Source organism: Gordonia neofelifaecis NRRL B-59395, assembly GCF_000192435.1.
Taxonomy (GTDB): domain Bacteria; phylum Actinomycetota; class Actinomycetes; order Mycobacteriales; family Mycobacteriaceae; genus Gordonia; species Gordonia neofelifaecis.
Window position 1 is genome coordinate 334523 of sequence record NZ_AEUD01000001.1, and the last position, 115343, is coordinate 449865.

Consider the following 115343-nt stretch of genomic DNA (forward strand, 5'->3'; position numbering starts at 1 on the left):
GCTGAAGCGGTCCGGGGTGTACGGGCAGACGACGGAGTCGGCGCCCGGGAACATAGTGCCGACGTCGGCCGGTCCGACCGGAACCGCGACGACGACGCGTTCCGCGCCGCGGCTGCGCAGTGATCGGATCGCGACGGTCACCGTGGTGCCGGTGGCGACGCCGTCGTCGACGATCACGACGCGTCGGCCGGTCACCGACGGCTGCGGACGCCCGTGGCGATAGAGCCGATCGCGGCGTCGCAGCTCGATGCGAGCCGAGTCGATCGCCGTGGTCAGGTCGTCCTCGGTGGTGCCGGTCGCGCGGACGACGTCGTCGTTGACGACCACGGAGTCGTCGACCGCGATCGCGCCCACCGCCAGTTCGGGCTCCCAGGGCACGCCGAGTTTGTGCACCAGGCAGACGTCGAGCGGCGCGTCGAGGCGCTCGGCGACCGGCGCCGCGACCTCGACGCCGCCGCGCGGCAGCGCCAGAACGAGCACGTCGTCGTCGCTGCGAAAGTCGGTCAACGCCTCGGCCAGGACCTCGCCCGCATGCTCGCGGTCCCGGTAGCGGCGAGCCGGGAACACTCGCGCTATCACGGTCTCCACGTTAGACCGTGTCGACGGGCCGACCGTCAGGTCTGGTCGCGCGAGGCGAGTTGTCGTTCCAGGTCGGCGACGCGGTCCTGCAGGCCGTGGATCTGGTCGATGTACGGCTGCACGCGTTCGCGGACCTGCTCGGCGGTGTACTGCGGCACCACGCTGCGCGAACAGTTCCAGTCGAAGGCCTCGACCTCGATCACGATGCTGCGTTCGCACCGCGCCGTGATCCGGCCGTCGTCGACCACGCTCAATCGCTCGAGCAGTTCGGGGTCGGCGTCGCCCTCGATCACCGTCGCACGGCCGAAGACCTTCAGCCGAGATCGGAGCGGATAGTCGGCGATGAAGAGTGCGACCCGGTCGTCGGCCTCCAGATTCCCGACCGACACGAACTGCTGGTTGCCGCGGAAGTCGGCGAAGCCGAAGGTGTTGTCGCCGAGGTGGTGGACGAATCCTCGCGGTCCGCTGCGGTACTGGACGTACGGCCATCCCGACGGCGTGACGGTCGCCATGTGGAACGCGAATGCGTCGGTGAGCATGCGACGCTCGCGATCGGTCACCTGCTGCGGCCCCTCGTCGGGGGTGTCGAGGCCGGCAGGGTATGCGCCGCGCCGCGTGGCCGACGCGTCGCCGAAGACGAGGTGCTGGTAACGATGTCCCACGAGGTCAGAGTAGTGTCGCGTGGCGAAGGTGTTTCCGGGAAGGACGGAGGGCCGTGATGCAGATCGCATATCGTCTGCGTCCGGCATCCAATACTCAAGGGGCGCTGACCGATTCGTCCGGTGGCGGATCTGTCCGAGTCGGGTGGGCAACTACACTACTGTGCAGTAATTAGAACAGGTTCTAATCCCGCGCTATCCTCCATGCTCATGGAGCGATTGAGCGGCCTGGATGCCAGCTTCCTTTACCTTGAGACACCCGAGCAACTGATGCATGTCTGTTCCGTGATGGTCCTGGATCAGGACACGGTTCCGGGCGGGTACTCGTTCGCCACCTTCCGGTCGACGCTCGACGAGCGCGTGCGGAAGGTTCCGCAGTTCACCCGGAAGATCCGCCGCGTTCCGCTCGATCTCGGGCACCCCGTCTGGGTGAAGGACGAGCACTTCGCCATCGACCATCACCTCCACCGGATGGCGCTGCCCTCGCCGGCCGGGCACGCCGAACTCATGGAGATGTGCGGCCACCTGGCCGGACTGCCCATGGACCGGGGGCGCCCCCTCTGGGAGATGAACGTCATCGAGGGCTATCGCGGGGAGGACGGCAGGGAGAAGCTGGTCGTCTTCACCAAGATGCACCACGCCACCGTCGACGGTGCCTCCGGAGCGAATCTGATCTCGTATCTCTGCAGCCTGGAGCCGGACGCTCCGCCGCTCGCGACCGACGAGATCGCCATGGACGGTTCGTCGCCGGGGTCGCTCGAGCTCTTCGGCCGCGGGGTCGTGAGCACCCTGGCGCGACCGCTGTCGATTCCCAAGATGCTGAGTCCGTCGCTGGGGCTCATCACCGAGACCATCAGCCGTGCTCGGCGCGGCACCGCGATGGCGCCGCCGCTGACCGCGCCGCGGACTTCGTTCAACGGCACCATCACCGGGCACCGCACCATCGCCGTCGCGGACATGGACCTCGAGGACATCAAGGCCGTCCGCCGCGCCACCGGCGCGACCGTCAACGACATCGTGCTGAGCATCGCGGGCGGCGCTCTCCGCGACTATCTGCTGGAGCGGGACGAGCTTCCGGAGTCGTCGCTGCTCGCCACGGTTCCGGTGTCGGTCCGCGGCGAGTCGAAGCGCGACGACGGCGCCAACAAGGTGTCGGCGCTGTTCACGCACCTCGGCACGGACATCGAGGATCCGCTAGAGCGGCTCGCGGCGATGACCGAGGCGAACAAGCACGCCAAGGATCACCACAACGCGATCTCCGCCGACACGCTGCAGGACTGGGCCGAGTTCGCCGCGCCCCGGACGTTCGGGCTCGCCGTGCGGGCGTACGCCGGACTCCGGCTCGCCGAGAAGCATCCCGTCGTGCACAACCTGGTGATCTCAAACGTCCCGGGCCCGCCGATCCCGCTCTACTTCATGGGTGCCCGCATCGACGGGATGTATCCCCTGGGACCGGTCTTCCACGGCGCGGGTATCAACATCACCGTGCTCTCCAACAACGGTGTGGTGCACGTCGGCATCATCGCGTCCGAGGAGAGCATGCGCAGCCCGGAGAAGCTGGTGGCGCACTTCCCGGCCGAGCTGGCGCGACTCAAGGCCGAGGTCGTCGACGAGTAGTCCGCGCATCACAGACGGGCGACGGCCGGCCGCGAATCGCGGCCGGCCGTCGCCCATGTGCAGCTGTCAGTTCGGCACTGTGCGCTCGCGCCAGCGCGCGAGCACCACGTTGCACGCGTGGCTGAACACCGGCACGAACTTGTCGGCGTCCATCACGCAGCAAGAGTGCCCGGCATCCACCTCGTGCATCGTCGCACCCGGGATCCGCTGGGCCATGGCGATCTGCCGGGCCGGGGGAATCGCCTTGTCCCGCAGGGGCACCACGACCGCGGTCGGCACGTCGATCTGGTTGATCCACGGGCGCGTGTGATGCTTGCCGATCGCGCCGACGGCCTTGCCCACCGCGATCGGCGACGTCGAGCGGAACTCGTTGAGGGCCCACCGATTGATGTCCACCGCGGGGTCGACCTGGGCGGACTGGACGCGGCCCGCGCGCCTCGGCGATCCGTAACCGGGCACGCGGGCGGCGATGCTGCTCATGCCGTTGTGGAAGGCGCGCTCGGTCGCCGTTCGCTGAAAGACGTCGGTCGACGCGCACAGCACCAGGCCGCCGACGCGCTCCGGATGCTGTCGCCAGACGCGCTGGGCGATCAACGATCCCATCGAGAAGCCGGCGAACATCGCCTTCTCGATGCCGAGGACGTCGAGGAGGGCGACGGCGTCGTCGGCGCAGTCGCGGAGGCTGAACTCGTCGGACTTGATGCCCCTGCCGTGCCAGCGCAGATCGAGGGTGATCACCCGGAACTTCTTCGAGAGTTCGGGGATGCTCGGGAACCAGGTCAGCAGACCGGTGGTCGTCAACGCGTGGAGCAGGACGATCGGCGGCGCGTCGGGCGTCGGGCCTGCGGTGTCGGTGACGTACGTCGAACCACGGCCCGGCAGCTCGACCACCCGGCCCTCGGGAATGTCGACTTCGGGCAGTCGAATTCGCACGGACAGCCGCGGATCTCGTCGAGCAGAACTCATTGTTGACCCTTTCGTCCCGGACCTCCGGTGACTAGAACACGTTTCACTTTCAAGCACTATGCCATGGAGTCGACACACGTTGTTGTCCGATGTCGCCTCGTGGCGTGAACGAGCGCTTCGGTGACATCCAGATAACGCTTTGCGTCATCCGATCAGATGAATCACGGTGTCTCGTAGTGTCGGTCGCACGCCCAGGAAAGGGGAGTGAGAGGCATGGACACCTTGGCGGCAGCAGAGATTCTGGCGCGTTCGTCGGTCGCCACGAACGTCGGTTGGATCAGTTACCTGTTCATCGGAGCGATCGCAGGCTGGATCGCCGGAAAGATCGTCAACGGCGGCGGTTCGGGAGTCTTGATGAACATCGTCGTCGGCATCGCCGGCGCGTTGATCGGCGGATTCCTGCTCAGCTTCTTTCTCGACACGGCGTCCGGCGGATGGTGGTTCACCTTGCTGACAGCTGTGCTCGGCTCGGTGATCCTGCTCTGGATTGTGGGGAAGATCCGGGGCGACTCCACCGGCGCCTGACCGGGTGCGCACGACGGCGGCGGCTCCGGCCAGTCGGCTGGAACTGCCGCCGTCTGCGGTTTCTCCCACGGGTCTCGACTCGGTCTCGAGGTAGGGCGTTCGGGTGAATGACGACACATACTCATTCGAAACATCAGCCACTTCAGCTCGGGAGGCCACATTGAACACCAGATTTCGTTTCACTCTCGCGGCGATCGCCGCATCCGCTGCGCTGCTCGGAGGCGCGGCGGTCGCACCCGCCGCGCACGCCGATGCCGCCGGCGAATCGGTCGCGGCCAAGGCGGCGCTCGACGATCTGGCCGCACAGCCCACCGATGCGGCGTCGGTCATCGACTCGATCGAAGCGGCCAACGCCACCCTCAAGAAGCTCGGCATCACCCCGTTCACTCCGACGAAGGGCTTGTGCACCGACCTCACGCTGCCGTCGGCGGTCGGCGGGGCGATGCCCGGGTCGACCACCCCGCTCCTCGGTGATCTGAACAAGAAGTACGGGATCAAGGACAAGGACATCAACGTCATCAAGAAGGGTGAGGTCCTGTACGGATTCGTCCCCGTGAGCAAGTTCCCGGAGACGAAGGACAAGTCCGGGATGCGCGTCGCCTGGTTCAACGTCAACACGTTGCAGGGCGGCTTCGGCGAACCGATGGCCGGACTCGCGGACTCGATCCTCGACGGGGTCTCGGCGAGCTTGACCGCCGCGGGCGTGAGCGGCGTCGTGAAGTCGATCGCGATGTCCGCGCTCAAGGCGACCGTCGGCCAGATCCCGCTGAACGGGGCTCGTGGAGCCATCGTGAAGACCGGATCGGGCACCGTCTTCTCGGCGATCTACGGCACCATGCAGAAGCCGGGCGACAAGGCGGATTCGCCGGTGACCTGCTATTACTTCCCGTCACTCGGCATCGCCACGGTGAAGTAGCCGACGCGGAGAGCTGACCGCACCGTCCCCGTGAGCGGCGCCCATGGACATATCGTCCGCGAGCATCGCTCACGGGGACGATTGGGTCAATGCCCCGTTCGATACCGCGCCGCCGGGCTGAGCGGGACAATGGAATCCCGGGGTCGAGTCGAGGAGGCGGGTCATGGATCTGACTGGCAAGGTGGCTTGGGTGACCGGCGCAGCGCGTGGTCAGGGTCGATCACATGCGCTCGCCCTCGCCGAAGCGGGAGCACACGTGGTCGTCACCGACATCGGAGCGCCGATCGACAGCGTGTCCTACTCGCTCAGCAGTCCCAACGATCTCGCCGAGACCGCCCGCGAGATCAAAGCCGCGGGTGGCTCGGTGACCGCGGCGCAGGTCGACGTCCGAGACCGGACTTCAGTGAACACCCTGGTCTCGCGCATCCGAGACGAGCGCGGCCGCCTCGACATCCTGGTTGCGAACGCGGGCGTCTGCTCGTTCGAGCCGGTGGAGTCGATGACGCACCAGCAGTGGGCCGACATGATCGACACCAATCTGACCGGCACGTTCAACTGTGCGCAGGCGGTGCTGACTCTGATGAAGGAGCATCGGTTCGGCCGGCTCATCGGCATCTCGTCGGGCGCGGGCCGCGGCGGCATGATGCACCTGAGCCACTACGCGGCGAGCAAGTGGGGGATCATCGGGTTCATCAAGTCGCTGGCGCTGGAGGTCGGTGCGTACGGGATCACCGCCAACGTCGTCTGCCCGTCGTCGGTCGGCACTCCGATGGTCCTCAATCCGGCGACGATGAAGCGATTCTGCCCGACCGTCGAGCATCCGACCGAAGACGACCTGGCGCAGGTGTTCGCCGGCTGGAGCCCGCTGGGCGTTCCGTGGCTCGCACCCGAGGACGTCACCCGCGCGGTGATGTATCTGATCGACGATCCGGGCGTCGTCACCGGCACGGTCGTCGAGGTGAATCTCGGCACGACGGCGTCCAGGCAGTAGCGAACTGACTCGCCAGTAGCGATCGGGTACTGAAATTCCGATCACTACCAGGCATTTCAGCTCGGTCGACGGGCCGAAATGAGGCATAGTTGTAGACGGGTGCGTCGCGCGGACAAGGGGTTCGCGATGTGGGCGCAGCTGAAGAGAGAGAGTTTGTGGTGGCTGTCAACGGTAAGGTCGTGCACTTCGACACCAACCGGGGATTCGGATTCCTGGCGCCCGCGGAGGGCGGCGACGACGTGTTCCTGCACATCAACGACGTGGGCATCGACGAGAGCCTGCTGCGCCCGGGCGCGGAGGTCGAGTTCGACGTCGAGAGCACTGATCGCGGCGCGAAGGCACTGAACGTCAAGGTCACCAAGGAGGCTCCGGAAGGCGAGTCGCCTGCCGCCGAGCGCGCGCAGCGCCGCGAAGAGCGTGGCGGACGCTTCGGCGACCGGCACGACCGCGGCGACCGACGCGACGACCGTCGCGGCGGACGCGACGACCGCGGGCCGCGTCGCTCGGCGCCCCGCGGCGGCCGGCTGTTCAACGAGATCACCGAGCTGCTGCTCGACGCGTCGCCCGATCTGACCGCGCGTCAGATCGTCGCGATCCGCTCCAGCGTGCTCGACCTCGCTTCGCAGCGCGGCTGGTCGGACTAATTGCCTGACGCCGATCGGTCGGCGGGCGGACCGCCCGTCGCGATGTACGACGCCCACGACCTCGAACGGATGGTCGTCGAGGCACCGAAGATCGCGGCAGGAGCGAACCCCGCGACCGATCATCGCAGCGACTTCGCCCGCGACCGCGCCCGCGTGCTGCACAGTGCGGCATTGCGGCGGCTTGCGGACAAGACGCAGGTCGTCGGCCCGCGTGAGGGCGACAACCCGCGAACGCGTCTGACGCATTCGCTCGAGGTCGGTCAGATCGGCCGCGGTATCGCGATCGGTCTGGGCTGCGATCCCGACCTCGTGGAGCTGGCCGGGCTGGCGCACGACATCGGGCATCCGCCCTACGGACACAACGGGGAACGCGCGCTCGAGGAAGTGGCGCGCGATCACGGCGGCTTCGAGGGCAACGCGCAGAATCTGCGCATCCTCACCGCGCTAGAACCGAAGATCGTCAGTCCGGACGGGGGCAGCGCCGGGCTCAATCTCACCCGCGCCGCACTGGATGCGACGCTCAAGTATCCGTGGTCGCGCAAGGCGCCGGGCACCAAGTACGGCGCGTACGTCGAGGACGAGCCCGCACTCGCGTGGGTCCGCGACGGTGCACCCGACGGTCGACGGTGCCTCGAAGCGCAGGTGATGGACTGGTCCGACGACGTCGCCTACTCGGTCCACGATCTCGAGGACGGCGTGATCGGCGGACGAATCGACCTGCGCCAGTTGAGTTCTCGCGACGACCAGCAGGAGCTGGCCGAACTCGGCATGCACTACTTCGACGGCCTCACCCCCGCCCCGCTGGTCGACGCGGCACAGCGGCTCTCGGAGATGGAGATCTTCGCGTCGCTCGGCGAGTTCGACGGCTCCCTCGACGCCTACGTCCGTCTCAAGCGGTTGACCAGCGAGCTGATCGGCCGATTCGCCTCGGCCGCGATCACGCAGACGCGTCGCGCCGAGGGCACCCGACCGCTGCGCAGGTACGACGCCGACCTCTCTGTTCCGGCCGACGTCGCCGCCGAGGTCGCCGTGCTGAAAACGCTCGCGCTGCGCTTCATCTTCTCCGACCCACGACACCGCGCGAAGCAGGACCGCCAGCGCGAACGCGTCCACCGCGTCGCCGAGATGCTGCTGGTCACCGCGCCGGGCGGCCTCGACCCGATCTTCGCGGCCGACTGGAACGTCGCCGACACCGACAACGCCCGCATGCGCGTGATCGTCGACCAGATCGCCTCGATGACCGAGGGACGCCTCGAACGTCTCGACAAGTCGAGCGCCGAGGTCCAGGCGCACCTGGGGTAGTGCCGTCGCCGTTCCCGTGCCCACCGACTCCCGACGCGGCAGGATGGACGTACGTCAGCCCGGAGGAGTCAGCGATGAGCGATCAGGACCCGATCAAGGAGTATCCGACAGACGGCGTCGTAGTGACGTGGGAGCCCGGGCGGTGCAGGCATGCGCGCGAATGCGTTCGCGGTCTGCCGCAGGTGTTCGACCCCCAGCGACGACCGTGGATCGACGCGGACGCTGCGACGGCCGAGGACCTCGTCCGCGTCATCGACCGTTGCCCGAGTTACGCGCTCGGCTATCGCACCGCCGATGGTCGTGCGCGGGTGGCGCCGACGGACTGACGGTCACCGACCGTCCAGCACACCCCGTCGCAGCTGAATCGCCCGAATCCCCGCGCACGCGACGGCCAGCGCGGCGAGCACGATCATCGGTGCGTTGATCCCGACGGCCGGGGCGATCACCCGCAGCAGTACCGGCAGTCCGAAGCCGAGGTACGTCCCGACGTAGAAGATTCCGGTGGCGAGACCCAGTTTCTCGGTCGGCGCGAACGTCTCGACGTCCAGCAGCCCTTCGCGCAGGCACAGTCCGTATCCACCGCCGAGCAGCACAGATGCGACGAGGAAGGCGACGGGGCTGGGGTCGGATCCCGACGCCGCGACCACCGCGAATCCGGTCGCCGACAGCATCGCCCCGCTGACTCCGGCGCGCGGGCCCCACGTCGCGCGACGGGCCACGACCTGGACGACGAACCCGGAGCCGAGCGCCAGGACTGCGGCGACGCCCGGCACCCACGGACCACTGAAGCTCGACATCCGCCCGGCCATGATCACCACCGATGCGGTCACCGAGGCGAACACCCAGAGCGACATCGGCAGGCTCGTCGCCAGGGCGCGCGACAGGCTGCGCGCCACCGGTGCGCCGCAGGATTCCTCGACGACCTGGTCGGTGACCGTCGCACGTCGCGAGTTGGGCACCGCGAATCCGGCGACGACCGCGAGCAGCGACCCGACGACCGTGACCGCGAACGGTGCGAACAGCGCGGCACCCGCGGTGAACTGGGCGATGAGCCCGGAGATCAGCGGGCCGATGGCGAAGCCGCAGGTGAGACTCGCGCCGGCCAGGACGGTTCCGCGCCTGCCGCCGAGGTCGGCGCTCCACGCGGTGCCCGCGCTGACCGCGAGTCCCACGCCGAGTCCGACGGCGAACCGGCCGACGAAGACACCGGGCTCGGTGTGCCACACCAGCATCAACAGGTTGCCGAGCGCCGCGCCGGTCGCGCCCGCGAGCACGATCGGCTTCCGGCCGACACGGTCGGAGATCCCGCCGCCGGTCAGCAGTCCAGGAAGCAGGCCCACCGCATAGATCCCGAACGCGCCTTCGAGCGCAGCGTCGCTGATCCCGTTGCGGTCGTGGAGAACCGGCATCATCGCGACGAAGTGGTTGGTCGCCCACCCGGTGGTGAAGAGCAGTGCGAGGACGGTCGCGAGGTTGCGGCGATCGGCGGTGTGGGGCATTGAGCGGTGGCGTCCTCGTCGTCTGCGGTAAGCGGTCGCTTACAGTGTGTCATCCGATCGTAGGGACCGCGTCAGCGGTAAATGAATCCCCGATTCGGGGGTGTACTTGGCCTGACAGGCGAAATCTGCCCGAATCGGGGATTCAAATACGACGACGCGCCTCAGCTCAGCAGCCCGCGCACGTCGTCGGCGGTGATCGCGCCGGAGAAGGCGCCGCCCTCGTCGAGGAGCGCGTCGAACAGCTCGCGTTTGCGGGTCTGCAGGTCGATCACCTTCTCCTCGATCGTCCCGGTGGAGACCATCCGGTACACCGTGACGGCGCGGTGCTGGCCGATGCGATGGGCGCGGTCGACCGCCTGGGCCTCGGCGGCCGGATTCCACCAGGGGTCGGTCATGAAGCAGTAGTCCGCGGCCGTCAGGTTGAGGCCGAAACCGCCGGCCTTCAAACTGATCAGGAACACTCGGGTACGACCGTCGGTGAACTGTTCGATCTGCTTGGCCCGCTTGGTGATCGCGGTGGAACCGTCGAGGTAGCTGTAGGGGATGTCCTCGGCGTCGAGTCGGCCGGCGATCAGTTTCAGGAACCCGGTGAAGCTGCTGAACACCAGGGCGCTGTGACCCTCGTCGATGAGCATCGGCAACTGCTCGGAGAGGTACTCGATCTTGGCGGAGTTCACGTTCGCGTGCTCGCCGTCGACCAGAACCGGATGCAGGCTCAGCTGCCGCAGCCTCGTCAGGGCACGCAGCACCTGGATGCGGTTGCCGTCGAAGTTCTCGAGTAGCCCGAGGAGCTGCTGACGGTCGCGGGCCAGATAGGTGTCGTACACCTTCCGATGCTTCGGCTCCAGCTCGATTGGCAGCAGTTGCTCCTGCTTCTCGGGCAGATCGACGAGCACTTGATCCTTGGTGCGGCGCAACATGATCGGACGCAGGCGGCGGCGCAGGATCTCCAGCCGCTCCGGCGCCTGACCGCTCTCGATCGCGTCCGCGAAATGTTCCTTGAACAGTTTCGGCGAGCTGTACAGACCCGGTGCGACCACCGAGACCAGCGACCACAGCTCCATCACCCGGTTCTCCATCGGCGTACCGGTGATGGCGAGCTTGAACGGTGCGTCGAGCCGGCGCGCGGCCTGGTAGGTCTTCGAGTTGTGGTTCTTCAGGAACTGCGCCTCGTCGAAGATCGCGCCGGTCCAGTCGACGTCCGCGAAGGCGTCGTAGTCGATCCGGAGCAGCGCGTACGACGTGACTACGATCCGGGCGTTCACCACCCGCTCGGTCAGTGGTGTGCCGATGCGTTTCTCCGTCGCGGGGACGGTGACCATCTCCAGGCCGGGGACGAAGCGGTGGATCTCGGCGGCCCAGTTGGCGATCACGCTGGTCGGGGCGACGACGAGGAACCGGGCGTCCGGCCGGTCGTCGACGACCTGCTGGATCAGCGCGAGCGTCTGCACCGTCTTGCCCAGGCCCATGTCGTCGGCGAGGACGCCGCCGAGCCCGTTGTCCCAGAGGAAGGTCAGCCAGTCGAGGCCGTCCTGCTGGTACGGCCGCAGCGTCGCGTCCAGTCCGACGGGCGGTGTGACGGAACGCGGTGGCTTGGCCGCCGCCAGCCGCGCGATGCGGTCGCGCCAGTCCTTGAGCTGGTCGTCGACCACGCCGAGTTCCAGCAACTCGTCCCACAGCGACGCGTTGAGGGTGTGCGCCGAGACCCGGTCGCCGTCGATCTCGCCCATCTCGCGGGCTTCCTCGAGACGCTCGCGCAGCGTTTGGAGGGCCTCGATCTCGAGGGAGAAGTACGTGCCGTCGTCGAGCAGCATGTGCGTCTCACCGGACGCCAGGGCCGAGATGATGGTGGTGATCGGGATCTTGTGGCCGTCGACGTCGAGCGCGACGTGGAGGTCGAACCAGTCGCTGCGGGCGTCGCCCGCGAAACTCAGGACCGGGGGTGCCTCGGCGGGCCGGTAGTCCGGGGGCGAGCCGACGACCTCGACGCGGACGCGGCCGTCGGCAATGAGCTTCGGCACGACCTCCGAGCAGAGGATCGCCACTTCGAGCTGCGTCAGCGGTACCGGCATGGTGCGGTACTCGGGGATCGAGTCGAACGCGGCGGTCACCGTGCAGCCTCCGCGGAGCTGTCGGAGCACGGCGTACATGCGGTTGAACCGCCGGTAGTCGGAGCGATACCTCTGCAGTCGCTTCTCGAGCAGATCGGCCGCGGCGCCGACCCACCGGTGGCTGCCGCGGGCGACCACCTCCAGCTCCGGCCGGATGCTCTCCCACATGGCGCGCTCGGCCGCGGCGTTGCGAAAACGGCCCTCCGACGACCCCTGCGCCGGGAACTCGTGGATCTCCCCGTCGGCCTCGTATCCGGTGGACCAGGTCGCGGTGGCCCGATCACCCGTGTCGATCCGCAGGATCGGGAACGGCCCCGTGAGGTCTGCGGCGGGGAAGGCGTCGGGATCGACGACTACCGGCCGCTCGGCCTGCAGCGTCGGGAGCGCGGCGCGGAACTCGGTGAGCTCCTCGTCGGCCACCTCCAGCGGAACGCCGCTGACCAGCAACATCGACTCGGTTGCGGTGAGCCGGGGTGTCGGGCTGAGGTAGAGGACGTCGTCGAGTTCCTGGGCGATGCCGTGTGCGCGCGGACGGCCGAGCGGATACCGGTAGCGCTCGGCGGACGCGGGCACCGGCTCGCCGTCGACCAGCGTCTCCAGCGACACGTGCACACCGGCGCTGTGGGCGGTCACATGCAATCGGGTCGAGACGTGATCGCCGAAGACGACGGTGCTGCTCTTCGACGACTTGCCGTTCACGAACGCCACCCCGGCGTCGCGGACGTCGTCGAGCAGCTTCCAGATCCCGGGCGGGGCGTACATCAGCGACATCTCGTCATTGATCGACGGTCCCTGCCTGCTGATCGCGAGGGCAGAGGCCAGCCGCGTGAGAGCGTCCACTGCCCTCGGCGGATGCCGGTCGGCGAGCTGGCCCGACAACAGCGTCTTCCACGTGAGACGCGTCTTGACCCAGCGGCCCTGTTCGTTCGCGGTCAGCGGGCGGATCCGCACGGTGTCGGCGGTGCGATAGTCGCGGTGAACGGTGAACTGCAGCGCCAGGGGAAGCTCCGGTCCGTCGGGGACGGTCTGGCCGTCGTCGGAGGACTTGGCGACCTCGTCGACCAGTGTGCGCCAGCGGGACAGGGGCAGCGGCGAGGCGCTCGTCGACGTCTGCGGCCGGTCCGACCTCTCGAGGCTGTCGCGGGTCGCAGCCATGATCAGCGCCGCGCAGTGCTTGCAGCGAATCGCGACCGGGCACGTGCAGCTCGCGGCGACGTGCGGTTTCGGTCGACTCCAGTCGACCCTGACCTTGCAGCGATACCGCTGCGTGCCGGAACCCAGGGAGACACCCGTGAGCACACCGTCCGACCAGCTGATCTCGACGATCATCCCGTTCTCGGCATACGACCGAGCGCGCTGCACAGTCCGCGTGTCGAAGGCGCCGAGAACGGCGTCGACCTGTACGGCGGTCCAGTCGGGTGCGGTCATCAGACCCAGAGTAGTCGCGCGCGGGGACGGGCCGTCGTCGCCGTGGCTCCGATCACTTCTCGGGCGGACTCGGAACCAGACGTGCACGACCGGGCGTTCCTCCTCGGAGACCTCTCACGCCCCACCGCTGCGATCAGCGGTGCGGCGGAGGCACCGTCGACCGATTCGAAAGGCTCCCTCATGAAAGCAGCGCTCATCCATCGCACCGGTTCACCGGAAGAGTTCCAGGTCAGCGACGTGGAAGTGCCCACGCCGGGCGACGGCGAGATCCTGGTTCGGGTCGCGGCCTCGGCGGTGAACCCGGTGGACGTCAAGACGAGGTCGGGCTTCCTTCCGTTCGAGATCGCGTTTCCGGCGACTCTCGGCTGGGACGTCGCGGGCATCGTGACGGCGGTCGGTGAGGGAGTGGATCGGTTCTCGGTCGGCGACGCCGTGATCGGCATGGTGTGCCAGCCGATGCGGGGTGCTGGGACCTATGCCGAGCAGGTGGTCGCCGATCAGTCGTTGTTCGCCGGAGCGCCTGCGGGGGTCGACCTCGTCGACGCCGCCGCCATCCCACTCGGCGGCCTCACCGCGAGGCAGCTGGTGGACGATCTCGCCCTCGATGCCGACGACACCGTCGCCGTGATCGGTGCGCGGGGTGCGGTCGGACGCATCGTCGTGCAGCTGCTGGTCGCCGCGGGCATCAGCACGGTGGCGGTGGCACGCGACGCTGATCGCGAAGACCTGCTGGCGCTCGGCGCGACCGAGGTCGTCACGTCGACTGATGAGCTGCCAGGCGCGTCGTTCGACGCGGTCGTCGACACCGCGGGCATCGGCGACGCCGCTCGCGATCTGGTCGTCGACGGCGGCAAGCTCACGATGATCTACGACGGCGAGTACCCGGCGCCCGCGCGCGGTGTGGAGCCGAAGCGCTGGTTCGTGCAGGAGAACGGCGACCAGCTCCAGGAGTTGTCGGACGGGGTCGCCGCGGGAACGCTGACCGTGCCGGTGTCGTGGCGGTTCCCGCTCACCGAGGTGGCAGAGGCCCACACGGTGTTCGAGGCCGGCGGGATCCGCGGCAAGATCGTCCTGGTTCCGTAGAGAGTCGCGTGACTGCTTCTGCCAGAAACAGTCACGCACGCTTGTTTTCTGCGTTACGGTCGGCTCACTTCCATGAGTCACGCAGCGCAAGGAGTTCCTTGATGTCCGGAATGCGTCCCGACCTGTCGGGTATCGATCCGCTCACCGTCAACCTCACGCACCGGGTGTGCATCGGCGATCTGCTGACGCGCAGCGCCGCCCACTACGGCGCGCGGATCGCGCTGGTCGACGGCGACGTCGAGGTCTCCTACGCCGAGTTGGAGGCTCGGGCGAACGCGCTCGCCCGCGGAATCCTCGATCGCGGCTACGGGCGGGGCGACGCGATCGCCCTGCAACTGCAGAACAGCTGGCAGTTCGTCGTGTCGTTCTTCGCCCTGGCCAAGATCGGCGTCGTCGCTATGCCGCTCAACCTCCTGCTCTCGCCGTCGGACGTCGCCTACCAACTCGCCGACAGCGGAGTCCGCGCGGTGATCACCGAGGACGTCTTCCTCGGTGTGCTCGGTCCGGCGATCACTGAGGCGGTCGGCGGGACGGTCGGCGAGGTGATCGTCGTGGGCGCCGCGCCGTCGGACGTGGCGGGCGTCCCGGCGATCGCCTACGACGATGTCTTCGCCGAGGACCGCTCGACGGTGGAGACGATCGTCGACGACCGCGACATCCTGCACTGCCTGTACACCTCGGGAACCACGTCGCGCCCCAAGGGCGTGGTGACCTCGCATGTCGCCGTCCAGATCGGCGTTCTCGGCTCCGCGCTCGGACTCGGTCTGCGGCCGGACACCGAACCCGCGGTCCAGCCGATCGTCCTGCCGCTGTTCCACGTCACCGCGCTCGATGCGCTGCTGCTGCCGTCGCTGACCGTCGGCGCGACAGTGGTGCTGCTGCGTGGGTTCGACCCCGCGGCCCTCGCCGCGGTCTTCACTCAGCGGGCCGTCACGCACCTGACGATGCTGCCGATGATGTGGGCTGCGCTGCTGCAACAGCCCGGACTCGACGACGGTGACACCGACAGTCTGGTGACCGGGCTCTACGCGATGGCGCCGATGCCGGCAGAACTCCTTTCGGCGCTGCGGGCGCGCTTTCCGAACGCCGCGATCATCCTCGGCTCCGGGCAGACGGAGACCACGCCCGCGTCGGAACTGCAGTGGTCGGGGCACCAGGGCCGCAAGGACAATTCGTGGGGGCCGGCCACAGTGGCGACCGACATCGCCATCATGGGCGGCGACGGAACATTGCTCCCGATCGACGCGGAAGGTGAGATCGTCTATCGCACACCGCAACTCATGGAGGGATACTGGAACAACCGCGACGCGAACACCACGGCCTTCGCGCACGGTTGGTTCCACGGCGGCGACATCGGATACCTCGACGACGAGGCCGTCGTGTGGTTCACCGACCGCGCCAAGGACATCATCAAGTCGGGCGGCGAGAACGTGTCGTCGGTGGAGGTCGAGCGGGTCCTCCTCGGCCACGACGCGGTGGTCGAGGTCGCGGTCGTCGGAATGCCCGACGAGCACTGGGGCGAGGCGGTCACGGCGTTCGTCGTCGTGACCGGTGAGGCGAGCGGTGAGCAGATCCAGTCCTGGGCCCGCGACCGGCTCCCCGGATTCAAAGCGCCGAAGAGCGGCATCGTGGTCGACGTCCTCCCGAAGACCGCCACCGGCAAGATCCAGAAGCACCTGATGCGGAAGCGGTGAGCGCGGGCGCTCACCCCAGGTCGTACCTCTCCCAGAAGCGCGCACGCAGCCGGAAACGGATGCGCTCATCGACCGTGTAGCGGTCCATCGCCTCGGAGGCGTCGAGCAGCAGCGCGCGGTCGATGTCGCGGGGGATGGACGGACGGGTGCTCTCGAGGGCGGCGGTCTCCTCGGGGGTGGCGCTCTTGCGGAACGCCGACAGCACGCGGTCGACCACGCCGTCGATCACTTGCTCGTGCGCGGCATCGTCGAACTCCGGGAGCACGTGGGCGACGGAGCCGGTGGTCGAGCTGTACGCCAGGACGCCGGTCGGAGCCGGGGCGGGCGTCGCCCGTGCGGCGGCGGAAGCGGCCGCGGCGTCGAGCGGGGTGCGCGGCGCGGGCTTCGGCGGCCCCGGCTTGGCGGTCACCGGCGCCGACGGTTTCGGCGCGGGCTGCCGCTCGACCTTGAGGATCGATTCGTCGAGTGCGAGGCCGTCGATCCGGTGCAGGTCGTCGGCGGCGCGGATGAGGTGACGACTGACGCCGTGGGACTTTCCGTCGGCGGTCGGCACCGCCAGCAGGATCACCTGCACGCCGTGCACCTGCGCCTCTTCGACGGCTTCGGTGAGGTCGTCGTCGCCGGACACCAGGAAGAAGACGTCGGAGGTGTTGTTCCGGGCGTGTGCGACGAGGTCGAGGCCGATGCGCAGGTCGACGCCCTTCTGTTCGCCGTTGACCCCGAACCGGCCGAGCCGCAGCTTCACCTTCGCGAGTTCGCCGATCCGCTGCTGGAGGGGATTGGGGACGCCGTTGTCGGCGGAGTCGTACCAGTGCACCCGGAGCGTCGGCAGTCCCGACAGTTTCTCCGCGGTCTCGATGAGTGTGTCGATCAGGCGCGAGTACTCGACGTTGATGCCGTTCCGCAGTGATGTCCCGGTGACGCGCGTGGCGGCCGACGCTAGAAGGTATCCGGTGTCGATGTACAGGCTGCAAGTCGGGCGCATGGCGTCACTATCGCACGTACCGAGCACGGTGTCGGGTCCTTTGCCGGCTCGCGGTCCGATCATGTTGATACGCAACCGGACTCGGAGCGGCATTGGTGAGAGCGTAGGAGCGTAGCGGCGGAGCGCACCAGACCTGCTGTGCACCGCCCCGATCAGGACTACCGTCCCAGGCAGAGACCAGACCGAAGGGATCTGCCATGCTCACCTCCGACCTCCGCCGCGTCCTCGACAGCGCCGCGATCGCTCACCTCGCCACCGTCTCCGCCGACGGGGCACCGCATGTCGCCCCGGTGTTCGTCGGCACCGAAGGCGACCGCGTCGTCGTCTTCACCGGCCCCGACTCCAAGAAGTCCCGCAATCTGCATCGTGATCCGCGGGTCGCGCTCTCCGTCGCGACCGCAGACGATCCGTTCACGCCGGTGGTCGTGCGCGGTCGGGTGATCGAGTGGATCGACGGCGACGAGGCCTGGGAGATCGTCGACCGCGTCGCGGGCAAGTACATCCCGGTCCCGTATCCGCGCGACGACGCGCGGGTGGTCGCCGTGATCGAACCCGAGGTGCAGCGAGTCGGAATGGGCTGAGGCGAATCGGTCAGATTTGGAGAAGCACAGCGACTTTCACGGCCGTAACGTTCGAGCTGCGGACACGACGTCCGACACGGAGAAGAGGAGATGACGATGTCCGGACCGGGTTTCTCAGATCAGGAACGCGCGGCGATGCAGCAGCGTGCCGCCGAACTCAAGGCGACCAAGGGCGTGAAGGGAGCTGCGAAACGAGCACGTGAATACGACGCTTGCCTTGCCGCGATCGGCGAACTCACCGGCACCGACCGTACGATCGCCGAACGACTGCATGTCATCGTGTCCGAAGAGGCGCCCGAGTTGAACGCCAAGACCTGGTACGGCTTTCCGTCGTACGCGCGCGGCGACGATGTCATCGTCTTCTTCCAGCCCGCGTCCAAGTTCGACAGCCGTTACGGCACCATCGGTTTCAACGACGGCGCGACCCTCGACGACGGCGAGTTCTGGGCCACCTCGTTCGCCGTCGTCGACATGACCGCGGAGGCGGAGGAACATTTCCGCAAGCTGGTGCGCAAGGCGAACGCCCCCGTTGGTTGAGCGACCGCCCCCATCCGTTGGTTGAGCGACGGGCCCCATCCGTTGGTTGAGCGAGCGGAGCGAGTCGAAACCCCCCCGGTACCCCTCGCGAGCCGAACCCCGCCCGACCTACTCCGCCGCACCCTCCAGCGCAGCCAGCGCCTCGCGCGCCGCCTGCAGCTCGCGGCTCAGCTCTTCCACGCGTCGCTGAGCTTCCTCCCGCGCTGCGTTCAGCACCGACGACGCCGCGTCTAGAGCCGCGTCGTCCCCGAGTTCCCGCATCGCGGACTCGACGGAATCCGGTGCGACAGTCCGTGATCGCGCGGGCTTCCGTCCTCCGCGCGTCACGGAGACGGACCATTCGTTGTCGGCGGATCCGAAGACCGTCACCGTGACCGACGACGGCGCCTTTCTGGTACTCGCACGTCGAACAGGCTTGGCCGCGGCAGGCTTCTTCGCCGGCGTGGCATCGGCGACCGTCGGCGTCGCCGCGACGGTCGGGCTCTTCGGAGCCGCACCAGAACCAGACGGTGTCGGAGCAGCACTCTTCCGCGGCGCCGCCTTCTTCGGCTTCTCCGGTGCCGGCGGCGGGTTCTTGGTGATCCGCAGTTCGTCGGCCTCGTAGGGGAGCTCGTCGTCGACTCCGCGGGGCTTGATCGTCACGGTCGTCCCCGAGATCGACAGGACCCGCGCAGAGGCGCCCGGTGTCAGACCGAGGCTCGGCGTGCCCTCGCGCAGATACACCGTTGCTCGTTTGCCCTCGGCGAGAGCGGCGGCGAGCGTCGTCAGGTCGTCGGGGGTGAGCGATTCGGATGCCTGGCGGCGACGCGGGGGCATGGGGCGGGCCTTTCTCGTCGAACAGCTGCTGTGAATACTGTGCCACAGCGCTACGACATGATCGCACAGGTGTGCGAGAAATCTTGTCTGACCTGTCCCGATGCAACGACCGCTGTGAGCAGGTATCGTCGAAATCGCCGTTCGAATGATGCACGGTAGAGCGAAGGAAGATGCAGATCCATCCGATACTCCAGGAGGACCGATGAGCTTTTCCGAGGACGCACAGAACAAGGCCGAAGACCTCAAGGGTCGGGCCAAGGAAGCCGCAGGAGCGGCGACCGATGACGATCAACTCCGCACCGAGGGGCAGGCCGATCAGGGCAAGGCCGCCGCAAAGGACAAGGTGGCCGACGTCGCCGAGAAGGTCAAAGAAGGCGTCGATGCCGTGAAGGACAAACTGACCGGGCACTGACCCGACGGAAACGGCGGCCCGTCCCTGTTCAGGGGCGGGCCGCCGTCGTCTGGAAGAGAGTCACCACTGCTGCTGCAGGTCGTCGCTCCGGCCGATGACCCGGGCCTGCACGACGATGCCGGCGATCACCAGAACGATGTACGTCGCGTACCACCACCAGTTGTGGCTGATGGTCGAGGTGACGCTGGCCTGCGAGAAGTCGTCGACCTCGATGGTCGACGTGAGGAGCATGAGCCCGCCGACGATCGCGGTGGAGCCGCCGAGGGCGCTCAGCACGACCAGCAGGAGTGCTGGCAGGTTCAGCATGATGGCCGCGATGGCGAGCAGGATGCCGACGACCACGCCGACGAGGATGATCACCCAGTTCCAGGTCACGCCCAGTGCGGCCATCAATGCGGTCCCGAGGACGAAGCCGATCGACGCCATCGCCAGCGTGACGGCGACGGCGTAGTAAAGGTAGGCCAGGAGCGCGAACAGGATGCCGACGGCGATGCCGACGATCCAGCCGAGCGCCGTCGAGAAGTACCCGTCGCCGGTGATCGCCGAGACGATCCCGGCCCCGAGGTTGAGGCCGACGAACGCGCCCCAGATGGCGATGACGACACGCATCGCCACTACGCCACGGAAGCAGAACAGAATGCCGATGATGATGGCGATGAAGCCGATCAGGATGCTGGACATGGATTGAGAATAGTGCGCTGATCGCGAGGGATCGGCCGGCTTCGCCTTCGGAGGATGAGGCGCCGATACCCTGGACCTCGTGCACGGCGAATACAAGGTCCCCGGCGGCAAGTTGGTAGTGGTCGACGTCGAAGTCGAAGATGGGAGCCTGTCGCAGGTCTCGCTGTCCGGCGACTTCTTTCTCGAACCCGACGAGGCGCTCGAGGTGATCACCGACGCCGTCACCGGCGCGTCGACCACACTCAATGCCGGTGCCCTCGGCGAGCTCATCACCTCGGCTCTGTCCGACGACGTGTCGATGGTCGGTTTCACGCCCGAGTCGGTCGGCATCGCGATCCGTCGCGCGCTCGGTCACGCGACGAGCTGGCACGACCACACCTTCGACGTGATCGAGCCTGTCGTCATGCCGCCCGCGATGCACGTCGCGCTCGACGAGGTGATCCTCCGTGAGGTCGCCTCCGGCGTCCGTCCGCCGACCCTGCGTTTCTGGGACTGGGACTCACCGTTGGTCGTGATCGGCTCGTTCCAGTCGGTCCGCAACGAGGTCGATGAGGAAGCAGCGTCGCGGCACGGCATCGGCGTCGTGCGCCGGATCTCCGGCGGCGGTGCGATGTTCATGGAGCCCGGCAACTGCATTACCTATTCACTGGTGGTGCCGACGTCGTTGGTCGACGGCCTCACCTTCGAGCAGTCGTACGAGTTCCTCGATCGGTGGGTGATGGGCGCGCTGGCCGACGTCGGCATCAACGCGCGGTACGTGCCGATCAACGACATCGTCTCGGACCACGGCAAGATCGGCGGCGCCGCCCAGAAACGAATCGTCGCCGGGGCAGTGCTGCATCACGTGACGATGTCGTACGACATCGACGCCGACAAGATGACCGAGGTGCTGCGGATCGGTCGGGAAAAGATCTCCGACAAGGGAATCACCAGCTCCGGCAAGCGAGTCGACCCGATGCGGTCGCAGACGGGGATGACGCGCGCCGACATCATCGAGGCGTTCATCCAGCATTTCCGTGCGCGGTACCCAACGCGCGTCGCCGGCTACACGGACGACGAGTTGTCTGCGGCGCGAACGCTGGTAGACGAGAAGTTCAGCAGCCGGGCGTGGACGTACCGGGTTCCGTAGGGCGGCGCCTGTTGGCTAATGGGGTTGCAGTGGTGGTGCCTTCCGCGAATACTCGATCTCTTCTGACGAGAGGAGAAAGCTATGCCCGATTCAGACGTCTTCGCAGTGGTGAAGGAGTACATCACGGCTGAGTATGGCGAACGTTGTGCAACGAGTGATCTAGACGAGTTCCCCGAGAATCGCGACAACCCCAACTGGATGCGATGCGCGGCTTGCGAGGCGTGGGAAGAGGTCGATCGCTTTGAACAGTGGTTGACGCGGGGAAGGTGACACGGCGATCTACAAACAGGTGGCTGATCGAGCAGTAGTCGGTGCACGGCCCTGACAAGGTTCGGAACGCCGTGCCTGTCCGTGAATTTCTGCTCAACTGCTTGTCGGACTGGTCCGCGGTCCGATCAGCCCTCGCTGGCCGCACCTTGAAGCTGAAACCATGACTGACTGGCGAGACGTCCTGCCACGGGCACCATGGCTCCGGATGAGTCCGCACTCGGCACGATTCGAGTCGTGCTGCCGTCACTCAGACGTCCGGCAGACCGCCTGCACCGGACCGCTATCGGTGATGATCACCGCCCCGTCGACTCGAATGCGACAGTGCTGCGAAGTCGACCCTCTCACGGCGATGTACATGTTCTTCGAACTCTCCGGAGTCGCGTTGATCGACGTTGAGTATCGGCCCACCGCGTTTGAGTAAGTCAGTGCGTACGTTTGCCATTCTCCGGGTGCGTAGGCGATCTGCACATCGGGTGTGTCGGCCTCGACAGTGAGGAGCACGTCTGAACGGGTGCTCGGCACTGGAGCCGGCGGCTGGTGATCGGTGGGCTCGGAGCGAGGGGTTTTGGTCAGTCGCGGGTGCTGGTCGGTGACGGTCGTCTCGGTTCCTACATCGGCTTGGGTCGGGGTCGACGAATCGCCCGATGAGGACGAATCGTCACCGAACGCGCCTTCGCAGGTGATCATCCAGCGGCCGTTCAATCGGACCCAGTGCTGCGTCTCGGTCTCACCAGCCGACTCTGTGATGACAGTGCCTTTGTCCTCGGACTCGTTCACCGAGACGATTCGACTCGGTGCAGACGGGGTGGCGGGATCATCCTCGGATCCGGCGAAGGCTTCGACGAAGGCGTTGATCATCGCTGCGCACGATGGCTCGGCCCAGTGTTCGACGAACTTCTTCTGCGCGATCGGCGACGATCCCGCAGCCTCGATGGCGTCGCCCTCCTTGTTCATTCGTTCTGCCGCGCTACGCAGCGACTCGGGCTTCGGCGCGAACAACTGCTCCACGGCGGACGGTCCGCTGCTACCGGAGTCCCGCTGTCCGAGCATGAGGCCGATCCCAGCCGCGAGTGCCAACACGAGGACCGCTGCGACGCCCGCGAGGACCCAGATGAGTCGCCGCGAGGGTCGCGCCGGCGCAGGCGGTGTCGCGAGGTCATCGCCGTCGGGAGTCGGGTTCGAATCTTCCATGGCGATGACCATATGCGACGCTTCGGACATTTGCGGTCGGCTTGTGTTCCGAGGCCGCACCTCTACGCTGAAACCGTGACCGACCAGCGAAACCTCCTGCGACGGGTGCCGTGGCTCCGGACGATTCCGCTGTTCCTCGTGCCGCTGCTGCTTGTCGCGAGCTACTTCCCGGGCGAGTATCAGGTCCCGGTGATCTATTGGGTGACCGGGATCGCTGCCGCCGCGGTGTTCCTGGTCGGCAACCGTGCGCCGCTCGCGGTGTCGGTCGTCCTGTCCGGCCTCGCGGCCGGGATGTTCGCCGAGCACGCATGGGGGCTGGCCGGTCTGGTGCCCTACCTCGGGGCGGTGGGGCTGGCGGAGGCGGCGATGCGAGTCGCCCAGCGTGGGGCCGTCGCCGTCGCGGCACTCGCGTGGACCGCCGCGGTCCTGGTCGGCCTCGCGACGGAGACCTACGCGACCTTCTGGCGTACGGCGACGTTGGTCGAAACCGTTGCGGCCGTGGGGCTGCCGCTGTTGCTGGGGCTGTACCTGCGATCGCAGCGCGAGCTGGCGGACAGCTACCGAACGCGGGCGGCGGAGGAGACGGCGCGGGCCCGGACCGAAGAACGGACCGCGTTGGCCCGTGAGCTGCACGACCTCGTCGCCCATCACATGGCCTCGATCGTGCTGCGAATCGGCGTGGCCAGGCACGTGGTCGCTGACGCCGATCCGCAGGTCCGCAGTGTACTCGACGACGTGCACGCCACCGCATCCGGCGCCTTGACCGACATCCGCCGACTGCTCGCCGCGCTGCGCGATCCCGACCTCGGCGAGGTCGCACTGGTGGAACCGGACGCGGTGGCCGCCGAGATCGTCGCCGCCGTCGACCGCACCCGGGCCGCCGGACTGACTGTCGACCTGACGCCGCTGCCCTCGCTCGACGGTCTCGACGCGATCGGGCGGCTGACGCTGTTGCGGGTGGTGCAGGAGTCGCTCACCAACGCGATGAAGCACGCCGACCCGGCAGGGCTGGTGATCGTCGCGTTGACCAGCGAGGGAGGGGTCGTCGTCGTGGACGTCGGCAGCACGCTCGCGTCCGACATCCGCCGCGATCGGGACCCGGGCCATGGACTCGTCGGCATGACCGAACGCACGGTGCTGGCCGGCGGCACGCTCGACGCGGGTCCCGACGGAGACCGCTGGCGCGTGCACGCACGACTGCCACTCGGAATAGAGGAGACGACGCCGTGATCCGAGTCCTGATCGCCGACGACCAGCGCCTGGTGCGCGCCGGCCTGGTGATGCTGTGCGAGTCCACCGACGACATCGAGGTCATCGGCGAAGCCGCCGATGGCGCGGAGGCGATCCGATTGTCCGCCGCGCTGGATCCAGACGTGATCCTGATGGACCTGCGGATGCCCGGACTCGACGGTGTCGCGGCGACCGAGCAGATCACCCGCCGCCGCGAGTCGCCGAAAGTGCTGGTGCTGACCACCTTCGACGACGAAGCACACCTCTACCCGGCGCTGGCGGCCGGTGCCGCGGGCTTCCTCGTCAAGGACACCGACCCCGCCGATCTGCTGTCGGCGGTGCGGCGGGGGGGCGCCTGCTGTCGGCGGTGCGGCGGGTCGTCGCCGGCGAGTTGCCGATCTCGCCGGACCTGCTGCGACGCGTCGTCGACCGCGCCGTCGACGATGCCGCGCAACCAGAGCCGCAGGACTGGGTCGCGCTCACTGATCGTGAGACGGACGTGCTGACGCTGGTGGGCGACGGGCTGGCGAATCCAGAGATCGCCGAGCGGCTGCATCTGGGCGTGTCGACGGTGAAGTCGCACGTCGCGGCGCTGATGGACAAGACCGGCTGCGACAACCGTGTACGCCTGGCGGTGTACGCGTATCGGCGGGCTCAGTCCGGTCAGTGACCGGAACCCGATCCGTGGTCCATGCCGGGCATCGCGTCAGGTCCGGACATCGGCATCGTCATCGGCGCGGGTCGCTGGCCGGGTGCGAGGACGAGGAACTGGCCCATCATGCCCTGGTCCTCGTGGAGCATCAGGTGGCAGTGGTACATATACGGGAACGTCGGGTCGGTGTAGTCGGAGAAGCGCAGGATCAGCCGGATTGTGCTACCGGGCGGGACGTAGACCGTGTCCTTCCAGCCGGACAGGTGCGCCGGCGGTCGCCGCCCGTCGACGTCGACGATTTGGAACTGGGTGTCGTGCACGTGGAAGTTGTGCGGCCAGTTGTCGCGGTTGCGGACCGTCCAGAGTTCGGTGGTGTCGACGCGTGAGGTGTGGTCGATCCTGTTCATGTCCATCCGCTGGCGGTTGATCATGTACCACTGCAGGTCGAAGCGGCGGCGGACTGCGGCGGTCGCCGGATTGAGCTGCGAGATCGTCGCGAGTGACGTCGGCAGGGCGGGTGCTGGTGTGCGCGTTTCGGCCGGACGGAGTTCGAGGATGTCGAAGGAGTCGTCGAGCCCGAACTGCGCCGCGTCGTCGTTGCCGATTCCCTGCGGGTCGTCGAAGGGGAAGGCGCGCAACCGAACCGGCGACTGGCCGACGGACACGACGATCTCGGCGCGTTCGCCGGGGCTGAGCGCCAGACGGGTGAGCGAGACCGGTCGGGGCAGGAGGCCGCCGTCGCTGGCGATCATCGAGAAGGCGCTGCCGTCGGCCAGGCCGAAGTTGTACATCCGGCCGCCGGATCCGTTGAGGATGCGCAGCCGGACGCGCGGGCCGGCGACGTCGAAGTACGTTCCGGCGATGCCGTTGGTGATGATCGTGTCGCCGAGGAGGCCGATGTCGCTGGGGCTGGATTCGTCGAGCGCGCCCGACGCGGTGAAGCGGCGGTCCTGGACGATCAGCGGGATGTCGTCGACGCCGTAGTCGTGGGGGAGTGCGGCGGTGGTCGTCTGGTCGTCGTCGACGAGGAACATGCCGGCGAGTCCACGGTAGGCGTGCTTCTCGGTGGAGCCGTGCGGGTGCGGGTGGTACCAGAGCGTTGCCCCGGGCTGGTTGACCGTCCACTCGGGCTTCCACGTGCCGCCCGGCGCGATGGTCTGGTGCGGTCCGCCGTCGTGACGCGCGGGGACGTGCATGCCGTGCCAATGGACCGTCGTCGGCTCGGGGAGACGGTTCGTGATGGTGAAGCCGACCTTCTCGCCGCGTCGGGCACGGATGGTCGGACCGAGGATAGAGCCGTTGAATCCCCAAGTCGGCGTGCGCTTTCCGGGGATCATCTCGGTGGTTCCAGAGGCGGCGGTCAGGGTGAAGCGGCGGGTGCCGGTGGCGTCGACGGTCGACGGGGCGAGGGGTGGGATGGGGAGGGGGCGGAGGGTGTCTGGTGCGGCGCCGGCTGTCGTGCGTGGGGAGCAACCGACTGTCGCGATGACGGGGACGGCGGCGAGACCGGTAAGGAAGGTACGGCGGGAGAGCGTCGATCGGTGTCGGATCGGGCGCGGATCGGTGGTGGTGAACAGGCGGGGCACGGGTCTCCTGCGGGCCGAGGTCGGTGGGATCGGAGAGGAGTCTGCTCGGCTGGGGCGGTCGTAGGGAGGGCCTGCGGGGTGGAGATTCGGGTGGGAAATGCGGCCGGTGGGGGCTTGTGGAGTGGGTGGGGGATGGGGTAGGCACGTTCCCGAGACCAGAAGGCTCGACATTGAGAACAAGCGCCTACGGGAGGACGTCGTCATCTTGAGGTCGGCGCCTGCTTCGTAGGGGTGCTCAGCCCGGAAATCGATGACCGTGGGATCCGTAGATTTCTTGCGCGACAATGGGGTTCGCCATCAATTCGATCTGTCGGGTGTTCACGTGGCAGTGCCAGACGATCGCGGCGCGCACCTTTAAGGCCTGGCGTATTGCATGTCCGGCCATACGCCACCCTCAAACGAGAGTTGCACCCGTAAAGGCGCCAAGACTTGGGTGATCCATTCACGGGCCGACTCGCGTCGATTCCTTCTCGAAGAACTTCGCGCGGTGGCGCGCCAATGCACCATCATCCGGTTTGTACTCGTCTGCCGCGGGCATTGAGATCGACTTTCCGACAAACTCGGCGTATTCGGTGCCGTGGAGGCTGATTGAGGCGCAGACGGTGTAATCGGCGTCGATGGTGATCAAGAAGCTGTCAAATAGGGTGTGGACGTCCGAGCGAAGGAGGAGTCCGTTCGGCACCTTGTTCGTGTGTGGGCCGCGGTGCGGATCGATGTGCGCTGCCTCGAGAACCGGGACCGCTGTCGTACCCGTTATCGCGCATCGTGAACGGTAGGCGGACAGCAGTCGTCTACGGAACTCCGGTTGGCCTTGGCGGGTCTTGATCGCGCGAAGCGAAGTGGTCCGCAGGTCCTCGCCGGGTCGTGGGTCGTATGTGTCGGCGGCCTGGACCTCATCGTCGTCGAAGCGTGCGGTGAAGAGTCCCTGAATGTAGGCTTCCGCGGCGCTGTCTACGATCTCGAACGGAGCGAGGTTCGGTCCTTGGCTGATGTTTGTTGCAGCTTTCGTGACCTTCCAGCGTTGGATCGCTGACAGCTCATCCTTGACGACGAATTCGAAGCGCCGTTTGTACTCGTGCTCGTCGTCGGCATCCCAAGGCCCTCGCGGCATCGAGTCGTCCAGGTCTACAGCATCACTGGTAGCTTCGACCCATCCGACGAGTTGGTCGCGTCCGGCCTGCCAGAAGTAGACGTTGTCGCCGGTCTGGATATCCACTCTCTTCGTGGTATCCCAGAATCCGTGGGTGACTGCCTTATTCCAATGGTGGGGTCGATTCTTGCCGATCAACATGATCCAGCCAGTCATTCAGGTACATGCGCCAATCCGGTATCGCTCCGGGTGGAGGCATGTCCTGTGCGGAAGCCTGTCGGGCCGTGCTCGTTTCGTTCGTCGGTGTTCAGTTGTCGGGGTCGTGCGGTCACTCAGGCGCGGGGATCAGCGAGCGCAGTGCCTCTCGGGTCTCCGGATCTGTCGAGTAGATGACCGTTCCGACCATTCCTCGGGTGAGCAGCACCTTGTAGACGTGCCGGAGTAGCAGGTCGAAGCGGAGGTCGGAGACCTTCGTCCGATTGCGAAAGTCCGGATCTTTGTTGGCGCCGCGGACCGTGACGAATCGGCCGTCGCGCCAGACGAGGTCGGGACCGAGGATGACGCCGCTCCAGTCGTACTCGAACCCCTGCGCGGTGTAGACGCACCCGACCTGGCCGAAGCCGCCGTCCTGGGTCGCCCACAGGGCGGCGGGCGGCGCGTCACCCAGTCGCCGGTTGACGGGGGAGTTCCACGGACGATGCCAGTCGCCGATCTGGACATCGGGGACGAGCTGACCGTCTGGCGTCGGCTTCGACCACGGCCAGCAGTAACCTGCGGCCATGCGCGCTGAGTAGCCGTCGTCGAGCTTCGTCTGAAGTCGGCGTTCGAGGTCCCACGGGCTGTCGACCACTTCGACCTGAAACTGTGGGTCTGGACTCCATGGGTTGGGTGCCGCCGGACCGGCGAGGCCGAGCAATCGTTGGACCCAACGGACGTACTCTTCGCTACCGCCACAGCGGAACTGTGATTCCAACGGAATGTGGACGACCTCGAGTCCCAGAGACTTCGCATAGGCGGTGATCTGCTCCAGCGATCCCATCTCTCCTGGGCGGACCACTTGGTGCTCGTCGAGTAGGAACACCGGTACCCGGGCCGCGGAGATCAACTCGTCGACCTGCGGCCGCCCGGTGCGGAGTTCGGCCTTGGTGTATCGGTCGACAGACGTTTCGCGTACACGGTGCGCCTCGTCCATGATCAGCACGTCCAGGCCGTTGGTTTCCGCGGTCATGAAACTGTTGAAATAGGCGAACATCTTCTGAACGCGCGGTGCTCGATAGCCAGCGACCTTCCGCAGGGTCTGGGTGAATGATCGGGACCCCGTCGCATGCAGGACGGACCTGCCCTGCCGTGCGATCTCGCCGAGTAGCTCCAAGGCGATCACGCTCTTACCGCTGCCGGGACCGCCCGTCACGACGATGACGCGTTTCGAGTTGGACCTCCGTGACTGCTCGACTTGATGCAGCACCAGGTCAACAGCGAGTTGCTGGTTGCCCAGCAACTGGAACTGCGAGCGGTGCTTGACCTCGTCGGCCGCAACCTTCAGCAGCTGGCGAGAAGGGGCGACGTGCGAGTTGAGCAGAAGATCGGCAGAGGTCTTGCCTGCGACCCCGGCAGCGAGTCGAGTCCGGAGGAAGTCGTGGAATCGTCCGCGTTCGGCAGCAGTGAACAGCTGCCCACGAGTACTGACCGGGACGCCGCGGAGGTCGGCGACGAGCGAGGGATCGGTGGCATTGTGCAGGTACGCGACGCCGGCGAGCGAGTCCGGTTGATCCTCAAGGACGCGCGCGAAGTCGGCGAGGTAGTCGCAGTAACCGCGCACCTGATTGATCGGATTCAGCTTCGGGCCGCCGGGCATGCCGGGTACGTCGACGAGTTCGCTGCTGTCCTCGAAGGCGTACGCGGCCGTCCACTGCTTGAGCTCGACAACGACGTACGACGGCGCGCCGGTCTCCGGGTGAACTCCCGCTAACACCACATCGGCGCGCTGTGACGTCAGTGGCATGTGGTACTCGATGAGCATTTCGACGTCTGCGAGGCCGGCGTCGCGAAGGTCGTCGGCGAGCGTGGGAAGGCTGCGACGCCAAGAATTCTGCTCGCGCGGGCCTGCCCTACGTCCGGTGGCGAAGACCATTTGCTCCAACAACTGCTCCACCAGCGAATCAGGTTGAGAGAAGCGCACGTCAGTGGCGGTGGTGCGAAGCAGCGTCACAGATAAGTCCCCAGGGCAGCACGAAACATCGTGCGGGTGGGGACATATCAGGCGGTGCGGTGCACCAGAAGTCCGTCGGGCCGCTTTTGGTCAGGTTAGCGGATGTGCGATGGGTCCGGAACGACCCGCGGTGGCGGTGAGTCTCGTTGACTGGTCGATTGTGCGTCGAACAGTGCGGCAGGCGCGTCAGGAAGAAGTTATTCACCCAAATTGTCAGAGTAGCGTGCGACACTTCGTTCGAACTTCCTGGCGGACCTGCACCAACGGTGGAATCGCCTGGAGCTGAGCGATTCTGGTGGAGGTGCTAAGTGGCTGCGGTGCTCGAACGCCTGCTGTGGATCTGGGGCGATGACGGCAAGTTCGTGATCGACGACCGGCACCTGTGGCTGCTCCGAGAAGGCGGTGGCGCGGACCGGGATTCGGCCCTGCGTCTCATGATTGCGCAGATCGACTCCTTTGCGGTCGCGGAAACGGCTGACCGTCGATATCGCGTTCGACCTGTGCTGACCTCGTTGGCGAAAAAGCCCGGCGCGGAACTGGTGCAGAATTCGGCTCGAGACGCGATTGAGATGCCATACGAGGAGTACTGGCGGTTGTGTGAATGGGCCAGAAGCAGGGGCCTGCAGATCAAGAATCCGTCGAAGGACCAGCGGAACGCGTCGATCAGGAGATCTGTTGACCCGCCGACGTCGACCGTTGTCGTGCCGAGGCCTGCGCGGCCGACGCCGCGTGAATTCGTCGATGTGCTCGACCGTTCGTGCGGAATCGCGACCGTGGGGGAACTGGTCGCCGCCCTGGGCACGCGTCTTGAGGCGTGGGGCGTCGACTCGAAGGATGACGCAGCGGTGGTCGAGGCGTTCGCTGCCGTCTCGGCCAGTACTGAAGTGCGAGGGCGGCTCGTCGTGGTGCGGCGTCAGGAAGGCAAGCAGAAGGGGCGCCATCGCAAGATGATGAAGGTCTTAGCCGCCATTGACGCGCACGGACGAACGGGCGACCCGATCATGCTCCGGGAACAACTGAAAGAGCTTCGCCGGTTTGCCGCCGGCAGTCGATTCCGAGCGTTGTGCGACGCGCTCGGTCTGGCACGGTCGGAGTCAGTCCACACGGAAGGCCGCAGTCGACCGCGGTCGGATCACGTTCGGAGCAGTGGGAAGGGAGTCTTGCCAGAACTTCCTGACAGCCGTGCTGAATCGCGTCGACTGCTGGCTATGGCGCGGGACTGGCCGGTGTCCATGGGCAGCATCGTCAGGGTGAGCCTCGATGCCGGTGAGCAGCGAATCAATGGCGTCTGCGACACGTCGACCGGACGCACTCGGATCACGAGCGGGGCTTTGGACGGTCGGAACTTTCTTGATCCGACTTCGGCTGCGATCGCGGCTGTGGGGCAGAGTCGCCCCGGCACGGAGCTGCCGACCGACGGTTGGGCAGTCTGGGTCGCGAACGGACGCACGTTGGCAGAACTGGTCGGGGAGAGGGCGACGCGGTGACGGCGCAGAGTGTGCGAGTCGTTCGGCGGCCAGCGCCGGACGGTATCGCTGATTCAGAACTCGTTGTACCAACAGGCTGGGTCGAGGTTCCGGCTGTCGAGGTTCCGGACGGTGGGCAGGAACTACTCGATCGTGTCTCGATCTGCCGAAAACGGGGCGTCGCCGAACTCCTCGACATCGCCGACGCGCTCAACCTCGACGCGGGGCTGGTCCGCTATGCGCTGACCGTGCTCAGCCCGCTCGTCGAAGTGGTCCCGATTCTTCCAGATTCAGACACGGTGCAATCCGATGGTGCCGACTCCGAGTCGACCGTTGTGATTCCGCAGGATCCGGCTGTGAGCCGTGCTCTGAAGTCGGCCGCCGAACTCGCTGCCGCGCTGCCGACGGCACGGATCGAGACCGCGAGACTGCTGTTCAAGGTCGCCGCTGCAACTCGGCCACTGACTGTCGAGCGCGCGAAAGCGATCACACGGTTGGGCGGCGATGACTTCGAGGACATACTCGATGACTTGGTTGTGTCCGGTGATCTGATTCTGACCGCAGAGGAAGGACCACGCGCATGGACCCGAATCAAGTGACGTTCGACAAGATCGAACTTCGGGACTGGCAGCGCGAGGCGCTTGATTCCTGGATCGGCACTGGGCGTCGGGCAATTGTTGAGGCGGTGACAGGATCCGGTAAGACGACCCTCGGTTTGGCTGCGGCCGCCGACGCGTTGAGCAGAGGAGTCCGAGTACTGGTCATCGTGCCGGGAACACCGCTCGTTGAGCAGTGGTATAGGGCAGTACGCACCGCGCTCGGGCCGATCCGGATTGGCCGATCAGGCGACGGTTTTCATGATGAGTTGGGCGACGTCGACGTTCTGATCACAACAGTTCAGTCGGGATATCGCGATACGTTCGCAGTTCCCGACTGTCAGATTCTGTGTATTGCCGACGAGGTTCATCGGTATGGGTCGGAGAGCTTCTCTCGGGCATTGAGGGACTCGTTCACCGAGAGGTTGGGCCTCACTGCGACCCTTGAGCGATCGGACGACGGCGTAGAGGAGAAGCTCCTGCCGTTCTTCGGCGAATCCATCGTCGGCTGCGATTATCGGCGTGCCCGAGCGGACAAGATCATCGCACCGATTCGGGTGATGACCGTCGCGGTTCAATTCTCGGCACTCGAGTTCAATAGGAATCAACGACTCGAGGACGAACTCAGACGCGAACGCCGGAGCCTGATCGACAACTACGGGTGCAGCGAGTCGTCGTTCGGGGTGTTCTTTCGACAAGTGCAGGATCTCGCCAAGAACGGCGATTTCCGGGCAGCCAGGACAGCGGGCCGGTACTTGCACGCGTTCTCTGCACGACGTGAACTGCTCGCTACGTGTCGGGCGAAGCTGAAGGCCATTGAGAAGCTCGGTGCGGTCCTCGCCGGCGCAGGCAAGACACTGGTGTTCTCCGAGACGAAGGAGTCGGCGCGAGGGTGCGCCGACGCGCTGGCGAGCGCTGGCGTCTATGCCGAGTCGATGTCGAGTGACGACGTCGGCGCCGAGCGAACCAGGCTGCTCCGGCAGTTCGATGAAGGGCGAATCACCGCACTCGCGGCACCGCGAATCCTCGACGAGGGAATCGACGTTCCGGAAGCGGATGTCGGAATCATCGCTGCAGCGAGTTCATCCCGTCGACAGATGGTGCAGCGGATCGGCCGAGTGATCCGGGTGAAACCGGATGGACGACCCGCATCATTCGTCATTCTGTACATGCAGAGCAGCATTGAGGACCCGGCCAGAGGGGCGCACGAGTCGTTCCTCGAGCAACTGCTGGAGATTGCGGACGAGAAACTCGACGTACCGGCCGACGGCGCTGCGGTGCAGCTTGCGAACTGGCTGGGGCAGTCGATGGAGACGGTGGAATCGGCACGAAGCATGCCGCGACTCCACGCCCTCAGCGCTGTCGTGAACGGCAAGGACGTTATCGATCCGGTTCGCGCTGGCTCTGTAACTAACGTACTTCTCCATGAGGCGATCAGGGCGGATCCAGATCGATTCGATCTGCTGCTGTCATGCCTGGCGATTCTCTCGCCGCAGCAGATCCGGGTCATCGTCACGAGATTCGGCCTCGGCGGCGGGCCTCGGCGTTCGGTCCGTGAAACCGCTCAACTTCTGAGGATCGGCGCGCGCGACGTTGTCCGGGTAGAAGACGAGTCACTCGGTCGCCTCGAGGGTCAGGACGTGCTGCCGATCATACAATTGCTGTGCGGTGAAGCCTGATTGCGTGATCGACGATGCGACCGCTCGTCACAGCCCTATGCCAAGGTGAGGGTAATGAACCTCATGACACCGGACGGAGGCCACAATGTCTGGCGGGATCGGCGCACGGACTACAGAAGAAGAAGTTTGGGACCTCTTCGAGCAGACCGATACCCAGGATGAAGTGGCGTTCATCGTCGCCGCAGCGATGAAGGGTGACGCTGAGCTGGCGACTCAACTCGGTGATTCCGCGGCCCAGCAACCGAAGCCGCACCCCGGTGGCGAGCTGCGTGCCGATCCAGTCAAAGCCTACGTACGGAGCATCGCCGTTGAGGGTTTCCGCGGAATCGGTGCCAGGGCGACACTGAACGTGAGCCCGCGCCCGGGCATCACGGTGGTGAGCGGGCGAAACGGGTCGGGCAAGTCGAGCTTCGCAGAGGCGCTCGAGTTCGCCATCACAGGTAAGAGCTACCGATGGTCGAAGGACAAGAAGGCGGCGTTCTGGAAAGACTCGTGGCGGAACAAGCACCACGGGCATCCATGCACCATCTCGCTCAACTTCGTGGGTGAGCCCGACGACTTGGACCACGATTCGTTCGCCGTCCAGGTCGGCGTCAAGTGGGCCGCCGATGAGAAGGACGTCGAAGCGGCAACGTTCTGGGCCAAACTCGGAGACGGTGCCAAGACCGACCTCGACGCGTTGGGATGGACGAGGCCGGCCGAGATCTATCGGCCGATTCTCAGTTACGACGAGGTCGGCGGATTGTTCGAGGACGGCCGGTCCGCGCTGTACGACGCACTCAACAAGATCCTCGGACTCGACGAGATCGGCGACGCGGAGAAGCGGATCAATGCAGAGTGCAGGGCCGCAGGCGAGGATCGCAAGGCCGCCGACGCTTCGTTGCGCCTCTTGAAGAAGTCGTTGGCGGCGTGCGACGATCCGCGTGCTGCGGCGGTGCTTGCCGAGGTCAAGCGTCGCCCGTACGACCTGGAGGTCGTGTCGGCGGCGATTGCGGGCAGCAGTTCACCGCAGACCATGGTCATCCATGCGTTGCGGGCCTTCGCCGAGCAGCCCAGGGTGACGCTCGATGACGTTGTCGGGCGCACTGCCGAGCTGCGGTCAGCTCACGCGGCGGTGGTCGGAGGGACTGCCCGGGTTCTGGAACTACTGGCCGAGAAGGCCGACTTGCTGCGTTCCGCGCGTGCCTACGTGGCGGCGGCAGAAGCGGACGACTGTCCGGTCTGCGATCGTCCCCTTCCGGAAGGGTGGGATGACCGCGCAACGACAACGCTCCACGAGTCGGATGCCCGGCTCGGTGAGCATCGCACAGCGCTGGCCCGACTCGTATCCGCGAAAGACGACGCGGAGTCGATTCTCGGCGGACTCGCGACGATGGACGTGAGCGGGATCGAGCTCGAATCGCATGACGCCTATCAGACGGCGGTCGCCGCAGCGCGCGCTCTGCCCGACGATTCCGCAGAGTGGGCTTCGCATCTCGATGCGAGGATGCCCGAGGTGATCGACGCCGCGGAAACGCTTGCGGCGGAATCGAGGCAGCGTGCCGACGAGCTGGAGGACGCGTGGTCGCCGGTCGCCGTCGAGGTCGCAGCCTGGATGCGGGCGGAAAAGACAGCACGAGAGAAGCAGGGACGACTCGATCGTTTGACCGCGGCCAAGGACTGGCTGCGCGATCAAGGCGAGGTTCTCAGGGAGCGACGACTGGAGCCGATCGAGTCAGCCGCGCGAGACATCTGGGCGCTGCTCCGGCAGGAGAGTGGCGTCGACCTCGGCAGCATCGCGCTCGAAGGCTCCGGGACCTCGACTCAACGGCACGTGAGCGTGCGCGGGGCCGTGGACGGCGAGGAAACCGGCGTGCTCTCGGTGATGAGTCAGGGGGAGCTGCACGCGCTGGCTCTCGCGCTGTTCATCCCGCGTGCGACAGTCGGTGCGAGCCCGTTCGGGTTCCTCGCGCTCGACGATCCGATCCAGGCGATGGACCCGGCGAAGATCGACGGCTTCCTCACTGTCTTGGAAGAGCTGTCGAAAACCCGGCAGGTGATCGTGTTCTCGCACGACGACCGGCTGCCTGCCGCCATCCGCAGGATGTCGGTGGAAGCAGATTTGATCGAGGTGAGCCGCGAACCTGGATCGCGGGTCATCGCGAAGCGCGCCGAGTCGCCGGCTCACCGGTACGTCGACGACGCGTTCGCGCTCATCGTCGATGACGGGGTCACCGATCTGGTGAAGGCGCGGGCGGCACCGGGACTGTTCCGCCTCGCGGTGGAAGCTGCGGCCCGGCAACGATTCTTCACTGAGTCGATGAAGGAGGGGAACGCCATCGGTACGGCGGAGAAGCGGTGGTCGGACGTGCGAAACACGGGCCCGTCGGTGGCGCTGGCGGTGTATGGCGATCAGAAGAGGCCGCTGGGCAGTTGGGTGAATCATCGGCAGTACCGCAACGCGACGCTCAGGGTCTGTACCAAGGGTGTTCACAACGGTCAGATCCTCGATCGCGGATCGGTCAGAGACTTGCGCAATACGGTGGACGACATTCTGGACGGTCGATGAACACGGCGGCGCTCGCGCTCCTCGGCCATGCGTCCGCGCTGCTCTCCGGGGGCGTCACCGTTGAGTCGGGCAACTCCGCGCGCCTCGCGGCGTTCCTCGCGCGGCAGGCAGCCGAGATCTTGATCGATCAACGGTGCGAGGAACTCGGCGCACCGTGCCCGAACGGAACGATGCGGTCGAAGATATCGATCCTCAAGTCGCTTGATCGGCACGGTCCCGGCACCAACCTGATCTACGCCTGGCATCGACTGAGCGAGTGTTGCCACCACCACTCATACGAGCTGCCGCCGACCGTGTCCGAGGTGCGTGCGCTGTGCGCAGCGCTCGTGTGACGCGACGGCGGTGAGCTGATGAACGTGGACTGAGTCGGTCGAAACGGCGATGACGAGTTCTCTTTGTGCAACGTCTTCCTGTGGCAGAAGATTCGCACAGGCTGTCCGCGATGCATGTCATGATCGCCGTGTGGAGACCAACAAGCGCACACCACAGGAACTGTTCATCCAGCCTCAGCACTTCGTGATTCCGCTGTTTCAGCGAGGGTATGTGTGGAAGCAGGAAGAGCAGTGGGAACCACTGTGGAAGGACGTCTGTCGAGTCGCCGACTTCCACCTGGCAGAGCCGGGCCGAGTCGTCCAGCACTTCCTCGGCGCTGTCGTGCTGCAGGGAAGTGAATCGCGGAGCTACACGATGCCGATGTGGAACGTCATCGACGGACAGCAGCGGCTCACCACGTTGCAGATCATGATGGATGCAGTCAGTGCCGCCATCATGCGGGACGGCACCGATCGCTATGGTCGCCGTCTCGAGGCGTTGACGCACAACTCTCCTGACTACGTGCCAGTGGGCGAGAGCCGACTCAAGCTGCGCCACCTCAACAATGATCGCGCCGCATTCGACGAGGTGATGGATGCCGAGCCGCCGGTCGACTATCCCGCATTGGTTGCCGGCGATTCACTGATCGTTCGCGCACACCAGTTCTTCACTACGGCCGCCGCGCAGTGGCTTGGAGACGTTGACGACGACAGATTCGTAGACAGGGCGGAGGCTCTGGCGACGGTGCTGCAATCCGATCTTCAGCTGGTCACCATCGAACTCGCGGCCGCAGAGGACTCGCAAGAGATCTTCGAGACGCTGAACGCCCGTGGCACCCCGCTCACCGCGGCCGATCTCGTCCGCAACTTCGTTTTCCAGCGGATCGAGGCCGAGGGCGGAGACGCCGAAGAGGTGTACAAGGAGGTCTGGCCCTTCGAGACCAAGTTCTGGGCGGCGGAAGTCAGTATCGGACGCTACCTCGCGAGCAGGAGCTCGGTGTTCATCAATCAGTGGCTGATGGCGCGGACCGGCGAGGATGTCCGCCTCCAGGCGACCTTCACGCGATTCAAGAGCTACGTCGCACATCTCCCCGACAGTAGGGTCGGGGAGTTGCTCCCCGTGATCAAACAGCAGGCGGACGCGTACGAAGGGTGGACGAATGCTGCGAGCCGTGCGGAGGGTTCCCTGGATCGGACCGAGCTGGCCGTTTATCGAATGAAGGCCGCCGGATCGGAGGTGCTCAAGCCCCTCCTCATATGGCTGCACGAGCCCGCTCGTCAGCTGCCATCGTCGGTCATCGACCAAGTTGTGGGGGTATGCGAGAGCTGGGTCCAACGTCGCCAGCTTCTTCGGCTGACGAACACCGACATCGGTCGCGTCGTCGCCGATCTCATGCGTGTCAATACAGCGACGCCGGCAGACGAACTGGTGAAGCGTGTCACGGAGTACCTCTCGAGGTTGAACTTCACCAGCAGCTACTGGCCGGGGGACGCGGAGGTCCGAAGCACGTTGGTGTCGGAGAACGTCTACCGGCGGTTCCCGAGGCCACGTCTGCGGTCGCTTCTTGAAGCGATCGAGAACGAGTACCGGGCCGAGACCGGTCAACCTCAAGTGCCGCGCAGTGGCCTTCCGATCGAGCACATCCTGCCTCAGAAGTGGGAGGAGAACTGGCCCGTAGGCGACGATGCCGCGGCGCTCAGACGCCAGGACCATGTGCATCGCCTCGGAAATCTGACGTTGTTGACCCAGAAGCTCAACTCAAAGGTGTCGAACTCACCGTGGCCGATCAAGCGCTCGGCGTTGCTCCAGAACAACACCCTCACGCTCACCGGCAGACTCATTGAGTCGACGAGTGGCGCCGAATGGGACGAGGAGATGATCGACCAGCGGACTGAATCGATGATCGACACCTTGTTGACCGTGTGGCCGGTGCCGGATGGTCATACGGGCACGGTGCTCGACCCGCAATCTAAACCACAGGAGTGGGTGGAGCTCAAGCATCTGATCGACGCCGGCTTGCTGGCCCCGGGGGAGGTCGTCCAGCCAGTTTCACAAGACTTGGCGGGAACCCGGGCAATCGTGACGGCGCACGGAACGCTTGCACTCGACGGGCGTGAGTTCAGCACGCCCTCTGGCGCCGGTCACCACGTGCGGAAGCGTGCCACCAACGGGTGGCATTTCTGGGTCCTCGACGACGGACGGAAGCTCAACGACCTGCGAGCGGACTTCCTCGCTTCGAAAGGATAGCCTCCGCCGTTACGTCGGGGTCTGTACGCAGGCCAGTCCCTACCCCTGCAGCCGCTTCAGCGCAGCACTCAACCGCTCAACGGTCCCATCCACATCCATCAGCTTGTCCACGCCGAACAGGCCGATGCGCAGCGATGAGTAGTCCTCGCCCTCGCCGCACTGCAGCGGGACGCCGGCGGCGATCTGCAGACCGACCTCCTTGAACGCGGCGCCGGTCTTGCGGGTGGCGTCGTCGGTGAAGGCGACGACCACCGTCGCGGCATCGAAGCCCTCGGCGGCGACCGACGGCATGCCGTGTGCGGCGAGCAACTCGCGGACGCGGGTACCCAGCTCGATCTGGCGCTTGCGCAGTTCTTCGACGCCGAGGTCGACGGTCTTCTGCATGAGCTCGACGTTGTGCGCAAGCGAGTCGGTGGGCATCGTCGCGTGGTACGGCGCCTGGCCGTCGACGTACGAGTCGCTGATCGACAGCCACTTGCGCAGGTCCATCGCGAAGCTGGTGGACGTCGAGTTGAGGACGGCGTCGCGGCCGCGCTCCCGCAGCATCACGTAGCCGGCGCACGGGGTGCCGCTCCAGCCCTTCTGAGGGGCGGTGAGGAGGACGTCGACGTCGATCGCCTCCATGTCGACCCACAGCGCGCCGGATGCAACGCAATCGAGGACGAACAGTCCACCGACCTCGTGGACTGCGGTGGCGAGAGTCGTCAGGTAGTCGTCGGGCAGCACGATGCCGGACGCGGTCTCGACGTGGGGCGCGAAGACGATCTCCGGGCGCTGCTCGCGGATCGCGGCGACGACCTCGTCGATCGGTGCCGGGGCCCACGCGGTCTGGTGCGCGTCGCTCGTCGGACGAGCCATGCACACGGTCACCTGATCGGTGATGCCGCCGGCCTCGAGGATCTGCGACCACCGGAAGGAGAACAGGCCGTTGCGCACGACGAGCGCACGACGACCGGTCGCCAGCTGACGGGCGACGGCCTCCATGCCGTAGGTGCCGCCGCCAGGCACGACAGCGACGCTGCCTGCCTGGTAGGTGGTGCGCAGGATGCCGAGAAGATCCTGCATGACGCCGATGAACCGCTTGGACATGTGGTTCAGGGAGCGGTCGGTGAACACCACCGAGTACTCGAGCAGGCCGTCCGGATCGATGTCGTCATGAGGAAGAGTCACCCGTCCAGGGTCTCATGTCGTGGTCGTTCGCACGTAGTCGGCCTGGAGCGATCGCAGCTGGGCGAGGGTTCGCCACCTCGGTATCCACATTGCCCGCGCGGCCTATCTCAGCCGAACGTTGGAGAAGTACTCGGAGTGGCCCGACACGTTTGCCGTGACGTCGTGATCCTTGATCTTCGGAAAGCTTGAGCCGAAGCCGTACAGACCCAGCGGCCTACTACCGGCTTGGGCTGATTGGTAGGCGAACTTCAGAACCTTGTCGTTCTTAGACATGTAGTTATGCACGCACTCATCCACGGCGTCGTTCAGGGGACGCCAATCGCCCTTGGCTCCTTCTGCGGCTCCGAGTACATGCAGTGCTTGGATTCGCGGTGCACCCGCGCTGGTGCCGAGGGTCTCAGTTGCGGTGATCATCGCTCGGGCACCTAGACTGTGGCCGACCAGTATGTAACGCTCCGCAGTCGTCCGCGCAATCACACCGGCGAGCGCGACGCCTGTGCGGTCGGCCCGAACAAGTGCGGTGTGCCACGGATTTTTGACGACCTCGGTGCCGATGAAAAGCGCACCGGCCACTGGCACCTTCTTGGCGGCGACCTTGCCGGCCCGCGCCGCTGCGCCGGCCACTCCAGCGGCAGCCTGTTGGGCCCCGATGCCCTTCAGCGCGAGCTTGCTGAGTGCTTTCAGTTCCTTACTGCCCCAATGCACGCGGTAGATCGGCGAATCAGGATAACGACGTTCCACCATCTGCATCGCGGCACTCCATTCGGTGTCGCTCTCCGTCAGGAAGCCGCGCGCGACGATCACGGGGGTTCCGGTGCCGTCGCGAAACTTCTTGATACTGAACGAAGGGTCCTCGCCGATGTAGGAGTTGGTGATGATGCTGCCCATTGCTCCGCCCAGCGCGGCGCCGGCGGCAGTGACGACATATGTCCCGCCGACCATGCCGAATGCGAGGGCTCCTCCGCTCGCGACGGAACCTCCGCCGAGCAAGGCGAGACCGTAACTGGTCGCGGCAGCGCCGGTGTACCCAGCCAGACTTCCGATAGCTCCGCCGATCGCCGGCGCGGCGAGCATGCCGCCCGTCGCCACGACGCCAGCTCCTGCTCCGATCGCCATCGCAACCTTGGACAACCGGGAGAGGTTTCGCTCGTCGAACTCGTGCAACTGCGCGTAGTCGGCGATGTCGTCGACCTTCTCCGTGGCGCGCTCGAAGCTAGGGATGTCGTGCCGATGCTCGGCACAGAAGCGAGGTACTCGCACCGCTCCCGGCCGGCGGATCGCCATGTAGGTGCAGTTCGGGGCGGCACAGGTGAGGGTCGGCGTCCCACATTCCTGACACAGGTACGTCGGGACGCGTGTCGCTGAGGACTTGACACTGCGATGATTGGCGAGCGTGTAGCACCCCGAGCAGTAGTCAGACTTCAGTTTGTCGCCGGGTGCTTCCACCAGAGGAGCCAACTCCTTGACGACCTTTTCGTGGGCAGCAGCTTGCTTCAGATGACTTTGTTTCTTGTCGGCAGCCTTCGAACGTCGGTACAGCTTCTCGTGACGGGCGTACGCCCACGTGTTGTGCACGAGTGCCCGGTTCTCGGTCATCAGGTTGTCGCCGTCGACGACAGGTTCGACATCGCTCAGGTCGCCGGAGACAGTGAGACGGAAGCCGAGAGGGGAACGAACTTCACATGACATTCCCGAATGAGATGCCGGCGTGAACGTGAGTGTGGTGGGCATAGGTCCTCGCGTGATGTAAGAGGTGGTGGTTGAGGATTGATCGCTAGTTCGGGTGAGGGTTCTGAGACAGACGTTCAGCGGGCGGCCCGGTAGACACCGTCGTCGAAGGTGATCTGGCCTGTTTGAAGTGCCAGGTCAAGACACGACTCGAGACGATCTCTCGAAGGCTGCGCAAGTCGTGTCAGGCCGAATTCGCCAAGAGCCGCGCGAACCACCTGCTCCGCGTCCTTTCGACGGCCATCGGCCGCGTAGACGAGGGCATTGATGATCTCCTCCGGGGCGATCTCGTCGAGTGCGCGCTTGTCGTCGCCGACAGCGGGAACTCGGAATGCCGACCACGTACCCGGATCGAGCTGGACCGGCCACACGAACGACCCCAGATCTCCGTACTTGATCAGGTTCGACGGCAGCAGAGTCTCGACGAACTGCCTGCGGCGTCCGTGAGCCTTCTCGAATCCGAAGCGGCGCACGATGCTTCCGCTGAGGGCGGTCAGTTCGATCGGCCCGCAGGTGTTGACGGTGTCGATCAATGCGTTGCGAATCGTGGCGCGCAGGGCCGCGTCGTCGGTGTTCTCCAGATCGTCGCGGGAACCGAGCGGTGTGGTCGGTACCTGCTGATACACCTGCTTGACGGGCACGCGAGACGTCGGCTCGTCGATCGTCGCGGCCGCGGTGCTCGCGATGACCAACGATGGTTGGGATGCCGGGGCGTCGTCGTACCCCTCGGGGGCCTCCGAGGGGATGGGGGATTCGAGGACGGTCTTGGATTCGGGCGCCGAAACGTCTGCAGGATCCTCGGATTCCTCGACGGCAGGAGCCGCAACGACTTCGTCCGCGGGTGACGATTCGTCATCGACCGGCACGTCGTGGGGCCGCTCGCCGTTCGCGGACGCGGCTGCGACTCGCTCGGCCGCAGCCTGTTCAGCGGCAGCACGTTCGGCTTCCGCCCGCTCCTCCTCGGCCACCTCCACAGCTGCCCGCACCTGAGCGATCGCGGACTGGGAGTCGCTCAGCCACTCCGGCAGCCAGACGCGCAGCACGCTGCTCCAGCCCATGCGGTCGTGCAGGAGACCGGGCATCACGTCGCGGTCCGTGACGGTCTCGCGGCGATCCCACCGCGGCCCGTCGAGCATGACGGCGACCTGCCACCGCTCCGACTGCGGCGAGCGGACGGCGATGTCGACCACGAAGTCCGACATCCCGTAGTTCTGCTGGACCTCGAATCCGTTGTCGCGCAGCGTGTCCGCGATCTGCGTCTGCAGGGAGTCGGAGCTCTTCGGGTCGAAGGTCTCGGTGCCGGAGGTCTGGGCCGCGGCGGCTTCGAGGTAGCCGCGCAGGTGCGCCATGCCGATCGAACGCGTCCGGCTCAAGTCGATGTCGGTCGGGTCGAACGAGCTGAACACGACCACCTTGCGCTTGGCGCGAGTGACGGCGACGTTGAGCCGCTTCTCGCCGCCGGCGCGTGTGAGCGGACCGAAGTTCAGCGGCATCTGCGAGTCGCCGGGCCGCTTCGAGAACGCGGTCGAGAACAGGATCACGTCGCGCTCGTCGCCCTGGACGTTCTCCAGATTCTTGACGAACAGACCGTCGACGGCGTCGGCGTCCAACAGATCCAGAATGGTCTCGTCCTTCGTCGCCTCCAGCAGATTGAGGACCATGTCCTGCTGCTGGCGGTTGAAGGTGACGATGCCGATGCTGCGCTGCGGAGGAGTGGCGTGGACGAGGCGTCGAACTTCCGCGACGATCGCGTCGGCTTCGACGCGGTTGGTGCGGTAGTCGTTCTTCGTGTCCTCGCGGTTGAAGTGACCGTCGACGCGGCGCCACTCGATCCCGGCGTCGGCACTTCGTCCCGGGCTGGGCAGACTGGCGAGCTTGGAGTCGTAGTACTTCTCGTTCGAGAACGCGATCAGCGACTCGTCCTGACTCCGGTAGTGCCAGGTGAGTGGGAGTCGGGGCACGCCGGATTCGACGCACTCGGTGAGGATGCTCTCGAGATCTTCGGGAACCGATTCCTCAAGATCCTCCTCGTCCTCGGCGTCACCGCCGGAGGCGACGCCGATCATCGTGGGCGGCATCTGCTTCGAATCGCCGACGATGACCGCGGACTTCGCGCGTCCGAGGGCGCCGATGGACTGAGCGACGGTGACCTGGGAGGCCTCGTCGAAGACGACGACGTCGAAGGTGATGGAGCCCGGCGGCACATACTGCGCCAGTGAGCTCGGACTGACGAGGAAACACGGTGCGGCGGCCTGGATCTCGGGGCCGTACTTGTGGACAAGCGACCGCACGGTCGATGCATTGCGCTTGCCGCCGAGCGCGCGATGGAGATCGCCGAACTTCCCGGTGAGGCGATCGGGATCGAAGGAGCGCTGGGCGGCGAGCTGCGCGGGGAGCGCGTCGGCGAGCAGGTCACGGATCCTGTCTGACGCGGCGGCGAAGTCGCCGACGTTGCCGTCCTGTTTGGCCTGAACGAACTCGGTGAGACCGCCATGCGCCAACCGCTCGCGGACGGAGGTCCGGGCGAGGCCGGCGAGGAATCGCGCCTCGCCCTCGGCTGCGGGGGTGCGGCCGGCGAGGAGGTCGTCGGCGATGGCGTCGAGCCCCGCGTTCCGCAAGGGCCGGAGCTGGTTCTGCAGGGTGACGTATCGCCGCACGACCGCCGCGCCGCGGTCAGTGATGTCCGACGACCACGCCGCGTGGGTCTGGTCCCACGCGTCGAGCCAACGACGACCGCCGCGCCACCGGGCCTGGGAGTCGATCGTGGCACCGAGGACTCCGACCCAGGACCGCCACGCGGCCCCGAGCTCGGACAGCACGTCGAGGGTCTGTGGGCCCACCGCGCTCTCGGCTCGCAGCGCCTGCCACTCGCGGGGGTGGTTCCGGGCGAACTCGAACACCGTCGACAGCCGCGCGGCGACGCCTTCGAGGATGGTGCGAGCGGCGGGGTCGAGCGGATCCCACGTGGTCGGGAGGTGGCTCCCGAGCACGTCGGCGACGGAAGCGCGGAGGCTCTGGTGCTCGGCGCGCAATCCGGGGATCGAGTCGAGGAGAGGCAGAGCGTCCTCGAGCGTGACGTCGACACCAGGGTTGAGGACCGCGCGCAGCAGGACCGTGGCCTGCTCGGCGCGCTTGCGCTTACCGAGCATTCCGTGTTGCGAGTCGCGGATCGCGGTGGCGATCGTCGCCGCGTCGCCGGTGGTGAGGAAGGTCGGGATGAAGCGATCGGTGTACGGCCGCGTGCGCTCGATGAATGTCGTGAATTGGCCGGTGCAGTGCTGATACTGCTGCTGCCAGGCCGGATTCTGGAACCTGACGAGTTCGTCCGCCGTCACGACCGGCGAGCCGGCCTCCCACCGTGCATGGGCGACGAGCGTGTCGATCGCGTCGGGATCGTCGAGCGTACCGGCGATGCGTTCCGCGGCCGGGTCGGCGTGAAGTGCGGAAAGAGCTCGCCCGGCCCGGGCGCATTCCGCAGCGAGCACATCGTCGGTCCCGACCTCGGCGCCGATCACCCACGGGCTGTCGAGGACGGTGTCGGCCGGTCTGGCGGTGCGGCCGAAGTCGAGCAGGGCGTCGCGCACGACGCGCATCTGCTCGGCCGAGGTGGTCGCGGCGAACGTCATCGGAATGTCGAGATACGGACTGTCCGGGTTGCTCGCGACCGCCTGCGCCGCGCTCCACAGCGAGTCGTCGGCGGCGTTGCGGTCGTGAATGAGGCCCGGATACACGTCGAGAGTCTGATGCCGGACACGCCAGGTCGCGACTTCGGTGTCCCAGGTGCGCTGGTTGTAGTCGGCCTTGAACTCGAGGGCGTCCTTCAACTGCTTGCGGATGTTCTCACTCTTCTGCGCGGCACCGTGCAGGTCGAGCGTGAAGGGCGCCAGTCCGACGGCCTCCAGACGTCGCTTCACGACCTGCAGCGCGGCCTGCTTCTCCGCGACGAACAGAACGGTCCGTCCGGCAGCGAGGTTCCGGGCGATCAGGTTGGTGATGGTCTGGGACTTGCCCGTGCCGGGAGGTCCCTCGAGGACGAACGTGCGTCCCGCCGCGGAGAGCTCGATCGCCTTCAGCTGCGAGCCGTCGTAGTGGACGGGCAGCGGATGCGTGGTCTCGCGCGGTTTGAACGCGTCGAGCGGCTCGTCGGAGGTGGCCTCGGGATCGATGAACGTCTCACCCGCGGTGTGCGTGAGGTGGCGGACGAGTGGGCTCTGCTCCAGCGTGTCCCACGACTCCTGCAGGTCCTGCCACAGGCCGAGGGTGCCGAACTTGAAGATCGCGATCGCCGCGGTCTCGTCGATCCGGAAGTCGAGGTTGTTGTGCAGCAACGCTTCGCGGATCGCGGACAGTGCGGCGGGGATGTCGATGCCGGACTCGTCGGTAGGCGGGTTGTTCAGGGCGTCGATGACGACGTTGTGCTTGACCCGCAGCCATTCGATGAGGCAGTGGTTGGGTGCGGCGATACCGGTGGTGTCGACGATGATCTCGTAGCGGCTCTTGCCGGTCCCGCCGACGACGCGGACCGGGAGGAGGAACAGCGGAGCGTTGGCCTCGCTGCCGGTCGTGGTGCGGTGGACGAGCGACCCGAACGCGATGAACAGGTTGGTGTTGCCCGTTTCTTCCAGGAGTGTGCGGGCGCTGCGCTGCAGGTGCTTCATCGTCGCGAGGTATTTCTGCTCGCTGACCATCGCGAAGACTTCGCGGCGCTTGGCGAGGACATCGATGAGCGCGTCTTCGCCGAGGTCGAACGGCGAGCGGACGCCGCTGAGGACCTGCACGCCGCTGAAGTCGTCGCCGGGGCGGAGCGTCAGCTTCTTGCCCGCATGGACGAGATCGTCCGCCATGGCGAGTGCCTGTCCCGGCAGGACGAGATGAATCACCTCCCGCGACGGCTGCATGTTGAGCAGGCGATTACGGGTGCTGAGGTCGAGCAGTGCGCGCTTCCACTTCTTGACGCGAGTGGGGGCGTTGTCGGTGAGGTCGAGCACCTGGTCGTCGTCGCGGATCGCGGTCAGGGTGGCGGGCAGCGACAGATCACGAGTGGCCGCAGCCTTCGAGAGCTCGGCCTGCGCCATCTGCTGCTCGGTCTGCACGCCGGTCGCGAAGGGTGTGACACCGGCGTTGCCTGCCGCGCGGACGTCGAGGACGAACATCAGGCTCGACGGATTCGCCAGGTGCTTCGCCGCCGCGTTGACCGCCTGGAGGAATGTGGGAGCGTTCTCACCGCCGTAGAAGGCGGCCTCCAGGATCACCGCGCGGCCCGACTCGGCGAGGTTCAGCATCTTGTTGGGCTCATCGAGGACCGGGCGCGGCAAAGCGGTGTCCTCGCGCATGAATCCTACGAAGGCGTGACCCTTCGTCAGCCAGATCAGCGGGTTCAAGCCCGCTTGTTCGAGGCAGGCTGCGTACAGCACCGCAAGGTCGATACAGGTGCCGAACCGCTGATCGAGAACGTCCTGTGGACTGCGGATCTTCTGACCGAGGTTCTCGAACGACGCCGGCGGGTTGATGTAGCGGAGGTTCCGGGCACACAGAGCGGCGTAGACGGCGGCGGCGATGGTGCCGGCACGCTGGGGACCGCCCTGGTAGCCCTCGAGCGAATTGCTGCCGGTGGAGGTCTGGAGGATGTCCGACGCCTCGCTGAGCAGGGCGTGCACCCCGGCCGTGTTCGGCTGGACGAACGATGCGAGCGATTCGAAACAGAAGGAGGCGGCGAACCATTCGTTCTGGGCGAGGAGTCGCAGCGGGATGTCGACGGAGATCGACCGTTCGTCGACCCCGGCCGCGACGACGATCTGTGCGTCGTACGCCTCGTTGAGGGTGCTCAGGTGGTGGCGCGAGGGAGCGACCGCGCGGATCAGTTCCCAGCGATGTGCTTCGCCCGGCGCGAGTCGCGGCAGCGTCTCCGACCACTCGGGAGCAGTGCCGTCCGCCAACCCGGACAGTCGTGCCGTCACGCGCAGGTCGTCGATCGGCCGATCGCTGACGTTCGTGATCTGAACCGACCGCAAGATCGGCACATTGTTGTGCAGCAGAGCGAGATTCGCGATCGGGTGGGCAACCACCTCGAGTTCGAGCGCATCGTCGGACGCTTCATGACCGAGGACGAGAGAGGGGGTCACAGTGATCTCCTGGGAGCGCGTGAGGACAGGATGAAAGCGGGAACCGGCGACGAGCTGACAGTGTCGGTCGTCGGACGTCGGCCAGCGGGTGCAGTCGGAGCCACGATCCTCCTGTTTGAGTGAGATGCCTTACTTGAGGGCTTCACTATAGGACTGGGGTCGGACATTCACCCGATTGATCGACGGGTCGGCAAGGAGGTCGACGCGGATCTGGTGCGCCGACGGCGTCGACGCACCCGACCACCTGTCCGATGGCTCGGCCCAGCCGCTCGACGGACTCCGGGTTGACCGCGAAGTGGCCGTCGAGCAGTACGCTCTCGCGGATCGACAGACTGATCGCTTGGACGCGCTGGTCACCGCGGTGTCGAAGTTGCGGTACGTAGCGGCCCGCGTGCGGCGCGTCGGTCACGGGCGACGTCAGCTCGCCGAACGCACTGACGGCCGCATCGAGAAGGGCAGGTGGGAGGTGTCGGCCGTCGACGTTGAGTAGAACCTCGGGGCAGGGCGCCGACGGATCGCCGACCGGGCTCTGGTCGCTCACCGGGGAGTGGATGTCGACGATGAACGCGCGGCCGGTGGCGGCCAATCGTTCGTCGACGAGATCCGCCACCAGCCAGGCGTATGGCTGAACGTCTTCTGGTCCGTCTCCTCCAGGCCGGCCGGCATCGCCGGTGGTCGGCGACAGTTCGTTCACGATCAGGTGCGGGCGAATCGTCGAGTGTGTCCGCGCGGATCGCGCCACCGACTCCGCGGCGCGGTCGAGGGTTTCGCGCCGGGCAGGAGGGGACGCGTCGCACGGTCTGGTCAGGCGAGCCTGCTGGGTGACGTGAAGTAGTACAGGCGACTCGGGGTCGCCGTTGAGAATCGTTGCGCGAGGGGTCATGTCGGTCCTTCACACGTAGTGGCGCCGGCGAACGGCACGTCCCCGCCCATGCGGCAACGTGACAGACAAGCACGGGCCTACGACAATCCGGACTGATCGGCGCGGCTGGTCGACCGTCAGTGTCCGTGTCGCACCGTCGTGGGTCCCGTCGTGGTGCGTGAACTCATCGTCGCCACAGTCCATCGGCGGCGTCGACTTCGTTGTCCACAGGCCGACCCGTGGCGGTCGAATCAGGTCGGCGGAGATTCTCGCGATCATTTATGTCAGACCCTGCGGATAACATCGAATGCAAGTTCGATTCGAACGGAGGGGGATCAATGAACATCCAGGTCAGGAGTGATTCGGGATCGTCGACGGCCGGCTCGTCGGTGGTGGTCGACGAGGGTTCGATCGTGATCCGGATCGGTCGGCCGGTCGGCACGGGAGTGTCGGCGGAAGGCGCCTCGCAGGCCGATCGTGCTGCTCTGCTCGGGTTCGCGGCGCGAGCGGACTGCTATCAGGGGCTGGTGCTGTGGCACCGCTACGAAGCGGTGTACGCACTGCTCCGAGCGAAGCAGGCTGAGGCGGATGTTGCGGCCGACGGTGACGGCGGTTCCGAGTCTGGTGCTGACGCGTACACACGGCTCTACGATCCGCTGTGCCAGGTCGCCGCGTCGTATGCGACGGCGGCGGGCGTGCGACAGTGCACGGCGGAGCATTTCGTGGAGGCCGCGGTGGCGTGCATGGAGAGGATTCCGGCGGTGGGTCGGTTGATGCGTGACGGGCTGATCTGCCCGGCGTGGTTTCGACGGGTGGTCGAGCAGACGGCGCTCGTCGACGATGCGGATCTACTGAGGTTCATCGACGCCGAGATCGCGCACACGCTGTCTGAGGCGGGCACCCTGTCGGCTGCCCGGGTGGAGGCGTTGGTGAGTTCTATTGTGGCTGAGCATGATCCGGATGCCGTGACGTTGACCCGGGAGCAGGTGAAGCTCGCCAAGCAGGTGCGGGTGAACGCGCTCGGCGAGGGTGTGTCCGAAGTGATCGTGACGGCATCGGCCGAGGACGCGATGGTCGTGAAAGACGTGCTGGACGCGGTGATCGCCGGGGTGTGCTCGCACGATCCGCGGACGCGCGGTGAGCGTCGGTCGGCGGCGGCCGTCGCGCGGCTGGCGGGGACCGACTTCGTGTGCGAGTGCGGTCGGGACGATTGCACCGCTGAGTTGTCGGCGGAGGCGATCGCGGCGCGGTGCGCACGGGTGGTCCTGCACGTGGTGGTTCGCAAGGAGACTCTCGGGGGCGAGTCCGACACCCCGGCCTATCTGGACGGCTACGGTCCGATCTCGGCCGAGCACGTGCGGGAGCTTGCAGCTCGTCCGGACGCTGTTCGGCGAGAGCTGAATCTCGACGAGATCGTCGATCATCAGGCGCAGCCAGGCAACGCCTATCGTCCGACGGCGGCGGTGGACGCGGCGATGCGGGGCCTGTTCGGGATGTGCTCGTGGCCGGGATGTGAGCGGGCGGCGTGGAAGTCCGATCTGGACCACGTGTCCGAGTTCAACCACGCCGATCCGACTGCCGGCGGCCCGACGTGCGTGTGCAACCTGAATCCGAAGTGCCGTTTCCATCACGGTCTGAAGACCTTCGTCGGTGGATGGATCGACGATCAGGTCGTGGACGCGAACGGCGTCATCTGGACGGAGGTCACCACGCCGGAGGGGTTCACGGTGCGTCAGCGGGCGTTGAACATGTGGCTCCTGTCGGAGCTCGGTCACCTCACCTGCAGGCACCCCGCGCCGACACGCCCGGGATCCGGACACGCCGGTGTTGCACCCGAACGATCGCGGACGCGGATGGAGGCCAAGCATCGGTATCGGATGCAGCAGCGGGCGGCGAATCGTCGGGCTTGTCAAGCCGTGGAGGCAGCGTCGCCGACTCGGGGTTCGGTGACCGATTGGGCGACGGAGTGGGGCGAGCCGCAGTTCTGAGCGGTGCGGGTCGTGGCAGACGCGCCCGGAGTTCGGACACGCCGGGCGGTGCAGGTCTTGTTCGCGCTCTGCAGCAGGTTTCGTCGGGCGGTGACCGATCCGGGAGAGAACGTTTACCGGGTCGCCGCAACTGCTGCCGCGTCGACGTCCACATCGACCTCGGCGGCAGGCTCCTTCGCGATCGTCCGGCGCAGCGGCACCTCCTTGACCAGCAGGATGCAGACGAAGGTCACGATGGCGGTCGCGGCGGAGATCATGAACACCGGACCGAAGGCGTCGGAGTAGGCGTGGTGAATGACGGTGCGGATCGGCGCGGGGAGCGCGCTGATGTCGAGCTGGGTGTCGCCGGACGGCATGGCGGCGTGGACGCCGAGGGCCTGGAGTCCGTCCCGGATGTTGTTGCCGACCAACGAGGTGAGGACCGCGCCGAGGACCGACACGCCGACCGCGCCACCGAGAGAGCGGAAGAACGCGACGGAGGCGGACGCCGCGCCTACCTGCGAGACGTCGACGGTGTTCTGGACGACGAGCACGATGTTCTGGGTCAGCGCGCCGATGCCGACGCCGGCGATCGCCATGAAGATCGCGACGTGGACATACGACGTGCTGTGGTCGATCAGGCCGAGTCCGCCGAGGCCGACGAGCATCGCGGCACCGCCGAACACCATGACCGGCTTCCATCGTCCGGTGCGGCTGACGATCTGACCGCAGGTGGTCGCGCTGATCATCTGGGAGAGGATCATCGGGATCGTCATCAGGCCCGCGCGAGTGGGCGTGTGGCCGTCGCCGAGCTGGAAGTACTGGGTGAGGAAGACGGCGGGGCCGAACATCGCAACGCCGACGGCGATGCTGCCGACGATCATCAGGACGGTGGTGCGGTTGCGCAGGAGTCGCAGCGGCAGCATCGGCTCGGCAGCGCGGAGTTCCACGACCACCGTGAGCGACGCGGCGATCAGGAAGGCGACGCCGAAGGCCGCGGACTCCCAGGAGATCCAGTCGTAGGAGTTGCCCGCGAACGTCACCCACATCATCGGCAGCGCTGCGGCGATCGAAAGCAGCACGGCACCGAGGTAGTCGATCTTCACGTGGGCGCGCTTCACGGTCGGCAGGTGCAGCTTCCACTGCAGCAGCCCGAGAGCGATGACGGCCAGCGGCACACAGACGAAGAACGTCCAACGCCACCCGAGGTGGTCGGTGATGAGCCCGCCGAGCAGTGGCCCCGACACCGTCGCCACGGCCATCACGGCGCCCATGTACCCGCTGTACCTTCCGCGATCACGCGGATTGACGATCGAGCCCATCACCGACTGCGTGCTCGCGATCAGACCGCCCATCGCGACGCCCTGGATCGCTCGGGCCGGCATCAGCAGCCAGACCTCGTGGGAGAAGCCGGCGAGGACGGAGCCGGCGACGAACATCAGGATGGCCACCTGAGTGAGGACCTTCTTGTTGAACAGGTCCGACAGCTTGCCCCAGATCGGGGTGCTGATCGTCATCGTCAACAGACTCGCGGTGATCACCCACGTGTACTGCCGCTGCGTGCCGTGCAGGGACGCCATGATCGTCGGCAGCGCGGTGGAGACGATGGTCGACGAGATCAGGGCGGTGAAGAGTGCGGCGAGAAGTCCGGTCATCACACCGAGGATCTCGCCGTGCGAGTACTCCTTCGGTTCGATGGGCGCGTTGGTGGCGGGGGCGGTCATGGACGACCTTTCAAACATCGGGGGAGGGTGGATCGCTACTGCGCGGACTCGGCGGGTCGCGGATCGGGGACGGGTGTGAGGGTGGCCAGGATCGGTTCTCTCAAGCGGGCGAGGGCGGCCTCGGCCTGTGCGGCGTCGTCGTCGTTCCAGTCCGACAACTGCTCGGCGAACCGGGCGATGAACTGCACCTCGCGTCCGCGGATGTAGTCGACGCCGATCGGACTCAGCGAGAGCAGCGACGCGCGTGCGTCGTCGGGGTCGGTGCGGCGGATGACGTAGCCCTCCGCCTCGAGGGCCCCGACGGCGCGCGACGCGACGGGGAGCGAGACGCCGAGCGTGTCCGCGATCGCCGTCAGCCGGGCGTCGTCGCGCTTGAGCTGATTCAGGATGCCGATCTTGGTTCCGGTGATCCCGGCCGCGCGCTGTCGTCGTCCCGACATCTCGAAGGCGCGGGCGATCTCGACGACTTCCGCCATGATGCGTCTCGCCTGCTCGTTGTCGACCACGACACCTCCATTGCTTAAGGTAAGCAACTATAAATGCTGATAGTTACCTATGGCAATTGTGCTGGTGAGGGGCTCGGCGGAGGAGGCCTGCGAAGCTCCGATGAATCTGCGCCCTCAGGGGGCGCAGATTCATCGGCAGTCAGATCCGGGTGAGGGCGCCGAGATGTCGGTCGACGACGCCGATCGCGTCGTCGGCCGACAGTCCGGTCGGGTCGCTCAAGAGGTTGAGCAGCAGGCCGTCGATCAGTGCGACGGTCGTCCAGGCGGCACTGTCGGGGTCGACGTCGGCGAGCGTCTCACCGCGCTCGTGCGCCAGTCGGAACGCGTCGGCGCAGAGCCGGTGCTGGTCGGCGATGAGGTCGTGGCGGATGGCGGCGAGCGCCGGAAGCACGACCGCCCGTGTGCTGAACGCGAGGTACACCGACGCCTCGCGGCGACGAGCGGCATCGAGGGGCAGGAACTCGAGGAGGGCGCGCCGCAGTACCGCGCCGACCGTTCCGGTCTGCTGGATGTCGTTGACGCGAGCGATGATTCGACGATTGACCTCGTCGAAGGCCATGGTCAGCATCTGCTCTTTGCTGTGGCAGTAGTACTGGACCGTGCCGATGGACACGCCGGCGGCCGTGGCCACTTCGCGCACGGTGACGCCCTCGGCGCCGCGGTCGGCGGTCAGGTCGAGCAGCGTGTCGAGGATGCGGTCGCGCACCGTCGGTTCGGTCATGCGCTTCTCGGTCATGCGCAGCAGTCTACCGTCTCCTCTATACGTTCGTATGATACGAGCGTATGGTTGGGTCATGGCTGGAACGCAGGACCTGGTCGTCGATCGTCGGACCGCTTCGCCGCGGAAGCGATCGTCTTCCCGCGTGGTCTGGCTGGCGGTGGCCGGGTGGCTGGTGATCAACGCGGTGTTGATCGCGCTGGCCGGGGAGCATCTGCCGCTGCATGCGAGCGAACTCGCCGAGCCGCCCACCGTCGACAAGGTGATCGGCACCGACCTGATGTATCTCGAGGTCTTCGCGCTGATGGTCGTCGTGCATCTGTTGACCCGGCACCGGAAGGTGCCGGACCTCGCGACGCGGGCACCGGAGCGAACCCGGACCGGCGCCGAGGTGGCGGCGATGCTCGGCTACGGCAGCGCGGGCATGGTCGGCGGCTTCCTGCTCGGTCGCGCGTTCGGCTGGCACGCCTTCAGCTTCCATCTCGACGGCATGGTGATCCGCACCGACCAGCCCGTGACGATTCCGGAGACGCTGAGCTGGGCGGTATACAACCTGATCGTCTTCGCGATCGTTCCGCTCATCGTCTTCAGGCGGGGATACACCACCGAGCAACTGAGCCTGAGGTCGTCCGACCGGCGCGCCGACCTGCTGTTGATCGTCGTCGTGCTGGCCATCGAGTCGGCCGTGCAACTGGCGGTGGCCGGGTCGTCGTCGATCCTCGGACTGCCTCTGCGGCAAGCGCTGCTCGGCGCGCCGCTGACCCTGGTCCTGGGTCTCGCGGGCACGGCGCTGCCGACGATGATCTTCATCTATTGCATTCTGACGCCGCGCTACCTGCGGCTGACCGGGTCGGTGCCCGCGACGGTCGTGCTCGGTGGTCTGACCTACGCGACGCTGCACTTCTTCGACGGCTGGACCAACTTCGCGTCGCCGACCGACGCGCTGATCTCGGTGCTCTACCTGTTCCTCTTCTACACCGGTCCCGGGATGTTCAAGACGTTCATCACCATCCGCAGCGCCAATGCGTGGACGCATCTGTGGGCGTACCACGCGATTGCGCCGCACACGCTGCTCGATACGCCGATGTTCGTGAAGGTGTTCGGGGTGCGCTGACCGGAGACCGGTCCGCCCTGGGAAGATGGCCCCATGACGCTGCCGTACTACCTCACCCTGTCTCGCGGTGACGACGCCGTCGGGACGCTGGAGGTGAAGCGGTCGAAGTTCCTCGCGGTGATCCGGCGGGTCGACGCGGAGGACTCGGCACGGGAGTTCATCGCCGAGCAGCGGCGCGCGTATCGCGATGCGCGGCACCACTGTTCGGCGTTCGTTCTAGGGCCGCGCGGTCAGACGACCCGCACCAACGACGACGGCGAACCGTCCGGGACCGCCGGTGCGCCGATGCTCGATGTGCTCGTCGGGGCGGGGCTCAGCGACGTCTGCGCGGTGGTGATCCGCTGGTTCGGCGGCACACTGCTGGGCGCGGGCGGGCTGGTGCGCGCGTACGGCGACGCGGTGTCGCTGGCCGTCGACGCCGGCACGGTCGTGCGGCGGGAGCAGCGTGCGGTGTGGCGCGTGCGGTTGTCGCACATGGAGGCGGGCCGCGTCGAAGGCGAACTGCGGGCCAAGGGCGCGGAGATCGTGGAGACCGAGTACGGCGCGGACGTGGTGCTGGTGGTCGCTGTCGGCGGGGCCGTCGACGTGGCGGCGATGGTCGCCGCGTCGACCTCGGGCGCGGGTGCGGCCGACGCGGCCGGCGAGATGTGGGTGGACATCGGCTGATCGTCGGGCTCGTGCGGGCTCAACCCTCCGCCCCGAACCGCTCACCGGGAAAGCACGTGGTCGTCGGGCCCGAACACTTCTAGCGTTTGGGCACGACGACGATGGGAGTGAGGCATGGCCGAGTTCGATCTGGTGATCCGCGGCGGCACGGTGGTCGACGGAACGGGAGCTGAGCCGAGACTGGCGGACGTCGCGGTCCGCGATGGGATCGTCGTCGAGGTCGGCGAGATCGACGGCGCCGGACGCGAGGAGATCGATGCCACCGGACGCCTCGTCACGCCGGGATTCGTGGACGTGCACACGCACTACGACGGCCAGGCGACCTGGGAGAATCGGCTGGTGCCGTCGACCAACCACGGCGTCACGACCGTCGTCATGGGTAACTGCGGCGTCGGCTTCGCGCCCTGCGAGCCGGAGCATCGCGACCTCCTGATCAAGCTGATGGAGGGTGTCGAGGACATCCCGAACGTGGTGCTCTGCGAGGGCGTCGACTGGCAGTGGACCACCTATCCCGAGTACCTCGACTACCTCGCCGGGCGTGAGTTCGACGCCGATGTCTGCAGCTACGTCCCGCACGCGGCGCTGCGCACCTACGTGATGGGCGAGCGCGCATTCCAGCGCGAACCCGCCACCGAGGCGGAGATCGAGCGGATGGGGCAGATCCTCGAAGAGGCCATCGGTGCGGGCGCGTTCGGTTTCGGCACGTCGCAGACGATGTTCCACCGGTCCAGCGACGGTCAGCTCACGCCGACCCTGGCCGCCACCGAGCAGGAGTACGCGGGGCTCACGGCCGCGCTCGGGCGGGCAGGCGCGGGGCTGATGCAGTTCGTCATGGAGTACAGCGGCGGATGGGAGCGGCTGCTCGACACGAGCCTGCAGCAAACGGCCGACGCCGGCCGCGCGTTCAGCATGTCGCTGGTCCAGAGCCACGGAATGCCCGACCTGTGGCGCGCGGTGATGGCGAAGCTCGACGCCGTCAACGCGGCGGGCGGGGAGGCGACTATGCAGGTGCTGCCGCGGCCGCTCGGTGTGCTGCTGGGGCTCGAGCTCACGCTCAACCCGTTCTACTCGACGCCGACGTACCTCGCACTGGCCGACCGTCCGCTCGACGAACGCGTCCGCGAACTCCGGCGACCCGAGGTGAAGGAACAGGTCCTCGCCGAGGTCAACGATCCGAATCCGACCATCGCCATCGGCGGCAGGGTCCGAGACTTCGACCACCTCTTCGAAATGGGCGAGGACTTCGACTACGAACCGCCGCGGGAGGCGAGCATCGGCGCGCAGGCGCGTCGCCTCGGCGTCACGCCGGAGAGCCTGGCCTACGACCGCCTGCTCGACGGCGACGGAAGCAACATCCTGTATCTCGCGTTCTCGAACTACGCCGACTACTCCCTCGAGCCGTCGCGCGAGATGCTGCTCGGCGAACACACGGTGCCCGGCCTGGGCGACGGTGGCGCGCACCTCGGCGTGATCTGCGACGGCAGCATCTACACGCACATGCTCGCGCACTGGGGTCGCGACCGCACCCGCGGCGACCGCCTCCCGCTGTCGTACCTGATCCACCTGATGTCGCAGCGGTCGGCGCGGACGGTCGGACTGCACGACCGCGGCGTCGTCGCACCCGGGTACCGAGCCGACCTCAACATCATCGATCTCGACCGTCTGGGTCTCGACCGGCCGAGGGTCGTGCGTGATCTGCCCGCGGGCGGTCGTCGACTGATGCAGGACGCGCGCGGCTACGCCGCCACGATCGTCGCCGGCGACGTCGTCACACGCGACGGAATCCACACCGGAGCGTTGCCGGGCCGTCTGGTCCGCGGACCGCAGTCCGGACCTACTGCAGCCTGAACGGGAGCCGACATGACAGACCTTGCACATCTCACGCCGGTCGGCGGCCGGACCGCCTGGCTCGGCAGCACCTTCAACTACCGCGACGACGGGCTGTGGCAGTTGTCCGCCGACGAACTCGCCGACATCGACCGGGCCCTCACCGCGCTCAAGTCGCGCGGCGACCTCGACCTCGTCGACATCACGCCGGAGGTCTTCCCGCTCCGCACGATCGGTGGTTTGATCACGAGGCTTCGCGAGGAACTGTGGGCGGGAAGGGGATTCGTCCTGATCCGCGGACTCGACCGGGACGCGTACAGCGACGACGACCTCGCGCGCATCTACTGCGGACTCGGCGTGCACCTCGGTGAGATCATCCCGCAGTCGGGCAACGGCGAGATCCTCGGACACGTCATGAACGTTGCCGACCGGGTCGGCGGGCCCGTCCGCGGCTACCGCACAGCGCAGTCGATGAACATGCACAGCGACGGGCACGACGTCGTCTCTCTGCTCTGCCTGCGCGAGGCGAAGACCGGTGGCGCGAGCCGGATCGCGAGCGCCGCGGCCGTCCACGATCGCATGCTCGAGATGGACCCGGAGTTGACGCGCGTGCTGTATCAGGGGATGCCGATCATGCGCAGCGCGCACGACGCCGAGCGCGGCGACGGCAGAATCGTGACTGCCGGTGACGTCGCGCTGTTCGCCAAGCCCGACGGGAAGTTCGCGTCGTGCGTGCACGTCGCGCAGACCCGTGACGCCGCACGTGCGGGCTACTTCGACGTCACGCCGCAGCAGGAGGCGGCCCTGGACCTGTTCTGCGAGCTCTCCGCTTCCCCCGAGTTCTACCTCGACATGAACATCGCACCCGGGGACATCCAGTTCCTGAACAATCGCCTGATCGTGCACGGGCGCACGCCGTACGAAGACCACGAGGAGATCGAGCGCCGACGGCATCTGCTGCGCCTGTGGGTGAACGTCCCGACCTGGCCGCGCCGAGCGCCGAACCAGCAGGACATCTACTCGATGGACGACCTCCCGCACTGGGCGCAGCACCGCCGGCCGTTCATGGAGATGCCGACACGGTACCTGGCGGGGATCGGGTAGCGGGGCTGCGTACAGATCGGGCGGCGTGCCTCAGGAGCGCTGGCCGGAGCCGGGATGTCCGGACGGAACCAGCGAGATCCACTGCGATCCCTTCTTGCGCGGCGCGAGTTCTGCCTTTCGTCGACGGAAGCGATCGCCGCAGTCGTCGCACATCTTGCGACCGGACTCCATGGTCCAGCACCTCTTGAAACAGCGCTCGCAGGTGAAGTAGGTGCGCTCGCGCCGTATCGGCGTCCTGCGCAGGGTGTGCGAGGCCCGTCGTGGAGCCTGAGTCGACGCTCGGCTGCCAGAGGCCTTCGCGGACTTCTTAGATCTCTTCGACTTCGTCTTCGAGGCATTCGGCGCTGCAGCGGGCGTCGTTTCATCAACCGCGGGTTCCCACAACGCATCTCGGCGACGGATCAAGCGGTCGAAAGCACGGCGATCAGCCGCATTCATCTCTTTGACGGTGCCGACGCTGCGTAGATCCACGATCTGGCGGCACAGTTGGCGGTATGCAATGTGGTTCGGATGACCGGGCTTGTGTGGACCGATTGCAGGCAGGCTGGAGGAGGCTCTCACGGTGTCGGGCTCCTTCGAAACGTCGGCGGAACAGTCGAGATCCGCGCGGTCGGATCTCGTTGGCGCCAAACTATCGTCAGACTCTGACAAATCCGGAGAATCGGGTGTCGTCTGGATGAGTGAACTCGACGGCGATTCCAGCCTGTCGCACGGGGTTTCGACACGGACCTGCGCTTCGCTTCGGTCCGGATCAACCAGCGGAAGGCGGCGCTCAACCAGCGGGGGAGCCGACCTCCTGCACCATGTCGCGCAGGGCGCGCTTCTCTCGGTACTCCTCGATCGTGAGGCACTGGAGCTGCGAGTAGCTGCCGCCGCGGTTCTCGACGTAGCCCACGGCGGAGACGAACGGTTCGATCGTGTAGATCTTCGTCAGCGGGGTGACGATCAGCAGCTGCAGACCCAGACGGGCGAAGAGGGAGAGGGCGTAACGGGCGGAGTCGTCCGAACCGCGGCCGAAGGCCTCGTCGATGACGACGAACCGGAAGTCGCGCGACATCGTCGCACCCCACTTGAGGTCGAACTGGTAGGCCAGCGACGCGGCGAGGATCGTGTAGGCGAGTTTCTCCTTCTGTCCGCCGGACTTGCCGTCGGAGTCGGTGTAGTTCTCGTACTCGGCGTCGCCGTCGATGTACCGCTCGGAGGCGGCGAAGGTGACCCAGTTGCGAACATCGGTGACCTGCTCGGTCCACTTGCGGTCCAGGTCGGTGAAGCCCTCGCGGCCGCGGAAGCGCTCGACCAGCTCCTTCACCAGCAGGAACTTGTCCTCGGCGTAATGGTCGTCGGTGTCGGCCTCGAACGAGCCGTCGCTGCACTGCCGGAGGTGGGCACGGAACTCGCGGATGTCCTGCGCCGCCGTCGGATTCACGTCGAGCCGGATGTACCGGCCCGGGTTGTACTCGATCCCGGCGAGCGATTCGTTGATCGTGTCGATCTTCGACTGGATCTGGTGGACCTCTTTGTTCAGCTTCGCGGCGAAGATCGCGATGTCGCGGATCGCATTGGTGTTCAGATACGTCTTGAACTCGGTCTCGAAGCGCGGCAGGTCGTCCTCGGCGAGACGACGATGCAGCTCGCGGTACTCGTCGGCGGAGGCGATGTCCGCATCGAACTCGGTGGCCAGGACGGGATGATTGCGATTGAACTCCGACATCCGGTTCACCGTGCGGGTCTCGTAGGTGCCAGCCCGTCCGGTGTGCTGCTCGGACTCGTCGGTGAGTCGCTCGGTCATCGACGACTCCAACTCGCTGCACTCGGCGACCGTCAGGGCCTGCGCCTCGCCATCGCTCACCTTCGCGCGGTAGTCGTCCACCGCCGTCGTGATCGCGGCGAAATGCGGCTCCGCGTCGGCGAACTCGGCCTCGGTGACGATCTCTCGCGCGGCGGTGCGCGCCTGCTCACCCTGGGTTCGCACCATCTCCAAGCGGGACACCTTGTCGCGCAAACCGTCTCGCGTCGCATCGAGGGCGCCCAGCTGCTCGCGGGTGGCCGCGATCAGCTCGGTGACCTCGGCCAGCTCCGTCGACGACTGCTCCAACTCGGTCTTGCGCTCGGTCAGCTCGGCGATCCGCGAGGCAGAGCTCATCCAGTCGATCGCGTCGAAGCTCGGGTACGCGTCGAGCCCGGTCAGGGCGTTGCGCCGGGCCATCAGCGCGCGACGACGGTCCTCGAGCTCGTCGATCTCGGCGTCGACCCGATTCAGTTCCTCCTGCACGCGCTGGCCGGTGGTGAAGAGGGCGCCGATCTTCTGTTCGTTGCTCCAGCCGAGCACGAAGTTGCGACGGTCGTCGACGCGCTGGGAGTCGTCCTTCTCGTGCCGCCCGCCGCCGGAGCGCACCTGACCGTTGACGGTGACGGCGTGCTCGGCGGCGCGGAACTCGCCGAGCGTCTCGGCGCAGATGTGCCGTGCGCGCTCGAACAGGCGGCGTTCGAGCCAGGCCTCGAAGCGGCCCTCCTTGATGTCGATCTTGTGCGCCAAGGCGTTCGACGGCGGCGTCTGCACGCCCTTCGACGAGACGTGATCGGAGACCTTGAAGTAGACGACGCGCCCGCCGAGATGGTTGGCGTCGATCCATGACGAGACGTCGTCGTACAGGTCGGCCGCGACGAGCAGCGACAGTCCGAAGCCGCGGAGGACGCGCTCGGCGGCACCCTCCCAGCGGCTCTCGTCCTCGCGGACGCCGATCAGCTCGCCGACGAACGGCAGCTCGTCGTGGGGTAGTCCGACGCCTTCGCAGATCAGTTCGCGGATGCGGAGGTTGCGCTCGGGGATGTTGCTGGCGCGGCCGCGGAGGCTGGCGATCTCGCCCGCGACGCGTCGCCCCTCGCCGTCGAGTTCGCGCTTGCTGAACCGGACCTCGGTCATCGCGTTCTCGACCTCGGCGGCCTCGGCGTCCAGGGCGGCGACGGCGTCGGAGACCTCGGTGCGTCGCTGCTCGAACTGCCCGCGGTCGGCGACCGGAGCCAGACCCGCGTCGTCGATCATCCGCGCGTAGCGATCGAAGGCAGCGGCCCGCTCTTCGCGCTGGCGGCCGGACTCGGCGATCTGATGTTCGAGTGTGGCGATGTCGGTGCCGCCGAGTCCGGCCTGTCGGAGTTCCAGTTCGCGCTGGCTGATCCGCAGGTCGGCGAGATCGCGGTCGACGGTCGCCAGCGCGGTGCGGGTGGCGGCGAGATCGCTGTTGTGAGTCTCCAGCTCCGACTCGAGGAGGTCGTAGCGCTGCTGCGCGAAGTAGTAGCGCAGAGCGGCGCGCCGATCCTTGAGCTCGGCGGCCATGTCGGTGTGGCTGCGGTAGCGGTCGTGGTCGGCCAGCAGCGGCTCCAGCTCGCTGAGCTGGGCGCGGGCCAGGACGACGGCGTCGTGCGCGGCGGTCAGATCCTCGAAATGAGAGACCATCGTGTCGACCCACCCGGTGGAGTCGAAGGGCTCGAGCATGTGGTCGCGCACGAAGTCGTTGAGGTTGCCGACGGCTTTCATCGAGACCGTCTGGTGGAACAGTTCCATCGCCTGCTCGGACCGGATCGCGAGCGAGCGGCGGTAGTCCCGGCCGTACTCCGGAAAGTGCTCGTGGATGCGGGTCTCGCCGTCGCGCAGCCGTTTGCGCAGGGCGCGGAGGTCGGAGCCGAAGTCGGCGAAATCGGTGGCGATGTCGAGGGCCCGGTCGGTGACGGTGAAGAACCGCTCGGGCTGACCGCTGTCGTGCCGCATCGAGAAGACCTGCGCGAGGGTCACCGTCTCGTCGTAGCCCTCATTGGCGAAGACGCCGAGGATCACCGAGTAGTTCGACATGCCGCGCAGCGCCACCGGCCGCGACGCGCCGGTGACCTCGTTGCGCTCGGACTTGTAGTAGCCGAGCACGTACGAGCGCAGGTCGCGCTCGCGGGACTCACCGCCCGCGGCCTTGTTGTAGGCGACGCGGTGGGCGGGCAGCAGCAGCGTGGTCAGGGCGTCGACGAGGGTCGATTTGCCGGAGCCGATGTCGCCGGTGAGCAGCCCGTTCTCGCCGTCGAGCACGAGTGTCCAGACGCGCTGGTCGAACGTTCCCCAGTTGAGGACCTGGAAGCGCTGGAGCCGGAAGCCCGAGCGCGCCGAGCCCTCGTTCTCCAACTCGGTGGGTGCGAACAGTCCGGTCATCGTCGTTCCTCCCGGGAGATCTCCGCGTATTCGGCCAGGTGCACGTCCAGGTCCGACAGCCATTGCGCGTCGACGTACGCCTTGATGACGCGGCGCACCTCGTACTCGCCGTCCTGCCCGGGCATGCGACGGAGGAAGCCGAGGTCGGTCACGCGGCGGACGGCGGCGTCGGCCTGGTCGGCGGTGCGTGCCTCGTTGGTCGAGGCGGGGAAGAACGGCCCGATCATCTCGCGGAGCTGCTCGCTGGTGAGGACCAGCCGGTTGCCCGCGTCGGTGGTGTCGTGCTCGGCGAGCTTCTTGCGTAGCAGCGCCAGCAGCAACGAGGTGTGCAGCGGCAGTTGATGCCGGGCGACGAGGCGCGGGATGCCGAGGTCGGCGAGTTCGTCGTCGCTCTTGGACCGAAGGAACGCGTAGCCCTCGGCCTCGTCGATGACCACCACCAGACCGAGCGTCGCGACGTAGTCGCTGACCTGTGCGGTCAGGCCGAGCACGTGACGCCAGGTGGTCTCGGCGGTGTCGCGGTAGACGACGCCTCGCATCAGCGACGTGACCGCGAGCGGCAGGTTCAGCTCGTCGCGGGGCACCGGGCGGCTCATCAGTTCTCCTCGTCGGTGGTGGCGGGGGTCGGGGCGGCGGTCGTGGTTTGCGGCGAGCCGGGTCGGGTGTAGATGACCCGTGGAACCCGGGCGGTGCGCTGCGCGCCGGCGTCGTCGACCCAGCTCACCGACTCGTGGGCCTGTTCGTCGAAGACCTTGGTGAAGCTCTCGTCGGTCAGCGACAGATAGGTGATCAGCTCGGCCAGACCCTGCTCGATCGGCCGCTCGGCCACCACTTCCGCGAGAGTGATCTGGTCGCGTCTGCGCAAGACGTGCCGCACACTGTCGATGAGGGGCGCGGGGTCGACGTGGATCTGCTCGAACAGCGCCTCGGATGCGCCCTGGGCCTCGCCCTCCTCGATGCCGTCGCTGGCGACCTCGACCGATGTCGTCGGGCGGTAGAGCGGGCGCTCGAGCGGGAGGTGGACGCTCGGGGTCGGCGAGTCGATCTCATGTGCGAAGTCGTCGACCCGTCGGTCGCGCACCTGGTAGGCGGTCGATTCGATGCTCCGCAGCAGGTCCATCACGCGGCGGTTCTCGAGCCACGCCTGGTCGTCGAGGAAGCGACGGAGCTGCTCCGACAGTCTCCGCACGGTGCCCTGCGCGCGGGTGCCGGCGTCGAGCCAGTCGTGGTGGATGTTGGTGAGCCGGAGGTCGGAGTCGGCGACGTCGTCGAGCGACTGCGCGTGTCGGACGAGGTCGTCGAGCTCGTCGAGCCGGTCGGCGGAGAGCAGGAGGTCGTAGAAGGCCTGGAAGCTGCGACCCTGATCGGAGTCGCTGATGATGTTGCGGCTCCCGACGATCTCGTCGAGGAGCTCGCCCTTGGTACCGCGCCAGGTGGCGATGCGTTCGCGCATCTCCCGGTCGAGGGTGCGGAAGTTCGACTCGACCTCGCGGAAGTCGGACAGGAGCGCGCGGGCGATGTCGGCGAACTGCTGGTAACGGTCGCGGCGGCTGGTCTCGTCGAGGACCTGGAACTCGCCGCGTTCGGCGGCCTCGATCTCGGCGTCGATCTCAGCTCGTCTCCGGTGCAGATCGGCCAGTCGTCGTTCGGAGTCGGTGGTCGTGCCGTAGACGATCTGCCGCAGCAGTTCCAGGACGGTCTTGAGACGGGACTCGGTGCCGACGAACCCGCGGTCGCGCAGGGACCGCACCCAGGCGACGGCGCGCTCCACCGCGGGGGTGGCGTCATAGTGCGGTTCGTCGCTCTCGATGACGTAGTACTTGCGCAGCCATCCGGTGTCCGGGGCCGACCACTCGTCCAGATATGCCTTCGGCGAGCGTGGATACGTGCCCTCGCCGAGTCGCTTGTTCAGTGAGTACAGCTCGTCGTCGAGCAGGTTGACCAGCGCGGACTCGGAGATCTCGCGGACGTTGTCGTCGACGAAGACCCGCCCGAGGAACGACAGCAGCAGCGGCGCGTTGTCCGCCCGCAGCAGGCGCCACGCCGCATTGCTCTTCCGTACGGCGACGATCTCGTCGAATTGCACTGGGCCAGGGTATCGGGGCGGCGCGGGTGGGGGCGCTCACGGTAGGTAGTGACCGAAGCGTCCCCGTGGCGCGGTCTCACGGACATATGGTCCACGAACTCCGCTCACGGGGACGCTTGGGTCAGAAGTAGTCACGGTCGACGAGGACGGTCACGAACAGCGGGTGCCGAAGTCTCAGCACGTGGTCTTCTGTGCACAGCGACTCACTGACGGCCGGCCCTCAGAGCGTTACCCTCGCCACCATGGCACGCACCGTCGCAACGAACACCGCCGTCGAACTGTCGGAGCTTCTCGACTTCATTCGCACCCGGCATCACGTCGTTCTGTCGACGACTCGCGGCGACGGGTCCTCGCAGATGTCGCCGGTGACGGCCGGCGTCGATGAACAGGGGCGGATCGTGATCGCCACATATCCGGGGCGGGCCAAGACCGCGAACGCGCGCCGCCATCCAACAGTCGGCGTCCTGGTGCTCTCGGAGAACTTCAACGACGCGTGGGTTCAGGTCGACGGTACGGCCGAGGTCCTCGATATGCCCGACGCTGAGGACGCTCTGGTCGACTACTTCCGGAGCATCGCGGGCGAGCACTCGGATTGGGACGAGTACCGCGCGGCGATGCGCGTGCAGAACAAGTCTCTGATCCGGATCACCCCGACCCGATGGGGCCCGATCGCGACGGGCGGCTTCCCGCAGGACGTCGCGGATCGGCTGGATGCGGCTGAAGGCTGAACCGCAGCGGAAGGACCACCACATGACCGCCATCGACATCGTCCGTGCCGACATCACCACGCTCACGGTCGACGCGATCGTCAATGCCGCGAACAACGCGATGCGGGGCGGCGGCGGAGTCGACGGCGCCATTCATCGGGCGGGTGGTCCGGCGATCATGCGGGACTGCATCGTCCGGTTCCCGGACGGTCTGGCGACCGGAGACGCCGGGTACACCACGGGCGGCGACCTTCCGGCGAGATGGGTGATCCACACGGTGGGGCCGAACTTCGCAGCCGGACAGCGTGACCGGTCGTTGCTGGTGTCGTGCTATCGGCGATCGTTGGAGGTCGCGGACGAACTCGGGGCGACGACAGTCGCTTTCCCGCTGATCAGCGCGGGCGTGTACGGCTGGCCGAAGGACGACGCCGCGGCTGCGGCGGTCGAGACGATTCGAGCGTCGCGGACGCGAGTGTCGACCGTGACGCTGGTGGCGTTCAATGATGCGCTCGAAGAGCTGTTGCGGGCGGCGGTGGAGTCGCCTGAGCGGTAGAGCGACTATTTTCCTCAGGTCCCGGGTGCGGGTTCGTCGAGTAGCGACGTCCCGCGGCTCGATGTGAACTCGAGGTCGTCGACCTCAATTCCGATGGTGCACCACGTTGAGCACGGTGCCGTCGGGGGCGCGGACGAAGAAGCGCCGGACGCCCCACTCCTCAGTCGTGAGCGGGTAGACGATCTCATAGCCGGCGGCCTGCGCCTCGGCGTAGGCCGCATCGACGTCGTCGGCGTGGACCGAGAGCGCCGAGTCGATCGGCGCCGTCTTGTCCCCGGTGACCAGTTGGACGTGGGCGCCGGAGTCCGGGTCGGTGAACCGGGCGACCCACCCCATGTTGAACTCTTCGACGCTCAGCCCCAGGAAGTCGGTGTAGAACGACTTGGCCGCCTCGACGTCGTCGACGGGAATGTTGGTGCTGATCTTCATGGCGCGCATGGACTGCTCCTTCGACGGTTCCTCCTTCGACGCTAAGTCTGATCGGAACCGCGATCAACGTCGATCGAGTCGCGAGCGGTCGGGTCCGGAGAGGATGTCGGAGGGCGGCGATACGGTGAGTGCAATCGAGAAGGTGTGACCCGGACCCGAACGAGAGGTGGACGACATGACCGACGGACCAGATACGACCGCCGTCCGGACCGCGCTGTGGCGTGGACTGCACGGGCTGATCGACGACCGGCCGCTCGTCGTCGACGACCCGCTCGGTGTCCTGATAGCGGGCGTCGACGACGACTGGCGGTCGCGCCCGGACATGGACCCGCAGCGGACGTCGACCAATCGAGCGTCGATCGTCGCGCGAGCCCGGGCGACCGAGGATCTGGTCGCCGGTTCGGGAGTGAGTCAGTACGTCGTGCTCGGTGCGGGGCTGGACACGTTCGCGCAGCGGCAGGCGGGTGCGGTGACGGTCTTCGAGGTCGACGCCCCGGCGACGTCGGCATGGAAGAGCGCGCGACTCAGCGAACTCGGTCTGCGCACCGACTCGCTGCGGCTGGCGCCGGTGGACTTCGAAGCGGGGCAGTCGTGGCTCGACGCGGTGGTGACGGCCGGTCTGGACCCGGATCTGCCGACGGTGGTGTCGATGCTCGGCGTGACGATGTATCTGACGCGCGAAGCGATCTCGGAGACGCTGCGCGCGGCGGCGTCGCTCGCGCCCGGTTCGGTGACCGTGTTCAGTTACTCGCGGCCGATCGAGATGGCTCCCGCGGAGATTCAGCCGATCCTGCACGTGGCGGCGGAAGGAGCACGGGCGTCCGGGCATCCATGGCTGAGTCTGCTGGCACCGGCGGAGGCGGTGACGCTGGCGCGAGACGCGGGTTTCGTCGACGCGGAACTCGTGACGTCGACCGACCTGCACGACCGCTACTTCGCCGACCGTACGGACGGACTGAGCCCGGCGGGCGGCGAGGACCTCGTTATCGCGACGGTCGGGCCGCGCGGCGGCGCCTAGTTCTCGATCCGGTCGAGGATGATGTCCGTCAGTTCGGCGGCGTTCTGCTCGGGGATCCAATGGGTGGCGTCCTCGAGAATGCGGAGGCGGAAGTCGGCATCGACGTAGTCGCCGGCCAGTTCGGCTCCGCGGCGGGCGAGCGCGGTGTCGCCGGCGCCCCAGACGTGGGTGGTCGGAACGGTGATCCGTCGTCCGATCTTGCCGGGCTTGCCGAACGGGAGTGCGCGGTACCAGTTGAGTCCGCCGGTCAACGCACCGGAGTCGATGATCCGCCGATGAGTGTCGGCGACCATCGCGTCGTCCATCCCGGTCTTGCGGAGCATGTCGTCGAAGACCTCGGGTTTGCGCGCGATCAGCAGTTCGGGCAGGGCGGGTGCCTGGAAGGCACCCATGTACCACGACCGCCGGAGTTGATCGCTCTCGCGCATGGACTTGAGGAAGGCCGCGGGATGGGGGACGGACACCGTGGTGAGGGTGGTGATGAGATCGGGACGGGTGGCGGCGAGCATCCAGGCCACCTGGGCGCCCCAGTCGTGCCCGACGAGGTGGACGTGCCCGGCGTCGGACTGGATGATCATCGATTCGACGTCGGCGACGAGCTCGGCGATCCGGTACTCGAACCGTCCGCGCGGTCGGGCGCCGGGGGAGTATCCGCGCTGGTCGGGGGCGATGGTCCGGTACCCGCGCTGATTCAGCAACTCGCTGACCTGGGCCCAGGAGTGCGAGGTCTGCGGAAAGCCGTGCAGCAGAACGACGGTGCCGGCCTCGCCGGAGCCGGTGTCGGCGACGTCGAAGGTCAGGCCCGCACGTGAAAAGGTCTCCATGGTCGCTCCCGAAGGACAAGGCTCGCAGACATTAATGTGACGACGAGTTACGGAAAAACTCTCTTGCGCCGAACGCTATGTGCTGAACCCGTTCCGGTCAAGGGGACAACGCAGACGATCGACGGCCGACCCTGCCTATCGTGGACCCATGAGCGCACCAGACCTGACGTCGTTGATCGATTCGCTGCCGCCCGGGATGGTGATCACCGATCGCGACATCCTCGGCGCATACCGATTCGACCGCGCCAACGATCCGGACGCCGGGACGCCACTCGCCCTGGTCCGGCCGCTGACCACCGATCACGTGCAGACGGCGGTCCGCTGGTGCGCGTCGGCGGGGATCCCGATCGTCACGCGCGGCGCGGGCACCAGCCTGTCGGGTGGCTCGACCGCGGTCGACGGCGCGCTGATGATCTCGACCGAGAAGATGCGCCGGCTGACGATCGACACCGCGACCCGCACCGCGGTCAGCCAGCCCGGCATGCTCAACGCCGAGGTCAAGGCGGCGGCCGCCGACCGGGGACTCTGGTATCCGCCGGACCCGTCGTCGTTCGAGATCTGCAGCATCGGCGGCAACGTCGCGACCAACGCCGGCGGCCTCTGTTGCGTCAAGTACGGCGTCACCACCGACTACGTGCTGGGGCTGGAGGTGGTGCTCGCCGACGGTCGGGCACTGCGAATCGGCGGCAAGCAGCTCAAGGACTCCGCGGGACTGCCCCTGACGAAGCTGTTCGTCGGCAGCGAGGGCCTGCTCGGCATCGTCACCGAGGTGACCCTGCGACTGCTGCCGCCGCAGGCGCCCGCGTGCACGGTGGTCGGTTCGTTCCCGTCCGTCCGCGCGGCGAGTGAAGCCGTCCTGGCGGTGACCTCGCAGATCCGGCCCGCGATGCTCGAGTTCATGGACTCGGTCTCGATCAACGCGGTCGAGGACATGCTCAAGATGGGCCTCGATCGCGATGCCGGCGCGCTGCTCGTCGCGCAGTCGGACGCACCCGGGCCCGCCGGTGAGGCGGAGGTCGCGCTCATTGAGCAGGCGTTCGCCAGTTGCGGTGCGGGCGAGGTGTTCTCGACGTCCGATCCGGTGGAGTCCGAAGCCTTCACCGCAGCGCGCCGGGCCGCGATTCCGGCGGTCGAGAAGATCGGCGCGCTGCTGCTCGAGGACGTCGGCGTTCCGCTGCCGTCGCTGCCGGACCTGATCGACGGCGTCGCCGCGATCGCCGCGGAGAACGATGTGCTGATCTCCGTGATCGCCCACGCGGGCGACGGCAACACGCACCCGCTGATCGTGCACGACCCGACCGACGCCGACGAGACCGCCCGCGCCAATCGGGCGTTCGGACAGATCATGGATCTCGCGATCTCGTTGGGCGGCACCATCACCGGTGAGCACGGTGTCGGCAGACTCAAGAAGGGCTGGCTGCGCGACCAGGTCGGCGACGACGTCATGGATCTGATGTCTCTCATCAAGACCGCGGTGGACCCGCAGGGCCTGCTGAACCCGGGCGTGATGTTCTAGGAGGCGTCAGTCCGCCCCGTCTCTGTCTGCTCCGTGGCGAGGGCGGCGAGGCGGGGGAGTACGACGTCGCGCCAGCCGGGGCCCATGCGGGTGAAAGCGTCGTTCATGCGCTTGTCGTCGAGGTCGAAACCACTGTGTCGCAGGAAGAGTCGAGTGCCGGTGCCTTCGGCGGCGAGCAACCAGTCCAGGGTCCACGCCTCGGTGAAGGTGTAGACGAACCTCGTCGGGCGGTCGACTTCGAGGACGCGGCACGGCTGCTCGCCGAATCCGGGCATGTCGAGGGTGAACTCATGCCCGACCACCGCGGCGACATCGCCGGGCGCCCACCACTGTGCGACCAGCTCGGGCTCGGTGAGCAGGCGCCAGACGGTCTCCGGCGGTGCGGCCACGAACTGGTCGACCTCGATGGTCGCGAATCCGGTGGTGTTCTCGGTCATGATTCGTCTCCTCTGTGGATGTCTTCGGCGAGCGTGGCGAGGGCCGACAGACGGCCTCGCCAGAACCGCTCGAACGGGTGCAGCCAGTCGTCCAACTCGGCCAGCGGCGCGGCCGTGAGCCGATAGATCCTGCGTCGGCCCTGTGGGTCGTCGGCCACCAGGCCGACGTCCCGCAGCAGCTTCAGATGTTCGGCGACGGCGGGGCGACTCAGGGTGAATCTGTCGCTGAGCTCGCCGGCGCTGAGTGGGCCCTCGGCGAGGATCTCGAGCAGTCGCCGTCGCACCGGATTAGCCAGTGCGAGGAAGACGTCGTCGGTGGTCGTCACGCCGGCCAACATATGTCGGAACATGCCGACATGTCAAGAATCTCCGACGCTTTCCGGGGCGGGTATCGACTCCATGAGTCGACTTACGATGAGTGCGCTCGACGGCGGTTCGTCAAGCCCGCGTGAACATGGCCACAGCCCCTGATTCGGGTGCGGAGAAAGTCCCGGTGACCGGGTAGTGTCCGTCTGTCTCGGTGGCCATCGGAGCGATCGCCACCCGCTTCTGCGGCCCTGCCCCGGGGTCGAGTGACGTGTGCGAAAAGGTGTGGTGAGAGAGCTCGAATGACCGCTTCGGTGACTGATCGTGCGACAGGATTCGAGACCGAGCTTCGGAACTCCTTCACCCCGAACGGGCTGCTGCTGGAGGTGAACCCGCACCCGCGCCAGTATCACTGCGCGCGGGAGCAGATCGGTGCCCTCATGGGCGAGATCCCGGCCGGCGCGTACATCGCTCTGCTCATGCGATTCCCGGCCCTCACCATCACCGGACTCGTCGGCCACGCGGCGCTGCAGACCGATCCGCGCGCCGACTTCTGGACCGGATTCTGGGACGCCGTCGGTCGTGACCGCGATCAGGGTTTCGAGACCGTCGTCGGCCAGTTGCTCGGCGACATGCTCCGCGAGTGCGGGTTGCGCGACGCGGAAGCACTCCGCGAGAAGTCCGTCGCCCCGCTCCTGCGACTGCATGCGGGTCCGAGCGTCGCATCGGTCGAGTCGCTGGTCGGCGTCATCGAGGAGCACATCGCACAGGGCCACGAGCCGACCGGAACCGCGGTCCTGGAACGGATCACCGAACGCGGCTACGAGCATCGGCGCAAGGCGCTGCCCGCCGACTACCGCATGCTGCTGGCGCACGCGCCGGCGGTCGCCACCGGCCTGATCAGCCGGATCGTCGAACTGCTCGTCGGGACGGTCGCCCACCCGGACACGTGGACTCTCGATGCCCTCACGCCGGCGACCGCGGACCTGCCGCAGACGATTCTGCAGGCGGTGGTGGGACGACTGCGGCGCGAGCCGTTCCTCGACGACGACGACGCAGCGCGAACCCTGTGCGTCACCCGCTATCCGGAACTGCGTTTCGACGAGACCGACGGCGAGATCCGGATCGTGGTCCCGGCGAGCGACGAGGCCACCTCCTGGCGCGTCTGGACCGGCGACGCACCCGAGCAGTCGACGGTGCCCGCCGGCGAGGCGATGGCCCTGCCGATCGGCGTCGCCGTCCGCGAGAGCATGCTGATCAATCTCGACACCGGTGTCCGGCGCACCGTTCCGGTGTTCGATCCCGTCGACCCGATCGTCGTCTTCGGGGCCGACGGACGCACCGTCTCGCGGTTCGAGAGCCTGCCCGCGGGTGAGGTACTGGCCTTGGTGCCGCGCGACGCCGATCTGGTGTCGGGCACGCGCAGGAAGATCACGGTCACCGATAAGCGGACCGCGCCGTGGGACGGCTGGGAACTGCGCACCCTCGACCTCGCCGGACACGCGGAGCTGACCGTGAAACGCGACGGCCGCGCCGGTCGCACCCGTCGAATCCTGCCGGTGGAGTCGCCGAACTACGCTCTGCCGCAATCGATCACCGGCGTGACCACCCGGTCCGGAGACCCGGTGTACGGAGAGCGGCCGCTGGTGGACCTCCCCGCTCACGAGGGCGAGGACACGAAGGAGTGGCGCGTACGCGTGCGCCGGGCCGGTGAGCTCGACTGGCTGGTCGACTACCCGTGGGCCTCAGCCGACTACGTCAGTTCCGCCGATCCCTTCGACGGCCTGGACGAGCCGCTCGTCGGTCGATTCGAGATCGCGGCGAGCGACTCCTATGGTCTGGACCTGCGCTTGACGGCGGTCATCGCCGAAGGATTGGACGCGGCGCACGATCCCGCGCTCCGCCTGCCGGAATCGGCCGGATTGGCAGAGTCCGTCACCGAACTGCTCGTGGAGTCGGACCTGAAGATCGACGAGGCCGAACTCGCGTTCGGGGCGTCGGACGTGGAACGCCGGAGCGTGGTGCGCAGTGACGAGGCCGAGCTGGAACTGGTGGTCCGACCACCGCATGCCGAGATCCGGTTCGAACACCCCGGGCACCCGGTGGGCTGGCAGACGACGCTCCCGACGATCAGTGTCGACGAGGCGGGTGCGGGACGGCTCACGGTCCGCGTGCCCGGTGCGCTGGACGTCTCGTTCGCGCTGCTCGACGGCGACGGCGACATCGTGCGCGAGTGGGAGGCCGAGGGTCGGGCCGGCACCGAGTTCACGATCGCGGCGAAGTCGGTCACGGACGCGGCGAAGCGACTGCTGCGCGGCACGCTGGTCGCGCTGATCGAGGATGAACACAGCGACACCGAGGAGTCGGAGGTCGCGGCGGTCGTGCGATCGGCGGCGACGACCCCGATCGCCGACGAGATCGGCGGCGACGTCGACGACGTGCTGACCGCCGAATGGCTGCGGCTCGACACGGTGCAGGCGGAGGAAGTCGAGGCTCCGGCGCCGGAGAACGCCCCGATCGACGAGGTGGCGATCGCGCCGGCTGATGCACTCCTCACCGCCGACCCGACGGCGTCCCTGGTCGCGCTCGGCGACAGTCCGGTGGCGCCGTCGCGCATCCCCGCACTGCTCATTCGCGCGGGGCTCGCGGAGAGCGTGTTCACCGTCCCCGAGGGGTATGTCGGCGCGCATCCGAATCCGTACGTGAGCTGTCTGCTCGCGACCACCGCGATCGTCGATCCGGCGAGTCCTCGTCGCGACGACCTGCAGGCGTACCTGACCACCCGCGGCGGCGACGACCTGCTTCGGGTGATCGCCACCGGCCGGATGGAGGATCCGCGGACCGGCGTCTTCGACCGCAACGTCCTGGCCGTCGACGCGATGGGCCGCTCGCAGGTCGAGACGCTGTTCGAGCGATTCCGCATCGTGCCGGGTCCGCTGGTGGATCTCGACATGCGCACCGCGGCGACCATCGAGGCATTCCACCGGCGATCGGAGTGGATGACCGATCCGGTGAGCCTGGAGGCCCCGCGGTACGTCAACAAGACGCTCCGCGACGTGCGGCGGGCGTCGCCGGAACTGTACGACCTGATCGCGGCGCGCAACGAGGCGCTGGACGGCGTCGACACCATCAGCAATCCCTGGATGCTGCTGTCGATGCAGTCGCTGGCCTTCGCCGCCATCGGGCGGCTGCAGGCCTTCGGACGGCTGAAGCATCCGGTGCTGACCGACGAGGGTCGCGCGATGTGGGCCAAGCTGGCCGACTACTGCCCGGCGATGGTCGCAGCGGATCTGTTGATCGCCAATGCCGTCGTGGTTCGCGCCGACGCGCTCGACAAGGTCCGCGCCGCGAAATGACCTGCTGACTCGGGTGATTCGGTCGGTGCCGACTGGGTACGCTGACCGGGTGCCCGACGAAGACTCACCTGCGGACCGGGAGACCGTCATCGGTCTGCTCGGCCCGGTGACCGTCGACGGTCGCGAAGTGCCGGGAGTGCGGGCGAAGCGTTTGCTGGCGGCGCTCGCGCTGGCCGACGGGCGATCGTTGTCGGCGGCGCGACTGATCGACGACGTGTGGGGCGACGACCCGCCGAAGTCACCCAACGCGGCCCTTCACACGCAGGTGTCCAGGCTGCGGGGCCTGCTGCCCGGCGCGGCGCTCCACGGCGCCGACGGTCACTACCGGTTGAGCGGAACGGTGACCGACCTGGAGACGGCACGACGACTGCTCGGCGAAGGCGAGGTGTCTGCAGCGCGCGGACTCTGGCGCGGAGTGCCGGGCGATGACCTTGGCGGTGCAGACCTCGGGCGGGAGTTGGCCGATCGGGCGGCGGCGTTGCAGGCACGAATCGACGAGGCCGCGGCGAACGTCGCGGTCGAGTCCGGCGACTTCGTCGTCGCCGAAGAGATCGGCCGCCGCAGGCTCGCCGCGGATCCGCTCGACGAGCCCGCCGGTCTGCTCCTGATGCGGGCGCTGGCCGGTCAGGGGCGCCGGGGTGAGGCGCTGGCGGTCTTCGCGCGGTTGCGTCGGGTGTTGTCGGCCGAACTCGGGGCGGAGCCCGGTGCCGAGACGATCGCGCTCAACACCGAACTCCTGAGCAGGGACACCTCCCCGCCGTCGACGCGTCGACCGCCGACACCGGTCTCGGGCCTGCGCGATCCCGGCAACGAGCTCATCGGCCGAGCGGCCGATCTCGCCGCGATCGTCGCCGCTGTCGGCGACCACCGGGTGGTAACCGTGCAGGGGCCCGGCGGCGTGGGCAAGACTCGGATGGCGAACGCGGTCGGGCGGGCGCTGGCCGACGCCGGCAGTGCCGTGTACTTCGTGCCGCTGGCCGCCGTCCGCAGCGGTGACGACCTCGTCGTGGCAGTCGCGGCGGCCCTGGGCGTCGGCGAGTCGGAGCTCACCAGTACCGGACGTCCACGGGTGACGTCGGGGCGTCTCGCCGACCGGCTCGCGGACGCGTTGCGTGGCCGTGAGACGGTGCTGATCCTGGACAACTGCGAGCAGGTGATCGACGCCTGCGCAGCCCTGGTGGATTCGCTGGTCGCCGCGGAGTCGGGGCTGGCCGTGCTGACCACGAGTCGGTCGCCGCTGCTGATCCCGGCCGAGCAGGTCTACCGACTGCCGGTCCTCGGCGTGACCGGAGATCAGTCTGCGGCCGTCGAACTGTTCATGCAGCGCGCGCGGGCGGTCCGACCCGATGCCGACCTTGCGCCGACCGCGGTCCGCGAGCTGTGCGAGCGCCTCGACGGACTGCCGCTCGCGATCGAGCTGGCCGCCGCCTGTGTTCGAACCATGAGCGTCGACGACATCGGCGCCCGAATCGCCGAACGGTTCGAGCTGCTGCGGTCGTCGGATCGGACGGCGCCGGATCGGCATCGAACCCTGTACGCGGTGATCGACTGGAGCTGGGAGCTGCTCGACGCGCGCGCTCGCTCCGCCCTCGCACGGCTGTGTCTGTTCCCCGGGGGCTTCTCATCGGAGGCCGCTGCGCACGTCGTCGGTCTCACCGGTTTCCCGCTCGATGATGTGCTCGGGGCGCTGGCCGACCAGTCACTGGTGCAGGTGGAGGACTCGGGCGGCCGCGTCCGCTACCGGATGCTCGAGATGGTCCGGGAGTTCGGTGAGCAGCGGTTGGCCGACTCCGCGCAGACCGAATCGGTGGTCGCCGCGATGCAGGAGTGGGCTCGCGACTTGTGCCTGCAGGTGCGGCGACGCTATGACACCGAAGCCGACCGCACCCTCGTGGTCGACGTGGAACGTGAGGCCGAGAACCTGGGGTGGGTGCTGCGCCGGTCGGTGGATCAGGGGCCGACGGCGTGGCCGACGATCATCGCCGTCTTCCCGGTCCTGAGTGCGTTCTGGTCCAGCCGCGGTCTGCATCCCGAAGTCCAGTCATGGGGCGACCGCGTCATCACCGCGCTGCCCGCTCCGCCCGCCGACCTCGGCGACACCGAACGGGAAGCCTGGCAGCTCTCACTCATCGCCGGGGCACTGCACTTCGTTCCCCGGAACGTGCCGCGATCGTCTGCGCGGGCGCGCATCGCGCTGCGGCGATTGCGGCGTCCGGACCGGACGTTCGCCGATCCTGCGGAGTTCTTATCGGCCCTGTTGCTCTGCCGCGACATGAACCAGGTCTACCGGCTGATCGTCCGGGGATCGCAGCGCGGACGACCGACGGAAGTCCGCGGCGTCGCCCTCGCATTGCGCCTGAACATGAAGGAGAACGGCGGCGATCTGGCCGGCGCCCTCCGAGTGAGTCGCCAGATCGCGGAACTGCCGTCCAGGCCCGACTCGTTCGTGTCGGCGATGGCCGACATGGGCACCGCGAGTCTCTACAGCCAGCAGGGCCGCTGGCGCGAGGGGCTGGCGCTGTACGAGGCCAGCCTCGCGCGATTCCGGGCGCTCGGCGCCGACGACGACGCGCTGCAGGTCGGCGGTTACATCGCCGCGGCACTGCTGCAGCTGGGCGACTTCGACGGGGCGCGCCGCCGGATCGATGCCATCCGGCGCGGCTGGCATCTCGGTGATCCGACGCCGCAGGGGGATCCGGAGGGGATCTCGGTGATGATGTTGGTCGATGCCGAATACTGCAGGCTGACCGGTTCGGGTTCGGCGGACGCCTACACGCAGGCCGGTGACGTGCTGTTGGCCAGGCACCCGCTGGCCACTCGAGATCCGAGCTCGGTGATGACGCTGACGACCGTCGCCGCTGCGCTGACGTTGCTTGGAGAGCACGACCTCGCCGGCCGGTACGTGCGGCCGGTGATCGACTCGGTGCGAACGGCGGCCGACGATCTGGGCTGGTTCGACCTGCCGCAGACCGGGAACCTGGCACTGGTCAGCGGCGTCCTGAGATGCGCGGCGGATCCAGGCGACGACGCCGCCGTCGGCCTGCTGGTCCTCGCCGACCGGCTGCACGCGCGGCACGACTACCCGGCCATGCATCAGCTCTTCCAGCAGCGGCGCGAGCTCGCGGGCGTCGATGAGACCCGATGGCGCCGGGCACTGGCGCAATTCGGTGGGCTGGGCAGGCAGAAGGCCCTCGCCGAGACCTTGCGGATCTTCGGCGAGGGCCTGCCGGACTGAGCGCGGCGGCCGCGGCGTGCTGTGTCGGGTCAGCGTGCGTTGCGCACGTAGGCGCGGACGGCGAGCGGCGCGAACACCGCGGTGATGACCGCGGCGCCGACCAGACTCCACAGGACATGCGTGCCGACGTGCCCGTCGTTGCACATCTCGCGGACGGCGGTCACCAGATGGCTGATCGGGTTGACATTGACGAAGCTCTGCAACCAGCCGGGCATCGTCTCGACCGGGACGAACGCGTTGGACATGAAGGTCAGCGGAAACATGATCAGCATCGAGACGCCCTGTACCGCTGACGCCTTCTTCACCAGGCAGCCCATCAAGGCGAAGATCCAGGAGACGGCGAAGCTGCACACCAGCACCAGCAGGGTCGAGCCGAGGACGCCGACGGGGTCCGGCCGCCATCCCATCGCGATGCCGACGGTGAAGGTGATGACAGTCGCGATCAGGTATCGGACGACGTCGGCGAGCAGAGCCCCGGCAAGCGGACTGATACGGGCGATCGGCAGCGAGCGGAATCGGTCGAAGACGCCCTTGTTCATGTCCTCGCGCAGCTGAGTGCCGGTCACGATCGATGTCACGATCACCGTCTGCACCAGGATGCCGGGGATGATGACCGGCAGGTAGCTCTGCGTGTCGCCGCTGACCGCGCCACCGAAGATGTAGGTGAACATCAGAGTGAAGACGATCGGCTGCAGCACGACGTCGAAGAACTGCTCGGGGTTGCGCATCATCTTGATGACGCTGCGGCGAGCGAGCGCGAACGATTGCCCGACGGTCTCCGCCAGGCTGATGGTGTGCTTGGCCTTGGTGCGAACCTGCTCGATGCTGATCGCTTCGCGGGTGGCGAGGGGAGTGAGGGTGGTGGTCATCGGAGTGCCTCCTCGGTGGCGGCGTGGTCGGTCGTGGAGTCGCCGGACTCGGGGTGGCCGGTGATGGTGAGGAAGACCTCGTCGAGCGTCGGTTTGGACACGGTGATCTCCTCGACGTCGATCTGCTCGTCGCGCAACGCGATCAGGACGTCCGGCACCCGCTCGGGGTGATGCAGGGCGATGGTGACGCGGCCGGCCTCCGGGCTCAGGACCGCGGTGTCGCCGAGAGTCGATTCGGCGATCCGTGCCACGTCTGAGGCATGCTCTCGGTTCGCGGGCGTCAGCATCAGGGTGCTCGACCCGATCGAGCGCTTGAGTTCGTCTGCGGTCCCGTCGGCGATGACGAGGCCGCGGTCGATGACGGCGATCCGGTCGGCGAGCTGATCGGCCTCGTCGAGGTACTGCGTCGTGAGCAGAACGGTCGAGCCCTGTGCCACCAGCTTGCGGATGGTCTCCCACATCTGGGCGCGCGTGCGCGGGTCGAGTCCGGTGGTCGGCTCGTCGAGGAACAGCAGCGGCGGGGTGTCGATCAGCGACGCCGCGAGGTCGAGCCGGCGTCGCATACCTCCGGAGAACTCGTTGAGCGGTCGGTTCGCCGCCTCCTCGAGAGCGAAGTCGGCGAGCAGCTCCTCTGTTCGGCTGCGGGCCCGGCTCTTGGACTTTCCGAGCAGCCGCGCGAACAGTGTGAGGTTCTCCGCCGCGGTCAGATCCTCGTCGACCGACGCGTACTGACCGGTGACGCCGATCAGGGAGCGGACGGCGACCGGATCCTCGACGACGTCGTAGCCGAACACGCGGCCGTAGCCGGCGTCGGGCTTGAGCAGAGTGGCGAGCATGCTGACGGTGGTGGTCTTCCCAGCACCGTTCGGGCCGAGGACGCCGTACACCGTGCCCGCGGGCACCTCGAGATCGACGCCGTTGACGGCCCGGGTGTCACCGAAGTGTTTGACGAGCCCGCGAGCTTCGATGGCCAGCCCGGACTCGTGTCCGGTCGTTGTGCTCGACCGGGGGAGCGTGGAGGTTTGTGTGTTCATGGCGACCACGATGCTGCGGCCCGCTTGCACCGCGCTGTCGTCGGCTTACATCGGCGTCGCGTCCGATCACGCGGCCTCGGCGACCGGCACGCCGAGCAGTGGCTGCACCTGGGTCGGGATCGAGTAGCCGGGCTGCCACGGATAGCGGCCGTCGTCGTCCGGCCAGACCAACTGAACGGCATCGAACTGCCGGCCGTAGACGATCCGGGTGAGCCGCATCGGCTCACTGTCGATGACATCGACGGCGCGGAATCTGACCGGCCGGCGCAGGCGGGCCGGCACGTCCGACCCCGGGCCGAACGAACGGTCCGCGATGACCGACCGCGCGGCGTGTTCCAACAGCACACCTGCTAGATCCGGCGGCAGACCGGTCATCACCAACTCGGGTCTGCCGTGCTCGGTGAGACCGGTCGTGTAGGTCATCGGCGACCGCGCGGCGTCGCCGAGCACTCCCGTGATCGCCCACCGGCCGTCGGCGATGAGCGCGAGAGCATCGTCGACCAAGTGATCGGGCCCGCTGCACCGGGGATCGAATTCACACATGACTCCTCCTTGACGATCGTGGACGTTGACGATCGCGGACCCTTGCTCACCACGGACGCTGATGACGGTGGACCGTCGATCGATCACATGTTCGATTTTCTGTCACTGTAGGCGACTGGTCGGACAATTTCGGCCGCGGCGATACGGTGAGTCGTCGAGTTGTTCCGGTCGAGGAGGAGATGGCCCATGATCGAGGACGTCCACGGCGTCGCGCAGCACGCCGCGACGGGTGCGCTCCCGACGGTCGACCAGGTGCGAGCGTTGATCGCCGCGGCGCACGACCGCTACGCCGGATTGTCGGAAGGCGTTGTCGCCGACTACATTCCGGCGCTGGCTCAGGCGGACCCGGATCTGTTCGGACTCTCACTGGCGGCGGCGAACGGACAGATGGTCACCGCCGGCGACGTCGACGTCGCGTTCTCGATTCAGTCCATCTCGAAGGCGTTCGTCTTCGCGCTGCTGGTCGACGACCTCGGCCGCGACGCCGTCTTCGACGCCATCGGCGTCAACAACACCGGTATGCCGTTCAACTCGGTGGTCGCCGTGGAGATGAACAACGGCGCCCCGATGAACCCGATGGTCAACGCCGGGGCCATCGCCACCAGCGGGCTCATCTCGGGAATCGACGGCGCGGCGAAATGGCAGCGCATCCGGGACGGGCTGTCGGCGTTCGCGGGTCGAGCTCTCGAACTCGACGACGAGGTGTATCGCTCCGAGGCGGCGAACAACCAGCGCAACGCGGCGATCGCGCATCTGCTCGCCAGTTACGGCCGCCTGGCGGGCGACCCCGAGGACATCGTCGACGCGTACACCCGCCAGTGCTCGCTGAGTGTCACCGCGAACGACCTGGCGATCATGGGAGCCACGCTGGCCGACGACGGCATCAACCCGATCAGCGGCGAGCGCGTGGTGTCCGGCCAGGCCTGCCGCGACACCCTCGCGGTCCTCGCCTCGTGCGGCATGTACGAACGATCCGGTGAATGGCTGTTCGAGATCGGGCTCCCCGCCAAGTCGGGCGTGTCGGGCGGCATCGTGTCGATCGCGCCTGGGAAGGGGGCGGTGGGCTCGTACTCGCCGCCGCTCGATCCGGCGGGCAACAGCGTGCGCGGGCAGCGGGCCTGCGCGTATCTCTCCCGTGTGCTCGGACTGAATCTATTCGCCTCCTCGGTCCACACGAAGGTGGGCCGGACGAGTGCCGGACGCTGACCGCCGGGCGGGCAGGCGGCCTCCGACGCCGATTCGCCGGACCACCTAGACTGGTCTAGTGCCAGGCCGAATCCCCGATCGCGACATCGCCGCGATCCGTGAGCAGACGCGCATCGAAGACATCGTCGGAGACTATGTCACGCTGCGCCGGGCCGGTGCCGACCGCTTGACCGGGCTGTGCCCATTCCACGACGAGAAGACGCCGTCGTTCCACGTTCGCCCTCATCACGGCCATTTTCACTGCTTCGGCTGCGGAGAGGGCGGCGACGTCTACACGTTCCTGCAGAAGCTGGAGCACGTCAGCTTCGTCGAAGCCGTCGAGCAGTTGGCCGATCGGATCGGCTACACGATCAACTACGAGGGCGGCGGTACCGCGATCAAGCGCGACCGCGGTACCCGCGCGCGACTGGTGGCCGCCAACGCCGCGGCGCAGAAGTACTACGCGGAGCAGCTCGCGACCCCGGATGCGCAGGTGGCACGGGACTTCCTCACCGAGCGCGGGTTCGACGGCAACGCGGCGGCGCACTTCGGGTGCGGGTACGCCCCCGCCGGCTGGGACACGATGACCAAGGCACTGCTGAAACAGGGCTTCCAGTTCTCCGAGTTGGAGGCGGCGGGCCTGTCGAAGCAGGGCCGGAAGGGGCCGATCGACCGGTTCCACCGCAGGCTCCTCTGGCCGATCAGGAATCTCGGCGGCGACGTGATCGGCTTCGGTGCCCGCAAGCTGTTCGACGACGACAACCTCGGCAAGTACATGAACACGCCCGAGACCATGCTCTACAAGAAGTCGCAGGTGCTCTTCGGCCTCGATCTGGCCAAGCGCGACATCGCCAAGGGGCACCAGGTGGTGATCGTCGAGGGATACACGGACGTGATGGCGATGCATCAGGCCGGTGTCACGACGGCGGTCGCCTCGTGTGGCACAGCGTTCGGCGAGGACCACCTCGCACTGATTCGCAGGCTGATGATGGACGACTCGTACTTCCGCGGCGAGGTGATCTACACCTTCGACGGCGACGCGGCGGGTCAGGCGGCCGCGCTCAAGGCGTTCGAGGGCGAACAGTCCATCGCCGGACAGACGTTCGTCGCGGTGGCACCGGACGGCATGGACCCGTGCGAACTCCGGCAGCGCTCCGGGGATCCGGCGGTCCGCGATCTGATCGCGCGTCGAATCCCGATGTTCCAGTTCGCGATCAAGACGCTCATCGCACAGCAGAACCTCGACACAGCGGAGGGCCGGGTCGCCGCACTTCGTGAGACGGTGCCCGTCGTCGCTCGCATCCGCGACGTCGCGCTCCGCGACGAGTACGCGCGGCAGCTCGCCGGATGGGTCGGCTGGGACGACGTCGCACAAGTCCTCTCGCGGGTCCGCGGCGACGCCAAGCGATACGGGCGAGGCAAAGGCGGGCACTCGCGGCAGCAGAGCACGCGCAACCGGCCGGAGGCGATGTCGGCGCCGCCGACTGCGCGTCCGTTGCCGAACGATCCGCGCCTGTGGCCCCAGCGGGAGGCGCTGAAGGCTGCGCTGCAGTACCCGGCCATCGCCGGGACCGTTTTCGATTCGCTGCCCGGCGAGTGCTTCACCGACCCGTCATATCTGGCGATCCGCGAGTCCATCGCGGCCGCCGGCGGAGCGGCGAGTGGACTCGGCGGGGCGGCGTGGGTGGACGCGGTGCATAACGGCGTGGTCGACGACCCCGCGGTCGCGCCGCTCGTGACCGAGCTCGCGGTGGAACCGCTTCCGGTGGAGGACGATCGCGTTCCGCAGTACATCTCCAGTGTGCTGGCGCGCTCCCAGGAGATCTGGGTCGGCTCGCAGATCGCGGACATCAAGTCGAAGCTGCGGCGGATGTCGCCGGGCAATGATCCGGACGGATACAACGCGCTCTTCGGCGATCTCGTCGCACTCGAGGCGTATCGCCGGAGTCTGCTGGAACAGGCCTTCGACGCGGGTGCCGACGCCGTCTGAGTGATCCGGTCGTTCGACTGCGGAACTTCGTGACGCAAAAGCGATCCCGGGTTTCGGCGAGTTAACCTCCGTCGGCCGCATCGCGCATCGTAATGTGAACTTCTGCTCGGGACGTCGATCGCGAGCGGAGAGGAAAGCGCATGCCGCAGGTTGTGAAGGGCTCGATCCGCGAACTGACCACCCGCGGCATCATCCTGGGTGGGCTGATCACCTTGGTCTTCACCGCCGCCAACGTCTACCTCGGCCTCAAGGTCGGCCTCACCTTCGCCACCGCGATTCCGGCGGCGGTCATCTCGATGTCGGTGCTCCGGTACTTCCAGGATCACACGATCATGGAGAACAACATCGTTCAGACGATCGCATCGGCCGCGGGAACGCTGTCGGCGATCATCTTCGTGCTCCCCGGCCTGATCATGATCGGCTGGTGGTCGGGCTTCCCATACTGGCTGACGGTGGCGGTGTGCGCCCTGGGCGGCATTCTCGGCGTGATGTACTCGATCCCGCTGCGGCGTGCCCTCGTCACCGGATCCGATCTGCCGTACCCCGAAGGCGTGGCCGCGGCTGAGGTGCTGAAGGTCGGGGACCAGGACGCCGACGACCCCGAGGCGACCGACTCGAACCGCGGCGGGATGCGGGCGATCGTCGTCGGTGCGGTCGGTGCGGCGATCTTCGCGTTGCTGGGGTCGCTGAAGCTGATCTCGACCAATGTCGCGTTCGCCTTCCGCGTCGGTTCGGGCGCGACCATGATGGGCGCCGGCCTGTCGATGGCGCTGATCGGTGTCGGGCACCTGGTCGGCATCGGCGTCGGTATCGCGATGCTGGTCGGCTTGGTGATCTCGTTCTTCGTGATGCTGCCGATCCGCACCTGGGACGAGGTGCCGGCGAGCGGCGATCTGCTCGACTTCGTCAACAAGGTCTTCAGCGACGACGTGCGCATGGTCGGTGCCGGCGCCATCGCGGTGGCCGCGGTGTGGACCCTGCTCACGGTGATCGGACCGATCGTCCGCGGCATCGTCGAAGCGGCCGCGAGCGCCCGCACTCGAAAGGCGGGCACGGTCGTCGACGTGACCGAGCGCGACATCCCGATCCAGTACGTCGGCATCACCATCCTGGTGGTGCTCATTCCTATCGGCTGGCTGCTGTGGGACTTCATGAAGGACACGGCGCTCGTCGGCAGCGCGGCAGGCATCCTCGTCGTGACGATCATCTTCGTCTTCGTGATCGGTCTCGTCGTCGCGGCGGTCTGCGGCTATATGGCGGGGCTCATCGGTTCGTCGAACAGCCCGATCTCCGGCGTCGGCGTCCTCGTCGTGCTGAGTGCGGCACTGCTCATCAAGGTGACGCACGGACCGGCCGACAGCGCCGATCAGACCGAGGCGCTGATCGCGTACACGCTCTTCACCTCGGCGGTGGTCTTCGGCGTCGCGACCATCTCGAACGACAATCTGCAGGACCTCAAGACCGGTCAGCTGGTCGGGGCGACCCCGTGGAAGCAGCAGGTCGCACTGGTGATCGGCGTGCTCTTCGGCTCCGCGGTGATTCCGCCGATCCTCAGTCTGATGAACACCGCCTTCGGGTTCCAGGGCGCCCCCGGTGCCTCCGACAACGCGCTCGCCGCACCGCAGGCCGCCCTGCTCTCGACCCTGGCGAAGGGTGTCTTCGGCGGCGACCTCAACTGGGCGCTCATCGGAGTCGGCGCGGCGATCGGCGCGGGTGTGATCGCCGTCGACGAGACGCTCAAGCGCACCACGAAGAACCTCCGGCTGCCGCCGCTCGCGGTCGGCATGGGCATGTACCTGCCGATGTCGCTGACCCTGATCATCCCGATCGGTGCGTTCATCGGCCGCTACTACGACAAGTGGGCGATGAGTGACCCGCTCAACGGCGAGCGCAAGAAGCGGCTCGGCGTTCTGCTGGCGACCGGCCTGATCGTCGGCGAGAGCATTTACGGAGTCATCTCCGCGGGCGTGATCGCCGCGACCGGAGATGAGGAGCCGATCGCGATCATCGGCGACGGCCTCGGCAACTGGATGCAGGTGATCGGCGTCGTGGTGTTCGTGCTGATGCTCACCGCGATGTACGGGTACGTCAAGCGCATCGGGTCCGACGACGGCCCCGCCGCGACCGCGGTGCAGAGCAGGAAGTAGGGGCGGGTAACCTCTTTCTCCGAGCCGACCGCGGCTCGGGGGCGATAGCTCAGTCGGTTAGAGCCGCTGACTCATAATCAGCTGGTCGCGGGTTCGAGCCCCGCTCGCCCCACTATTTGCGCCGCCGGTACCTACGCCCGCGTCACGCCCACGGACGGCAGGAAGAAGTATGAGGTCTTGCCTCGCTTCACCGTTCCGTAGACGGCGCAGAACACGACGCCTTCGCCGGTGTCGACCAGCCCGCCGCGAACGCCGTTCGACGGGACGATGCGAAGGGCCCGCTTCAGGCGGGAGACGGTGCCCGCGTACATCGTCGGTGGAATCGGCGCGGCCTTGACTCGTCGGGTGACGGCGTCGATGACGGTGTCGGTGAGTCCGGCGAGGGGAGCGCCGAGACCGCCGCGCAGCGTGGTGGCGTTGAACCACGCGACGTGGACTCCGGACTTGTCGCCGAAGTCGGCGAACACGCCGACCGGTAGGAATCCGTACAGGATCTCGCCGCCTCGGACGGCGTTCACGCTCACGTTGGCGATGGTGAGGTTGCCGATCCCCGGCGTGTACGGTCCGGCGACGGCCCCGCCGACGGCGACGGGGAAGGTGAGGTCCGTGCTCAGTCCGACCGTCGGGGTGAAGGTCGTGATGCCGAGTTGGCGTAGGAGTCGATTCGCGGCTTCCACACCGTCGACGGGGACCGGAGCAGACTGCGCCCGGATCGGGATGGTCAGCGAACGGGAGGCGGCGTCCGTCGCCCGGGTGACGAGGGCCGTCGACTGCTGCGCCACACCTGCAACGCTTTTCCGGCCTCGGTCTGCTAGCGAAGTCACAGGTGAACGGTACAACGTTCATTGGCACAATCGAAGTGGCGCGGACCGAATGCAGTCGTGGTCACAGTGCCTGCGGCGCACCAGGTGTCCGACGGCTGCGGGTGCCTCGCGGCGTCGGGCGTGACAACGTAGAGGCATGGTCATGATCGGCAGGCGAGAGTTGGCGGATCCACTCGCGTTCCCGAACCTCTCGCGTCGATCCGTGATCGGCGACGCGGCGGTCGGATTCGTGCTGCTGGTGCTGATGGTGGCGGTGTCGTCCGGGCTGAGCACCACCGTTCAGATCGCCAGCCTGCTGATCGGTCTGGCGGTGATGTGCCGGCGAGTGACGCCGTCGCTGATGATGACGCTCGCGGTCGCGTCGGCGGTGCTGCAGGTGGTCACCTACGACGTCGCCGTGGGTGCGTGCCTGCTGTACTCGGTGCTGTACTACACGGCCGGCAATCACCCGAACGCACTGGTGCGCCGCGGGTCGTTCGTCGTCGCCGCGGTCGGATCGTTGGTCGCGGCGTGGGTGTATCCGCGGTCGTCGGCCTGGGGTGCGGCAGACGAGAGCGCGACGCTGCTCGCGTACCTGATGACCTTCCTCGGCATCGCGGTCCTGCTGGTCGGCAGTTGGACGTTCGGCTTCATCCGCTATCAGCGGCACAGCGTGGAGCAGGCGCGGATCGCCGAGCAGATGTCCGAGCTGGAACGACGGCGTCTGCTCGACCTCTACGACGAGCAAGCGGCGCGGTCGAGTCTGGCGCGCGACATGCACGACGTGGTCGCGCACTCCCTCGCGGTGGTGGTGGCGCAGGCCGAGGGTGCGCGGTTCACGCTCGACTCCAGCCCGGAGGCGGCGAAGGAGGCGCTCGGAGTCATCGCCGACACCGCGCGACAGGCGCTCGCCGACGTCCGAGGAGTGCTCGAGGAACTGCGCAGCACCGAGTCGACCGCCGACCACACCCGAACCGACCGGGATCAGCTCTACGCCCGGATGCGGGCTGCGGGAATGACCTTGCAGACCACCGAGATCGGCGACGCCGACACCGTCTCGCCGCTCAGCGTGCGGGTCGCCTTCGCGGTCCTCACCGAATCGCTGACCAATGCGCTGAAGTACGGCGATCTGGCCCGCCCGGTGGAGGTGCGGCAGGACTGGACCGACGGATGCCGGCTCACGGTCGCGAACGCGTTGTCGGACAAGCCGTTGGCGCCGGGCGGGGCCGGACACGGGATCGTCGGGATGGTCGAGAGGGCCGAGCTCGCCGGCGGTACGCTGACCAGCGCAGCCGTCGACGGTCGGTGGCTCGTCGAGCTCGTCGTCCCCGCACGTCCGGAAGGACCCGCATGATCCGCGTCGCCCTCGTCGACGACCAGCCCCTGTTCCGCGGCGGCATCGCGATGATCCTGGAGAGTCAGCCGGATGTCGACGTGGTCGCGCAGGAGTCGTCGGCGCTGAATCTCGCCGATCTGGTGAAGACCGCGTCGCCCGACGTGATCCTGATGGACGTGCGGATGCCGGGTATCGACGGCATCACCGCGACGCGTCAGCTGATCGCGGACTTCGGGGCGGCCGCGCCGAAGGTGCTGGTGCTCACCACTTTCGACGTCGACGAGGCTGCGGCCAGGGCGATTCAGGCCGGCGCGAGCGGATTCGTGCTGAAGGACGCACAGCCGGAGTTCCTGCTCGCCTCCGTGCGGGCAGTGGCCGACGGCAGCCAGGTGGTCGCCGCGTCGGCGACGCGGCAGCTGTTCGAGCGGCACGGCAGCCGGAACGCCGATCCGGGACCCGAGTACGACACGCTCACCGCGCGGGAACGGGAGATTCTGGTCCGCGCCGCGAGCGGCCTCTCGAACGCGGAGATCGCCTCGGCCGAGTTCCTGTCGGAGGCGACGGTGAAGACCCACGTCTCCCGGATCCTCGCGAAGCTGTCACTGCGAGACCGCGTGCAACTGGTGGTGTACGCGTACGAGCACGGGCTGGTGTGACGGGCGGCGTACTACTTCAGGATGATGCCGCCACCGACTGCGGGATGAGGTGAATTGCGTCTGGCGGCCGACGCGAACGAGCAGGTCGCAGCCATAGCGTTGACGCCATGAACGCAAACGAGATCAGCACCGAGCCAGCCGTCGTGATGCGCCACGTGTCCCGTGTCTACGGCGATCCCGCGAACCCCGTCCACGCGCTGCGCGATGTGTCCGTCGACATCCGCCGCCGTGAGTTCACCGCGATCATGGGTCCGTCGGGGTCGGGCAAGTCGACCCTGATGAACGTGATGGCAGGGCTCGACGAGGCGACCTCCGGTCAGATCTGGCTCGGAGGCACACCGATCGTCGGACTCGACGACACCGCCCGGACCGTCCTGCGCCGCACGAGCATCGGCTTCATCTTCCAGTCGTTCAACCTCATCCCGACGCTGACCGCCGAGGAGAACATCCGTCTCCCGTTCGTCCTCGCCGGTCACAAGCCCGACGCGGTGCAGCAGGCGTGGATCGCCCATCTCGTCGGCTCGCTGGGCCTGCGCGACCGGCTCGACCATCTGCCCTCGCAGCTCTCGGGCGGCCAGCAGCAGCGGGTCGCGATCGTCCGGGCGCTGGCGGGCAAGCCGACGATGATTCTGGCGGACGAGCCGACCGGGGCCCTCGACACGCGTACCAGCCGCGAAGTCCTCACGTTGCTGACGACGGCCGCGCGCGAGTACGGGCAGGGCATCGCGATGGTCACCCACGATCCGGTCGCCGCCTCGTACGCCGACCGCATCCTGGTCTTGGCCGACGGCCAGATCGTCGGGGAGTACTGCGGACTCGACCCGCACCAGATCTCCGACCTCCTCATCAACCTGCAGGGGGTGGCGGCATGAAGGCGTCAGACCACCGCCTGACGGCGGGATCGCTGCGAGAGCTCTCGACGGTCGGGGTGGTGTGCGGACTCTCGGCGGCCTACGCCGGGATGGTGCTGACGGCGAGCGACTTCCTGGGCCGCGCGGGCGACGTCGAAGGCGGCAACCTCGGCACCGTGCTCGGCATCGTGTCGACCGTGTTCATCCTCATCGCGCTCTTCGTGGCCGGTCTGGTCATCAGCAACGGCGTCGACACGGTGATCGCGGGTCGTCGCAAGCAGTTGGAGCTGCTGCGGCTGATCGGTGCCAGCTCGAAACAGCTGCGGTCGAGCCTCACCCGGGGTGTCGCGCAGGTGGCGGCGATCGGCGCCGCGATCGGTCTCGTCGTCGGTGTCGCAGCCGCCGACGTCGCCCGGGTGGTCATGGTCTCGCGTGACGTCCTGCCCGATATCCGGTACAGCTACCTGCCCCCGACGACGGTGCTCGCAGCGGCAGTCGTGGTCGGCGTCGCCGTGCTGGCGACCCTCGTCGGATCGCGGAAGACGCTGTCCGGTGCAGCCGTCACCGGCCCGAAGAACTCGATGAACTGGCTCCGCAACAGTGCGGCGGTCGTGTTGGTCGGGGTCGGTGCGCTCCTGCTCGCGGCGGCCTGCTTCCTCGGTGAGGACGGCAGTATGAGCGGATTCGTCGCCGCCTTCTTCGGTGCCGCGGTGACGGCCGTCGGTCTGCTGGTCGGCGCCAGGATCCTGGTGCCCGCGATGGTCGGCGGTGTCGGACGGCTGCTCGGCGCGAGCCCGGCGGCGGTCCTCGCCCGCAAGAACTCGATCGCCGATCCGGAGCGGACGACACGTTCGACGGTCGGTCTGTTCATCGGCGTCACCCTGATCACGACGATCGTCGCCGGGATGTCGTCGCTGCAGAGCTCGATCGACCGCTGGGACCTGACTCCCGAGCAAGTCGAGGAGAACCAGCGCGCGATGTCGATGATGACGTGGGTGCTGATCGGGCTGATCCTCATCTCGGTGATCATCGCGGCGGTCGGGTTCGTGTCGACGATGTCACTCACCGTGATCGGCCGCACCCGCGAGATCGGCATGCTTCGGGCCATGGGGTTCACGGCCAAGCAGGTCCGCAGCACCATCACGCTCGAGTCGATCGCGCTGTCGGGCACGGCGATGATCGGGGGTCTGGTGCTCGGGGTCGTGTTCGGGGCGGTCGGCAGTCAGTCGCTGATCGGGGCGATCACGCCGGGCTTCCCGATCGGCCTCCCGGTCGGCGCGTTCGCGGCGATCGTCGCCGGGACCGTCGCGCTGGTGCTCGCGTCGTCGTTGCCGCCGAGCCGTCGGGCTGTGGCGGTCGCGCCGGTGGACGCGCTCGCGGTGGTGTGAGCCGACTCGGCGTCAGCAGTGTTCGGTGTGACCACCAGGCGGTCACACCGAACACTGCTGATTCGAACTCCTACCGTGGGGCTCGACTCGGGGAGGCCTCGGCGGTATTCGCGGCCTCGACGGTGATCATCTCGGCCTCGGTGAGGAGCTCCTCTTCGGTGAGGACCTCGGCGGCCTCGCGGGCGACGCTGGTGGCGAGCGGCTTCTCCTTCACGAACACCAGTACGACCAGCGCGATCGCGGCCAGCGGAACGAAGAAGAGGAAGATCGGCAGCAGCGCCTCGTTGTACGACTCGATGATCGGGATCCGCAGGGCGTCGGGCAGCGCGTTCACGGCCGCCGGCGTCAGGCCGTTGCGTCCCGCGGCGTCGCCGGCCCCGGCACCGCTGCCTGCGAGCTTCTCGGTGAGCAGCGTCGCCAGGCGCGAAGCGAAGATCGAACCGACGATCGCCGAGCCGAGGGTTGCACCGACCTGCCGGAAGTAGTTGTTCGCGGCGGTCGCGGTGCCGACCATGCTGACCGGGAAGGAGTTCTGGACGATCAGCGTGAGGATCTGCATCGACAGGCCGATGCCGATACCGAACACGGCGAGGTAGGTGCACATGACCCAGGTGGGCGTCGTGATGTGCATCGACGCGATCAGGACCAGACCGATGCCCATCACGATGGACCCGATGATCGGGAACATCTTGTACCGGCCGGTCCGTGCGACAGCCTGGCCGGAGGCGATCGAGGTGATGAGCAGACCACCCATCATCGGGATCATCAGCAGGCCGGCCTCGGTGGCGTCGACGCCGGTCACCATCTGGATGTAGGTGGGCATGTAGCCGAGCGCGCCGAACATCGCGACGCCGATCATCAGGTTGGCGATGGTGGTCAGCGTGAAGTTCCGGTCGGCGAACAGGCTCATCGGGATGACGGGGTTCTCGGCGCGGCGCTCCACGACGATGAACAGCGCGGCGAGCACGACGGTGGCGATGCCCAGCCCGATGATCTGCGGGCTGACCCAGTCGTAGGTGTGGCCGCCCCAGGTGCACAGCAGCACCAGGCTGGTGGTGGCGCCGGCGATGAGGGCCATGCCCGCGTAGTCCATTCGCGGACGGACCTCATGCTGGACCTTCGGCAGCTTCATGAAGGCGATGGTCGCGACGATGGCGAGTGCGCCCAGCGGCAGGTTGAGCCAGAACGCCCAGCGCCAGCCGGGGCCCTCGGTGAGCCAGCCGCCGAGCAGCGGACCGGCGACGGAGGAGACGGCGAACACGGCGCCGAGGATGCCCATGTAGCGACCGCGCTCACGGGCGGGCACGACGTCGGCGATCGCCGCCTGCGACAGGATCATCAGACCGCCGCCGCCCAGACCCTGCAGGACGCGAGCGAAGATCAGCCAGGTGATGTTCCCGGCGAGGGCACCGACCACCGATCCGGCGAGGAACAGCATGATCGCCGCCAGCAGCACCGGCTTGCGACCGAGCAGGTCGCTGATCTTGCCGTAGACCGGCATCACGATGGTGCTGGCCAGGATGTAGGCGGTGATGACCCAGGTCATCTGGTCGACGCCCTGGAGTTCGCCGACGATGGTCGGGAGCGCGGTGGACAGCACGGTCTGGTTCAGCGATGCGAGCAGCATCGTGACCATCAGACCGATGAACAGCAGCATCACGCTGCGGCGGTCGGTACCCGCGGTCGTGTCGCCGGGGGTCTTGGCGAGTGAGGTGGTCATGACAGTTCCTTGATGGTTCGGCGGAAGACTGCGCCGGCTTCGGTGAGAGCGGGGGCGTCGGGGTTGTCGAGGACGTCGGGGTCCTTCTGGTAGGCGAAGCGCAGGACGGTGCCCGCGAGCATGATGAGCGCTCGGGCGTCGTCGACGGCGTCCGGGCCGGCGCGTTCACCGATCTGTTCGGCGATCACCGAGGTGAGCAATTCCTGCGCGGCGGTGCCGTGCTGTTGCATGCGCTCGATGAGTGCGGGGTGTTTGCGGACGAGTTCGCGGTGGTCGGAGTGCGGACCACCGGCCTGCCGGATACTCGCGGCCACGGCGATGACCAGGCTGACCGCGCGGTCGAGCCGGTCGGGTCCGGGGGCTGCGTCGACGAACTCCTTGAGTGCCCGCTCGGGGATCGTCGGCGGGCCGGCGCCGAGGACCGCGTCCTCTTTGCACGCGTAGTAGTTGAAGAACGTTCGCCGCGAGACGCCTGCGCGGTCTGCGATCTCGGCGACCGTCGTGTCGCTCAGTCCGTTCTCGCAGACCAGGTCGACGGCGGCCGTTCGCAGGGCGCGCAGCGTCTCAACGCGCTGGCGTTCCCGAAGGCCCGGTTCAGTGTTTTGCACTAGTGCAGTCTTGCACGAGTGCAAGGTTTCGTGCACGCAAGTGTGATGGACGAGACTCCGGTGGAACATCGCCCGGTCGGAACCGGTTGCCTCAGACATGACTGACAGTGCAGGGCGGATGGACGAGTTGATCGATCGGCGGGTCGTCGTCATCGGAGCCGGGCAGGCGGGTCTGTCGGCGGCGTACTTCCTGCAACATGACGGGCTTCGGGCCGGTGTCGACTTCGAGATTCTCGACGCGAACCCCACGCCGGGCGGAGCGTGGAGCCACCGATGGGACGCGCTCACCTTCAGTCTGGTGAACGGTGTCTACGACCTCCCGGGCGCGCGCCTGACCGGCGCCGACCCCGACGAGCCCGCACGCGAGGTGATCAAGCGCTACTACGGCGGCTACGAGGCCGAGCGGGATCTCCGGGTCGCACGGCCATGGCGCGTGACGGCCGTCGAACCGCTCGACGACCCGCAGTGGCGGTTCCTGGTGCACGCGCAGCATCCGAGCGGATCGACGCGGACGTATCGCACGTCGGCCGTGATCAGCGGAACCGGGACCTGGGATCGACCGTACGTGCCCTGGTACCCCGGGCGCTTCGCGGGCAGGCAACTGACCACGCGTGACTTTCCGGAGCCGGGCGACTTCGCCGGGCAGCGCGTGCTGGTCGTCGGGGGCGGCATCTCGGCCGTCGAGTTCGTGGTCCTGCTCGATGAGGCGGGTGCACAGCCGATCTGGTCCACGCGCACGCCGCCGCGATGGCGCGACACCCCGTTCGACACCGACTGGGGGCTGGCCGTGGAGAACAGCGTCGCGGCCCGGACTCGGGCCGGCCTGCGGCCGCTGAGGGTCGTGGCGGCCACCGGACTGCCGCGCACCCCGCGATTCGAACCCGCGATCGCCAAGGGCGTGTTGACCTCGCGCGGGCCGATCGCCAGACTCTCGGACGACCGCGTCGAGTTCGCCGACGGCACAACCGAACCCGTCGACGTCATCATCTGGGCGACGGGATTTCGTGCCTCGCTCGGCCATTTCGCGCCGCTCGGCATCCGAGAGTCGACCGGCGGCGTCCTCATGGCCGACGACGACGTCAGCGTTCGGAGGGTTCCGGGCCTGTTCCTCGTCGGGTACGGCCGCAGCGCGTCGACCCTGGGAGCTACCCGAGCGGGTCGTCGGGCCGCGCGGGCGGCGGTGCGGGCCACAGCGATTCCCGAACTGTCGCGCACCGCGGCGGCCGGTTCCCGCTGAGCGGCCGAGTACTTCCGCTCGCCGCCGATGCCTGCGAGGGTCTAGGCATGGAGACTGTGCGGACCGTCGACCGTCTGAGATACCAACGGGACGGCTGGTGGACCGACACGCCGCTGCACGAGATGGTGCGCGCGCACGCGCGGTCGCGCCCGGATGCCTCGGCGATCATGACACCCGACCGGACCGTCACCTGGCGCGAGTACGACCGCCGCGCCGACGACATCGCGCTCACACTGCTCGGCCTCGGGCTGGCGGCGGGCGATCGTGTGGCGGTGCAATTGCCCGACGGGCCGGAGATCCATGCGGCGCTGATCGCAACGGCTCGAGCGGGACTGGTCGCGGTGGGCATCGGACACCGAGCCGGTCGACGGGAGACCGATCATCTCGTGACGCGAACCGGCGCCCGCGTGCTGATCACCGCGGACGGGGTGGGGGACGGCGGCGTCGATCCGAGCCTCGACTACCGGATCCTGCTCGATGAGTCCGGAGTGGCGCGCGTTGAGCAGACTGCTTCGGGGGAGCTCAGGCGAATCGACCCGCCCCGCGCTCCGGAATCCGCTCTGGCCGGTGCCGGCGTCGGGCCCGACGACCTGTCGATCATCAACTCGACTTCCGGGACCACCGGCCTGCCGAAATGCGTGACCCAGTTCGACAACCGCTGGTTGGCGTTCAGCAGACTCGCGGAGGGGGCCGGTCAGCTCGATGCATCGGATGTGGTGCTGGCGGCCGTCCCGACGCCGTTCGGATTCGGCCTCTGGACCTCGCATTACGCGCCAGTGATGCTCGGCGTGCCGGTGGTCGTGTTGCCGCGGTACAGCACCGATCAGATGGTCGAGCTGATCGAACGTCACCGCGTCACGGTCCTCTGCTGCGTCAGCACTCAGTTCAAGATGCTGCTGAACAGTGCGAGCGCAGAGACCGCGGACCTCTCGTCGCTGCGCGTGATGTTCACCGGCGGCGAGGCGGTGCCGTATCGCAGCGCCGCCGAGTTCGAGACCCGCACCGGTGCCGCTGTGCTTCAGTTCTACGGGTCGAACGAGACCGGCGCACTGAGCTGCACCACGCTCGACGACCCGCAGGAGCGCCGACTACGCACCGCGGGCCGACTGATCGAGTCGATGAACGTGCGTCTGACGGACACCGACGGCCACCCGACGCCGATTCTGGGCGGTATGGGCCGACCGTCGGCGCGCGGTCCACTGCTGTGCGGTGGCTACTACGACGATCCGGCCGCGAACTCCGAGCTCTACACCGACGATGGCTGGATGCTGATGGGCGACATCGTCGAGGTCGACACGGACGGTTACCTCAGCGTGGTGGGGCGGACGTCGGACTTCATCATCCGCGGCGGGAAGAACCTCTCGGCGCCGCAGGTGGAGGCGATGGTCGCCGAGCATCCGGCGGTCGATCTCTGCGCAGTCGTGCCCGCGCCGGACGAGGTGTTCGGCGAACGCGTCTGCGCGGTGGTGACACTCCGCCGCGGACGCTCCCTCGACCTGCCCGAGCTGACCGGGTTCCTCGACGGCCTCGGGGTGTCGAAGGACCTGCGACCGGAACTGTTGTTCGTCCGCGACGACCTCCCGCGCTCGTCCGGAGCGAAGCTCGCCAAAGGGGAGATCAAGGAGTGGGTGCGGGCGCAGGTCCTCACAACCCGCGCCCGCTGACCGCGGTCGTCGTTCCGACGTCAGTCCTCGGTCGAGAGCACTTCGGTCACGAACGACCCGACTCGGCGGCGCAGTTCGGCCACCTGCTCAGCTCGGATGGCGTCGAGGTCCGTGCCCTTGTGATAGGCGGGCGGCAGTTTGCGGGCGTGCTTCGAACAGTTGAATCCCGAGCAGATCAGCGTGCCGATCGTGTCGCCGCGTCGGCCGTTCGCACCGGTCCGCCGGGCCGTGTACATCACCGCCTCCTCGGTCAGCTCCACATCGCGGCACCAGGCGCACATCGTCCGACGGGACGGTTTGGCCTCGGCGCGGTTGAGGATCAGGGCGACGAGTTCGTCGTCGTGCTCGACGACGACGTACGCGCGGCGCGGAATCTTCCGGTCGCGCCACCCGTAGTACTCGAGGCGGTCGAAGTCGACGCCGTCGAACTCGAGGGGGAAGGAGACCTTCTTGACTTCGCTGCGGGTGGCGCCGCGGAAGGCGTCGAGAATCTGCTGCTGGGTGTACTGCTTCATGACAAGGACCGTTCAGTCGAATGCGCAGGAGTGCGCGGGTTGATGAGGAGGGCGGCGACGGTGGCGTCTCACCGCGTCCGGCGGCGTCGAGAAACAGCCGATCCGAGTGGATCGGCTGCGGGGCGCGGTCATCTGTTCGCGGCGCGGAACGCGCCGGACATCTCCTGCAGGCAAGCGGTCATGATGATTTCAACGGTAGCGCACACCGGCGACCGACGGCGACCGGATTCTGCGGTCGGCCCGCTGGCCAGCGCAGTCACGTTGTGCGCGACGGTGACTCGACGATGACGATGTGGTCTCGGGTCGGCGGCGCAAGCGGGACGACGGTGGATCGCCGCGTTACGATCTTCCTGCTCCGATCATTCCGGACAGGGTTCGCCTGCCGATCGGTGTCTTGGTTCGATCGTCAACTCGACATGGAAAGGTCGAAGAGCACAGTGGTTATCAATGATCCTCTCGACGAGGCGGCGCGCGACGCGGTCAAAGAACTCGCGAGCCGCACGTGGCAGAGTCTCCTGGGAATCGGCATCGCGTCGGCGATTCTCGGCATCATCGTTCTGATCTGGCCGGGCGCCACGCTGCTGGTGGTCTCCATCCTGTTCGGCATCTACCTGCTGATCTCGGGCATCTTCCAGATCGCGGCGACCTTCGGCGTCCGGGAATCGCACGGCTGGTGGCGAGTGCTGTCCTTCGTGACCGGCGCCCTGTCCATTCTGCTGGCGTTCGTCGCCTTCCGGAACATCGAGTCCGCCGTCATTCTGCTGGCGATCTGGGTCGGCATCAGCTGGATCTTCCGCGGTGTCGCCGAACTGTCGGTGTTCATGGACTCGGCGAGCGGGCTGCCCGGTCGCGGTTGGGGCATCTTCCTGGCCATCGTCACCGTGGTGGCCGGCGGCATTCTGATCATCTGGCCGATCTCCTCGGTCGCGACGCTGACCGTCGTCGCGGGCATCATGCTCGTGGTCGTCGGCGTCGTCGAGATCATCGAGGCGTTCGCGCTGCGTTCGAAAGTGAACGCGGTCTGACCGACCCTGTTGCCGTTCGCCCCCGACCTCGTCAGGTCGGGGGCGAACTGCTTTCTCGGGCGCGGCTCGCGGTCAGTCGCGCGACGGGCGCAGGAGCACCTTCCGGATCTTGCCGGCGGGCGTCATCGGCAGCGCGTCGACGACTTCGACCGCATCCGGGACCTTGTACTCCGCGAGCTCACGCCGGCAGCGCTCGATGAGGGCGCGTACGTCCACCTCGACGCCGGCCGCCGCGACCACGAAGGCATAGCCGGTCTCGCCGTACGTCGGGTCGGCGACGCCGATCACCGCGGACATCGCCACCGCGGGGTCCGCCGCGAGCACGTTCTCGACCTCGGCCGGATACACGTTGTAGCCGCCGCGGACGTACATCTCCTTCTTCCGGGCGACGATGCTGATGTGGCCGTCGTCGGTCATCGTCGCGATATCGCCGGTCGCGAGCCAGCCATCGCCTGCGAAGGTCGCGGCGGTCTCCGCGGGCTTGTCCCAGTAACCCGCTGCGACGCAGGCGCCGCGGATCTCCAACTCGCCTGCGGTGCCGCGCGACAGTTCGATGCGGTCGTCGTCGACGATCCGGGCGCGGACGCCGTCGAGCGGGGTCCCGATGGTCGTGGTGACGATCTCCAGCGTGTCGCCGTCCGGCGAGATCACACAGGCGCCGGAGGTCTCCGACAGGCCGTACAGGTTGGCCAGTCGCGGCCCGCCGAAGCGGGTGACCACCTGCTCGGCGAGTGCCGGCTCGAGGTTGGATCCGCCGATCACGCAGAGTCGCGTCGCCGACAGGTCGCAGCGGGCGAAGGCGTCCGCTGCCAGCAGCATCCGGTACATGGTCGGCACTCCGCAGAAGATGCTGAGTCGGGTGCGCCGCACGGCGTCGACGACGAGGTCGGGGTGGAAACGCGGGAGCAGGGCGACGGCCCCGCCCGCGACGAGGCTCGAGCCGGCGGCACACGTCAGTCCGCCGACATGGTTGAACGGCAGCGCGCCGAGCAGCACGTCGTCGGACGTCTGGTGGAATCGCTCGGCCTGCATCGCAGCGGACGCGAGCAGACTGGCGTGGGTCAGCGTCGCACCCTTGGGGTCGCCGGTGGTCCCGGACGTGTACAGGACGACGGCCGGGTCGGTGGGTGTCACTGCCGGATCGCCTGCGTCGGAATCGGGTGCGGCGCCGTCGATCAACGCATCCCAGCTGTCGGCGCCGGACGCGCCGAGGAAGACGACGCGCTCGACGGAGGGAAGCCTCGGCGCCAGGTCGGTCAGGAACGGGCGGAACTGGAATCCACCTGACTCCTCATCGCAGATCAGCAGCCGTGCGCCGGATTGGCCGAGCATGTACGTGAACTCGTGCTCGCGGTAGACGACGTTCAGTGTCACGAGCACGGCACCGATCCGCGCGGCCCCGAAGTACGCCACCAACCATTCGGGGCTGTTGGAAGCGGCGATCGCGACCCGATCACCCCGGCCGATGCCTGCCGCACTCAGGCCCGCGGAGAGCCGGGACGCACGGTTCTGCATGTCGGCATAGGTGACGGTCTCCGGCCCGAAATGGATGAACGGTGCGTCCGGTGTGAGGCGGGCGCGGTCGGCCAAGACCTGACCGAGGGTGCGGTCCGCGACGGCGGCGACGAGCGAATTCGACACGGTGATTCCTCAGCTCACGAAGGGCAGTGGTGAGGTCACCATAGGACCGGGCACGGCCCGCGTGGCTCGGATCGCTCGCACCGCCACCACATTTTCGGGCGGAATCGGCCGATTCCGCCGAGATGTCGTCGGATACGCGTTGGTAGTGCGAGCCGGAAATGCAAGAAACCGCCTCCGTGCGGAGGCGGTTTCTGATGCTCCCCCAATTGGACTCGAATCGTTCACGAACCCCCTTGTTGAAGGTATCATCGCAGGTAATTACGGGTATCTGCGCGACAAGAGTTGACAAGAATCGTCAAGGTTCGACACCACGAACCCCACGCAGACCCCACGACCCCTCGGGAGGTATCTGTGGCACAAACCACCAAGAAGAAGCGTCGTCGGTTCGGTCAGGTCGACGCTCTACCGTCCGGCCGCTGGCGCGCCCGCTACAAGGGCCCCGACGGGGAGCTGCACAAGGCTCCGAACACGTTCGGCACCGAGGGTGAGGCTGACGTCTGGCTCGGCGGCGTCGAGTACCTCATCGACCGTGGCCAGTGGGAGTCGCCTGCCGTCGTGGCGGCCCGTGAAGCGGCTGAGGCGGCCCGGACGAGCCTGCTGCTCGGCGACTACGCCGATACCTGGATCTCCACGCGGACCAACAAGAAGGGCAAGCCCATCGCCGCGACGACTGCCTACAACTACCGGAATCTGTGGAAGGCCCCGGAACCCAAGCGTCCTGGCCACCGCGCCAAGCCAGCCGGCAAGCTCCACGTCTTCGCCAATACGCCGGTCGCGGCGCTCACGCCCGCCATGGTGCGCACCTGGTACGCCGAGCAGGTCGGCACCGGTTCTATCACCGCGGCGGCTCGCGCGTACGAGCATCTGAAGAACGTCATGGCCACGGCTGTCATTGACAAGTACGCCGACGAGAACCCCTGCCAGATCCGTGGCGCCAGCCGCGCCAAGACCGGCCGCAAACGACCCTTGCCCGAGGACGACCAGCTCGACGCCATCCTGGAGGAGATGCCGGCGACCTTGCAGCCGCTGGTCATCATCGCAGCCTACGCGGGTTTGCGCTTCGGCGAGATCGTCGCGCTGCGAGCCGGTGACATCACGGTCGCTTATGACGACGAGGGGAAGGTCGACTCCGTCAGAATCCGCGTCGAGGAGGGCATCACGTACACACCTGACGCCGGTCGCCAGCGGGGGAGCACCAAGAGTGAGGCCGGCGTGCGCCGGATCGCGGTCTTCGGCCGGGACGCCGTGACTCTTGCCGAATTCGTCGCTGACATGGAACCCGACGAGCTGCTGTTCACCGGTCAGGCGGGGAAGGAACTGTCGCACAGTTCGTTCGCCTACCACTGGAACCGTGCCCGCGAGGCGATCGGGCGCCCCGACCTCGTGCTGCACGCAGTGAGGGCCTACCACCTGACCGAGTACGCGCGTGCCGGCGCGTCGCTCCGCGACTTGATGGCCCGTGGCGGTCACTCCAGCGTCTCGGCGGCCATGCGCTACCAGCACGCCGCCGCCGAACGCGACGAGGAGATCGCTAAGCGCATGGCTCGGTAGCCAGCGAGTGGCCGCCCAGCGGCCACCAACAGGAAGCCCGTAGCGCAACCAGCGCTACGGGCCATTCCTTTCGGCTGACTCGGACACGCTGCATCACAAGTGCGTCGAGATTGTAGTTCTGGCAGTGAGAGATGTCACGCTATTTGACGCCCATGATAGGATTTTGCCTGCTAATGTGCTGACGAGGACACCCATGTTCTGGGTGTCCTTTTTTGCGCTTCGCCCCCTTTGTCTGCTGCTGGCGCAAAACCCCACCCCTCGGTAGAAATGCTTCGCACCCAGAAGTGCGCAGCTCACAGGTCGGAGGGAATAACGCATGCCGCATCGGTTCGCCTCGTCAGCGCTCATCGCCCGCGACCGTCGTCGCGTCGCTGCGGATCACCTCGGCAGCACGCTAGACCGACGGGTCTCGACGTCTACATGCGTCAATCTCGCCGTCGATCGGAGTCGAGCATCTGAATGACGCACTTTCAGGGATTTCCATGCGTATAGGCGGTTCCGCTTGCGTCACCGTCCGTTGTATGAATCACTTGTGATCAGTCATGCATCACAAGTGACGCAACGTCGCCACACGAAGAACAGGGGAGACCGATGACCATCGACCGCATGAAACACTGGACCGGTGCCCGCACCGTCCACGCATCTCACGCGCGAACAGATCGCGCTTCGTGACGTGCGTCGTCGGGCCTTCGGTGCAGCGCTCGCACAGGCACGCCTCACCGCCGGCATGACCCAGGACGAGCTCGCCGCTGCCAGCGGCGTCAGCCGACCGACGATCAGCCGCCTGGAACTCGGCACGAGCTCGATCTCCAGCGACCGCGTCTGGGACCTCGCCGAGGCACTCGGCACCACACCTGCCGACATCTACGCCGTCGCTCAGCGCGAAGCCCGCGCCACGGTCAACCGCAAGTAGCACTGGACTTTCCGTCGTCCACAGGACGGCACTCATCACCGCCGATGCGCCTTGCGCTCGGTGATCCACCCATACCCGAAAGGGATTCGCCATGCCTGCCATCGGCCCTGCCCAGCCGGTCGATTACTACCAAGCGCTCGCTCTCAATCCGAGTGCCACGAGCGAGGCCCTGCTCCCCGCACTGAATCAACGCGTCGCTCTGTCGCCGCCCGGTCCCGAACGTGCGTACGCCGAACAGGCTCGCGCGGTGCTCGCCGATCCCGGAAAACGGCGCGTCTACGACCAGCGGTTGCACAACCCGCACGCCAAACCGTGGACACCCCAGGAGCTGCACGAACTAGCTGTCGCTCAGTCGACCCGCTCGGCAACGGGGTTCCTCGCGCAGCTCAAGACGGCACCGACCAGAATCCTGGCGACCGTCGCCGGAGTCCTGCTGGTCGGCCTCGTGGTCATCATCGTCGCGGTCTCGTGCACTGGCGGCGGAACCACCGACGTCGCGTCGAACCCCGACGCCTCAAACAGCAAGCCGGACGCCAACACCGGCGCAGGCGACGCCTCGTGCGAGCAGATCCAGGGTTCTTTGGTCGAGAAGGCGGCGTGGACACGGGGCGACCCCGGTTACGCCGTCGTCCTCACACAGGCGACTGACCTACCGACGCCGATTGCGACGGGCTTGGCCGAATCCAATTTCGACGGTCTCGGGACCGGTGGCAAGCTCGGCCAACTGCAGGACAAGGGTGTCTTCGTCGTTATCGACGCCTGGTTCAACAGGGATATGACCGACCACGCCGCGGTCTTCTCCGCGGACGGCACACTACGGGAGTCCCTTAAGCGTCCCACTATGAGCTCCGGGCCAGCGAACTGGCCGAAGTCCTTCGATCTGGAGAAGGACGACACCCACGGGTACCACCACATCACCGCGGGTCAGGGCGTACAGATCCCGGCCGAGGCCGGCGGCACCAAACCAGGGCAGACCTACGCGCTCGCGATCCTGCCCGACGCGTTCGACGACGACGTGGTGTGGGTGCTCCTGCGCGGCGGCAAACAGCTCTACAAGGGCACGCTCGTGCGCTTTCGGGGCGAGGCGCCGACCGATCCCCGCAAATGCACGCCGCTCGGCTGACAGATAGGAGACACACCATGACCAACTTCAAGACCCGCATCGCCACCGTGGCCACCGCCGCGGCCATCGCCACCGGCGGCCTCGTCGCCGCGGTCCCAGCCCAGGCTCAGGCCGCACCGGGCGGCATCGCGACCGGCAACTACTGGTACGAAGCCTTCGCCTACGGCGTCATCCCGTCCGGCAAGGCGCCGGCCCGCGTCGCGAACGGTCGGCTGACCATCTACGGCGGCTTCGGCATGAAGAACGTCAAGCGCATCCACGCTACCCCGCGCGGCGCGTACGTCGACCAGGACGGTTTCCAGCGCCACGTCTACAAGCGGACCGGGAATCACCGCTACCACGCGACGATCATGTGGGGCGCCGTGCCCATCGGCCACAGCGTGCTTACGCCGCGCCGCTGACCGCCGCCAACTGACCGCGAAGGCCGCCGCTGCCACCCGGCGCGGCGGCCTTTGTCGTCCCTACCTGTCGAAATGCTTTGGGGGAAGCCATGTCCGACACCCATTCCGCCTCACTCGATCGACTCCAGCTCGCCGTCGCTGCGCTGGTCGCCGCGGCCACGACGATGCTCCTGCAACTCGCGCTGTTGATCACCATCGACGTCCGAGCTACCGACCATGGCACACCGCTGCGTGACGTGCTCACGAAGTGGGACGCGCAGTGGATGATGAACATCGCCGACCACGGATACTTTGGACCGCCGATCGACCAATCGGTCGCCTTCTTTCCGGGATACCCGGTGCTCGTCCGTGCCGTCGGCGCGCCGCTGGCGATTTTCGGTGCGCCCGACGCGACGCTGGTCACGGCCATCGGCGCGTCCGTGCTCACCTCGCTCGCCGCCTCGGCAGGCCTGGCAGTCCTCGCCCTCGACATCTGGACACGCTTGGGACTGCCGATCACGCTTGCGACCCTGATCGCCGTGCCGATGGCGGCCGCCGTCGCGTTCTCAGGTGCGCCGATGAGCGTCATCTACTGGATGCCGTACAGCGAGTCGCTGTTCACCGCGCTGGCGACGTGGTCGTTGGTCGCCATGATCCGCCGCCGTTTCCTGACCGCGGGAGTGCTCGTGCTGCTGGCCGGCGTCACCCGGCTGACCGGCGCGGCGCTGGTCGCGACCCTCGCGGTGGCCGCGCTGATCGAACTGATCAGCTGGTACCGCCGACGCCACGAGGACGACCGCCGGTTCCCGTGGCGCGCAGCGGTCGCGCCTATGATCAGCGGTGCCGGCCTCGCCGCCTACCTGACGTGGGCGAGTATCCGGACCGTCGATGTCGGTGGCTACTTCGCCGTCCAGGACAGGGGATGGAACTCGGCGTTCGACGGCGGCCGGGCTACGCTCACCTGGCTGCGCGACACCCTCGTCGAGGGATTCGGCGACCCCGTATCCACCGGCTACACGATCAGCTCGTGGGCGATGGTCGCCGTCGCCGCACTCGTCCTGGTGTCGCTGTGGCCGCTCATCCGCGGCTGGCTGCCCTGGCAGATGTGGAAGACCGGCGGCGTACTGGTCGGCATCGTCCTCGGCTCCGACGGCGTGATGCACAGTCGCCCGCGTCTTCTGCTGATGGCGACGGCGCTGCTGGTCCTACCGTTCGCGGTCCGAGCGGTGCACGCCGCCGCGAGCGCACGCGGCTGGCGCCGATGGGCATCGTCGGCGGTTCTTCTCATCGCCGCCGTCGGATGGTGCGCCGCCGGGTTCTGGGTGTCGACGACCATGCTGGTCGACTTCAAGTACGGGATCTGAGACAACTACTGAGAGGAGCCCGGCATGGGCATGTACGACAGCATCGAGCTCAACGGAATCGAGTTCCAGACGAAAGCGTTCGGCCGCGGCCTGGCCCACTACAAACCCGGCGACGAGGTCACCCTGGAGGTCTACGCACAGACCGACGAAGAGGCCGCCGTCGCCCGCACCTACGTCTACGACGAAGTGCCTCGCCGGTACGCCGTCGAGGTCTACGCCGTCGAGCACGTGATCGTCGAAGACGGCCGCATCGTCGGGCTGGCCAGCGAAAGCGACATGCGCGACCTCACCTACGACACCTTCGACAACTACGGCCGAGACGTCGCCGACGGACTGGCACACATCTTCGGTGAACACCGGCCGCGACGTACGATGAGCCCCCACCGACCACCGGTATCCGAAATGCCGCGGCGTCCTCGTCGCCCCAAGCCCACCGACACCCGGGAGGACTGAAACATCGCCGTCGTCTACGCCATCCCCGACATCCACGGTTGCCTGCCTGAGCTGCGCCAGGCGCTGACGAAAGTCGACCTGACCGACGCGGCCACTCGCCTGGTGTTCCTCGGTGACTACATCGACAGAGGACCCGACAGCCTGGGTGTGCTGACTCTGGTCAAGGAGCTCGACCAGGCTCAACCCGGCCAGATCATCGCTTTGCGCGGGAACCACGAACAGTGGTTCCTCGACTGGATCGACGCCGACGACACCGATCCCACCTGGCTCCTCGCGGACGCGGGCTTCACGACCACCCGTTCATTCCTGCCACCCGAGGTCATCGGCGACCTGGTCGCCGAGCTGACCGACGCCATCGGTCGTGGCGGCATCGACGCCGGCCTCGCCGGCGAAGTGAACGCCGCGGTGAAGAAGGAAGTCACCTCACGTCACCGCGACTTGATCGCCTGGTTGCGACGCCGGCCGCTGTACTACGAGACGGACACCCACGTGTGCGTCCACGCGGGTGTCGATGAAGAGGCCGGTCCGCACTGGAAGACGATGACGCCGGACGAGGTCTTCACCGACAAGTACCCGCCGTCGCTCGGTGCGCACACGGTCGGCAAGACCATCGTCGCCGGACACGTCGGCGTCGGCCCGCTGCACGCGGCCGAGGGTCGGATGCGGTGCTGGGACCCGTTCGTCGACGACGGGCACATCTATCTGGACGGCAGCGTGGAGTCGACTGGCCAACTCAACGTGATGCGGCACGACGGCGTCGCTGGCACGACCGACTTCATCTGACACCTACCCAGAAGACCACCCGCCGGTCGATGGCTGACGGGTGGTCGTGCTCACCCATCGACCGATACCGTGATCCCCAACGTGAGGAGACGACATGAACGACGCACCAAGCACGACCTACACCGTGACGCCCGACCCCGAGAACGCTGATCTCGTGCTCGTCACCGAACCGAGTGGCCGGACCTTGCGCATTCACCGCGAAGATGCCGATCCTGAGCATCGATTCACCGCGTATCGCCTCGCCGCCGGCTGGTTCGGAAACCTCCCTGACCACTGACCGAAGGACCACAGATGCCTGACCGATCACTGCCAGTGCCCGACTGGGCTTCCGACGTGCTGCGCCGCGCCTGGCCGACACTGTCCGCTGACGACCAGCGCGCCCTCGTCGACGATCACGACAACGCCGTCCTGCGCGACCTGGCTGTGCAGATGCGCCGCACCGACTCCGCGGACAGCCTCAGCGCCACTCCAGCCGGCGACTTCACACTCGACGGCTGGTACCACGCAGGTCTGCGTTGGCACGCCGAGCGCTTCGAGGAGCCGTGGAACGGCTGGGCTACGCCGGTCGTCACTGTCCAGACCCTGCGGAACCTCATCGGCGACCTCGCGGCCGACGGCGCCCCCGTCGGTCGCATCCAAGACAACGGCGTGTTCACTGTGTTCGCCGAGGACCTCGACGACAACTACGACGTGCATCCCGACGCCGATGGCCTCTATCACCTCTACGAGCTGGGGTGGACCTTCTTGCGCTGCGGCGACTGACCAGGCAAGGCTACGCCTCGTCCTCCGGCTCCTCGACATACCCGAACCCTGCATCGAGACCGTGATCGGACATCCAGTTGCGGAAGTAGTCCTGGCCATCCTGCGTTCGCTGGATCCGCCCGAGGTAGTAGTCGACGCCGAGAAGGGCCTCCTGCTGCTTCGGTAGGTCCCACACTCGGACCGCCCAGGCCAGATCCTGGATGGTCAGGACGATGATGTTCCGAGCCTGGATGAGATCGCGCGCCTCGTCGGTCACATCTCGACAGACGACGACCGCGGTCGCATTGGGGGCCGCCGCAATGTCCTCGAAGAAGTCGGTGAGCTGCCCTTCGACGTTGTCCATGTCAAGCAGCATGTCCTTGACCTCGGCTGCCAGCTCGGGTTCACTTCCGCGGAACCCGTCGACATCGCCCAGTCGTCCCTGCCTGGACGAACCTGTGTTGACGCTTGCAGATTCCAGGATCAGGTTCGGTGAGTCCGCCCGCAGATAGCCGTACGCGATACCTTGCAACAGCGCCCCGCCGCGGACCTTCTTTACCGTGGTCGGCATCTCTGCCAAGACCGCCTCGAACGGCCGAACGACTCGGTCGCGAACCTCAGCCAGCTTCATCTCAGGTCGAGGAAGCACACCCTCGGTCCAGACGTGCTCGGCGAGACGAGCACGCTCCCCGGGAGCGAGTCGGTACATCTGCTCGATCCACGAGCGGTATCCCGGCCACGACTGAGTCGCATGCCCCTGGTTGATCGGGTGCTCTCGCAGCATCTCATTGCGGATGATCGCAAGCGCGACGTTGTACCGAGGTCGAAGAGTGACGACCTCGCCGTCGGACATCGTGAAGTTCAACGTGTTCACCGACCGTTCGCCGGGCTTGGCCGACTGGGGAGGGTGCGAGACGAACACGTCAGGGAGGTCGTCGACGCCGGCGAGGTCCAGCAGTTCCTCGGCTTGCACGATCAATGCCAGGCACAGCGCTGACCAGTGGTTCTGGTTCCGCGGCCGATCGGTCTCCAACCACTCGATCGCCGCAGCCAACTCCGGCGACACTGATCCGCCAGGCAGCTCCCGATCGAGGAAGCCTGCCGGGAACCCGATCTGCTCTGCGAAGTTGCTCAGCGGCTGATCACCGCCACGGGTTGCCATCTCAGAACCACCGATTCCCGTCCTGGAGGGCTTCGCCGACAGCCTGGGCCAGCAGCGGAGGAACAGCATTGCCGACCTGCAGTCGCTGGCTGGTGACGCCGCCGAGGAACTGGAACCGGTCAGGGAAGGACTGGAGCCTTGCGCCCTCTCGTGTTGTGAGGCCGCGGTCCTGGGTCGGGTGGATGCAGCGGGTACCCGAGGGCTTGCCCAGGTTCTGCGTGATCGCGACGGCCGGCCGCCACGAGGCCAGTCGGCTGTAGGAGTTGTGAAAACCTGCGCGGGGCTGCAGCTTCGGAGGGATCGCCGTCCGGTTCCCGCCGTCCGGGATGTACGAGATCGCCTTCACGAGGTGCTCGGGGTGGTTCGACACGCTGTGGCCTTGAAGTACGTCACCGGGTAGGTGCATCAACTTCTGGTACGGCGTCGACGGCGGCTTCGTGTACTCAGTGGCGGCTTCGCCCGCGCTCAGCTCGGGCAGATCGAAGATCGCGTCGGCAACGCTGACGTACGTCTCGTCGTCGTGCGTGATCGGCGGGCCCTGGAAGAGCCCACGGTCCCGGTGTCCGACGAACACGACGCGGCGGCGCAACTGCGGCACACCGTGCTCGGCCGAGGTGAGCACCATGAATCGGACGCGGTAGCCGAGATCCTTGAATGACTCGGCCACCTCCTGTTCATAGCTCATGTCCTTCAGACCGAGGACGTTCTCGATCATGAACCCCTTAGGCCTCAACCCTTTGACGATCCGCCGGAACTGTAAGAACAGCACATTCCTCGGGTCCTCACGGTTTCGTTTGCCGACAGTGCTGTAGCCCTGGCAGGGAGGCCCGCCGACGACCCAGTCCGGCTTCTCTGGCAGCAGCTGCGCGAGCTTCGGCATCGTCAGCTTGCGCACATCGCACTCGATCGTCGGGTGGTCGGGCATGTTGTGGCTGTACGTCTTCAGTGCGTCGCCCCAGTAGTCCGATGCCAGTAGGCACTCCATGCCGGATTGCTGCAGTCCCCACGAGAGCCCCCCAGCCCCCGCGAACAGATCGATGAAAGTTTCAGCCACGAGGGAGATCTTAACCAACTAGGTCGAGGATCGTACGCACGTTCGATATATCTGCGCGCCACGATCCCACGCCTCAGCACCAGGCATCACATCCAACACCAACCATGAGGGAGTCCACCATGCCTGAACTGATTCATCTCGACGTTGTGGTCGAACATCACCGACCGTCCATGGGGCGGTTCACCGCCCGTCGACTGCAGATCGCACTGGCCGCACCATCTCCGGAAGAGCGGTCCGATGACCACCATCTGTCGGTGTGGGCGCGCGCGGAACTCTCTCGGTGGGTTCGAGGTCGGCGAGGTTCTGAGTCCGTTGCCATCGTCCGCGTGATCGCCGCACCGATCGGCTTCGAGTCCCTGGTCGGAGTGGGCGTGCAGGCGTGCTGATCGACTGTCCGCAAGCCGGTCGTTGACCGTACACCCGAACGACACCAGTCCAGCCGGCGTAAACGCAGGCCGGACTGTCTCGTAAGACCCGTGCGGCACTTTGTCGCATAAGCGGTCCCGCTAACGTACAATGGACTCATGAAGATCGGCTACGCGCGGGTGAGCACCGACCGTCAGGACCTCACCGCCCAGATCACCGAACTCCAGGCGCTCGGCGTCGAGGAGAAGAACATCTACACCGACCCCGGCTTCACCGGCACCAACCGACAGCGCCCTGGTCTCGCGCAGGCACTGGCCGCCGCGAGTCACCCCGGCGCGGAGTTCGTCGTGACCAAGCTCGACCGGCTCGCCCGGTCGATCCGTGACGCCAAGGACATCGCCGACCAGCTCGTCGCCAGCGGCGCGGTCCTGCAGATCGGACGCAGCGCCTACGACCCGAACGACGCGATGGGCAAGATGATGTTCAACATCATGGCGACCTTCGCCGAGTTCGAGGCCGATCTGATCAGGCAGCGCACCCGAGAGGGCATGGCCGTGGCCAAAGCTCGCGGACGGTTGCAGGGCAAGAAGCCCAAGCTCCCGCCGAACCAGGAGAAGCGACTCGTCGAGCTGTTCAAGGCCGGCGGGCACTCCGTCGGCGAGTTGGCTGGCGACTTCGGTGTCAGCCGAGCCACGGTGTACCGTGCCGTCCAGCGAGCAGGTGTCCGATGAGCATCCCCAGTCCCATCACCTACTTCGGCGGCAAATCCCGTCTGGCCGAACAGATCGTCGAACTCTTCCCGCCGCACCGGCACTATGTCGAGGTGTGCGGGGGTTCCCTCGCCGTGCTGCTGGCCAAACCGCCCAGCGCCCAGGAGACCGTCAACGACTTGAACAAGTCCCTGATGACGTTCTGGCGCATGGTCCGTGATCGCCCAGAAGACCTCGAACGAGCCTGTTCCCTCACCCCGCACTCCCGTGCCGAGCGCGAACTGGCGTGGTCCATCGCCGACGACCTTGACGAACTTGAGATCGCCCGTCGCGTTTTCGTGGCGCTGACCCAGGGGCGGATGGGCAGTCAGACGAAGACCGGCTGGCGTCACGACACCGGGGAGAAGACCACCGCGATGCCGGTGCGCTTAGCGCGCTATGCGGGTCGGATCGCGCCGGCGGCCGCTCGACTCGCAGCCGTCTCACTCGAATGCCGCCCGGCCGTCGAGATGGTCGAAGCCTACGGGCGCCACCGCAGCAATCTGTTGTACATCGACCCGCCCTACGACACGCCCCGTGCCGCGTCGTACGCCGTCGACATGTCTGGCGACGATCACAAGCAGCTCATCGACGCCGCCCTCGCGGCCACCTCGGCCGTCGTGGTCTCCGGCTACGCCGGCGGGCAGTGGGATCAAAGGCTCTCCGACGCCGGGTGGTACCGGCATGAGATCACCACCACGACCACGCAAGGCGGTAGTGGTCAGCCGCGGACGGAGGTCGTCTGGAGCAATCGCATTACGACGGAAAGCACCATCGATTCCGTCGTAATTCCCGCACACCGATGTCCCCAGTGCACAGCGATCGTAAAGCAACCGGCCCGCGGTCGACGGCGGACGTTCTGCTCGCGCTCATGCCGCGACGCGGCGCGCTACCGACGTGTGATGGGGGCGAGGTCATGACCGACGACATCGACGACCCCGACGCCGAGTTCCTGGCCACCGAGCACATCGGCAATGCGATCAACGCCCTCGCTCAAGCCGAGGAAGCTGTGGCCGAGCCCGCGCCCATGCCGCCGGAGGTCGCTGAGCGGCTCGACGCCTTGATCGATCGGCTCACCGACGATAGCTAACCACGCCGGCGAAGCCGTCGCCGGAGACCTCCTCGAACACCCGGTTCGAGGAGGTCTTTTCGTATGTCTGTACCCGCACCCTTCACCAGCACCGCGACGAGAGACGGTTCACGCATCGTCGTCGCCCGGCACGATGACGTGACCGGCGGCCAACCGTTGATCACCATCCTGACCGACGATCTCGGCCTGCTGAACTTCTCACGAGCCCCCGCCGAAGCGCTCGGACGCCTGCTGCTGCGCACCGTGGCCGACGTCGTCGCCGTGACGGTGTCGATCAGTAACTCGTACCCGGAACTCGGACGGCACTTCGCACGTACCGAGGAGGCAGATCTTCCGGCACCGCCCGACGGCATCGACCTCACGGCCTGGGCGCAGGACGAGCTGATCCAGCTCACCGGCGAGGGCGCCGAGTACGCCAACGTCCGCGGCGTCTACGAGGCGCGAATCACTCACGCGCCGGTGCCGTTTGAACATCTCGTCGGTCTGACCGCCCACGGCGAGGGCTAGGAGAACACCATGCCTGCACCCATCATTACGCCGCAGCAGATGGCCAAGGACGCCCTGTCGATCATCGGCATCCAGGTCACCGGTGGCCGGAGTGTCGTGCTCACCGACCGCGACAGCGTCGGCGAGCGTGCGTTCACCTACCTGATCAACCCGTCGCAGCTGGAGTACGCCTGCGACCAGTACCGGCTCACCGTCGGCGAGTCGATCGACTACGAGGGCCTGGAGGCAGTTCTGCCCTGGCTCACCGAGGAGGACTTCCAATGACGTCACCGCTGCGACCGTCCGTCGCCATCACCGAGCCCGACCGCCCGCAGATCTGGGTGGGCTGCTTCCGATGCCGGAACGACGGTCTTCTCGTCGGCGACTGGTTCGACGCCGTCGGCGCCGAGACGATCACCGTCGCCGAGGTCCACCGCGGCTCGGGCGTCGACTGGGCCGAGGAGGGCTGCGAGGAGATCTGGGTCTTCGACACCGACGGCGTGTGGCCGACCAGCACCGAGATGGACACGACTACAGCCGGGCGCTGGGGCGAGCTGTACGAGCTGGTCGGACCGAACCAGTGGCCGGCGTTCTGCGCGTGGGCACGCTCGGAGGGCGTCACCATCGACGGCGAGGACCTGCCCGACGTCGGCACCTTCGAGGAGCGGTACGAGGGCGAGCACGACGACTGGAACGCCTTCGTCTGGCACCACGTGGTTGAGATGGACCTTCAAGCCGGTTGGCCAGACGAGGCGGTTCGCTACTTCGACGTGACGCGCTACGGCCGCGACCTGCGGCACAGCTACTCGGTCGAGGACGCGCAGTACGGCGGTGTCTACGTGTTCCGGGACGCGTGACCATGTACATCATCGCGCCCGACCCAGTCGATGTCGACGTTGTCGTCGTCCAGGAGCCGTCGGGATGGATCCGCCGCATCCACAGAGAAGACGCCGATCCAGAACACCGGCACCTCGCCGTCCGCTTGGCCGCCACCTGGTTCGGCAACGATCCCGCGTGACATATCCTGAAACACGGAAACCCCCTGGTGCGCGACCTGCACCAGGGGGTTTCTGCTTTATCTCAGCGCGTCAGCACGTCGGCGTCAGCAGTGCGATACCCGGCACACCGTCGACGCGGTAGACGGTCATCGTGTCTCCGTCCGCGCCGATGGTCTTCGCCGTCAGCCGGACCGTCACACCCCCGACGTGTGCGGTGCCGCCGGTCGGCGTCGGCTTGATCCGTCCCCGCTGGCCGAAGGCGGTGATCGTGCCGTCCTTGACGTGCGCCGTGCCGATCTTCGTGCCGGTGCCGGGCATGGCGGGCGGGAGAGCGATCGACGAGATCGCTTCGTAGCACCCGTCGGCGACTCCCGCTGCGGTGTCCGCGGCGGCCGTGCCCGCGCCGAGCCCGGCGAGGGCAGCTGTGGCGCCGAGTCCGGCGACGGCGGTGGCGATCTTGATGTGCTTGCTCGTGTTCATGGTGTGACCCTTCCTGGTCTTGGTTCCTCTTGTCTTGCTGGTGGAGTCGAGCTGCGCCTACGTCATTTCTCGGCCTCCTCTTTCTCCTTCTCGTCCGCCGGAGCCGCTTCGAGGTCGGCCTTGACCACCTTGTCGCCGATGACCGCGAGCACGCCGGTCTCGCTGCCGCCGTCCGCCTGCACTGCCGCGACCTCGACCTGGTCGTCCTTCAGCCCGCGAGCGTTCTCAGGGATCCCCTCGCCGACGACGCGGTAAGGGCCCGCGACACCCTGCTTGCAGGCGCCGGCGACGTTCTCGTCGGTGCCATCGCCCGGCCCCTCGGTGACGTGCAGTCCCTTGGCCGTGTCGACAGTCGCCTTCCACCACGGGTCGCCCGCGGGGGCTCCCTTCGCCGGTGCCGGCTCGGCGATGTAGAGGCCCCATGTGGTCTTCGCCGTCTGAAGGATGACCACTTCATCGGCCTTCTCGAGCCGTCCGGCGAACCCCGACGGGAGCGTGACGCTGTCGGTCACCTTGAGTTGCAGCATCGGCTCCGTTGACCCGGTCCAGGCAGCTCCCGCGAGGTCCGAGCAGGCATCCACGGACTGCTTGACCTCTTCCTTCTTGCTGCTCGCAGCGGCGCGCACCTGCGAGCTCTTCGCAGCTGCGGCGTCTTTCACGTCGGACACCGTGTTCTGGTCGCCGACGGCGCTCAGGCCCCACGCAATGCCGCCGCCGACCAGCAGTACCACCGCCGCCGCACCAGCGATCAGCAGTTTCGGTGCCTTGCCGACCTTCGGCACCGCAGGGGTGTCACCGACCGCCGGCGGCTGCGCCGCAGGCGTCGGTGTAGCGGCCGACTCGATGGTGATCGGCTCGCCGTTCTCGTCGACGGGGTTGCCGTCCGCGTCGACGTAGGAACCGTCCGGCTGCTCGTAGATCTCGATCTCTTCGTACTCGTCAGGCATCGTTCGACTCCTTCTTGACGACCTTCTTCACAACGACCTTCTTGACCGGCTGCGAGGCGGTCGGGACCGGTGCGGGCGTCTCAGCGACCGGCGGCGCGATCGGTGCCGGTGCGACCGGAGCCTGGACCACCGGCTGCGCCGTGGCGGCCGGAGCGTCGGTGACGACGCCCTTGTCCTTCAGTCCGCGGATCATGTTGGGTACCAACGACGGGAACACCACCAGCGCGCCGATCATCGCCGCGCTGCCCGCGGCGATGTACAAGTTCGAGAACACTCCGAGCGCCGCCGCGACACCGGCACGCAGTACGAGGAATGCCACCGCGTACGCCGCGGCGATCAACGCCATGACCGGCATCGACGCCTTGGCCATCCACGCCGTGTACTCGCCGGCGATCTGCGTGACGACCCCCTTGGTGGCCGCGAAGTCGTCGGTGTCGCCGCCGCTCTTCGGGATCGCGATGCGGCCGCGGGCGTACGACAACTTGATCATCATCACGATCATCATCGACAGGCCCGACGCCGCCATTTCGGCGTTCGGTCCCTGCGCCACCGTCCACGCAATCGCACCGGCGCCGCCGAACAGCAGCAACGTCGCAGCGATGCGCAGCACCTCGGTCGTGCCCGTTTGAATGTGTACGTTCACAGGCTGTTGGGGATTCGTCATGTCACTTCTCCTTCTTGTTGTTGGTGGTGACCGCCGGGATGGCGATCGCGGCGATGAGGGCTGCGGTGGCGACGCCGCCGGCGATCCGCCACGGACCGCCGAGGGTGATGCCGAGGGCGATGACCGCGATACCGGCCAACAGGCCGATAGCGATCGCCGCGCCGAGCGCCGGGCCGGTCATGCCGGGTCCTCGTCGTCGATACGCTTCTCGAAGTTGTCGAAGTCCACGTCGCCGAGATCAGGCGCATCCGGCCCTGACCCAGCGAGTGCCGGGTTCCGCGCCGGGAGCTGGCCGCCGCCTGCCGGCTCCGGCTCGGGAGCGGTGGGCTCGGGAACCTCGGCGGCCATCGGCTCGGCGCTCGTCGACGCCTGTCCGCGGTAGGGGTTCAACGCTGCGGCCTTGTTCTTGTCCACGACCACGCGCCAGCTGCCGTCCTTGTTCTGCTTCGGCGGCTCGATGACGCCCCTCTGCACGCCCGCCCAGCCCCAGACGCGGATCTGCCAGGCGATGACCACGAACGCCACGGCCAGCTGCCAGAGCATCCACGCCCACCAGGGGCCGAGGCGGGAGAACAGGCTGACGGGGAAATGGCGGTCCAGGTGCAGGCCGATTCCCGTCGGCACGTCGAGCAAGACCAGCGCCGTCATCAGGAGCACTGCGGCGAGCGCCCACGGCCACAGCCAGAGCCGACCGATCCGCGTCGAGATCCGAAGGAGCACCACGCGGTACGCACCGACTCCGAGCGCGACGCCCGCGCCGATGCAGTAGGCGCCGACAGCTGCGGCCACCACGACCAGGGACTCCTGGAACATCCCGAGCTTCTCGCTGCGCAGCGTCCGGCGCCACAGGGGCGAGGGGATCTCGTCCTGCGCCGCGCTCACGCCGACGCCGGTGCCAGCCCGCTCGCGCTGCCGGTCGGCGCGGTTCAGGATGCCCGAGCGGCGCCGTGCCGAGGCCGCTTCGGGATCACTGTGCGCGTTGATCCATGCGGCCCGCTCAGTCGCCCACGGATGAATCATCGGGTCTCCAAGCACTCGTCGAGCTGCACGGCCGACGTCGCCGGCAAACACGCGTCCACGGCATCGCGGTCGACGCCGTCACCGCTGCATCCACCGCCGACGGCCAGGCCCACGCCGAAGATCGCGGCGACCACCGCACCTTTGGCCACGGCACGGGGACTGATGCGCCGGCCGGCCTTCTCCTTACTCACGCCTGCTCCTCTCACTTGTCGCCGCTGTCCATGCGACTCTAGGTATAGTTATACAGTACATCGCATAACTATGCTTCACCAGGGAAAGGCCCAGGTGAGCACGAGAAGAGAGAGGTGCAGCATGGCCGCATCCGACAACCTGAGTGAGCATCAGCAGGTCCCGCTGACCGCCGGCGAGCGACGAGTGCTCCGCCGGGAGGCCGCCGACCGCGACGTCACGCCGGGGATCTTCAGCCGCGCGCTGGTCCTCGACGGCCTGGAGCGGCTCGACGAGCCCGACCTCGATGCCCGCATCGAACGCGAGCGCGACGACAGCGCTGCCCGCTCCCGCGCGTCGGCCACCACGGCAGCGCGCCGTCGGTGGGGAAAGGTCGGGAAATGAGCATCTTCAAGCGCGAGAAGAGCGGTGAGCCGACAGCGCCGAGCACTTCGCTGCCGGACACCCCGTACGCCGGCTTCATCCGCGTCGAGCCCGCTCCCGACGGCCACCGGTACCCGATTCAGCACGACGAGAGGAATGAAGGCAAGACTCACGGAGACCTCGCAGCGACCGCCTACCACCTGCTCATATCGGGCGAAACGGGCGGCGGCAAGACCCGGACCTGCCTTGTTCCTTCGCTGATCTCGTGGGGACCGCGGCCCGCCGTGGCCATGAGCAGCAAGGGTGACTTCGCTGAACTCACGATCCGCCGACGCGCCGCCAACGGCCCGGTCTTCCTCATGGACCTGAGCGGCGAAGTGCGCGAGTCGGAGCTGAAGGGCGTCGAGGTCACCAGGGTCTCCTGCGATCCGTGCGCCAACCTGACCAGTGACAACGAGGCCCTTGACCTCGCCGACCTCCTCATGGAGACAGGTGCCATCGGTGCCGGTGACACCGGCGGGGGAGGCGGTGACGCAGCGTTCTGGAAGGCACTGGCTCGCCGGCGCCTGGCGTGCTTTCTCCTGGCCGCCGGGTGGCGGCCGGACCGCACACGTCCCGGTCAGCGCGTCTGGGGTGGTGGGGTCCAATGGGCGCTCAACGCCTGCGAGACCGTCGGAGACGCTGCGGCCGAGTCGACCGGCGGCACCGGAGTCACCCGCGAAGGACTCGATGAGGACGCCGTCGCGGCCAGTGCCGACGACGACCTGGAGGCCCCGAACTGGCGGAGCGCCTACCTGCGCTGCCTGGCGCTGGGATCGACGCACGCGCCAAGCCTGCTGGCCGCGCGCGCGATGGAC

104 protein-coding genes, 1 tRNA gene and 1 pseudogene (2 of these 106 running past the window's edge) are annotated in these 115343 nt (G+C 67.3%); 63 read left to right on the forward strand and 43 right to left on the reverse strand.

The features are described 5' to 3' along the window. On the reverse strand, positions 1-588 hold the 5' portion of the coding sequence (locus SCNU_RS01730; protein ID WP_009677622.1) for a phosphoribosyltransferase. 84 nt of this gene lie to the left of the window's left edge; 588 of the gene's 672 nt are visible here — the first part of the coding sequence; it begins with the start codon at positions 586-588; its stop codon lies off the left edge, out of view. A 26-nt stretch (positions 589-614) separates the two neighbouring features. Then, positions 615-1241, reverse strand: a complete 627-nt coding sequence (locus SCNU_RS01735) for a pyridoxamine 5'-phosphate oxidase family protein (protein ID WP_009677623.1) — start codon at positions 1239-1241, stop codon at positions 615-617. Between the two features lie 207 nt (positions 1242-1448). On the opposite strand from SCNU_RS01735, the gene SCNU_RS01740 reads away from it, so the two are divergent. Beyond that, positions 1449-2855, forward strand: coding sequence for a WS/DGAT/MGAT family O-acyltransferase (locus SCNU_RS01740; protein ID WP_040517321.1), 1407 nt, complete (start codon positions 1449-1451; stop codon positions 2853-2855). 66 nt (positions 2856-2921) lie between these two features. Here the strand turns inward: SCNU_RS01740 and SCNU_RS01745 are convergent, their stop codons facing one another. Beyond that, the gene (locus tag SCNU_RS01745; RefSeq protein WP_040517322.1) at positions 2922-3821 is read right to left on the reverse strand and encodes an alpha/beta fold hydrolase; all 900 of its coding nucleotides are present in this window, start codon (positions 3819-3821) and stop codon (positions 2922-2924) included. Positions 3822-4034: 213 nt separating this feature from the next. On the opposite strand from SCNU_RS01745, the gene SCNU_RS01750 reads away from it, so the two are divergent. From SCNU_RS01750 to SCNU_RS01775, 6 genes are all read left to right on the forward strand, one after another. Then, positions 4035-4346, forward strand: a complete 312-nt coding sequence (locus tag SCNU_RS01750) for a GlsB/YeaQ/YmgE family stress response membrane protein (RefSeq protein ID WP_009677626.1) — start codon at positions 4035-4037, stop codon at positions 4344-4346. Between the two features lie 160 nt (positions 4347-4506). Next, on the forward strand, positions 4507-5262 hold the full coding sequence (locus SCNU_RS01755; RefSeq protein WP_009677627.1) for a hypothetical protein: 756 nt from the start codon (positions 4507-4509) through the stop codon (positions 5260-5262). A gap of 163 nt (positions 5263-5425) precedes the next feature. Next, complete coding sequence (locus tag SCNU_RS01760; RefSeq protein WP_009677628.1) at positions 5426-6253, forward strand: mycofactocin-coupled SDR family oxidoreductase; 828 nt, start codon at positions 5426-5428, stop codon at positions 6251-6253. A gap of 158 nt (positions 6254-6411) precedes the next feature. After that, positions 6412-6897 carry a cold-shock protein gene (locus SCNU_RS01765; protein WP_009677629.1) on the forward strand — a complete coding sequence of 162 codons (486 nt, stop codon included), beginning with the start codon at positions 6412-6414 and terminating at the stop codon, positions 6895-6897. Between the two features lie 42 nt (positions 6898-6939). Beyond that, positions 6940-8199, forward strand: a complete 1260-nt coding sequence (locus SCNU_RS01770) for a deoxyguanosinetriphosphate triphosphohydrolase (RefSeq protein WP_050792735.1) — start codon at positions 6940-6942, stop codon at positions 8197-8199. Between the two features lie 74 nt (positions 8200-8273). Next, a complete protein-coding gene (locus SCNU_RS01775) occupies positions 8274-8525 on the forward strand; it encodes a (4Fe-4S)-binding protein (RefSeq protein ID WP_009677631.1) in 252 nt (83 codons plus the stop codon). A 3-nt stretch (positions 8526-8528) separates the two neighbouring features. Here the strand turns inward: SCNU_RS01775 and SCNU_RS01780 are convergent, their stop codons facing one another. Next, complete coding sequence (locus SCNU_RS01780) at positions 8529-9698, reverse strand: MFS transporter (RefSeq protein ID WP_009677632.1); 1170 nt, start codon at positions 9696-9698, stop codon at positions 8529-8531. 161 nt (positions 9699-9859) lie between these two features. Further along, complete coding sequence (locus SCNU_RS01785; RefSeq protein ID WP_040517324.1) at positions 9860-13237, reverse strand: DEAD/DEAH box helicase; 3378 nt, start codon at positions 13235-13237, stop codon at positions 9860-9862. Positions 13238-13417: 180 nt separating this feature from the next. On the opposite strand from SCNU_RS01785, the gene SCNU_RS01790 reads away from it, so the two are divergent. Together SCNU_RS01790 and SCNU_RS01795 are read left to right on the forward strand one after the other, a co-directional pair. Continuing rightward, on the forward strand, positions 13418-14320 hold the full coding sequence (locus SCNU_RS01790; protein WP_040517433.1) for an NADP-dependent oxidoreductase: 903 nt from the start codon (positions 13418-13420) through the stop codon (positions 14318-14320). Positions 14321-14421: 101 nt separating this feature from the next. Further along, positions 14422-16014, forward strand: coding sequence for a class I adenylate-forming enzyme family protein (locus tag SCNU_RS01795; protein WP_009677635.1), 1593 nt, complete (start codon positions 14422-14424; stop codon positions 16012-16014). 10 nt (positions 16015-16024) lie between these two features. Here SCNU_RS01795 and SCNU_RS01800 read toward each other — a convergent pair whose 3' ends face one another. Further along, the gene (locus SCNU_RS01800) at positions 16025-16999 is read right to left on the reverse strand and encodes an NYN domain-containing protein (RefSeq protein WP_083812523.1); all 975 of its coding nucleotides are present in this window, start codon (positions 16997-16999) and stop codon (positions 16025-16027) included. Between the two features lie 197 nt (positions 17000-17196). Here SCNU_RS01800 and SCNU_RS01805 point away from each other — a divergent pair, with 197 nt between their 5' ends. Beyond that, complete coding sequence (locus SCNU_RS01805; protein ID WP_009677637.1) at positions 17197-17580, forward strand: TIGR03618 family F420-dependent PPOX class oxidoreductase; 384 nt, start codon at positions 17197-17199, stop codon at positions 17578-17580. A 90-nt stretch (positions 17581-17670) separates the two neighbouring features. Then, positions 17671-18117: a hypothetical protein gene (locus SCNU_RS01810; protein ID WP_009677638.1), complete on the forward strand. Its 447-nt coding sequence runs from the start codon at positions 17671-17673 to the stop codon at positions 18115-18117. A 108-nt stretch (positions 18118-18225) separates the two neighbouring features. On the opposite strand, the gene SCNU_RS01815 is transcribed toward SCNU_RS01810, so the two are convergent. After that, complete coding sequence (locus SCNU_RS01815) at positions 18226-18933, reverse strand: DUF6319 family protein (protein ID WP_040517326.1); 708 nt, start codon at positions 18931-18933, stop codon at positions 18226-18228. 202 nt (positions 18934-19135) lie between these two features. Between SCNU_RS01815 and SCNU_RS01820 the strand changes: the two genes are divergently transcribed. Then, positions 19136-19345, forward strand: a complete 210-nt coding sequence (locus SCNU_RS01820; protein ID WP_009677640.1) for a CsbD family protein — start codon at positions 19136-19138, stop codon at positions 19343-19345. Positions 19346-19405: 60 nt separating this feature from the next. Here the strand turns inward: SCNU_RS01820 and SCNU_RS01825 are convergent, their stop codons facing one another. After that, the gene (locus SCNU_RS01825) at positions 19406-20026 is read right to left on the reverse strand and encodes a TM7S3/TM198-like domain-containing protein (RefSeq protein WP_009677641.1); all 621 of its coding nucleotides are present in this window, start codon (positions 20024-20026) and stop codon (positions 19406-19408) included. Between the two features lie 79 nt (positions 20027-20105). Between SCNU_RS01825 and SCNU_RS01830 the strand changes: the two genes are divergently transcribed. Beyond that, positions 20106-21155: a lipoate-protein ligase LplAB gene (locus tag SCNU_RS01830; protein ID WP_009677642.1), complete on the forward strand. Its 1050-nt coding sequence runs from the start codon at positions 20106-20108 to the stop codon at positions 21153-21155. A gap of 81 nt (positions 21156-21236) precedes the next feature. Continuing rightward, positions 21237-21425, forward strand: coding sequence for a hypothetical protein (locus SCNU_RS01835; RefSeq protein WP_009677643.1), 189 nt, complete (start codon positions 21237-21239; stop codon positions 21423-21425). 243 nt (positions 21426-21668) lie between these two features. Here the strand turns inward: SCNU_RS01835 and SCNU_RS01840 are convergent, their stop codons facing one another. Further along, complete coding sequence (locus tag SCNU_RS01840; RefSeq protein WP_139025699.1) at positions 21669-22616, reverse strand: hypothetical protein; 948 nt, start codon at positions 22614-22616, stop codon at positions 21669-21671. Between the two features lie 75 nt (positions 22617-22691). On the opposite strand from SCNU_RS01840, the gene SCNU_RS01845 reads away from it, so the two are divergent. Both SCNU_RS01845 and SCNU_RS01850 read left to right on the forward strand, forming a co-directional pair. After that, positions 22692-23846, forward strand: a complete 1155-nt coding sequence (locus SCNU_RS01845) for a sensor histidine kinase (RefSeq protein WP_009677645.1) — start codon at positions 22692-22694, stop codon at positions 23844-23846. Next, positions 23843-24516, forward strand: a pseudogene (locus tag SCNU_RS01850) (response regulator transcription factor). Before SCNU_RS01845 ends, SCNU_RS01850 begins: the two are co-directional and overlap by 4 nt. Here SCNU_RS01850 and SCNU_RS01855 read toward each other — a convergent pair. The 3 genes from SCNU_RS01855 to SCNU_RS01865 all read right to left on the reverse strand — a co-directional run bounded on the left by SCNU_RS01855 (position 24510) and on the right by SCNU_RS01865 (position 29383). Further along, positions 24510-26084, reverse strand: coding sequence for a multicopper oxidase family protein (locus tag SCNU_RS01855; protein WP_009677646.1), 1575 nt, complete (start codon positions 26082-26084; stop codon positions 24510-24512). The pseudogene SCNU_RS01850 and the gene SCNU_RS01855 overlap by 7 nt on opposite strands. A gap of 442 nt (positions 26085-26526) precedes the next feature. Continuing rightward, positions 26527-27300, reverse strand: coding sequence for an HNH endonuclease (locus SCNU_RS19930; protein WP_009677647.1), 774 nt, complete (start codon positions 27298-27300; stop codon positions 26527-26529). A gap of 202 nt (positions 27301-27502) precedes the next feature. Next, a complete protein-coding gene (locus tag SCNU_RS01865) occupies positions 27503-29383 on the reverse strand; it encodes a DUF2075 domain-containing protein (RefSeq protein WP_040517328.1) in 1881 nt (626 codons plus the stop codon). A gap of 308 nt (positions 29384-29691) precedes the next feature. Here SCNU_RS01865 and SCNU_RS01870 point away from each other — a divergent pair, with 308 nt between their 5' ends. From SCNU_RS01870 to SCNU_RS01895, 6 genes are all read left to right on the forward strand, one after another. Next, positions 29692-30870, forward strand: a complete 1179-nt coding sequence (locus SCNU_RS01870; RefSeq protein WP_009677649.1) for a hypothetical protein — start codon at positions 29692-29694, stop codon at positions 30868-30870. Then, positions 30867-31448 (forward strand): hypothetical protein, encoded by a 582-nt coding sequence (locus SCNU_RS01875; RefSeq protein ID WP_009677650.1) that lies wholly within the window; start codon positions 30867-30869, stop codon positions 31446-31448. Before SCNU_RS01870 ends, SCNU_RS01875 begins: the two co-directional genes overlap by 4 nt. Then, positions 31430-33124 (forward strand): DEAD/DEAH box helicase, encoded by a 1695-nt coding sequence (locus SCNU_RS01880; protein WP_040517331.1) that lies wholly within the window; start codon positions 31430-31432, stop codon positions 33122-33124. Before SCNU_RS01875 ends, SCNU_RS01880 begins: the two co-directional genes overlap by 19 nt. Before the next feature lie 85 nt (positions 33125-33209). Next, the gene (locus tag SCNU_RS01885; RefSeq protein WP_040517333.1) at positions 33210-35672 is read left to right on the forward strand and encodes an AAA family ATPase; all 2463 of its coding nucleotides are present in this window, start codon (positions 33210-33212) and stop codon (positions 35670-35672) included. Further along, entirely contained in the window at positions 35669-36004 is a 336-nt protein-coding gene (locus tag SCNU_RS01890; protein ID WP_009677653.1) for a hypothetical protein, read from the forward strand. The genes SCNU_RS01885 and SCNU_RS01890 overlap by 4 nt, the downstream gene beginning before the upstream one ends. Before the next feature lie 130 nt (positions 36005-36134). Next, positions 36135-38231, forward strand: a complete 2097-nt coding sequence (locus SCNU_RS01895) for a GmrSD restriction endonuclease domain-containing protein (RefSeq protein ID WP_009677654.1) — start codon at positions 36135-36137, stop codon at positions 38229-38231. Between the two features lie 39 nt (positions 38232-38270). Here the strand turns inward: SCNU_RS01895 and SCNU_RS01900 are convergent, their stop codons facing one another. The 4 genes from SCNU_RS01900 to SCNU_RS21075 all read right to left on the reverse strand — a co-directional run bounded on the left by SCNU_RS01900 (position 38271) and on the right by SCNU_RS21075 (position 48134). Further along, entirely contained in the window at positions 38271-39401 is a 1131-nt protein-coding gene (locus tag SCNU_RS01900) for a pyridoxal-phosphate-dependent aminotransferase family protein (protein WP_009677655.1), read from the reverse strand. A 102-nt stretch (positions 39402-39503) separates the two neighbouring features. Then, positions 39504-41132 carry a DUF726 domain-containing protein gene (locus SCNU_RS01905; protein ID WP_009677656.1) on the reverse strand — a complete coding sequence of 543 codons (1629 nt, stop codon included), beginning with the start codon at positions 41130-41132 and terminating at the stop codon, positions 39504-39506. A 74-nt stretch (positions 41133-41206) separates the two neighbouring features. Next, a complete protein-coding gene (locus SCNU_RS01910) occupies positions 41207-47251 on the reverse strand; it encodes a DUF4011 domain-containing protein (protein ID WP_009677657.1) in 6045 nt (2014 codons plus the stop codon). Between the two features lie 145 nt (positions 47252-47396). Continuing rightward, the gene (locus tag SCNU_RS21075) at positions 47397-48134 is read right to left on the reverse strand and encodes an N-formylglutamate amidohydrolase (protein WP_420795010.1); all 738 of its coding nucleotides are present in this window, start codon (positions 48132-48134) and stop codon (positions 47397-47399) included. Positions 48135-48451: 317 nt separating this feature from the next. On the opposite strand from SCNU_RS21075, the gene SCNU_RS01920 reads away from it, so the two are divergent. Beyond that, complete coding sequence (locus SCNU_RS01920) at positions 48452-50101, forward strand: DUF222 domain-containing protein (protein ID WP_009677659.1); 1650 nt, start codon at positions 48452-48454, stop codon at positions 50099-50101. 113 nt (positions 50102-50214) lie between these two features. Here the strand turns inward: SCNU_RS01920 and SCNU_RS01925 are convergent, their stop codons facing one another. The 3 genes from SCNU_RS01925 to SCNU_RS01935 form a co-directional block, all read right to left on the reverse strand. Beyond that, on the reverse strand, positions 50215-51804 hold the full coding sequence (locus SCNU_RS01925) for an MFS transporter (RefSeq protein WP_009677660.1): 1590 nt from the start codon (positions 51802-51804) through the stop codon (positions 50215-50217). Between the two features lie 35 nt (positions 51805-51839). Continuing rightward, positions 51840-52310 carry a MarR family winged helix-turn-helix transcriptional regulator gene (locus SCNU_RS19945; protein WP_009677661.1) on the reverse strand — a complete coding sequence of 157 codons (471 nt, stop codon included), beginning with the start codon at positions 52308-52310 and terminating at the stop codon, positions 51840-51842. 139 nt (positions 52311-52449) lie between these two features. Next, entirely contained in the window at positions 52450-53046 is a 597-nt protein-coding gene (locus SCNU_RS01935) for a TetR/AcrR family transcriptional regulator (protein WP_009677662.1), read from the reverse strand. Positions 53047-53104: 58 nt separating this feature from the next. Between SCNU_RS01935 and SCNU_RS01940 the strand changes: the two genes are divergently transcribed. The 4 genes from SCNU_RS01940 (at position 53105) to SCNU_RS01955 (ending at position 57739) form a co-directional block, all read left to right on the forward strand. Then, on the forward strand, positions 53105-54142 hold the full coding sequence (locus SCNU_RS01940; RefSeq protein WP_009677663.1) for a hypothetical protein: 1038 nt from the start codon (positions 53105-53107) through the stop codon (positions 54140-54142). A 33-nt stretch (positions 54143-54175) separates the two neighbouring features. Next, the gene (locus tag SCNU_RS01945) at positions 54176-54808 is read left to right on the forward strand and encodes an IMPACT family protein (protein WP_009677664.1); all 633 of its coding nucleotides are present in this window, start codon (positions 54176-54178) and stop codon (positions 54806-54808) included. 114 nt (positions 54809-54922) lie between these two features. Continuing rightward, positions 54923-56656 (forward strand): N-acyl-D-amino-acid deacylase family protein, encoded by a 1734-nt coding sequence (locus SCNU_RS01950; RefSeq protein ID WP_009677665.1) that lies wholly within the window; start codon positions 54923-54925, stop codon positions 56654-56656. A gap of 12 nt (positions 56657-56668) precedes the next feature. Beyond that, on the forward strand, positions 56669-57739 hold the full coding sequence (locus tag SCNU_RS01955) for a TauD/TfdA family dioxygenase (protein ID WP_009677666.1): 1071 nt from the start codon (positions 56669-56671) through the stop codon (positions 57737-57739). A gap of 30 nt (positions 57740-57769) precedes the next feature. Here the strand turns inward: SCNU_RS01955 and SCNU_RS20515 are convergent, their stop codons facing one another. The 4 genes from SCNU_RS20515 to SCNU_RS01970 form a co-directional block, all read right to left on the reverse strand. After that, the gene (locus SCNU_RS20515; RefSeq protein ID WP_009677667.1) at positions 57770-57910 is read right to left on the reverse strand and encodes a hypothetical protein; all 141 of its coding nucleotides are present in this window, start codon (positions 57908-57910) and stop codon (positions 57770-57772) included. Positions 57911-58511: 601 nt separating this feature from the next. Further along, positions 58512-61931, reverse strand: a complete 3420-nt coding sequence (locus SCNU_RS01960) for an ATP-binding protein (protein WP_009677668.1) — start codon at positions 61929-61931, stop codon at positions 58512-58514. Further along, positions 61928-62527 carry a DUF4194 domain-containing protein gene (locus SCNU_RS01965; RefSeq protein ID WP_009677669.1) on the reverse strand — a complete coding sequence of 200 codons (600 nt, stop codon included), beginning with the start codon at positions 62525-62527 and terminating at the stop codon, positions 61928-61930. Before SCNU_RS01965 ends, SCNU_RS01960 begins: the two co-directional genes overlap by 4 nt. Continuing rightward, entirely contained in the window at positions 62527-64017 is a 1491-nt protein-coding gene (locus SCNU_RS01970; RefSeq protein WP_009677670.1) for a DUF3375 domain-containing protein, read from the reverse strand. The genes SCNU_RS01965 and SCNU_RS01970 overlap by 1 nt, the downstream gene beginning before the upstream one ends. A 242-nt stretch (positions 64018-64259) precedes the next feature. Between SCNU_RS01970 and SCNU_RS01975 the strand changes: the two genes are divergently transcribed. Further along, the gene (locus SCNU_RS01975) at positions 64260-64745 is read left to right on the forward strand and encodes a PPOX class F420-dependent oxidoreductase (protein ID WP_009677671.1); all 486 of its coding nucleotides are present in this window, start codon (positions 64260-64262) and stop codon (positions 64743-64745) included. Positions 64746-64767: 22 nt separating this feature from the next. Beyond that, complete coding sequence (locus SCNU_RS01980; RefSeq protein ID WP_009677672.1) at positions 64768-65277, forward strand: O-acetyl-ADP-ribose deacetylase; 510 nt, start codon at positions 64768-64770, stop codon at positions 65275-65277. An 84-nt stretch (positions 65278-65361) separates the two neighbouring features. Here the strand turns inward: SCNU_RS01980 and SCNU_RS01985 are convergent, their stop codons facing one another. After that, positions 65362-65715 (reverse strand): VOC family protein, encoded by a 354-nt coding sequence (locus tag SCNU_RS01985; RefSeq protein WP_009677673.1) that lies wholly within the window; start codon positions 65713-65715, stop codon positions 65362-65364. A 166-nt stretch (positions 65716-65881) separates the two neighbouring features. Here SCNU_RS01985 and SCNU_RS01990 point away from each other — a divergent pair, with 166 nt between their 5' ends. Continuing rightward, on the forward strand, positions 65882-66724 hold the full coding sequence (locus SCNU_RS01990; RefSeq protein ID WP_040517444.1) for a class I SAM-dependent methyltransferase: 843 nt from the start codon (positions 65882-65884) through the stop codon (positions 66722-66724). Here SCNU_RS01990 and SCNU_RS01995 read toward each other — a convergent pair. Further along, positions 66721-67548, reverse strand: coding sequence for an alpha/beta fold hydrolase (locus SCNU_RS01995; protein ID WP_009677675.1), 828 nt, complete (start codon positions 67546-67548; stop codon positions 66721-66723). The genes SCNU_RS01990 and SCNU_RS01995 overlap by 4 nt on opposite strands. Before the next feature lie 148 nt (positions 67549-67696). Here SCNU_RS01995 and SCNU_RS02000 point away from each other — a divergent pair, with 148 nt between their 5' ends. Then, positions 67697-69064, forward strand: coding sequence for an FAD-binding oxidoreductase (locus tag SCNU_RS02000; protein ID WP_009677676.1), 1368 nt, complete (start codon positions 67697-67699; stop codon positions 69062-69064). Here SCNU_RS02000 and SCNU_RS02005 read toward each other — a convergent pair. Then, positions 69061-69501, reverse strand: coding sequence for an SRPBCC family protein (locus tag SCNU_RS02005; RefSeq protein ID WP_009677677.1), 441 nt, complete (start codon positions 69499-69501; stop codon positions 69061-69063). The two genes, SCNU_RS02000 and SCNU_RS02005, sit on opposite strands and share 4 nt — an antisense overlap. Next, positions 69498-69839, reverse strand: a complete 342-nt coding sequence (locus tag SCNU_RS02010) for an ArsR/SmtB family transcription factor (RefSeq protein WP_009677678.1) — start codon at positions 69837-69839, stop codon at positions 69498-69500. Before SCNU_RS02010 ends, SCNU_RS02005 begins: the two co-directional genes overlap by 4 nt. Before the next feature lie 282 nt (positions 69840-70121). Here SCNU_RS02010 and SCNU_RS02015 point away from each other — a divergent pair, with 282 nt between their 5' ends. Next, positions 70122-73163: a hypothetical protein gene (locus SCNU_RS02015; RefSeq protein ID WP_238526273.1), complete on the forward strand. Its 3042-nt coding sequence runs from the start codon at positions 70122-70124 to the stop codon at positions 73161-73163. Between the two features lie 49 nt (positions 73164-73212). Continuing rightward, the gene (locus tag SCNU_RS02020; RefSeq protein ID WP_040517445.1) at positions 73213-76398 is read left to right on the forward strand and encodes an AfsR/SARP family transcriptional regulator; all 3186 of its coding nucleotides are present in this window, start codon (positions 73213-73215) and stop codon (positions 76396-76398) included. A 29-nt stretch (positions 76399-76427) separates the two neighbouring features. On the opposite strand, the gene SCNU_RS02025 is transcribed toward SCNU_RS02020, so the two are convergent. The 3 genes from SCNU_RS02025 to SCNU_RS02035 form a co-directional block, all read right to left on the reverse strand. After that, positions 76428-77267 (reverse strand): ABC transporter permease, encoded by an 840-nt coding sequence (locus SCNU_RS02025; protein WP_009677681.1) that lies wholly within the window; start codon positions 77265-77267, stop codon positions 76428-76430. After that, positions 77264-78301: a daunorubicin resistance protein DrrA family ABC transporter ATP-binding protein gene (locus SCNU_RS02030; RefSeq protein WP_040517446.1), complete on the reverse strand. Its 1038-nt coding sequence runs from the start codon at positions 78299-78301 to the stop codon at positions 77264-77266. Before SCNU_RS02030 ends, SCNU_RS02025 begins: the two co-directional genes overlap by 4 nt. A 66-nt stretch (positions 78302-78367) precedes the next feature. Continuing rightward, the gene (locus SCNU_RS02035) at positions 78368-78844 is read right to left on the reverse strand and encodes a DUF4262 domain-containing protein (RefSeq protein ID WP_040517447.1); all 477 of its coding nucleotides are present in this window, start codon (positions 78842-78844) and stop codon (positions 78368-78370) included. A gap of 186 nt (positions 78845-79030) precedes the next feature. Here SCNU_RS02035 and glsA point away from each other — a divergent pair, with 186 nt between their 5' ends. From glsA to SCNU_RS02055, 4 genes are all read left to right on the forward strand, one after another. Then, positions 79031-80050 (forward strand): glutaminase A, encoded by a 1020-nt coding sequence (gene glsA / locus SCNU_RS02040; protein ID WP_009677684.1) that lies wholly within the window; start codon positions 79031-79033, stop codon positions 80048-80050. Positions 80051-80108: 58 nt separating this feature from the next. Further along, complete coding sequence (gene dnaG / locus SCNU_RS02045) at positions 80109-82019, forward strand: DNA primase (RefSeq protein WP_009677685.1); 1911 nt, start codon at positions 80109-80111, stop codon at positions 82017-82019. Between the two features lie 140 nt (positions 82020-82159). Then, positions 82160-84166 carry an OPT family oligopeptide transporter gene (locus SCNU_RS02050; protein WP_009677686.1) on the forward strand — a complete coding sequence of 669 codons (2007 nt, stop codon included), beginning with the start codon at positions 82160-82162 and terminating at the stop codon, positions 84164-84166. Positions 84167-84204: 38 nt separating this feature from the next. Continuing rightward, a tRNA-Ile gene (locus tag SCNU_RS02055) sits at positions 84205-84278 on the forward strand. 19 nt (positions 84279-84297) lie between these two features. Here the strand turns inward: SCNU_RS02055 and SCNU_RS02060 are convergent. Beyond that, entirely contained in the window at positions 84298-84948 is a 651-nt protein-coding gene (locus SCNU_RS02060) for a hypothetical protein (RefSeq protein WP_009677687.1), read from the reverse strand. Between the two features lie 178 nt (positions 84949-85126). On the opposite strand from SCNU_RS02060, the gene SCNU_RS02065 reads away from it, so the two are divergent. The 4 genes from SCNU_RS02065 (at position 85127) to SCNU_RS02080 (ending at position 89200) form a co-directional block, all read left to right on the forward strand. Then, positions 85127-86323 carry a sensor histidine kinase gene (locus tag SCNU_RS02065; protein WP_009677688.1) on the forward strand — a complete coding sequence of 399 codons (1197 nt, stop codon included), beginning with the start codon at positions 85127-85129 and terminating at the stop codon, positions 86321-86323. Further along, on the forward strand, positions 86320-86961 hold the full coding sequence (locus tag SCNU_RS02070) for a response regulator transcription factor (protein ID WP_009677689.1): 642 nt from the start codon (positions 86320-86322) through the stop codon (positions 86959-86961). Before SCNU_RS02065 ends, SCNU_RS02070 begins: the two co-directional genes overlap by 4 nt. A 107-nt stretch (positions 86962-87068) precedes the next feature. Next, positions 87069-87833 carry an ABC transporter ATP-binding protein gene (locus tag SCNU_RS02075; RefSeq protein ID WP_009677690.1) on the forward strand — a complete coding sequence of 255 codons (765 nt, stop codon included), beginning with the start codon at positions 87069-87071 and terminating at the stop codon, positions 87831-87833. Further along, a complete protein-coding gene (locus tag SCNU_RS02080) occupies positions 87830-89200 on the forward strand; it encodes an ABC transporter permease (RefSeq protein ID WP_009677691.1) in 1371 nt (456 codons plus the stop codon). The genes SCNU_RS02075 and SCNU_RS02080 overlap by 4 nt, the downstream gene beginning before the upstream one ends. A gap of 70 nt (positions 89201-89270) precedes the next feature. On the opposite strand, the gene SCNU_RS02085 is transcribed toward SCNU_RS02080, so the two are convergent. Together SCNU_RS02085 and SCNU_RS02090 are read right to left on the reverse strand one after the other, a co-directional pair. Beyond that, on the reverse strand, positions 89271-90920 hold the full coding sequence (locus SCNU_RS02085) for an MDR family MFS transporter (RefSeq protein ID WP_009677692.1): 1650 nt from the start codon (positions 90918-90920) through the stop codon (positions 89271-89273). Continuing rightward, positions 90917-91528, reverse strand: coding sequence for a TetR/AcrR family transcriptional regulator (locus tag SCNU_RS02090; protein WP_009677693.1), 612 nt, complete (start codon positions 91526-91528; stop codon positions 90917-90919). The genes SCNU_RS02085 and SCNU_RS02090 overlap by 4 nt, the downstream gene beginning before the upstream one ends. A gap of 97 nt (positions 91529-91625) precedes the next feature. Here SCNU_RS02090 and SCNU_RS02095 point away from each other — a divergent pair, with 97 nt between their 5' ends. Beyond that, positions 91626-92765: an NAD(P)-binding domain-containing protein gene (locus SCNU_RS02095; RefSeq protein ID WP_175284055.1), complete on the forward strand. Its 1140-nt coding sequence runs from the start codon at positions 91626-91628 to the stop codon at positions 92763-92765. Positions 92766-92812: 47 nt separating this feature from the next. Further along, positions 92813-94429: a class I adenylate-forming enzyme family protein gene (locus SCNU_RS02100; protein ID WP_009677695.1), complete on the forward strand. Its 1617-nt coding sequence runs from the start codon at positions 92813-92815 to the stop codon at positions 94427-94429. Positions 94430-94449: 20 nt separating this feature from the next. Here the strand turns inward: SCNU_RS02100 and SCNU_RS02105 are convergent, their stop codons facing one another. Further along, positions 94450-94944, reverse strand: a complete 495-nt coding sequence (locus SCNU_RS02105) for an FBP domain-containing protein (RefSeq protein ID WP_009677696.1) — start codon at positions 94942-94944, stop codon at positions 94450-94452. 437 nt (positions 94945-95381) lie between these two features. On the opposite strand from SCNU_RS02105, the gene SCNU_RS02110 reads away from it, so the two are divergent. Further along, complete coding sequence (locus tag SCNU_RS02110) at positions 95382-95969, forward strand: HdeD family acid-resistance protein (RefSeq protein WP_009677697.1); 588 nt, start codon at positions 95382-95384, stop codon at positions 95967-95969. 72 nt (positions 95970-96041) lie between these two features. On the opposite strand, the gene SCNU_RS02115 is transcribed toward SCNU_RS02110, so the two are convergent. Then, complete coding sequence (locus tag SCNU_RS02115) at positions 96042-97610, reverse strand: class I adenylate-forming enzyme family protein (protein WP_009677698.1); 1569 nt, start codon at positions 97608-97610, stop codon at positions 96042-96044. A gap of 351 nt (positions 97611-97961) precedes the next feature. Here SCNU_RS02115 and SCNU_RS02120 point away from each other — a divergent pair, with 351 nt between their 5' ends. The 9 genes from SCNU_RS02120 (at position 97962) to SCNU_RS02160 (ending at position 104939) form a co-directional block, all read left to right on the forward strand. Next, the gene (locus tag SCNU_RS02120; protein ID WP_009677699.1) at positions 97962-99161 is read left to right on the forward strand and encodes a tyrosine-type recombinase/integrase; all 1200 of its coding nucleotides are present in this window, start codon (positions 97962-97964) and stop codon (positions 99159-99161) included. Between the two features lie 622 nt (positions 99162-99783). After that, positions 99784-100074: a helix-turn-helix domain-containing protein gene (locus SCNU_RS20715; protein ID WP_009677700.1), complete on the forward strand. Its 291-nt coding sequence runs from the start codon at positions 99784-99786 to the stop codon at positions 100072-100074. A 91-nt stretch (positions 100075-100165) separates the two neighbouring features. Continuing rightward, complete coding sequence (locus tag SCNU_RS02130; RefSeq protein WP_009677701.1) at positions 100166-101197, forward strand: J domain-containing protein; 1032 nt, start codon at positions 100166-100168, stop codon at positions 101195-101197. 17 nt (positions 101198-101214) lie between these two features. Then, positions 101215-101598 (forward strand): hypothetical protein, encoded by a 384-nt coding sequence (locus tag SCNU_RS02135; RefSeq protein ID WP_009677702.1) that lies wholly within the window; start codon positions 101215-101217, stop codon positions 101596-101598. A gap of 89 nt (positions 101599-101687) precedes the next feature. Next, positions 101688-102941: a mannosyltransferase family protein gene (locus tag SCNU_RS02140; RefSeq protein WP_009677703.1), complete on the forward strand. Its 1254-nt coding sequence runs from the start codon at positions 101688-101690 to the stop codon at positions 102939-102941. A 24-nt stretch (positions 102942-102965) separates the two neighbouring features. Continuing rightward, positions 102966-103394: a hypothetical protein gene (locus tag SCNU_RS02145; protein ID WP_009677704.1), complete on the forward strand. Its 429-nt coding sequence runs from the start codon at positions 102966-102968 to the stop codon at positions 103392-103394. 21 nt (positions 103395-103415) lie between these two features. Beyond that, positions 103416-104177 carry a metallophosphoesterase gene (locus tag SCNU_RS02150; RefSeq protein WP_274378022.1) on the forward strand — a complete coding sequence of 254 codons (762 nt, stop codon included), beginning with the start codon at positions 103416-103418 and terminating at the stop codon, positions 104175-104177. Between the two features lie 94 nt (positions 104178-104271). Continuing rightward, entirely contained in the window at positions 104272-104454 is a 183-nt protein-coding gene (locus tag SCNU_RS02155) for a hypothetical protein (RefSeq protein WP_009677706.1), read from the forward strand. A 14-nt stretch (positions 104455-104468) separates the two neighbouring features. Beyond that, positions 104469-104939: a hypothetical protein gene (locus SCNU_RS02160; RefSeq protein ID WP_139025708.1), complete on the forward strand. Its 471-nt coding sequence runs from the start codon at positions 104469-104471 to the stop codon at positions 104937-104939. A gap of 10 nt (positions 104940-104949) precedes the next feature. On the opposite strand, the gene SCNU_RS02165 is transcribed toward SCNU_RS02160, so the two are convergent. Both SCNU_RS02165 and SCNU_RS02170 read right to left on the reverse strand, forming a co-directional pair. Beyond that, positions 104950-106080: a hypothetical protein gene (locus SCNU_RS02165; RefSeq protein ID WP_009677708.1), complete on the reverse strand. Its 1131-nt coding sequence runs from the start codon at positions 106078-106080 to the stop codon at positions 104950-104952. 1 nt (position 106081) lies between these two features. Continuing rightward, positions 106082-107134 (reverse strand): DNA cytosine methyltransferase, encoded by a 1053-nt coding sequence (locus tag SCNU_RS02170; RefSeq protein ID WP_040517452.1) that lies wholly within the window; start codon positions 107132-107134, stop codon positions 106082-106084. 119 nt (positions 107135-107253) lie between these two features. Here SCNU_RS02170 and SCNU_RS02175 point away from each other — a divergent pair, with 119 nt between their 5' ends. The 8 genes from SCNU_RS02175 (at position 107254) to SCNU_RS20525 (ending at position 110843) form a co-directional block, all read left to right on the forward strand. Next, positions 107254-107520 (forward strand): hypothetical protein, encoded by a 267-nt coding sequence (locus SCNU_RS02175; protein WP_009677710.1) that lies wholly within the window; start codon positions 107254-107256, stop codon positions 107518-107520. Between the two features lie 138 nt (positions 107521-107658). Next, positions 107659-108231 carry a recombinase family protein gene (locus SCNU_RS02180; protein WP_009677711.1) on the forward strand — a complete coding sequence of 191 codons (573 nt, stop codon included), beginning with the start codon at positions 107659-107661 and terminating at the stop codon, positions 108229-108231. Beyond that, complete coding sequence (locus SCNU_RS02185) at positions 108228-109169, forward strand: DNA adenine methylase (protein ID WP_009677712.1); 942 nt, start codon at positions 108228-108230, stop codon at positions 109167-109169. Before SCNU_RS02180 ends, SCNU_RS02185 begins: the two co-directional genes overlap by 4 nt. After that, positions 109166-109339 (forward strand): hypothetical protein, encoded by a 174-nt coding sequence (locus SCNU_RS20520; RefSeq protein ID WP_009677713.1) that lies wholly within the window; start codon positions 109166-109168, stop codon positions 109337-109339. Before SCNU_RS02185 ends, SCNU_RS20520 begins: the two co-directional genes overlap by 4 nt. Positions 109340-109402: 63 nt before the next feature. Beyond that, a complete protein-coding gene (locus SCNU_RS02190) occupies positions 109403-109846 on the forward strand; it encodes a hypothetical protein (RefSeq protein ID WP_009677714.1) in 444 nt (147 codons plus the stop codon). 9 nt (positions 109847-109855) lie between these two features. Further along, on the forward strand, positions 109856-110110 hold the full coding sequence (locus SCNU_RS02195; protein WP_139025711.1) for a hypothetical protein: 255 nt from the start codon (positions 109856-109858) through the stop codon (positions 110108-110110). Then, on the forward strand, positions 110107-110682 hold the full coding sequence (locus tag SCNU_RS02200) for an antirestriction protein ArdA (protein ID WP_009677716.1): 576 nt from the start codon (positions 110107-110109) through the stop codon (positions 110680-110682). The genes SCNU_RS02195 and SCNU_RS02200 overlap by 4 nt, the downstream gene beginning before the upstream one ends. Next, a complete protein-coding gene (locus tag SCNU_RS20525; RefSeq protein WP_009677717.1) occupies positions 110679-110843 on the forward strand; it encodes a hypothetical protein in 165 nt (54 codons plus the stop codon). Before SCNU_RS02200 ends, SCNU_RS20525 begins: the two co-directional genes overlap by 4 nt. Before the next feature lie 70 nt (positions 110844-110913). Here SCNU_RS20525 and SCNU_RS02205 read toward each other — a convergent pair whose 3' ends face one another. From SCNU_RS02205 to SCNU_RS02230, 6 genes are all read right to left on the reverse strand, one after another. After that, complete coding sequence (locus SCNU_RS02205) at positions 110914-111303, reverse strand: hypothetical protein (protein ID WP_009677718.1); 390 nt, start codon at positions 111301-111303, stop codon at positions 110914-110916. Positions 111304-111365: 62 nt separating this feature from the next. Beyond that, a complete protein-coding gene (locus SCNU_RS02210) occupies positions 111366-112250 on the reverse strand; it encodes a hypothetical protein (RefSeq protein ID WP_009677719.1) in 885 nt (294 codons plus the stop codon). Beyond that, positions 112243-112914, reverse strand: coding sequence for a hypothetical protein (locus SCNU_RS02215; RefSeq protein WP_083812528.1), 672 nt, complete (start codon positions 112912-112914; stop codon positions 112243-112245). The genes SCNU_RS02210 and SCNU_RS02215 overlap by 8 nt, the downstream gene beginning before the upstream one ends. A gap of 1 nt (position 112915) precedes the next feature. Continuing rightward, complete coding sequence (locus SCNU_RS02220) at positions 112916-113095, reverse strand: hypothetical protein (RefSeq protein ID WP_009677721.1); 180 nt, start codon at positions 113093-113095, stop codon at positions 112916-112918. Continuing rightward, on the reverse strand, positions 113092-113934 hold the full coding sequence (locus SCNU_RS02225; protein WP_009677722.1) for a hypothetical protein: 843 nt from the start codon (positions 113932-113934) through the stop codon (positions 113092-113094). The genes SCNU_RS02220 and SCNU_RS02225 overlap by 4 nt, the downstream gene beginning before the upstream one ends. Next, a complete protein-coding gene (locus SCNU_RS02230) occupies positions 113931-114125 on the reverse strand; it encodes a hypothetical protein (RefSeq protein ID WP_009677723.1) in 195 nt (64 codons plus the stop codon). Before SCNU_RS02230 ends, SCNU_RS02225 begins: the two co-directional genes overlap by 4 nt. 121 nt (positions 114126-114246) lie before the next feature. On the opposite strand from SCNU_RS02230, the gene SCNU_RS02235 reads away from it, so the two are divergent. Further along, complete coding sequence (locus SCNU_RS02235) at positions 114247-114507, forward strand: hypothetical protein (RefSeq protein ID WP_009677724.1); 261 nt, start codon at positions 114247-114249, stop codon at positions 114505-114507. Continuing rightward, on the forward strand, positions 114504-115343 hold the 5' portion of the coding sequence (locus tag SCNU_RS19950; RefSeq protein ID WP_009677725.1) for a type IV secretory system conjugative DNA transfer family protein. The gene runs 660 nt beyond the window's last position; the window shows 840 of its 1500 coding nt (coding positions 1-840); its start codon is at positions 114504-114506; its stop codon lies beyond the right edge, outside the window. Before SCNU_RS02235 ends, SCNU_RS19950 begins: the two co-directional genes overlap by 4 nt.

Bases quoted from the DNA above. Each gene is read 5' to 3' on its own strand.
- SCNU_RS01740 (WP_040517321.1), top strand. From the start codon at position 1,449: ATGGAGCGATTGAGCGGCCTGGATGCCAGCTTCCTTTACCTTGAGACA.
- SCNU_RS01745 (WP_040517322.1), bottom strand. From the start codon at position 3,821: ATGAGTTCTGCTCGACGAGATCCGCGGCTGTCCGTGCGAATTCGACTG.
- SCNU_RS01750 (WP_009677626.1), top strand. From the start codon at position 4,035: ATGGACACCTTGGCGGCAGCAGAGATTCTGGCGCGTTCGTCGGTCGCC.
- SCNU_RS01760 (WP_009677628.1), top strand. From the start codon at position 5,426: ATGGATCTGACTGGCAAGGTGGCTTGGGTGACCGGCGCAGCGCGTGGT.
- SCNU_RS01770 (WP_050792735.1), top strand. From the start codon at position 6,940: ATGTACGACGCCCACGACCTCGAACGGATGGTCGTCGAGGCACCGAAG.
- SCNU_RS01775 (WP_009677631.1), top strand. From the start codon at position 8,274: ATGAGCGATCAGGACCCGATCAAGGAGTATCCGACAGACGGCGTCGTA.
- SCNU_RS01780 (WP_009677632.1), bottom strand. From the start codon at position 9,698: ATGCCCCACACCGCCGATCGCCGCAACCTCGCGACCGTCCTCGCACTG.
- SCNU_RS01785 (WP_040517324.1), bottom strand. From the start codon at position 13,237: ATGACCGCACCCGACTGGACCGCCGTACAGGTCGACGCCGTTCTCGGC.
- SCNU_RS01790 (WP_040517433.1), top strand. From the start codon at position 13,418: ATGAAAGCAGCGCTCATCCATCGCACCGGTTCACCGGAAGAGTTCCAG.
- SCNU_RS01795 (WP_009677635.1), top strand. From the start codon at position 14,422: ATGTCCGGAATGCGTCCCGACCTGTCGGGTATCGATCCGCTCACCGTC.
- SCNU_RS01800 (WP_083812523.1), bottom strand. From the start codon at position 16,999: ATGCGCCCGACTTGCAGCCTGTACATCGACACCGGATACCTTCTAGCG.
- SCNU_RS01805 (WP_009677637.1), top strand. From the start codon at position 17,197: ATGCTCACCTCCGACCTCCGCCGCGTCCTCGACAGCGCCGCGATCGCT.
- SCNU_RS01810 (WP_009677638.1), top strand. From the start codon at position 17,671: ATGACGATGTCCGGACCGGGTTTCTCAGATCAGGAACGCGCGGCGATG.
- SCNU_RS01815 (WP_040517326.1), bottom strand. From the start codon at position 18,933: ATGCCCCCGCGTCGCCGCCAGGCATCCGAATCGCTCACCCCCGACGAC.
- SCNU_RS01820 (WP_009677640.1), top strand. From the start codon at position 19,136: ATGAGCTTTTCCGAGGACGCACAGAACAAGGCCGAAGACCTCAAGGGT.
- SCNU_RS01825 (WP_009677641.1), bottom strand. From the start codon at position 20,026: ATGTCCAGCATCCTGATCGGCTTCATCGCCATCATCATCGGCATTCTG.
- SCNU_RS01835 (WP_009677643.1), top strand. From the start codon at position 21,237: ATGCCCGATTCAGACGTCTTCGCAGTGGTGAAGGAGTACATCACGGCT.
- SCNU_RS01840 (WP_139025699.1), bottom strand. From the start codon at position 22,616: ATGGAAGATTCGAACCCGACTCCCGACGGCGATGACCTCGCGACACCG.
- SCNU_RS01880 (WP_040517331.1), top strand. From the start codon at position 31,430: ATGGACCCGAATCAAGTGACGTTCGACAAGATCGAACTTCGGGACTGG.
- SCNU_RS01885 (WP_040517333.1), top strand. From the start codon at position 33,210: ATGTCTGGCGGGATCGGCGCACGGACTACAGAAGAAGAAGTTTGGGAC.
- SCNU_RS01890 (WP_009677653.1), top strand. From the start codon at position 35,669: ATGAACACGGCGGCGCTCGCGCTCCTCGGCCATGCGTCCGCGCTGCTC.
- SCNU_RS01905 (WP_009677656.1), bottom strand. From the start codon at position 41,132: ATGCCCACCACACTCACGTTCACGCCGGCATCTCATTCGGGAATGTCA.
- SCNU_RS21075 (WP_420795010.1), bottom strand. From the start codon at position 48,134: ATGACCCCTCGCGCAACGATTCTCAACGGCGACCCCGAGTCGCCTGTA.
- SCNU_RS01920 (WP_009677659.1), top strand. From the start codon at position 48,452: ATGAACATCCAGGTCAGGAGTGATTCGGGATCGTCGACGGCCGGCTCG.
- SCNU_RS01925 (WP_009677660.1), bottom strand. From the start codon at position 51,804: ATGACCGCCCCCGCCACCAACGCGCCCATCGAACCGAAGGAGTACTCG.
- SCNU_RS01935 (WP_009677662.1), bottom strand. From the start codon at position 53,046: ATGACCGAGAAGCGCATGACCGAACCGACGGTGCGCGACCGCATCCTC.
- SCNU_RS01940 (WP_009677663.1), top strand. From the start codon at position 53,105: ATGGCTGGAACGCAGGACCTGGTCGTCGATCGTCGGACCGCTTCGCCG.
- SCNU_RS01945 (WP_009677664.1), top strand. From the start codon at position 54,176: ATGACGCTGCCGTACTACCTCACCCTGTCTCGCGGTGACGACGCCGTC.
- SCNU_RS01950 (WP_009677665.1), top strand. From the start codon at position 54,923: ATGGCCGAGTTCGATCTGGTGATCCGCGGCGGCACGGTGGTCGACGGA.
- SCNU_RS01955 (WP_009677666.1), top strand. From the start codon at position 56,669: ATGACAGACCTTGCACATCTCACGCCGGTCGGCGGCCGGACCGCCTGG.
- SCNU_RS20515 (WP_009677667.1), bottom strand. From the start codon at position 57,910: ATGGAGTCCGGTCGCAAGATGTGCGACGACTGCGGCGATCGCTTCCGT.
- SCNU_RS01960 (WP_009677668.1), bottom strand. From the start codon at position 61,931: ATGACCGGACTGTTCGCACCCACCGAGTTGGAGAACGAGGGCTCGGCG.
- SCNU_RS01965 (WP_009677669.1), bottom strand. From the start codon at position 62,527: ATGAGCCGCCCGGTGCCCCGCGACGAGCTGAACCTGCCGCTCGCGGTC.
- SCNU_RS01975 (WP_009677671.1), top strand. From the start codon at position 64,260: ATGGCACGCACCGTCGCAACGAACACCGCCGTCGAACTGTCGGAGCTT.
- SCNU_RS01980 (WP_009677672.1), top strand. From the start codon at position 64,768: ATGACCGCCATCGACATCGTCCGTGCCGACATCACCACGCTCACGGTC.
- SCNU_RS01985 (WP_009677673.1), bottom strand. From the start codon at position 65,715: ATGCGCGCCATGAAGATCAGCACCAACATTCCCGTCGACGACGTCGAG.
- SCNU_RS01990 (WP_040517444.1), top strand. From the start codon at position 65,882: ATGACCGACGGACCAGATACGACCGCCGTCCGGACCGCGCTGTGGCGT.
- SCNU_RS01995 (WP_009677675.1), bottom strand. From the start codon at position 67,548: ATGGAGACCTTTTCACGTGCGGGCCTGACCTTCGACGTCGCCGACACC.
- SCNU_RS02000 (WP_009677676.1), top strand. From the start codon at position 67,697: ATGAGCGCACCAGACCTGACGTCGTTGATCGATTCGCTGCCGCCCGGG.
- SCNU_RS02005 (WP_009677677.1), bottom strand. From the start codon at position 69,501: ATGACCGAGAACACCACCGGATTCGCGACCATCGAGGTCGACCAGTTC.
- SCNU_RS02010 (WP_009677678.1), bottom strand. From the start codon at position 69,839: ATGTTGGCCGGCGTGACGACCACCGACGACGTCTTCCTCGCACTGGCT.
- SCNU_RS02025 (WP_009677681.1), bottom strand. From the start codon at position 77,267: ATGACCACCACCCTCACTCCCCTCGCCACCCGCGAAGCGATCAGCATC.
- SCNU_RS02030 (WP_040517446.1), bottom strand. From the start codon at position 78,301: ATGAACACACAAACCTCCACGCTCCCCCGGTCGAGCACAACGACCGGA.
- SCNU_RS02035 (WP_040517447.1), bottom strand. From the start codon at position 78,844: ATGTGTGAATTCGATCCCCGGTGCAGCGGGCCCGATCACTTGGTCGAC.
- glsA (WP_009677684.1), top strand. From the start codon at position 79,031: ATGATCGAGGACGTCCACGGCGTCGCGCAGCACGCCGCGACGGGTGCG.
- SCNU_RS02050 (WP_009677686.1), top strand. From the start codon at position 82,160: ATGCCGCAGGTTGTGAAGGGCTCGATCCGCGAACTGACCACCCGCGGC.
- SCNU_RS02065 (WP_009677688.1), top strand. From the start codon at position 85,127: ATGGTCATGATCGGCAGGCGAGAGTTGGCGGATCCACTCGCGTTCCCG.
- SCNU_RS02070 (WP_009677689.1), top strand. From the start codon at position 86,320: ATGATCCGCGTCGCCCTCGTCGACGACCAGCCCCTGTTCCGCGGCGGC.
- SCNU_RS02075 (WP_009677690.1), top strand. From the start codon at position 87,069: ATGAACGCAAACGAGATCAGCACCGAGCCAGCCGTCGTGATGCGCCAC.
- SCNU_RS02080 (WP_009677691.1), top strand. From the start codon at position 87,830: ATGAAGGCGTCAGACCACCGCCTGACGGCGGGATCGCTGCGAGAGCTC.
- SCNU_RS02085 (WP_009677692.1), bottom strand. From the start codon at position 90,920: ATGACCACCTCACTCGCCAAGACCCCCGGCGACACGACCGCGGGTACC.
- SCNU_RS02095 (WP_175284055.1), top strand. From the start codon at position 91,626: ATGACTGACAGTGCAGGGCGGATGGACGAGTTGATCGATCGGCGGGTC.
- SCNU_RS02100 (WP_009677695.1), top strand. From the start codon at position 92,813: ATGGAGACTGTGCGGACCGTCGACCGTCTGAGATACCAACGGGACGGC.
- SCNU_RS02105 (WP_009677696.1), bottom strand. From the start codon at position 94,944: ATGAAGCAGTACACCCAGCAGCAGATTCTCGACGCCTTCCGCGGCGCC.
- SCNU_RS02130 (WP_009677701.1), top strand. From the start codon at position 100,166: ATGCCTGCCATCGGCCCTGCCCAGCCGGTCGATTACTACCAAGCGCTC.
- SCNU_RS02135 (WP_009677702.1), top strand. From the start codon at position 101,215: ATGACCAACTTCAAGACCCGCATCGCCACCGTGGCCACCGCCGCGGCC.
- SCNU_RS02140 (WP_009677703.1), top strand. From the start codon at position 101,688: ATGTCCGACACCCATTCCGCCTCACTCGATCGACTCCAGCTCGCCGTC.
- SCNU_RS02145 (WP_009677704.1), top strand. From the start codon at position 102,966: ATGGGCATGTACGACAGCATCGAGCTCAACGGAATCGAGTTCCAGACG.
- SCNU_RS02155 (WP_009677706.1), top strand. From the start codon at position 104,272: ATGAACGACGCACCAAGCACGACCTACACCGTGACGCCCGACCCCGAG.
- SCNU_RS02160 (WP_139025708.1), top strand. From the start codon at position 104,469: ATGCCTGACCGATCACTGCCAGTGCCCGACTGGGCTTCCGACGTGCTG.
- SCNU_RS02165 (WP_009677708.1), bottom strand. From the start codon at position 106,080: ATGGCAACCCGTGGCGGTGATCAGCCGCTGAGCAACTTCGCAGAGCAG.
- SCNU_RS02175 (WP_009677710.1), top strand. From the start codon at position 107,254: ATGCCTGAACTGATTCATCTCGACGTTGTGGTCGAACATCACCGACCG.
- SCNU_RS02180 (WP_009677711.1), top strand. From the start codon at position 107,659: ATGAAGATCGGCTACGCGCGGGTGAGCACCGACCGTCAGGACCTCACC.
- SCNU_RS02185 (WP_009677712.1), top strand. From the start codon at position 108,228: ATGAGCATCCCCAGTCCCATCACCTACTTCGGCGGCAAATCCCGTCTG.
- SCNU_RS20520 (WP_009677713.1), top strand. From the start codon at position 109,166: ATGACCGACGACATCGACGACCCCGACGCCGAGTTCCTGGCCACCGAG.
- SCNU_RS02190 (WP_009677714.1), top strand. From the start codon at position 109,403: ATGTCTGTACCCGCACCCTTCACCAGCACCGCGACGAGAGACGGTTCA.
- SCNU_RS02195 (WP_139025711.1), top strand. From the start codon at position 109,856: ATGCCTGCACCCATCATTACGCCGCAGCAGATGGCCAAGGACGCCCTG.
- SCNU_RS02200 (WP_009677716.1), top strand. From the start codon at position 110,107: ATGACGTCACCGCTGCGACCGTCCGTCGCCATCACCGAGCCCGACCGC.
- SCNU_RS02205 (WP_009677718.1), bottom strand. From the start codon at position 111,303: ATGAACACGAGCAAGCACATCAAGATCGCCACCGCCGTCGCCGGACTC.
- SCNU_RS02210 (WP_009677719.1), bottom strand. From the start codon at position 112,250: ATGCCTGACGAGTACGAAGAGATCGAGATCTACGAGCAGCCGGACGGT.
- SCNU_RS02215 (WP_083812528.1), bottom strand. From the start codon at position 112,914: ATGACGAATCCCCAACAGCCTGTGAACGTACACATTCAAACGGGCACG.
- SCNU_RS02220 (WP_009677721.1), bottom strand. From the start codon at position 113,095: ATGACCGGCCCGGCGCTCGGCGCGGCGATCGCTATCGGCCTGTTGGCC.
- SCNU_RS02225 (WP_009677722.1), bottom strand. From the start codon at position 113,934: ATGATTCATCCGTGGGCGACTGAGCGGGCCGCATGGATCAACGCGCAC.
- SCNU_RS02235 (WP_009677724.1), top strand. From the start codon at position 114,247: ATGGCCGCATCCGACAACCTGAGTGAGCATCAGCAGGTCCCGCTGACC.